Genomic DNA, 111,296 nt, shown 5'->3' on the forward strand with positions numbered 1-111,296 from the left:
GCAACGAAGCGACGGGCAAGATCCTCATTCGATGTCGCCGCCTCGGCTTCCCGAGCGATCCATTCGCGCAAATCCCGTGCGCCCCGCCCCGAAAAGGAGCGATAGCCGTAGATTCGGCGAAGGTCCGCCAGATGCTCGTGCCGGGTCTCCTCGCGCGCGGCATAGAGGAGTAGATCGTCGCTGGTCAGGCCGAGCTGGGCCGCGATGAAATCCGATACCTGCGCCGGGATCAACTCGCCAGGAGCGAGCACCCGGCCCGGGTAGCGCAGGACGCACAGTTGCAGCGCGAAGCCAAAACGATTGTGGGCGCGCCGGCGCTGGCGGATATGCCCGAGATCCTCATCGCTGAGGGTATAGTGCCGCAGCAGCTCACCTTGATCGACCGGCAAGTGAAGCAGCGCCTCGCGCTGTCGATCGGTCAGGGTCACGCGACGCGGCATACATGCTCCTTATTCTTTCCGAGCTACGGTTTGAGATAGCTTGATTGAGATGCTGGTTAAGATACACAATAGCCCAATCTTATGTGCTCATGTTCGTCACCGCCTCAAACCTTCGTTTGTGATCCATGCTGATCGGCTACGCCCGCGTGTCCAAAGCCGACGGCTCGCAGTCGCTCGACCTGCAGCACGATGCCCTTCGCGCTGCCGGTGTCGAGCCAGGCAATATCTATGATGATCGTGCATCCGGTAGCCGTGATGATCGCCCCGGTCTTGCCGCCTGCCTGAAATCGTTGCGCGACGGCGATGTCCTCATCGTTTGGAAGCTCGACCGGCTCGGCCGAACGCTCACCCACCTGGTCAGCACGGTGCAGAATCTGTCGGATCGCGGTATCGGTCTGCGGGTGCTCACCGGCAAGGGCGCGCAGATCGACACCACGACGCCATCGGGCCGGATGGTGTTCGGCATTTTTGCCACACTGGCGGAGTTTGAGCGGGATATGATCCGCGAGCGCACCATGGCTGGCCTGGCCGCTGCCCGCGCGCGGGGACGCAAGGGTGGCCGCAAGTTCGCCCTCTCCAAGGCCCAGGTGCGGCTCGCTCAGGCTGCTATGGCCCAACGCGACACGTCCGTTTCCGACCTCTGCAAGGAACTCGGGATCGAGCGCGTCACTCTCTACCGCTATGTCGGTCCCAACGGGGAACTCCGGGATTACGGTCAGCGCGTGCTTGCTGCCAAAACGCGATGATGATGACGGGAGCCCCGATCAAACTTACCCAAGCGGACGCCGCAGACGTTGCAGACCTGTACAACCGTTGCAGCGACTATTTCCTGTTGCAGGACGGGGCCGCGCCCACGCTGGACGATGCTCGCGAGCTTTTCTCCGATGTGCCGCCCGAAAAGAGCGCCCACAATCAAGCTGTCCTGGGATGGAAGGGGCCTGGCGGCCTATATGCAATCGCGGCCATCCTCCGCGATTATCCGCGTGATGGCACATGGTATCTCGGCTTCATGATCGTAGATGCCGCACAGCGTGGTCGTGGCGTCGGACGCTCAATTTACTCGACGGTCGAAAGCTGGGCCGCTGCGAGAGGTGCCACAGAGATTCGGTTGGCCGTGCTGGAAGCGAATGAAGCGGCAGAGCGATTTTGGCGTTCTCTCGGCTTCATTGAGTATCGGCGCGTTGGGCCAGACACCTTCAAAATGCGTAGCCATCGCCGGATAGAACTGAGCCGTCGCCTTTCTGGCGCGACCGTAGAAGGCAGCAACAAGTAAGATCTCGCGCCGGCTATCTGGGCGAGCTTGGCGTAGGATTCCGCCCCCTCCCGCAAACGCCCCCTTTCAGGGAAGGGGGCTTGAGATCGCCTTGATGGCCTTCAATCCCGTTCCAAAACGAGCGATCGCGTCCCTGTTTCTCTCCAGCTCGCCATAGGGCAGATAGGCGAAGTCGAGATCGGCAATACGGCTGAAAGCCGGGCGACGGAGTTGCGCGCGAACGTCCTGCTCGCGCGCATTCGGTGCGACCAGGAATAGCCCGGCGGCAGCGTGCAGATCGCTCCCCGACAGCGCCAGATCGAGCATGCGCACGATCCCCGAGTAGATCGAGGTCGAATGTTCAACCTCGAACGCGGCGGCGACGCCGTCGCCACCCTTCGCCAGCCACAACACGTCGATGAGGCGGATCGAGTCCGCTCCGGGAGAGGTCGCAATGGCGTCTGGAAGGCGCTCGAGGCATCCCTGTCCAAGCGGGCAGCCAGCGTGAAGTCGACCGCGGTCATTGGCGGCGATCCACACATCGTAACCGAGGGCATGGCCGAGGTCGCGCAGCCAGGCCTGGATTTCGGCGTGCGTGCGATCGGTTTCGCCCTGCGCGGCGGCTGTCTTGTCGAGCCGGCTTGCCTCCGCTCTGGCATGTTCCAATCTGCCGAGCCAGTCGTCGGCCGCCGTTGCGTCATCCTCCAGCGGTGGCGCGGGATAGCGGCCCGAGCCAATGTCGAACAACAGTCCGCCGATCGCGCCGAGATCGTTGGAGAGCAACTCGCGGTAACGGTCGTTGAGGTCGAGGATGCCGGCGCGCATGGCGAGAAAATGATCCCATGACCCGAGCTTCACCTTGGCGCCGGTGACGGCATTGTAGCCCTTGACGATCGCGGTATTGAAGGGCGGCACCAGCGTCGGGTGAAGGAAATAGAGCAGGTTGGCCGCCGCCGGCCCCAGCCCCTTGATCTTGAGCGCGTCTATGCTGCGGATGTGGCTGATGATCTCCTCGGCGGTATCGCAGCACGAGCAATTGTCGAGCAGGCGACCGAACGCCCGCTGGTTGTCCGGGCTTTCGTAGATGTCTGGAATGCGCAGCTTGGGCTTCCACAGCCAGGCATGGTCGGCGCCCTTGAAGATCTGCCGCTGTTCGGCGATCGAGTGGACAACCGTTTCCAGTGACGAGCCGCGATAGGCGACGCCGAACCGCCCACTTTCGATTTCTGCGACCACCTGCTGCAGCCCGCGACGGATGGAGCGGAAGTTTTTCAGCCGTTCGTCCCACAGAAACCAGGAGCGATAGGTGGCGCCGGGATCGTCTCGCCAACGACGGACAAGCTCGCTCACGAGATCATGATGTGTCGCGGGTAACAAGGTCATACTGGCTGGGTCATCTAAACTGGGCTCCTTGCCGTTCAGGCTATCGCGAGCAAGGGCGGCTTGCACGTTCAATGTGCGATCCGCGAAGCGTGCTCAAATTGTCGGTGATCGCGCAGGGAAACGCCGCTGGCATTGGGCGTTGCCGGTCGCAACCGTCGACCGGGCGCACAGCCAGGCAGACGGCCGGCACGGGCGTCGCCGCCCGGGAGCGGCGCCGCAACCAGCTTCTTTTGGTCGAACTTAGCGGATCACTGCTTTGCGATCGCGGTGACCTCGCCATCGCTGCCCTTGAGCGAGAGGTCGAAATCGACCTTGTCGCCGACCTTGACCGCATCGGTGATCGACGGCGCGGCCTTGAACGCCATCGTCATCGCGGGCCACTTGGCCTCCGGGATCGGACCATGATCGAGCGTGATCGTGCCTGCCGCCTTGTCGATCGCGGTGACGGTGCCATGGCCCTTGGCCTTGATCGCGGCGTTCGCGTCAGGCGCCATCGACATGTTGCCCATGTCGCCGCTCATGGTCGCGGCGGGCGCCGCCTCGTTGGTCTCAGTCGCAACGGGGGCCTCCGCCTTCTTGCCGCACGCGGCAGTCAGGGCGGCGAGGCCGAGGGCAATGGTCAGTCGTGCATGGTTCATCGTCTTCTCCTTCATGATGAAACGGGTTGAGGGATGGGATCGGTCTTGGGCCGGCGCAACAGCAGGTAGGCGGCGGGCAGGACGAACATTGAGAGCAAGGGCGCGGTCAGCATGCCGCCGATCATCGGCGCGGCAATCCGGCTCATGACCTCCGAACCCGCGCCTGATCCCAGCAGGATCGGCAGCAGGCCGGCCAGGATCACCGCCACCGTCATCGCCTTGGGACGGACGCGCAGCAGCGCGCCTTCGCGCACGGCGGCCTCGACCTCGGCAGCGTCCGGATGTGCGCCGCGCTCGGCCAGCGCGTTCTTGAGATAGATCAGCATCACCACCCCGAACTCGGCGGAGACGCCGGCGAGCGCGATGAACCCGACCCCGGTGGCGATCGACTGGTTGAACCCCAGCAGATAAAGCGTCCAGATGCCGCCGGTCAGCGCAAACGGCAGCGTCCCCATGATCAGCGCCGCCTCGTCGAAGCGGCCGAAGATGAGGTAGAGCAGCACGAAGATGATCAGCAGCGTCGCGGGCACGACCAGCTTCAAGCGGTCGACCGCGCGCTCGAGATATTCGAACTGGCCAGAGTAAGCGATGCTGACCCCAGGCGAGAGCCTGACCTGTTTCGCCACCGCACGCTGCAGATCGCCGACCACCGAGGCAAGATCGCGCCCGCGCACATCGACGTAGACCCAGGTCGAAGGCCGGGCATTCTCGGTCTTGAGCATCGGCGGTCCCTCGGCGATCGAGACGTTTGCCACGGTGCCCAAGGTGATCTGCTGGCCCGCGGGCGTCAGGATCGGTAGCGCCCGCAGCCTTTCGAGGCTGTCGCGCAATTCGCGCGGATAGCGCACGCTGATCGGATAGCGGGCGAGGCCCTCGACCGTCTCGCCGATCGTCTCGCCGCCGATCGCGCCGGAGACGATGGCCTGGACGTCGGCGATGTTGAGCCCGAACCGCGCGGCGGCGGCGCGGTCTATGTCGACATCGACATAGCGTCCGCCGGTCAGCCGCTCGGCGAGCGCCGAGCTGACGCCGGGCACGCTCCTGGCCACGGTCTCGACATCATGCGCGATGCGGTCGAGCTCGGCGAGGTCACTGCCCGACACCTTGACCCCGATCGGGCTCTTGATGCCCGTCGCGAGCATGTCGATGCGGTTGCGGATCGGCGGCACCCAGATATTGGCGAGACCCGGAAGCTTCACCCGGCGATCGAGCTCGTCGACAAGGCGTTCGGGCGTCATGCCCGACCGCCACTGGTCGCGGGGCTTGAATTGGATCGTCGTCTCGAACATTTCGAGCGGCGCGGGATCGGTCGCGGTCTCGGCGCGGCCGGCCTTGCCGAACACGCTTTCGACTTCGGGCACGGTCTTGATCAGGCGGTCGGTCTGCTGGAGCAGCTCACTCGCCTTGGCGGCCGAGAGGCCCGGCAGCGCCGAGGGCATGTAGAGCAGGTCGCCCTCGTCGAGATTGGGCATGAACTCGCCGCCGAGCCGGCTGAGCGGCCAGGCCGTGGTGGCGAACACCAGAGCCGCGATCAGCAGCACTGCCTTGGGCCGCTTCATCGTCCAGTCGATCGCGGGCCGGTAGATATTGGTGAGCCAGCGATTGACCGGATTGGCCTGCTCGGCCGGAATGCGGCCCCGGATCAGCCAGCCCATCAGGATCGGCACCAGGGTCACCGACAGGATCGCGGCCGCGCCCATCGCATAGGTCTTGGTGAAGGCGAGCGGCGCGAACAGCCGGCCTTCCTGCGCCTCCAGGGTGAAGACCGGAATGAACGACAGCGTGATGATCAGCAGGCTGAAGAACAGCGCCGGCCCGACCTCGGCCGCCGCCTCGGTGACGACGATCCAGCGCATCTCGCCATCGAGATGTCTGTCCGGGTGATCCTGCTCCCAGCGTTCGATCCTCTTGTGGGCGTTCTCGATCATGACGACCGCCGCATCCACCATCGCGCCGATGGCGATGGCGATGCCGCCCAGCGACATGATGTTGGCGTTCACCCCCTGGAACCGCATTACGACGAACGCGGCCAGCACACCGAGCGGCAAGGTCAGGATCGCGACCAGCGCCGAGCGGACGTGCCAGAGGAACAGGGCGCAGACCAATGCGACGACGATGAACTCCTCGACCAGCTTGCGGGTGAGGTTCTCGACCGCGCGATCGATCAGCTGCGAGCGGTCATAGACCGTGACCACCTCGACGCCCGGCGGCAGGCTTTTCCTGAGATCGGCGAGCTTGTCCTTGACCGCCGCGATGGTCTCACGGGCGTTCTTGCCTGACCGAAGAATAACGACGCCGCCGGCGACCTCGCCTTCGCCGTTCAGTTCGGCGATGCCGCGCCGCATCTCGGGGCCGACCTGGATCGTGGCGACATCGCCGAGCCGGACGGGCACGCCGCCCGCCGCAGTCTTGAGCGGGATTGCCCGGAAATCGTCGAGCGTTTTCAGATAGCCCGAGGCGCGGACCATATATTCGGCCTCGGCCATTTCCAGCACCGAGCCGCCGGCTTCCTGATTGGCTTGGCTGATCGCCTGCACTGCCTGGGAGTGGGTTACGCCGTAGGCCGCGAGCTTCACCGGATCGAGCAGCACCTGGTACTGCTTGACCATGCCGCCGATGCTGGCGACTTCGGCCACGCCGGTCACGGTCTTCAGCTCGTAGCGCAGGAACCAGTCCTGCAACCCGCGAAGCTGCGAGAGATCGTGCCGGCCGGTGCGGTCGACCAGCGCATATTCATAGACCCAGCCGACCCCGGTCGCGTCCGGCCCGAGCGCGCTGCGGGCGCTGGCCGGCAACCGACCCTGGACCTGGTTGAGATATTCGAGCACGCGGCTGCGCGCCCAGTAGAGATCGGTGCCGTCCTCGAAGATCACATAGACGAAGCTGTCGCCGAAGAAGCTATAGCCGCGCACCGTCTTGGCGCCGGGCACCGACAGCATGGTGGTGGTGAGCGGATAGGTGATCTGGTTCTCGACGATCTGCGGCGCCTGACCCGGATAGGAAGTGCGGATCACGACCTGCACGTCGGAAAGATCGGGCAGCGCGTCGATCGGGGTCGAGCGCACCGCCCACAGGCCCGCGCCGACCAGCGCGAGCATGCCGAGCACGACGAAGAAGCGGTTCCTCACCGACCAGCGGATGAGATGGGCGATCACTGGCCCGCCACCTTCGCCATATGCCGCAGCGTCGGTCCCGCCGGGGGCCGGTCGAACCCGAACCGGACCCGGTCACCCGCCTTGAAGCCGCGCGCGATGCCCGGATTGGCGAGCGCGAAGGTCATCGTCATCGCCGGCCAGTCGAGCGCGGGAACGGGCTCGTGGCTGAGCGTCACCGAATTGGCCGTGATCCGCTCGATCTTGCCCGTCGTCTCGTACAGCGTGGCTTTCGACGCCGGCGCGGCGATGGTCGCCGATGCCGCACCGCCGCCGATCGGCCGCGCCTCGATTCCCGACAGGCTCGCCTCGGAATCGATCAGGAACTGCCCCGAGACGACGACGTTCTCGCCGGGCGACAGGCCGGCAAGGATCTCGGTCTCGCCGCCTGCCTCGCGGCCGATGCGGACCTCGGCGGGATGATAGCGCCCGTCGCCTGCGGCCAGCATGACGAGCGTGCGCCTGCCCGTGCGGATCACCGCTTCGCTCGGCACCAGCAGCGCCGGCTTGGCATCGCCGCCAAGCGCGACGCTGGCGAACATGCCCGGCCGCAACCGGCCGTCCCGGTTGGGCAGCTCGATCCGCACGGTGAGCGTGCGGCTGTCGGCCTGCGTGGTCGGCAGGATCGCGATCACCCGGCCGGCGAAGCGCTCGCCGGGGAAGCCCGCCAGCGTGGTGCTGGCATTCTGGCCGACCCGGACATCGCCCGCGCGCGCTTCGGGCACCGCGGCATTGAGCCAGACGGTGCCGAGCCCGCTTACCTGGGCGAGCGTCTGGCCCACCGCGAGCGTCACGCCGGCACGGGCGTCGAGCGTCTGGATCGTGCCCGAGATCGGCGTCGTGATCGTCACCACGCCGTTCGGGCGTCCGCTCCGCTCGACGCTGGCGATGAGGCCGTCGGACATGCCCATCAGCCGCAGTCGCTGGCGCGCGGCCGCGGTGAGGTCGGGCTTGCCGAGCCGCCTGACGCTCAGATATTCGGTCTGCGCGCCGCCCCATTCGGGCAGGAGCAGGTCCGCGATCGGCGCGCCGGCGCGGACCACGTCCCCGGGCGCTCGCGCATAGACGCGGCTCACGAACCCGCCCGAACGCGCCTGGATGACGGCGACGTCGCGCTGGTTGAAGTCGATCGTGCCGGTGACCTCGAGGGCCGAGGCAAGGCTGCCCATCTTCGCCGCGACGACCCGCAATCCCAGGCTCTGCCGCGCGGCGGGATCGACGGCGACCGTGGGGGCCGCGCCGGCGCTTCCTCCGTCCGCGTATCGCGGCACGAGCTGCATATCCATGAAGGGCGACTTGCCGGGCTTGTCGAACTTCTGGTTGGGGAACATCGGATCGTACCAGTAAAGGACTTTGCCTGCCCCGGCGGGCGTGGTCGCCTCCGATTGCGGTGCCTGGCGATGGCCAGCCCAATAGCCTGTGCCGCCGGCCAGCAGCGCGACAGCCAGGATCGATGCGCCCCAGCGCAGCGCGGATTTATCGAGCGTCATGGCCGCTCCTCCCCATAGGTGATAGTGATGCGGACCGCGTCGCGCGCGACGTCGGCTTCGCGGTTGAGCGCCTCGACCTCGGCCTCCGCGAGCCCGAGCGTCGTGAGCAGCGCGGCGCCAAGGTCGAGCTTGCCGGCGCCATAGCTGTCGCGGTCGAGCTCGGCGCGGTGCCTGGCGAGTGGCACCAGCGTCTCGCGGGCATTGCGCAACCGGGAGAGATGCATGGCATGGTCTGCGAGATCGGCGTCGAGCTGCGCCACCAGCTCGCGGCGGATCGCCTCGCGGTCGAACCGACCCCCTTGCGCAAGGCTCTCGCTTGCAGCGATCCTGGGGTTCTGGCGCTTGCCGGCGAACAGCGGCAGGTCGATCGACACGCCGACCGAGGCCATGTCGCCGTACATGGGATCGCGCCGGCCATAGGTGACGCCGACCTTCCAGTCGGGGCGCTTGTCGGCGCGCGCGAGACGCACGTCCGCTTCGGCGACTGCGATCCGCGCGTCCTGCGCGCGCAGGGCGGGAAGCGCATCGATCCCGGCCCGCAGCCGGATCGGATCGACATCGAGCATCGGCGGGTCGCCCGTCGCCTGCGGGTCGGGGTCGCCGGTATAGCGCGCGAGCCGGGCCCGCGCCTGCGCCACCACCGCAGCCATCTCGGCGCGGCGATCGGCGATGGCGGCGCGGAGCTGGTCGGGCTCGAGCGCCTGGCTCGGGCGCGCGCTGCCCGACGCCAGGCGTGCGGTCACGGTCTTCTGCAGGTCGTCGAGGCTGGCATCGAGCAGGTCGAGCTGCCGGAGCCGGCGTTCTCCATAATAGAGATCGACCCAGGCGAGGGCGGTCTCGAGCCGCACGTTGCGGCCTTCGACCAGCTCGCCCGCCTCGGCGATACCGATATCGGCCGCGGCGCGCGCGGCGCGTGCATGGCGCTTGGCGAGATTGGGGAAGGTCTGGCTGAACCCGATCGTCGCCATAGTGAAATCGTCGCGCGTGAAGCTGCCGGCATTGGGGCCGCTCACCGGGAAGTTCTGCAGGCCCAGGTCGAGCGTCGGATCGGGCAGGCGATCGGCCGCGACCGCCGAAGAGCGGGCGCCGGCTGTCGCCGCCGCGCGCGCCTTGAGGCTTGGCGCGTTGGCGGCAGCGAGCCTCACTGCCTGCTCGTAGGTGAGCGGGCCGGCCGACACCGGCACGGCCCAGGCGCTCGCAAGCGTCGCACCGATAGAGAGCAACAGGCGTCGCACAGCGCGCCTCGGCATCATGATCATGGATATCATCCCCTCATGACAGAGGCGGCGCGCCAAGATGTGACGCGCCGCTCCGGAGCGGGTTTAGCCCTTGTCCGACCTGACTGCGCCGCGCATGCAGTCGGCGGCGCTTGCCTGCATCATCGCGCAATCGCAGCTGGCCATGTCCCGGCTGTCGGGCACCCATATGCGGACACGCGCAGGGCCAGTCGCCCGCGGACCATATTGCGGCGCCGACCGCCATTCCCAATGGCCTTGCGGCGTGCGGCTCGCGTCGGTTGCAAGCGCAGGCGCGGCGAGACTGAGGGCCGCCACAAGGGCGGCCGGAAGCAGTTTGATCATCACGAAAACCTTTGACTGAAAAGAAGGAAACCGGGCGCGCACGCATCGATCGATGCGCGCAGCCCGTGCTCGTTCAATCAGGCAAGGCTGGTGGGAGGATCCGGCTCGGGCGCAACCGCCTTGCCGGTCAATATCGTGTCGGTCGTCCAGAAGCTGGGCGCGTCGTAGAGACGCGCAGGCGCAACGCCGCCTGCCAGGTCCGCTGCGACCAGCGGGATCACGCACCCCATCGCGGCGATGCAATCGAGCGTCAGGCCCTTGCAGGGCTTTACGCTGGGCGCAGGCTGCTGCTTGGCCATCATCGCCATGCAGTCCGCATCCATGCCCTTGGCCAGCGGCGCGCCTGCCGCCTGCGGCACGCTGTGCGCGGCCGCCATCTGGGCTCCGAAGAGACCGGACAGCGCTCCGATGACGAGCAGGAGGGCGAGCAGGCGTTTCACGGGCCTCGATATCTAGCGGGTTTCGCGGGCGCAGCCAACCAAAGTCTCGCGCCGCGCGGATTTTGAAGTGCTGACGGCTGATTCCGTCAACTCCGCGTCAATAAAGATCCGGCCCGGGGAAGAAGATCGGCTGCGGCCTCTACGTATATCGAGGCTGGACCCGGGACCGTAGTCCCAAGCCTGAAGAGACGCTCTTCCCCTCGGCAAAGTCCGGGCGGTGGCTTACCATCCAAGGAGGTGAATATGGTCAGAAAAACTCTCATGGTCGCGCTTGCCGGCATTTCGATGCTTGCTGCCGTCCCCGCTATGGCCCAGGGCATCGGGCACAGCCTGTTCATGCGCGGCTCGATCGTCGACACGGGCAGCAACGGCACGGTCGTCTGCATCGGCAAGGCCGATGGCGCCGAGGTCGGCCAGAAGCTCGAGGTCTATCGCGTCGTGACCCATCCGGGTCCGTCCAAGGGCGTGGCGCCGACCTATCACCGCCAGCTCGTCGGCCATGTGACGATCGACCATATCTTTGACGATCACTTCGCGCACGTGTCCGTCGCCGACGGCACGCCTGCCAGGCACGACATCGTCGAGCTTCGCAAGAACTGACAAGCCGGTGGCCCGGCGGCACGGGCTGCCCTGCGACGCGTCGGGGCAGCGGGCCGCCGGCGACGAGGAGACCGTTCGGGGTCAAAGCGAAACCGCTTGACCCTGGACCATGGTCCAACCGGCATGATCGAGCGGATGACATGGGCAATTTCAAGATCGGCGAACTGGCCGCGGCCGCAGGCGTGGGGCGGGATACGATCCGCTATTATGAGCGGATGGGCCTGCTGCGCGAGCCCGCGCGCACGGCAGCGGGCTACAGGCTCTACGACGCGACCGACCTCGAGCGCGTCAATTTCATCCGCTCGGCGCAGGAGCTTGGTTTCACACTCGAACAGGCCCGGCAGCTGCTGGCGCTCAGGGCGTCGGACACCGCGCATGCCCAGGCCGTGCTCGATATCACGCTTGCCAAGATCGCGGACGCCGAAGCCCGGCTCGAGCGCCTGTCGGATATCCGCGACATGCTGCGGATGCTCGCCGACGAATGCCCGGGCGAAGTGCCGGTCTCCGATTGCCCGATCCTCGCCTTCCTGACGGCGCGGCGGAAAGACCAGCAGCATAACAAGAAACATCAGGCAGCGCAGGACGAACGATCACCACGAGCGAAAGGGGTTTTGTCATGAAGAAAATGCGTTTGATCGCCGTCCTCACGCCGGCGCTGCTTCTAGGCGCCTGTGTGACCACGCGGCCGACCTCGGCGCAGGTCGAGAGTTGCCGGGCGATGGAGGGCAATATGGGTCTCCAGACGCCGCATGATCATGGCGAGATGAAGGGGCAGGGGCGCAACCCGATGAACCTCTCGCACGACCGGTGTCTCCGGATTCTGCGCAGCGCGCAATGAGCCGGTCCGGACGCCAGGGATGGCGCCCGGACACAGTTTTCAAGCCAAGGAGCAAAGCCATGATCGACCATGCGAAGAAAGCCCTTCCACTTGTCGGCGGAAGCCTGTTGCTGGCGCTCGCGCTTTCGGGCTGCGACCGCCAGGCCGACCAGACGGTGCCGCCCGCGGCGAACAGCGTCGCCGCCACCCCGGTCCTGACCGACAGCGGCAACGCTGCAGACGCGGCGCCGATGGACGCGATGAGCAACCAGGCCGAGATGGAGCGGCATCACCGTCAGGCGATGGACCATGACGCGATGCGCGCCGGGGCCGGCAACCAGACCGCGCCGGCACCCGATCCCGCGCCGGGCAATGCGGCGATGCCGATGAAGGATATGTAGGCTCGCACACTAAGGGGATGAGGATGTCCAGGCGGATCAGCCTTCGACGCTTGAGCCTCGGCTGCGCAATCGCTCTCAGCCTGTCCGCGAGCGCGGGCGCGCAGGAGGGCGAGGATCATGCCGCGCATCATGGCGCAGGCATGCCGGCCGGCGGGGGCATGTCCGCACCGGCAGAGCCGGGGTCGTCGGACATGGCGAAGATGATGAACCCCATGATGGATCGCATGATCAATGGGGAAGGGGAGAATGAGCACGGCCACGAATCGCGCCGGACCGGCTTCATCTCGCAGCTGCTCGCCTTTCCCGCGCTTGACGAAGCGGCAAGGCAGCGGGTCGCTGCGCAGGCCGGCGAACGGGTAAGCACGGGTCTGGCGATGATCAACGCCGCCTCGGCCGACGGCGCGCGTGCGACCACGGTCTCGGCCCGGCTCGATGCGGCGCGCCGGATGCGCGAAGGGACCGACCTGTTCCGCTCCGGTACCGCCGCGCAGGGCGCGATCGGAGGCTTGCAGCCGCCCCGGGAGGTCGGGCTTGCCTGGCTGCGCGATCAGCTCGACATCGACCAGGCCGCGCCCGGCCATGCCGATCACTGGTTCGGCATCTCGCCCTCGCACCTCCTTCTCATGCTGTTCCTGGGGCTGGTGAGCGCCACGCTTATCGCGCTGCAGATCTTCCGCCTGCGGCGGATCGGGGCGATCGCCGGCGGTGTCGCCACCGCCAAGGTTCCAGCAAAGCCGGAGCCGAAGGCTGCCCCTCCCGCTACCAGGGTTGCGCCCGCGCCTGCACCCGTTGCCGACAGCGCCGGGCTCGCGCCGAGCAATGCGGCCGCACCCGCTGGGGCGTCGCTGCGCAAGCCCAAAAGCTGGGCGGGGCAGCTGCGCGTGGTCCAGATCGTGCGAGAGACGCCGAGCGTGCTGACCTTCCGGCTCGCGGACCCGACCGCCGACCGGCTGCCGTTCGACTTCCTGCCGGGCCAGTTCCTGCAGGTCGAGGTAGAGCCCGAAGCGGGCAAGACCGCGCGCCGTTCCTACACGATCGCCTCTTCGCCGACCCAGCGGGCCTATGTCGAACTGACGGTCAAGCGCGAGGAGCAGGGCGTGGTCTCGCGATACCTGCACGACAAGGTCGTCGCCGACGATCTGCTGAAGGTCAGCGGACCGTTCGGCGCCTTCACCTTCACGGGAACGGATGCCCAGAGCATCGTGCTGATCGCGGGCGGGGTCGGCATCACCCCGATGATGTCGGTGCTGCGCTATCTCACCGACACCGCGTGGAAGGGTGATATCTTCTTCTTCTACGGCGCACGGTCGACCGAGGAATTCGTGTTCCGCGACGAGCTCGAGCGGCTCGAACGCCGTTTTCCCAACCTCCATGTCGTCGCCGCGATGCAGCGCGCGCCCGGCACCGTCTGGATGGGCCCCGAAGGGCCGATCACCCGCGAGATGATCCTGGCCGCGGTGCCGGAGATCGCGAGCCGGCGGATCCATATGTGCGGCCCGCCGGCGATGATGGGCGCGATGCGCGGCGTGCTGGCGGAACTTGGCGTCCCCGAAGCGCAGCTGCACACCGAGGCGTTCGGTCCGGCCTCGCTGCCGGCCGACCACGAGGATCTCGAGGTCAAACCCGCGCCCGCGCCAGCGGATAAGCCGGCCCCGAGCGCCGAGGTGGCGCCGAGCACGGTGACCTTCTCCGTGTCGGGGGTGTCGGCGGCCTTGCCCGCGGACGAGACCGTGCTCGAGGCGGCCGAGGGCGCGGGCGTCGAGATCTCCTATGCCTGCCGTGCGGGCACATGCGGCGCCTGCGTGGTCAAGCTGCTGCAGGGCGAGGTAACGATGGAGGTCGAGTCCGGCCTCGCGCCCGCCGACAAGGCGCAGGGCTATGTGCTCGCGTGCCAGGCGAAGGGCACGGGCACGCCGCTCGTGGTCGAAGCCTGATGCGCGAACGCAGCGACATCGCCGTCGGCCTGCTGGTCGCATTCCTGCTGCTGTTCCCGTTCGGCTACCTCGTGCATGTGTCACCGCGCTTTCCGGGCAGCCTCGCTGGCGGGATCATCGGGATCGCAGCGCTCGTGCTGATGCTGCTGACGCTTCCCTATGTCGCGGCCAAGCACATCGCCTGGGTCGACAAAGTGCTCTCCCGGCTCGTCAGCAAGCCTACCCTGCTCGCCATCCACATCTATGCCGGCGTGCTGGCGCCGATCCTGGGTCTGGTCCACGCCGCGCACAAGCTCGAAAGCCCGGTCGGACTGCTTCTGACCGTCCTCCTGCTGATGACGGTCATCACCGGCTTCATCGGCCGCTACCTGCTTGCCCAGCTTGGTCGGGCGCTGCGCGGACGCAGGTCGGAACTGGCCTCGCTTCGCGCCGCCTTCCTTGAGGAGCCGGCGGCGCCGGCGCAGGCCGATACCGCAGCCGCGCCGCTGTCGGGCTGGAGGCGCTATCTGTTCGTCGCCGGGGATGCGCCCGCGGGCCAGCACCCCCAGAACAGGGCGGGGATCGCCGCGGCGCTGGCCGATACCGAATTCGCGATCCGCGCCGAAGAGGCGACCAACACCCTGTTCGCGCGATGGCGGTTCCTGCACATCCTGCTGGGCTGTCTCATCTTCGCGCTGCTCGCGCTCCACGTCGGCGCGGCGATCTATTACGGGCTGCGCTGGCTATGAGCTGGCAGCGTCTTTCCTATGCCGTCTTCATCGCAGCCCTGCTGGTGATGGTCGCCGCGGTCGCGATCCGGATGCGATCGGACGCGCCGAGGGATGCCGGCCTGGTGGCGCAGCTCGTAGCGCCCGGCCCGCTCTCGAGCGCCCACCAGTCCTTCGCCGGCCAATGCACGGCCTGCCACACGCCGGGCAAGGGCGTCGAAACCCGGACCTGTCTCACCTGCCATGCGGGCACGGATTTCGGGACGAAGCAGTCGACGCAGTTCCACGCGAAAGCGACGCAGTGCACCTCCTGCCACGTCGAACATGAGGGAGAGCGCGGCATCATCCGCATGGATCACGCCGCCTTGCTCGACATGGCAAAGTGGCGGCAGCCTTCGGCGGGCATGTCGACAAACACTCGAAGCCTGACCCCCGAGACCGCGCTCAATTGCGCGAGCTGCCATGCGTTCCGCGATCCGCACCAGGGCCTGTTCGGCACCGACTGCGCGAGCTGTCACAAGACCGACAGCTGGAAGATCGCCAATTACCGCCATCCATCGGTCAATTCGACGCAGTGCGCCGAGTGCCACAAGGCGCCGCCCAGTCACTTCATGGAGCATTTCAGCATGGTCTCGCAGCGCGCAGCCGGATCGAAAGCGCGCGTCGACCAATGCTATGCCTGTCACGCCACCGACAGCTTCAACAATATCCGCAAGCGAGGCTGGTATGATCACCATTGAGGCCGACTGGCTGAGCGCCTTCTTCCGGCTTGCGGTGATCGGCCTGGAACTGGCGGGCACGCTGACCATCCTGGTCGGCGCGGGGCTCGCAACCTTTCTGTTTGCGCGGCGGGCGAGGGCGGGCGACCGAACCGAGGCCTATAGCGCGTTCCGATCGGCGCTCGGCCGCAGCATCCTGCTCGGCCTGGAATTTCTGGTCGCCGGCGACATCGTCAAGTCGCTGGTGATCAACCCGACGCTCGACGATCTCATCGTGCTGGCCGGGCTTGTGCTGGTGCGGACCTTCCTGAGCATCTCGCTCGGGGTCGAGATCAACGGCCACTGGCCCTGGGAGGAAACCCGGATGGCGCGGGAGAAGGCGCGTGCGGCGTCGGATGGGTCGCCGGCTACGGCTGAGGCCGCCGGATGCGGCACAGCGCTCAAGCGATAGCAGATGGAAGGCGCATCATGATCGAGAGACGCGAATTGCTGATGGCGGGCGCCGGCCTTGCCGCCGCCGGAACGCTGGCTGCGCCGGCGGCGGCGCAGCAGCATCGAATGGAAGGGATGGCGATGTCGATGACGGACTGCATCGACGATTGCGTGGCTTCGCACCGCATGTGCCTGGAAACCGCCGCTTGGCTGACGAAGCAAGGCGGCGCGTCAGCTACGGCGTCGCTGATCGCCATGCTGAACGACTGTGCGGAACTGTGCCAGGCGACTGCCAACTCGATGCTGCGGGAATCTGCCCTGCACCGCATCGTCTGCCGCGCCTGCGCCGACGCTTGCGAGCGCTGCGCCGAGGAATGCGGACGCCATAGCGCGGACCAGCGGATCGCGCGTTGCTCGGCCACCTGCAAGAAATGCGCGGCGAGCTGCCGAACGATGGCGGACATGTCGAGCTGAGCGGCGCGCTTCGCACGTGCCCCACATAGTCACGTTCAGGCCAGAGCCCCCGGTCACAGCTTGTGTGTCCGACAACTACGCCAGGACAGCGATCATGGCACGTGGCACAAAGTCCGAGTATCCGGCAACGGCGGAAATCATCGCACCCGCCATCGCCGGAGCCTTCCGTGCCGCCACCCGATAGTCGGGTAATGCCGAGCACCATCTTTACGATTGCGTGAACGCTCCACGGTCGATCTGTATTGGAGAAGTCAGTGTCAACCGCCGAATTTGTCAACCGGCTACCCGAATTGCTCCGCCCCAATCCAGCAAGGGTAGTGATCAGACCCTATATGCCGTCGACGGAAACCTATAAATATGCGGTACCGGATCAGCCACGTGCGCAGCGCATCGCCGACCGCGTCCTGGCGCTCGACCCAGCATCGCTCCACGATGAGTTGCAACGCATTCTTGATGATTTCTCGGGAAGGCATCGTGAGGTTCCGTCCCTGTTTTTGCGGCGGTTCCACGAGGTTGATGGCATCATCGTCTGTGATTGCGAGGTCACCCATGAACAGGCGCTCTTGATCGGTGCCCATTTTTGCAACGAATATTCCTATGAGGCAGCAGCGCTTTTCAATCCGAGCATCGTCCTGCATCCTGACCAGTCTGCTGTACCTGAAAACTCTCTCCGATTCATTCTTTCCCTGCGAGGCGTGGGCGAGGGGCATATCTCCTCCGTCACCTTTCGCACCGGGTTTTGCGCCGCGGACGGAACCATAGCAATCAATCCTCCGAGCCCCATGCCGCTCGTGCTGGAGACTGAAAACATCTCCGGCGAGGACGGGCCGGACGCGGGCATTCGGATCAAGTGCGATGGCAGCCACGATCTCTCGGAGATCGTGATCTTTCCGACAACCCCCAGCCAGCGTGGTGGCATCGAAGACCTTCGCTTGGTCCGCTTCCTGGACGACGATGGCCGAGCCACCTATTTCGGTACATATACGGCATTTAGCGGCCAGTCCGTCCGGCAGGAGTTGTTGTCCACGCCGGACTTCCGGACATTCGAACTCAGACCGCTGCGTGGGGATGCCACCGGTAGCAAGGGCATGGCGCTTTTCCCCCGACGCATTGCCGGGCACTTTGCCATGCTTGGGCGCGAGGATAACGAAAATATCTGGTTCCTGACGTCCGCGGACATTCACGACTGGAGTGGCGGAGCGAAAGCCATCGAACCTCGCTGGCCTTGGGAGTTTGTCCAGATCGGTAATTGCGGATCGCCGATCGAGATCGACGAAGGCTGGCTGGTCGTAACTCATGGAGTCGGCGCCGTTCGGAACTATTGCATCGGGGCGTGCCTGCTGGACCGTGACGATCCCTCGAAGCTGCTGGCGCGGACGAAGCTACCGCTTTTGCGGTCGGACATGGATGAGCGCGAAGGTTATGTGCCAAACGTAGCCTACAGCTGCGGCGCGATGGTACATAATCGGGTGCTGGTACTGCCTTATGCCATTGCTGACAGCTTCACCACTTTTGCCACTATTCCTCTCGAGCGTCTGCTGGCCGCCATGGATTAGTCACTGTTGCCGACCTGTCCTGCTCTCGAGTCCGAACCATAGTTACACATCGGCACAACAACGATGCCAGTGCGATAATTTATGGCCATCTCAGAGACGGACTTCGCACATTACGTATACAGCAAGGCGGAAGGTGACACCATTTCACGGGCAAGCTCCGGAAGGGGCGACAATCGACCGGGCATATGCTCGATCGAACGAGAAACCCAGACTTGAAGGAATGGATACTTGCGCAAGAAGACGGCAATGATCGCTTCGCTCGCAGCTCTCGGCTTCCTCGCCGTCAGTGCCGGACCGGTGCTGGCGGACGGGATGCCGCCGGGCATGCCCGATCTTGAGGAGACCCTCAAGGCCAGGCCGGCGCCTGCCCAGCCCGATCCTGCCCACATGCAGGGCATGGCTCACGGTAAGGAGCAGATGCACGGCCAGATGATGCAGGGCCATCGAATGGCGATGCGGGATTCGCAGGACCAGGACGGCGCCTCCGGCATGTCACACAGGTCGGACGGTGGTTGCTGACCCTGCCATCATTCCATCAGACGACAAGGTTGACGGACAAGATCATGGCCGCTTTCAACCGAAGCCTTGGTCCGCCGTTCCCACGGCGGGCCAATCGCTTTTCTGGCCGGTCTCAGGACGAGAAAACCAGGCCGGGTCACATTTTTGATCGATCCCGGATCATCATTTTACGCGCCTGCTCCAGCAGGCACACGGCCGATCGGATTTCGATTCGTAACTTACGTATACAGACAGCGTCTCGCTAGCAGCATTGAAGCTTCGGAATTGCCGGGATCGGAACGTCGATCGGGCAACAGGAAGAACACTCGGAGACCCTCAATGCGACAGACGACATTTCTCGCGGCGCCCGTCAGCCTCTTCGCGACGCTAACCTTCGCCGCCGGCACCGCTCTCGCCCAGTCGACGCCCGCGCCCGCGCAGGCTGCGCCGGCCCATGCCCACCAGCAGGGCATGGATCATGGCGGGCAGCAGATGCACGATCAGATGATGAAGGATCATCAGGCCGGCGCGCAGAAGCAGCAGGGGCAACCGGCCCAGCAGGATCAACAGGGCATGTCGGGGATGGCCGGCATGTCCGGCGGGTCGCCAGCATCGAACGGCTCGGGCATGGCCGGTAAGGCGAAGAGTGGCTGCTGCAAGATGCCGATGAAGAAGGCCAAGCCGGCGGCGAAGAAGAAGACCGCCAAGCCCATGGCCGACAAGCCGATGAGCGACATGTGAAGTTTCCAGCCCCGAGAACAGACCCCAGGGGCTGAGGGCCCGCCGTTCCCCCGCGGCGGGCCAGTTCTTTGACGATGCCCAGCGTCGCCCCGTGCTCCCAGCTTTCAAAACCGGGTCCGAGCGTCTGACTTGACAGAGGAAACAGCGATGCGAAAACATCTTGGCGTCGGTGCTGCTGTTGGCTTTCTGCTCTTTGGCAGCACGCCGCTCCTCGCACAGGGTATCGGCCATAGCTTGTTCATGCGCGGCAAGATCGTCCGTATGGATGCGGGCGGCACAGTGGCCTGCCTGGTTAAGGCCGATGGCGCGCACATCGGGCAGATACTCGAAGTCTATCACGCAACGCCGCGCCACCGCCGTCTTGTCGGTCATGTCGAAGTCGACCAGATTTTCGACGACCATTATGCTCATTTCCGCGTGAGGGACGGGACGCTTCAGAAAGGCGATTGGGTGAGCCTAAAGCGCGTCCGGGCGTAACGCCAGAATTGGAATGCCAAGCGCCGCCCTCGCCAAAAGAAGACTCGGCCGAGTAACGCCTGTCTCGGCATAATTCCGATCAGGCGTGCGCGAATAGGTTCGGGAGTCGATGAATAGTCATCGGCTCTGTTGGCGTGTCTGACCCTCAAGCCCGCGACCCCGATACCAGACTACCTTCTGCGGAACTTACTTATAGGCCACCCGGGCAAAGAGATTACTCCGTCAGGCCATCGATAGAGATGGAGTCAGGTTATGTTCGAGAAGGCGATCGGGACCATTAACGCGGCGGCCTCCTTCCGACACCGCTATGATAATTTCATCGGAGGCCGCTGGAGCGCTCCTGCGGGCGGCGAGTATTTCGCCGACACGAGCCCGATCAATGGCGCCCAGATCGCAGAGTTCGCGCTGTCGACGCCGGAAGATGTCGAGCGCGCGCTCGATGCGGCGCACGCCGCCAAGGATCAATGGGCAAGGATCGCGCCCGCCGAACGCGCCAGGATTCTCAATCGCGTCGCCGACCGGCTCGAAGACAATCTGGAGTTGCTGGCACTTGCCGAGACGATCGACAATGGCAAGCCGATCCGCGAGACGCGCGCTGCCGACGTGCCGCTTGCGATCGACCATTTCCGCTACTTCGCCGGCTGCATCCGGGCGGAGGAAGGCGGCATCTCGACGATCGATGCGGACACCATCGCCTATCATTTCCGCGAGCCGCTCGGCGTCGTCGGCCAGATCATCCCGTGGAACTTCCCGCTGCTGATGGCGGCGTGGAAGATCGCGCCGGCGCTGGCGGCGGGCAACTGCACCGTCATCAAACCCGCATCCCAGACGCCGCTCACCTTGCTGATGTTCGCCGAGCTCACCGCCGACATCCTGCCGCCCGGCGTGCTCAATGTCGTTACCGGCCCGGGACGGACCGTTGGCCAGGCGATCGCCGCCAATCCGCGCATCGCCAAGGTCTCGTTCACCGGCGAGACCGTCACCGGCAAGCAGATCATGCACGCCGCGGCGGACCATCTGATCCCCCAGACGATGGAGCTTGGCGGCAAGTCGCCCAACATCTTCATGGCGGACGTGCTCGACGAGGACGATGCCTTCTTCGACAAGGCGCTCGAAGGCTTTACTTTGTTCGCCTTCAACAAGGGCGAGGTCTGTACCTGCCCGTCGCGCGCCCTGATCCATGAGTCGATCTTCGACCGCTTCATCGAGCGCGCCGTGGCGCGCGTCGCCGCGATCCGCCAGGGCGATCCGCTCGACCCGTCGGTCCAGGTCGGCGCGCAGGCGTCGGAGGACCAGCTCCACAAGATCCTGGGCTATATCGATATCGGCAAGGCCGAGGGCGCGCAGTGTCTGGTCGGTGGCGCCAGGGCGCTGCCGGGCGGTGCGCTCGACCAGGGCTATTTCGTGCAGCCGACCGTGTTCGTGGGTCAGAACCACATGCGCATCTTCCAGGAGGAGATCTTCGGTCCCGTCCTGTCGGTCACCACGTTCAAGACGGTCGAGGAGGCGATCGCACTTGCCAATGACACCGCCTACGGTCTTGGCGCGGGCGTCTGGACCCGGAGCGGCAACACCGCCTACCGGCTCGGCCGCGCGATCGAGGCCGGGCGGGTCTGGACCAACTGCTATCATCAGTACCCCGCCCATGCCGCCTTCGGCGGATACAAGGCATCGGGCTTCGGGCGTGAAAACCACCGGATGATGCTCGATCATTATCAGCAGACCAAGAATCTGCTCGTCTCCTATGACGAGCACGCGCTCGGCCTGTTCTGACCCCTCGCTCAAAGGAGAAACGGACATGGCGAAAACCATGAAGGCGGCGGTCGTCCGCGAATTCGGCAAGCCCCTGGTCATCGAGGAGGCGCCGATCCCGGCGGTCGGCCCCGGGCAGATCCTGGTCAAGATTGCGGCAACCGGCGTGTGCCATACCGACCTGCACGCGGCAGAAGGAGACTGGCCGGTCAAGCCCAACCCGCCCTTCATTCCTGGCCATGAAGGCGTCGGGCATGTCGCCGCCGTCGGTGCAGGCGTCACCCATGTGAAGGAAGGCGACCGGGTCGGTGTGCCCTGGCTCTACACCGCCTGCGGGCATTGCGTGCATTGCCTGGGTGGCTGGGAGACGCTTTGCCACGAACAGCAGAACACCGGCTATTCGGTCAATGGCAGCTTTGCCGAATATGTCCTCGCCGATCCCAACTATGTTGGTCACCTTCCCGACAATGTCGACTTCCTCGACATTGCGCCGATCCTCTGCGCGGGCGTCACCGTCTACAAGGGATTGAAGGCCACCGAGGCCCGACCCGGCGAGTGGGTGGTCGTCTCAGGGATCGGCGGGCTCGGCCACATGGCGGTGCAATATGCCCGTGCCATGGGTCTCAATGTGGCCGCGGTCGACATCGACGATAGCAAGCTCGACCTCGCTACACGCCTTGGCGCCACACTGACGGTCAACGCGCACAGCGAGGACCCTTCGGCAGCGCTCAAGAAGGCGATAGGCGGCGCGCACGGAGCGCTCGTCACCGCCGTTTCGCCCAAGGCGTTCCAGCAGGCGCTCGGCATGGTCCGGCGCGGCGGCACGGTCGCGCTCAATGGTCTGCCGCCGGGCGACTTCCCGCTGTCGATCTTCGACACCGTGCTGAACGGCATTACCGTGCGCGGCTCGATCGTCGGCACGCGGCTCGATCTGCTCGAGGCACTGGCGTTCGCCGGCGACGGCAAGGTCAAGGCCACGGTCCATGCAGACAAGCTGGAGAACATCAACGACGTCTTCTCCCGCATGCACCATGGCGACATCGAGGGCCGGATCGTCCTCGACCTCGCCTGAACCCGACTTCGCGAAAGTACAGTTCATGTCTCCCTTACATATCCGGCCGATCGCACGGCGCCGTTTCGTCCAGGGGCTGGCGATCGGCGGCGCGGTCGCCGGTTTCGCCCCGGCGCTTCTCGCGCGATCCGCACCAACCTTGCCCGCTGAGCTGAGCGGGACCGAGTTCGACCTCGAGATCGCCGAGCTGCCGGTCAACTTCACCGGCAAACGCCGTATCGCGACCGCCGTGAACGGCAGCGTGCCCGCGCCGGTCCTGCGCCTGCGCGAAGGCGACACGGTCACGCTGCGCGTACGCAACGGCCTCAAGGAGATGTCGAGCATCCATTGGCACGGCATCATCGTGCCGGCGGAGATGGACGGCGTGCCCGGCATCAGCTTTGCCGGCATCGCGCCGGGCGAGACCTTCACCTATCGCTTCGAGGTCCGCCAGAGCGGAACCTACTGGTATCACGCTCACACGCTCGCCGAGCAGACGGGACTCTATGGAGCGATCATCGTGGAGCCAAAACAGGTGCCGACGGCGCGGGCGCCCGATCGCGACTATTGCATCGTGCTCAGCGACTGGTCGGACGAGCCGCCGCTGCAGATCTTCCTCAATCTCAAGAAGCAGAGCAGCTACTATAATTTTGCGCAGCCGACCGCCGGCGATTTCCTCAAGGATGTCGGCACCATGGGCTTGGGCAAGGCGCTCGAGCGGCGGCGGATGTGGAACAGCTCGCGGATGAACCCGACCGACTACAGCGATGTCTCTGCCGCGACCTACACCTATCTGATGAACGGCGCGCCGCCCGCCGGCAACTGGACCGGTATCGCCGCGCCCGGCGAGCGCGTGCGCCTGCGCTTCGTCGGCGCGGGGACGGCGACGTTCTTCGACGTGCGGATCCCCGGGGTCGAGCTGACGGTCGTATCGACCGACGGGCAGCCGGTCGAGCCGGTCACGGTCGAGGAATTCCGGATCGGCCCGGGCGAGACCTACGACGTCGAGTTCACCATGCCCGAGGGCGGCGCCCGCACCATCTTCGCGCAGGCGATCGATCGGAGCGGCTATGCGCGTGGCACGATCGCACCGGCCCCGGGCATGGCGGCAGCCGTGCCGCCGCTCGATGCCCGGACCTGGCTCGAGCCGGTCGACATGATGGGCGCGATGGCGACGATGGGCGCAATGGGAGGCGACGCGCATGCCGGGCACGGCATGACCGAGATGCCGGCCAGGGCACGGCACGCCCGCACCGAATATGGCGCCAATACCGACATGCGCGTCGACTATCCGCGCACCAATCTGGACGATCCCGGCGCCGGGCTGCGCGGGCGCGGCTGGCGCGTGCTGACGCTGGCCGATCTGCGCACGCCGGGCGGCGATCCCGACCCGCGCGAGCCCGAGCGCGACATCGAGCTGCATCTGACGGGCAATATGGAACGGTTCATCTGGTCGCTCGACGGCATCAAGCTCAACGATTCCCGGCCGCTGCATTTCAAGCCGAACGAGCGGCTGCGCGTCACCTTCGTCAACGACACGATGATGGCGCATCCGATGCATCTGCACGGCATGTGGAGCGATGTCGAAGGCCCGGACGGCGCCTTCCAGGTCCGCAAGCATACGGTCGTGGTCCAGCCCGCCCAGCGGGTGAGCTTCCGCGTCACCGCCGACGCCATGGGCCGATGGGCCTTCCACTGCCATCTGCTCTATCACATGGCGGCCGGCATGTTCCGGGAGGTGGTGGTCGCATGATCCGGATTATCCCCTCGCGCGGCATTGCTCTTGGCGTTGCCCTCTTCCTGGCGCCGGCGATCACGGCTCCCGCCCTCGCGCAGGATGCCTTGCCCCCGTCGCCCGCCGCCACCCCTGCCCAAACGGCCACTCCCGCTCAGCACACCCCTTCCGCGCAAGGCTCTCAGGAGCATGCGGGCATGGACATGCCGGGCATGGATATGACCGACACGAAGGCGTCCGGTAACGGCGCCACGATGGACATGGGCTCGATGCAGGGTGGCAAGGCCCCGCCGGACGCGCGCAACTCGGACGATTATGCCGACGGCTATCGCAACTCGACGCTGCCGGGCTATGAGATGGCCGACAAGCTCTCGATCCCCAAGATACTTGTCGATGAGCTCGAGTTCACCAGCGGCAACGAGGGTCAGGGCGTGGGCTGGACCGTGCTCGTCACCAAGGGTCAGGACAATGACAAGCTCTGGCTGCGCAGCCAGGGGCTCAAGAACTCCCGCGACCAACGTCTCGATCCGGAGAGCAGCGTCGAGGCGCTGTGGTGGCACAGCAAGAACCCGTTCTGGGGCACGCTGCTCGGGGTCAGGCAGGATCTCGGCAAGGGTGCGACCACCTGGCTCGCCGCCGGCGTCGAGGGACTGGCGCCCTATTGGTTCGACGTCCAGCTCACCGGCTATGTAGGAACCGATGGGCGTCTCGCGGCGCGCGCCAAGGCCTCCTATGAGGTCCTGTTCACCAATCGGTTGATCCTTACGCCGCAGGTGGAAACCAATATCTATTCGAAGCGGTCGAGCGATCGGCAGCTCGGCAGCGGCTTCAGCAATGTCGAGCTGAGCGGACGGTTGCGCTACGAGGTGTCGCGCAAGTTCGCGCCCTATATCGGCTTCGTCTGGGAGCGCGCATTTGACGGCACGGCCGATTTCCGTCGCCTGCGCAGGGAAGGGCCTTCCGAACACAGGCTGGTGATCGGCTTGCGCGCCTGGTGGTGATCCGCGGATGGCCACTCGAGGGATCGACCGCGAACGCGCCGCGTGACAAGGCTGGATCGCAAGCCAACGGTCGCTGGCCGGCCTCCTTTTTCGTCTTGTTGCTCGCGGCGGCTGCGGCGTCGGCGGGACAGACGGCCATTCTCGCCTTCCTTCCGGCACTGGTCGACCCGGCTCGTGGCGCGCTATCGTCAAGCGCTCATGATTTTCACGTCGCGAGCCTGACCGCGGTCCATCCCCTGGCAGCCTTGCTGGCGGCGCCGCTCTGGGGCTGGATCGCGGACCGGGTCGACTATCGGGCGATGTTGCGCGCAGCGCTGGTCATCCTCGCGCTGGTGACCGCGCCGATCGGCCTCGTCGGGTTGCCTGAGCTTTATGCATTGCGTCTGGTGGCGGGGATGGCGTCGGCCGCCATCATACCGTTGGGCTTGCTCTGCGCGAGCTTTGCCGCAAGCGGGCGCGCGGACCAGGCGCGCCGCTTCACCTGGCTGACCGCCTTCGTGTTTCTGGGCGATCTCGCCGGTCCGCTGGTGGCGGAGGTCTCGGCCGCGATCCTGCCCCGCGCTCCCCTCATGATCCTCGCTCTCGGCATCGGTGCCGTCGGGGCGGCGCTTTGCGCCGTGCGTCTGCCGCGCTGGTGTGCACCTTGCATCGATGGCGGAGACCTGCCCGCGCCTACGCTCGGCGCGACGTTGATCCTGCTTTTTATCACGATCGTCGCGGGCGGCGGGCTGGCGGCGATGCATGTCAATCTCCTGGTGACGCGGAGCGCCATTTCGCTGAGCCGCGAAGAGATCGCCTGGATGCTCAGTCTCTGCGGATTGGGCATGCTGGCGGCACAGATCTTCCATGCAAAGCTGGATTGGCTGGTCACTGTGCCGAGGCGGCTTGCCGGATTGACGCTGGGCCTGCTGGCTGTGGCACTTTTCATGTTTCCTGTCGCCGCGAGTATGGCCGAGCTCAGTGGGATCATCGTTGCTGCCGGCTGGAGCTCGGCAACCCTTCGATTGGTCACCAGCTTCTGGATCAGCGGCGGCGGGGCCCCTTCAGGCGTGAAGCTCGGTTTCCAGCATTCCGCCGCCAGCATCGGGCAGGCGCTCGCGCCGCTGGCGATAGCCATCGTCGCTCCCGGGGCGCAGCCGCTCGTTCTGTGGGGGATTGGTGGTCTATCGCTAGCGCTGCTTGTGTCCCTGCCGCTAGCCTGGAGGCCGCCCGCCATCGTAAAATCATCTGCGTGATGAGGGGAGGGGCGCATTGATGCGTATAGAAAAGAAGGGGCCTCTGCCCCATGCTTATCGTTCTTCCGGGAGTCATTTCATGAAGACCCGCCTATTCGTCGCCTTGCTGTTCCTCGCCATGCCCGGCGTAGCGCTTGCGGCCAGTGATATCGTCGTCCACCGGGATCCGGGATGTGGATGTTGCGAGAAGTGGGCGCAGGCCGTGCGCGCGAAGCTGGGACGCAAGGTCGTCATGCGTGACGATGCGTCGCGCAGCGAGCTTCAGCGCAAGGCCGGCATGCCCCGGACGCTGGCATCTTGCCACAGCGCGATCGTCGATGGCTATATGATCGAGGGCCATGTCCCGATATCCGACGTCAAGCGCTTGCTGGCGACCCGTCCTGCGGGCGTCAAAGGCATTGCGGTTGCGGGGATGCCGATCGGTTCGGAGGGCATGGAAGTGGCAGGCGCTGCCCGCCAACCCTATACGGTGGTGGCCTTCGGCAGCGCCGGTCAGCGAATTTTCGCCCGCCATTGATATCGCGCGGTTTGCAGCATCCTGCAGAATTGCCCGGTGGTAGAGGCCCCGCTGTCGAGTGTAGAACCTTGTGTCAAGCGAGCTGATGGCGTCCCTACCCCTACCTACACTGAAAAAGCAACGATTTGTCTTGTAAGTTGTTCGCGGTCGTCTCCCTGATTTGCCTGAATTTGGCCCAAAATGTGGGAACGATTGTGGGACCGTTTGCCCACCGAAAGTGTGAGAACGGCCCCAACATTCCCGATCAGGGCCCCGAACCGATGGCACTCACAGCATTGAAGGTGAAAAACGCGAAGCCCGGTCGCCATGTCGATAGCCGGGGCTTTGCCTGATTGCACTTTGCGTTCGCTTGCATTACATCGTCATGCAGAAAGGAAATCGACATGGCCGCAAACGCTCTTGTGCAGACCCGGATCGACGGAGCGGTGAAGGAGGAAGCCGCGACCGTGCTGGCTGCTATGGGGCTGACCGTCTCCGATGCCGTGCGCCTGATGCTGACCCGCGTTGCCCGCGACAAGGCCTTGCCGTTTGAACCGCTGGTGCCCAATGCCGAGACGATCGAGGCCATGAAGGAAGCGCGCGAGGGAAAGGGCAAGCGGTTCGCCACGGTGGTCGACCTGATGGCCGACCTCAATGCGGACGATTGAACGCTTCGGGCGGTTCAAGCGCGACTACAAGCGGGAGAAGAAGGGGCAGCACGCCAAGACGCTGGACGCTGACCTGATCCCGATCATCGAGGCGCTGGCATCCGACGAGCCGCTTGAACCGCGCCACCGCGACCATGCGCTGACCGGCGACTGGCGCGACCATCGCGATTGCCACATAAAGCCCGACCTCGTGCTGATTTACCGCAAGCCCGATGACGACACCTTGCAGCTTGTGCGCTTGGGATCGCACGCGGAATTGGGTTGGTGACGCCCGCGCATGGCGAGCTTATACGTTTGTCGGGTATGTCAGCCAGAGGCACGATTACGGGTTAGGTGTGATCAGCGAGCATCCGATGCCAACAAGCTTTTGCAGAAGACATCAATCGCAGAGATGCATTCGGCAGGCGCTGCTTGAAACAAAAATGAGGGCCATAAATCACTTTCACCCTCAAATTCTGACAAATTTGCCGTTAGTTCACGACTGGTGAGCGAGAAATGAGCCGATCGCGTTGGGCTTGAAGAGCCGACCGCTCGCTCCACCGTCGTGACCCCTACGTTGATGACCGGCGGATGCTGGCCCGGTAGACGATGCTGCCGAGAGCGACGACGACGCCCATGATCGCAAAAGATTCCATGCTCGAATGGCTCAAAAGCCAGATCGTGAGAAGGAACGTCACGGTCAAGGACGATATTGCTGCGGTCGTGGCCCGGGCGCAGGCGCGTCGACCCGTCGATATTCTGGTCAACAACGCCGGCGGCGGCGTGATCGGCGCCACCGAAGAGATGTCGGACGCCGAGGTCGAAGGCCAGATCGCGCTCAATCTCATGGCGCCCATCCACATCACCCGCGCCTTTGTCCCCGCGATGCGCCTGCGCGGGAGCGGCCGGATCATCCAGATCTCCAGCGCCAGCGGTCAGGGCTCGCTTCCGACGAGCAGTCTCTATCATGCGGCCAAATGGGGCCTGGAGGGCTTCAGCGAATGCCTCCGCCAGGAGCTTGAACCCTTCAACCTGTTCGTGACGCTGATCGAGCCGGGTGGCGCGCGCACCAGCTTCAGCCACAACCTGCAATTCGCCAGCGAGATCGCCGCCTATCGCGATACGCCCGCCGGCGATATCCGCAAGATGTTCGAGACCGCCGGAAACGAGCTCTACACGCTCGACCCGCAAAAGATCGCGCAAGCGATCGTCGATGTCGCAACCAGCGACCATCCGCCGCTGCGCGTGACTCTGGGGGGTGACGCTTTCGGCGTTGTCCAGGCGGCGCTGCAATCGCGGCTCGCCTTTCTGCAGTCCCAGGAAGCGCTCGCGCGCTCGGTCGCTTTCGACAGTTGAGCTTTCCCGTCTTCCAGCTTTCGTCTCCGCGCGGTGCGATGCGCCTCACCGGGGCCCGGCAACCCCTGTCGTCAGCGCCGCTATCCGATACTTAGGTATAGCCATCCGACACGATTGCCGAAGCGCCAAACGGGCAATCGCTTGGTACCATCGCAAGAGAGGACGAAGCCCTCGCGGTCGCCAATCAAGGGTGCGCGGACCTTCGCAGTCTGCGTGCCCTTGATTTGGCAGCGCGCCGCCCAGCCACGCGCGTCATGAACGGGAGCGGCCTTCTGCGAAACCCAACGCTCCGCCGCTTTTTCTACAAGCTCTCGCTCGAATTGCTGCGCGCCGCTTTCTTCTTCCTGCGACTGGGCTTGAAGAATGAGGCGCGTCTGCTCGTGCGCGCGTCTCAATGGGCCAGGCACACGGCTTCCGGTCGCCGCCGCAGTGGCGGCACCGGAAAGTGCCATGAGCGTCGTCGCCGCCTTTCTTTATCACGAGGGCAAACGGCTACGGCCGGTGACCCTGATCGATCCGGCGTGCGAGCATATCGCCAAGGATGACTTTGTGTGGATCGGCCTCTCCCAGCCCACCGAGACAGAACTTGCCGACATCGCCGGAAATTACGGCCTTCACCCGCTTGCCGTGGAAGATGCCGGCAACGGCCACCAGATTTCCAAGCTCGACGTCTACGGTGACCAGTTGTTCATCGTCGCCAGGACGGCACATCTTGAAGGCGATCATATCGCCTACGGCTCCACCGCGATTTTCCTGGGCAAGAGTTTCCTGATCACCGTTCGGCAGGGTTCGGCACGTTCGCACAGCGAGCTTCGCGCGCATCTCGAAATCACGCCCGAGCTGCTGCGCGAGGGCCCGGACTATGTGCTCCATGCCATTCTGGACTTCATCGTCGATGGCTATTTCCCGATCGTCGAGGCGATCGAGGAGGACGTCCTCAAGATGGAGCAGCGCATGCTTGCAGCCTTTCTCACCCGCGAGGAGGTGACCCGGATTTTCACGCTGCGGCGTGAGCTCGTCCGCTTCCAACGCGTGCTCGGACCCATGCTCGAGGTCGGTCGCAAGCTGGTGAACCTGCAGCTTCCGCGGCTTGATGAGGCCTCCAAACCCTATTTCCGTGATTTGCTCGATCACATGCTCAGGGTTGAGAGCGCCATCACCGGCATCCGCGACATCCTGATCTCGGTGTTCGAGGCGAGTCACCTGCTCGAACAGCAGCGCCAGGGTGCGATCACGCGTCAGCTTGCCGCCTGGGCCGCGATCCTCGCGGTGCCTACCGCGATTGCCGGAATCTACGGCATGAATTTCGAGAATATGCCCGAACTGAAGACGCAATGGGGATATTTCGTCATCCTCGGCGTCATCGCTGCGGTCTGCATCGGACCCTACATCCGGTTCAAACGCAGCCACTGGCTTTGACGTCGCTGACCGCTTTCCACATCGCGCGGGCTGAGGCCGCTGGGGCAGGCCGCCATAACTCAATGCTTTCGAAGCGTCTCGGCGCGGTGCCGGTCCAACGCATCGAGCAAAGCCCTGCCGATCAAAGGCTTTGCGAGAACGTGATCGAAGCCCGCCTCGGCGGCCCGCGAGGCCAGCAGCGTGTCGTGAAAGCCTGAGATCATGATGGCGCGTCCCGACCATCCGATCTCGCGAAGGTGACGCAGCATCGCGAATCCGTCGATGTCGGGCATGCGATAGTCGAGGATGACGCAGTCTGCTTCCTTCGCGCGCGGGTCGGCCAACAGCGCGTGGCCGGTGGTATATCCCCACACAGCATAGCCGCGCGATCTCAGCAGCAGCTGGAGGCCACGCCGCACGCCGGGATCGTCGTCGGAAACGAGGATGGTGTATCTGCCATCATGCTGGGTGGAACGGACCGATGGCATTGCGAGAAGCGGACACCCGTGTGACGATTGCACCATCGATCGCATATCGCGCCCCGTCCCGTCGCTACGTAGAGGTCGCAGTCACTTCGGCTTGCGGCCCATGCCCGCGGCAAAGGCGATCCGCAGGGCTTCGGACAAATTGCGGACCTCGAGCTTGGCCATCAGGCTCGCGCGATGGACCTCGACCGTTCGCGATGAACAGCCCAGGTCATAGGCGATCGTCTTGTTGGGCAGGCCGTTCGCCAGCCTTTCGAGCACTTCCCGCTCCCGGGGCGTCAGTGCAGCGACCCGCACCCCTGCTTCGGACGTTTCCAGGGTACGAAGGTCGACATCGTCGAGACGCGCGAACGCGCGGCTGACGGCGCCGAGCAGGGCCGCTTTCTCGAAGGGCTTCTCGAGAAAGTCGACCGCGCCGCCTTTCATGGCCTGCACCGCAACCGACACGTCGCCATGGCCGGTCAGGACGATGACCGGCATGTTGACCCCGCGTGCTGCCATGGCGGCCTGAACCTCGAGACCGTCCATCTCGGGCATGCGCACGTCAAGGATGACGCAGCCGACGGCCGCCGACTTCGCCTCCTTGAGAAACTCCACGCCCGAGGCATAGGTCACGACGTCGTAGCCCGCGGTCTTGAGCGCAAAGCTCGCCGCCTTGCGGATGCTCTCCTCGTCGTCGACCAGATGGATGACGCGTCTATCCCCCATGTTCCTCCTCCGCCCGCGCATGGATCAAGGTAAAATGAAAGCGCGCGCCGCCGCGGTCGGGGCGCTCCATCCAGATACGGCCCCCATGCGCTTCGATGATGGTCCGGCAGATCGAAAGGCCGAGGCCCATGCCGTCGGCCTTTGTCGAGTTGAACGCCGTGAAGAGCTGCTCGCGGACCTCGTCGGCGATGCCGGGGCCGGTATCCTCCACGGTCACCTCGATCAGCCCGTCAGGGCGCAACCTGGTCGCCACCTTGAGGTCGCGAACGGGACATTCCGCCATCGCCTCGATGGCATTGCGCATCAGGTTGACCAGCACCTGCTGGATCTGCACCCTGTCGACGAGGACCGGCGTCGCGGCGGGATCGACCGCAAAGAAGCTGCGGATGCCGCGCTCGCGTGCGCCGACCAGCGCGAGCTGGCTCGCCTCGGCGATGACCTGCGGCAGCTCGTGGAGGCTCTTGTCGACCTCGCCACGGGCGACGAAATCGCGCAGGCGCCGGACGATATGGCCGGCCCGCAGCGTTTCCTGAGCGGCATCATCCATCACCGACCGCAGCGACACGAAGGGTTCGTCGTCCCGCTCGTCGAGCATGTCGCGGATCGTCTCGAGATAGAGCGCGACCGCGGCAAGCGGCTGGTTGAGTTCGTGGGCAAGAGTCGAGGCCATCGTGCCCATCGCGCTCAGCCGGGAGACATGGGCCAGCTCTGCCTGCAGTTCCTTGAGCCTGAGCTCATCCTGCTCCTTGGCGGTGAGATCCCGGATGAAGCCGGTGAACAACCGCTGCCCGTCTTCACCGGCCTCGCCGACCGTCAGCTGCATCGGGAAAGTCGAGCCGTCGCGGCGCTGGCCGACCACGACGCGACCGAGGCCAATGATCCGGCGCTCGCCGGTCTGCAGATAATGCGCGAGATATTCGTCATGCCGGTCGCGATCGGGCTGGGGCATGAGGCAGGAGACGTTGCGGCCGACGAGCTCGGCTTCGCTGTAGCCGAACAGGCGTTGTGCCGCTGCGCTGAACGACGTGATGGCGCCGGTCTCGTCGATGATGATCATCGCATCCGGCACCGTCGCCAGAATCGATTGCAGATGCTGCTCGCGGGTCTCGATCGATGCGCGGACCGCCGCCTCGTCGGTGACATCGCGGCTGATGCAGGCGAAGCCGCGATGTGTGTCGCCTTCGAACAGTGCGGTGATCGTCAGGCGCGCCAGATATTCCGCGCCGTTCTCGCAGACCCGCCACGCTTCGCGCTCCAGCGTGCCCTCGTGAAGGGCGGCCGCCAGGTCTGCGCCTGGACGCCCCGCCGCAATCTCGTCGGGCGGGTAGAACAGGTCGTGGGGCTGTCCCAGAACGCGATCGAGCGGCCAGCATTCGGCACGCTCGCCTTCTTCATTATAGCTCAGCACGATCCCGGAAGGATCGAGCAGCGTCAGGACGTGGCCGCCAGCCTGTCGCAGGAACAGCAGCGCAAGCCGCGCTACGTCGCTTGCAATCTCGTCCGCCCCGCGCCTCGTGTCGACCATCGGCCGGCTCACATGCCTGGCCGGGCGCGCGTATCCGGGCGTAGCCCGACCGAGCCGCTCAGCGCCGCGCGAGAATGGCCTTCATCTCGTCGATTTCCTGCCGCTGCGAGCGCTTGATCGATTCGCAGAGCCGGATGACTTCCGGATCGCTGAGCTTTGCTTCCTGGCACATCAGGATCGCCCCGGAATGGTGCGGGATCATCGAGCGCAGAAAGGCCGTGTCGCCGATCGTGGTCTGGGTGCGGATAAGCGCGAAGCTGCCGAAGAAGGCGACCAGCGAGGCGGCGATCAGCGCGATGTTGGCGGCCTTCGACGCAAACATGTGCCGCATGGCGAGGATCATCAGCACTACCATCGGTGCGACCATCATCAGCGTCATGTAGAGCATGTTGAGGTTGTTGTAGAAGCTGTCGAGCCCGTCGATCATGACGAACATCACCAGATACATGATGACGCCGCTGATGACGGTCTGAACGGCAAGGCTCCAATAGGCGCCCATCTTCCGGGTGTTCATGTGGGACGAATGGTCCATGGCGTATCTCCTTCGCTCGGCGCCGGCCGACCTTGGTATGAGTGTAACGCCCCGCTCTCCTGTTCGCCCCCGCCATCAGCCGTCCTGATGCTAAAACCAGAAGCGAACGCCGGCGACGAAGCTGGTCGCATGGACGTCCTCGCCGGCAAGCCTCGACAGCCGCGCCGTGTCGCCGGCTTTGCGCAGATAGGAGACGCCGATATAGGGTGCGAACTGGCGGCTGAACTCATAGCGCAGGCGCGCGCCGAGCTCTATGTTGACCAGCCCCGAACCGATGTCGTTCTCCGGAATATCCTGCGCGGCGAAATTGACCTCGGCGCGCGGCTGCAAGATCAGGCGCTGGGTGATGCGCTGGTCGTAATAGCCCTCGACCCGGCCCAGAAGGTCGCCCTTGGTCGAGAGGAACAGCGCGCCTTCGACCTCGAACATGCCGGGAGCCAGACCCTCGACGCCAACGGTCGCATAGGTGCGGTTGGGCCCGCGGCCGAAGTCCTGGCGGACGCCGGCCTGAAGGTTGAAATAGGGGTCGATGGCGCGGCTATAGAGGGCCTGGACGTCTGCGCTGTCGATCCCGCGGCCAAACTCGCCTTCCCCCTCGCTCTTGAGCCAGAGGCGGTTGATGTCGCCGCCGTAAAAGCCTTCGCCATCCCAGCGATAGCCATCGCGGCCGCTATGCGCCTGATACTCGAACAGGTTGAGCAGCACCTGCCCGAAATTGTTGCCGCCGCTGTCCTTCATCATGATGTCGCGCGAGCGCGCCATCTCGCCGCCGGGAAAATCCCGATCGGCGAAGTGGTCGCTGGGGGGGGGCGGCGGGGGCGCATTGCCGGCCGGAAGCGCCGTGCCGGTCATTTGCATGCCGGGCATGGCGGAGGTTCCGGGCATGGCGGTCTGGCCATGCTGCGAATGGTCCATCCCGGGCATGTCCGGCATCGCGCCGTCCTGATGCCGGGAGTGGTCCATGCCCGGCATCTCCGCCATCGCGGGAGCAGCGGGTTGCGGTTGACCGGCGGCATCTGCCTGTGGCGCAGGACTGGCCTGGTCCTGCGAATGGTCCATTGCCGGCATGGTGCCCGGCGCTGGTTTCTGAGCGCGCGGCCTGGTAGCGGGCTTGGGGCGCGGCGCGGCGGCCTTGTCCTTCTTTTTCTCCTGCGCCGGCCGCGCCCCGCCCGGCGGCGTCATGCCGGGCATGTCGTGCATCGAATGATCCTGGGCAAAGGCGGGCGCGGCGGAGAGAAGGGCGATCGCGCTCACCAGCGGCGTGAGGATGCGGGTCATTGCGCGTCTCCCTTCGGACGGACGCTCACGACCCGCATCATCCCTGCATGCATGTGGTAGAGGAGATGACAGTGGAAGGCCCAGTCGCCGACCGCGTCGGCGGTGAAGTCCCAGGTCACCTTGCCGCCGGGCTGGACGATCACCGTATGCTTGCGCGGCGCATGATCGCCATGCCCCGTCACCAGCTCGAAAAAATGCCCGTGAATATGGATCGGATGCCCCATCATCGTGTCGTTGATGAGATTGACGCGCACCCGCTCGCCTTCGATGAAGGGGATCGGCTCGTGATGGTCCGACATTTTTTCGCCGTCGAACGACCACATGAACCGCTCCATGTTGCCGGTGAGGTGAATGTCGATGCTGCGGCTCGGCGCGCGCACGTCCGGATTGCGATCGAGCGCCATCAGGTCCCTGTAGACAAGCACCTTGTGGCCGACGTCGGCGAGGCCCTGGCCGGGCTCGCCGGTGCGGTCTACGGGCATCGGCGAGATGGTCTGGACGCTCGGGTCGCGCTTCACCTGCGGCGCGTTCGAGAAGTCGCGCATCTTCATCGAGCCCATCGCGTGCCCGCCATGATCCATGCCCGCCATCTGGCCATCGGCGCCCATCGCGCCGTGGTCCATGCCGGCCATCGATCCATGATCCATCCCCGAATGATCCATGCCTGCCATGGCGCTATTGTCCATGGTCGCCATCGCTGCCGCCGCGCCGGTCGCGAGGCGCGCGGACGCGTTCTTCTCGGCCGTCGGATCGACGCCCCGCATAGCGCCGCCCGACATGTCCATGCCTTCCATGCCCGGCATCGAGGACATGTCCATGCCCATGTCCTTCATGTCGGCGAGCGGCCGTTTGCGTAAGGGGGGAACCTCGCCGGCCATGCCGGCCCTCGGCGCGAGCGTGGCACGCGCCATGCCCGAGCGGTCGATCGCCTCGCCGACAAGGGTGTAGGCCTTGTCATCGCCTGGGCTGACAACGACGTCGTAGGTCTCGGCAACACCAATCTGGAACTCGTCGACGGTGACCGGCACCACATTCTGCCCGTCGGCCTGGACGATGGTCAGCGGCAGGCCGGGGATGCGGACGTTGAAGGTGGTCATCGCCGACGCATTGATGACCCGCAGCCGCACCCGTTCGCCCGGGGTGAAGAGCGCGGTCCAGTTGTCCATCGGACCATGGCCGTTGACGAGATAGGTGTAGGTGGATCCGGTCACATCGGAGATGTCGGCCGGGTCCATCCGCATCTGGCCCCAGTCGAGCCGGTCCTTGAGCGGCTGATCCTTGCCCGACAGGAGCCCGGCCAGGGTCTGGCGCTGGAAATTGAAATGGCCGGGGTTGACCTTGAGGCGCCGGAAGATCGCCTGCGGCGAGAGCGCGCTGTGATCGGCGAGCACGATGACATGCTCGCGGTCATAGGCGACCGGATCGGCACCGGCGGGATCGATGATGATCGGGCCGTAATGGCCTTCCTGTTCCTGCAGGCCTGAATGGCTGTGGTACCAGTAGGTGCCGCTTTGCACGACGGAGAACTGGTAGAGGTAGTTCGAGCCCGGCTTGATGCCCGGAAAAGACACGCCCGGCACACCGTCCATATTGGCCGGCAGGATCAGCCCGTGCCAGTGGATCGAGCTGTCCTCCTCCAGCTGATTGATGACGTTGAGCCGCACGCGCTGGCCTTCGCGCAGCCGGATGAGTGGCGCAGGGACCGTGCCGTTGACGCCGATTGCCCGGAACTGGCGACCATCGATGCTCATCGACTGCCGGGCGATGGTGAGCGTGATGTCTTCGCCCGACACGGTCGGCAGCGTCGGCCGCATCCCCGGCGAGATCGTCTGCGCCCAGGCCGGCAGCCAGGCTGACAAGGCGGCGCCGCCACCGGCGAGGGCCGCGCCGCGAAGGAACTGGCGGCGGTCGAGAGCAGAAATCATTCGGTTTGTCTCAGCTTGCGGAAAGAGGGCGGGCCTACTGGAAATACGCAGCCCGCCCGCGTGCCCCTCAAACTTTCTTCAAAATTTCCGCGAGGCGCGCCCGGGCGCGGTAGAGGCGTGTTTCGACCGCCTTCTGGGAGATGCCGAGAATCTCGGCGGTTTCAGCTTCCGATTTCTCGTCGATCGTACGCAAAATAAGCGTGTCCTTGAGGGAAGACGGCAGGGCAGCAATCGCTTTCATTGCTTGCGCGAGCTGCTGTTCGGCCCCGATCGCCTGATCGGGCAGCGGTGCGTCGTCGGCGACGCCGTCCGCCTCGCCGAGCGGTAGGGCTAGGGCAAAGAAATTTCGAACCGCTCGCCGACGCCGCCAGTCATGGCATTTGTTGATGACAATCCGGGACATCCAGACCTGGAAGGGTCGGGTTACGTCATAGCGGTTGAGTGCGGCAAAGGCCGCGACGAAGCTCGCCTGGGTGACATCCAATGCCTCATCCATAGATCCGACATGGCTGCGCACGAGCCGGTGAACCCAACCTTGATGCCGGCGGACCAGCTCGCCATAGGCCGCTTGCCGGCCTCCAAGCGCCAGAGCCGCGAGCTCCCCGTCCGAGCAGTCGGGGAGGCACGCGGTCATTCGGATTTGGCCGTCAGCGCTTTCACCACGGCGTCGTCGAATTTGTCCGTCTGATCCGGGCGCAGCACGGCCCGCATCGCGAAGATATGCTCAAGTGTTTCTTTCTGCAGCGCGCCCATGGCCTGGTGCGAGCGATCCACCGCAGTTGCGACTTGCGGGCCATAGCCATGCTCCGCTTCGATCGCTTCCGCGAGACGCGCATTGTCGGCGCGCAATTCGGCCTCCAGCGCTTGACGCCGGATCGCGTAGTTCTTCTCGATTGTCTCGAGTCGGCTGTGTTGCGCTGAATTCAGCTTCAGATCGCGATGGAGCAGCTCGTGCAGCTCATTTTCGACCGGGCGCACTGGAACCACATAGACGCGGCCAATGACAACGCCAGCGATCGCCGCGGCGAAGGTCACCAGGACGAGGAGCAGGAGCCGGCGGCGGTCGCGCATCACTGCGAGCTCAGCAGCGTCGAGGGCGCAAGCGCGAGCCGAGCATCGAAGGGCGATAGCGGTTTGGCATCAGCAGACCGTGTCGGAACTGCCGAGCCGGCAATTCCGATGAACAGCGCGGTTGCGGCCGCGATGCCGAACGTCATAGCGCCAAGGCTTGGTATGGCCCGGATGCGCGCTATTTCCGCCATGACCCGGCTTTCCAGGCCGCCGAGCCTGGGATCGAGAGGCGCATCGCGCAACCGCGAGAGCAGGTGGTCAAGTTCATCCATGGTGCTTCTCCGTCTTCATCCTTCAATACGCACGATGGTCCAGGAACCCTTGCTGTAGATTGAAAAGAATAATTGCGAGGGGTGGGGGCTCGGGCTGCGTATTGTCTCATGGGATCTACAGGAGAATGTTCCAATGCGTTTCTTTTCGCCTCTCGCAGTTATCGCCGCCGTCGGCCTGAGTGTTTCTGCTCCGGCCTACGCGCATCCCAAGCTTGTGTCCTCGACGCCCGCCGCGAACGCCAGCGTCTCGGCGCCTTCGCGTATCACGCTCACCTTCAGTGAAGGTCTGATGCCGAAGCTGTCGGGCGCCGAGATCGTGATGACCGGCATGCCCGGCATGCCCAACCACCGCATGGCGGTTACCGGCTTCAAGACGGCCGTCGAAGGCGGCAAGACGCTCGTGCTGGCGCTCGACAAGCCGCTCATGGCAGGCAGCTATCAGGTCGCCTGGCACGTCGTCTCGACCGACACGCACCGCATCCAGGGAAATCTCGCCTTTACCGTCAAGTGAAGCCATGAACGACGTGGCACTCGTCGCCGTCCGCTGGGCACTCTACGTCGATCTCGGCCTGCTGTTCGGCCTGCCGCTGTTCGCGCTCTATGCGCCTGGCGGCGGCCGGATCGTTCAGCGGCATATGCCGATGGCGGCAATGGTGGCCTGTCTCGCCTGTCTCGCCCTCTTGCTGTCGGCGCTGGGGTTCGCGTTGCAGGCTGCGGCCATGACCGGCCTGCCGCTCACCCAGCCTGATCTATCCATGGTCGCAGACCTCATCAACGGCACGTCCATGGGAACGGCGCTGAAGGCGCGTCTTGTCGCGCTTCTTGTTCTTCTGCTCTGCATCCCCTTCTATCGCCGGCAATCCCGTCCTGTCTTTATCGCGTCCACTCTGGCAGGCGCGGTCGCGCTCGCGACCCTCGCCTGGAGCGGGCATGGCGCGGCCGGCGAAGGCGAGGCGGGCTGGCTGCAACTGGGGGCCGATCTCATCCATCTGCTCGCCGCGGGCGCCTGGGTCGGCGCGCTTGCCGCATTCCTTGCGCTGGTTCTTACCAGGCTCGCAACCGATGATCTCGCCACTGAAGACATGGACCGGGTCATGCTCGCCGAGGAAGCGCTGCGGGGCTTCTCCCTCGTCGGCACGATCATCGTCGCCCTGCTGATCCTGACCGGGACGGTGAACGGCTGGTTCCTGGTCGGCCCGGGCAACATCGCGTCTCTCGGGCAGTCGACCTACGGCCTGCTGCTCATCGCCAAGCTGCTGCTCTTCGCCGGCATGCTGGGCCTGGCCGCACTCAACCGTTACCGCCTGACCCCGGCACTGGCGCAGGCGATCGAGGAAGAGGACGCGCCCCGGGCGCAGGCGCTGTTGCGGGCGAGCCTCGTCGTCGAAGGCGGTCTTGCGATCGTCATTCTCGGGCTGGTCGCCTGGCTGGGGACACTGTCGCCACCCATGTCGATGTAGTTTATCGTTTCGAACGCCTCGCGTTGGGAGAAGCCAATGCAATCGTACACCCCGCCGCGCGGGACTGGATCGACGAAAGACTATGATCGCGCGATCCGCCTGTGGGCGCGGGAGAAGCGGTGGCGTGCCGCCATGCTTGCCGCCCTGGCGCCCAAAGCCGGTGAGACGGTCGTCGACGTCGGCTGTGGCACCGGCAGCTTCGCGCTGATGCTCAAGCAAGCCGAGCCCAGGACGCAGGTGATCGGTCTCGATCCCGATGCCGAGGCGCTCGACATCGCGCGGCACAAGGCCGCTGTGCGGCGGGCCGATATCGACTGGCGTCAGGGATTTGCCAGGGACGTGGCGCCGGGTGCCGCCGACGCTGTCGTGTCGAGTCTCGTGCTGCATCAGATGCCGGTCAGGGAGAAGGCGGCAACCCTGCGCGCCATGTTCGCCATGCTGCGCCCGGGTGGGCGCCTGGTGATCGCCGATTATGGCCGCCAGCAGGGTTTCATGCGGCTTGCCTTCCGCCTGACCGTGCAGCGGCTCGATGGCATCGATGATACCCGGCCCAATGCCGACGGCGTGCTCCCCGGCCTGATCGCGGCGGCCGGCTTCAGGCATGTGGCCGAGACGTTTCGGCTTTTGACCATCACCGGCGCGATCGACTTGTTTACGGCGCATCGACCGGCGCAGGACCACGGCCTTACGGTTGCCAATGACCTTGGCTGATGGCGGCCAGGCGAACGGGCCCGCCGATTTGTCCGCTTAGGCGATTACGTATTGACCCTGACACGGTGTCAGACCCTAGATCGTCAGGCGTCGAAAGGAGCAAGGCGATGAACGAGACACATGGAGCGGCGCATGGCGGCGGTTGCTGCGGCGGCCACAGCGCCGCGAAAGCGGCGACCGGCGTCAAGGACCCGGTCTGCGGCATGACCGTCGACCCGGCGACCACGGCGCAGCAAGCCGAGCATGGCGGTGAACGCTATCATTTCTGCAGCGCGGGCTGCCGGGCAAAATTCATCGCCGATCCCGAGCGCTATCTCGGCCCGCCGGCACCGCCGGTCGCGGTGCCAGAAGGCACGATCTGGACCTGCCCTATGCATCCCGAGATCCGGCAGGACCATCCCGGGTCCTGTCCGATCTGCGGCATGGCGCTCGAGCCCGCGACAGTAACCGCCGACAGCGGCCCCAGCCACGAACTGGTCGATTTCACGCGCCGCTTCTGGGTCGGCCTGGTGCTGGCCCTGCCGGTGCTGATCCTCGAGATGGGCGCGCATCTCTTTCCCGTGATCCATCGCCTCGTACCGATGTCGATCTCGGTATGGATCCAGTTCGTGTTGGCGACACCCGTCGTGCTCTGGGCGGGCTGGCCCTTCTTCGAGCGTGGCTGGGCCTCGCTCAAGACCCGCAACCTCAACATGTTCACCCTGATCGCGATGGGCACCGGAGTCGCGTGGATCTACAGCGTCGTCGCGACGCTCGCGCCTCAGGTGTTCCCGCCGGCCTTCCGCGGTGAAGACGGCATGGTCGCGGTCTATTTCGAGGCGGCGGCGGTGATCACTGTCCTCGTGCTGCTCGGCCAGGTGCTCGAACTGCGCGCGCGTGAGCGAACCTCGGGCGCGATCAAGGCGCTGCTCAATCTCGCGCCCAAGACCGCGCGCCGCATCGGTTCCGATGGCAACGAAGAGGAAATCAGCCTCGATCTGGTCGCGGTCGGCGACCGCCTGCGCGTGCGGCCCGGCGAGAAGGTGCCGGTCGACGGCGTGGTCGAGGACGGCCGCTCCTCGCTCGACGAGTCGATGGTCACCGGTGAGTCCATGCCCGTCACCAAGGCCAAGGCCGACACGGTGATCGGCGGCACGCTCAACCAGACCGGAGCGCTGGTGATCGTCGCCGACAAGGTCGGACGCGACACCATGCTCGCGCGGATCGTCCAGATGGTCGCCGAGGCGCAGCGCTCGCGCGCGCCGATCCAGCGCATGGCCGATCAGGTGTCGGGCTGGTTCGTGCCGGTGGTCATCGCGGTCGCGGTGGTCGCGTTCATCGCCTGGGGTATCTGGGGCCCAGAGCCGCGCTTCGCCTACGGGCTGGTGGCGGCGGTCGCCGTGCTGATCATCGCTTGTCCTTGCGCGTTGGGTCTCGCAACGCCGATGTCGATCATGGTCGGCGTCGGCCGCGGCGCCGGGCTCGGCGTCCTTATCAAGAACGCCGAAGCGCTCGAGCATATGGAAAAGGTCGACACGCTCGTCGTCGACAAGACAGGCACGCTCACCGAAGGCCGGCCTGCCGTCACCCAGATCGTGCCGGCGCCCGGCTTCGACGAAGCCGAACTGCTGCGGCTTGCCGCCTCGGTCGAGCGGGCCTCCGAGCATCCGCTCGCGTTGGCAATCGTCGAGGCCGCGAAGGATCGCGGCATCGCCACGAGCGACGTCATCGACTTCGACTCGCCGACTGGGCGCGGCGCGCTCGGCACGGTCGAAGGGCGGCGCATCGTCCTCGGCAATGCGCGGTTCCTTGCCGACGAAGGGGTTGCGACTGAGGCGCTCGCCAGCCAGGCCGACGCACTGCGCCGGGATGGCGCCACCGCGATCTTCATCGGCGTCGACGGCACGGTCGGCGGCGCCTTCGCGATCGCCGATCCGGTGAAGGCCACGACGCCCGAAGCGCTCGCCGCGCTCAAGGCGGAGGGCATTCGCGTGGTCATGCTGACCGGCGACAACCGCACCACGGCGGAAGCGGTCGCCCGGCGCCTGGGCATCGACGAGGTCGAGGCCGAGGTGCTGCCCGATCAGAAGAGCGCCGTGGTCGCGAAGTTCAAGCGCGAGGGACGGGTGGTCGCCATGGCCGGCGATGGTGTCAACGACGCCCCCGCGCTAGCCGCCGCCGATGTCGGCATCGCCATGGGCTCGGGCACCGACGTCGCGATCGAGAGCGCAGGCGTCACCCTGCTCAAGGGCGACCTTACCGGCATCGTCCGGGCGCGACGGCTCAGCCAGGCGACCATGTCGAACATCCGCCAGAACCTCGTCTTCGCTTTCATCTACAATGTCGCGGGCGTGCCGGTCGCGGCGGGCGCACTCTATCCGCTGTTCGGCATCCTCCTCTCGCCGATCATCGCGGCCGCCGCCATGGCGCTCTCCTCGGTCAGCGTGGTCACCAACGCGCTGCGCCTCAACCGGAAAGCGCTGTGAACATCGGGGAGGCGTCGAAGCAAAGCGGGGTCTCGGAGCGGATGATCCGCCATTATGAGAAGATTGGCCTCATCCCGGCGCCGCCGCGCCGGGGTGCAGGCTATCGCGACTATGGCGAGAGTGACCTCCATCGCCTTCGGTTCATCGCCAATGCGCGAGATCTGGGTTTCCCGATCGAGGAGATCCGGACCCTGCTCGGCCTGTGGGCCGACACGGGCCGCAGCAGCGCGGATGTAAAGCGGGTCGCGTTGGCGCGGGCGGAGGAATTGCAGCGCAAGGCGGAGGCCCTGACGACCCTGCGCGAGACCCTGGTCGATCTCGCCGAGCGCTGTCATGGCGACGAACGACCGGATTGTCCCATCATCACTGAGTTGAGTCTCGACAGAAAATGTTAAGGCCGGCCGCCTCTCCGGCCAGACCCGTTCTGGCGGCCGCGGTGTTGGTCGCACTCGGCATTCTCACGATGGGGCTCGCGACATATTTCCTCGCAGTCCGCCCGCCAGGGCGATCGCACTGAGCCTCCTGGTCGTATTTGGCCGCTTTCTATACAGCAATGTCGTGCTGAGTTCCGACTTCTTGTGGGCTGTCGTCGGCTTCTTCGCGCTGGCACTCACTGCCCTCTGCCTTCTTGGGCTGGCATATGGGAGGCAATCCCTCCGTAGGACTACGGAGTGCGCAGAGGCTTCCCGCGCTTCAGGGCTTGTTGCCCCGCAGCAGGAGCGAGAGTGTGCAGAGTCGAAGCAATATCCCTGACCCGTTGGACGGTCTGGCCACGACGCTGGATCGATCGAGCTTCGCCGCCATCGCGCAGCTGACGTCCGGCCAGTCGCCCGCCACGCTGGCACAATCCTATTCCGACTGGTGGGCACATATGCTCTGCTCGCCGGGCAAGCAGCTCCAGCTTGCCGCCAAGAGCGGGCGCAAGCTGATGCGGCTTGCCGACTATGCCATGCGCAGCGCATCCGGGAGCGATCCGGAGCCCGCGATCGATCCGCTGCCCCAGGATCGGCGCTTCGCCGACGCCGCCTGGAAGCGCCACCCGTTCGACCTGATCGAACAAGCCTTCCTGCTCCAGCAGCAATGGTGGCATGCCGCCACCACCGGCGTGAGCGGCGTGACGAGCCACCACGAGGCGATCGTCGAGTTCGCGACCCGCCAGATGCTCGACATGGTCTCACCGACCAATTTCATCCCGACCAACCCCGTGCTCCAGCAGCGCATCCTCGAAACCGGAGGACAATGCCTTGTCGAGGGTGCGCGATTTTTTTGCGACGACCTGGAACGCCTGGTACGCGGGGAGCCCGCAGCGGGCACGGAGGCCTATCGGGTCGGCGAGAAGGTCGCAGCCACGGCTGGCAAGGTCGTGTTTCGCAACAGGGTCATGGAACTGATCCAATATGCGCCCGCAACCGAGACGGTGCGTCCGGAGCCGATACTGATCGTGCCGGCATGGATCATGAAATATTACATCCTCGACCTGTCGCCGGAAAATTCGCTCATCCGCTGGCTGGTCGGGCAGGGCTACACCGTGTTCTGCATCTCCTGGCACAATCCCGACAGCGCCGACCGCGATCTCGACATGGAGGATTATCGCCTGCTTGGGCCGATGGCCGCCGTGGATGTCATCCAGGTGATTACCGGCACCGAGAAGATCCACGCGGCCGGCTATTGTATCGGCGGCACGCTGCTCGCCATCACCGCGGCCGCGATGGCGCGCGATGAAGATGAGCGTCTGGCGAGCGTGACGCTGTTCGCCGCCCAGACCGAGTTCAGCGAGCCGGGCGAACTTGGTCTGTTCATCGACGAGGCGGAGATCAACCTGATCGATGCGATGATGTGGGCGCGCGGCTTTCTCGACAGCAGCCAGATGGGCGGCGCCTTCCAGATGCTGCGGTCCAACGATCTGCTCTGGTCGCGCATCCTCTCGACCTATCTCATGGGCGAGCGCGAGCCGATGACCGACCTCATGGCATGGAACGCCGACGGCACCCGCATGCCCTATGCCATGCACGCGCAATATCTTCGGCGCCTGTTCCTCGACAATGACCTGTCCGAAGGGCGCTACGAGGCCGGCGGCCACCCGGTCTCGCTCTCGGGGCTGCGCATGCCGATCTTCATGGTGGGCACGGAAACCGACCATGTCGCGCCGTGGCGCTCGACCCACAAGCTCCACATGCTGACGGGCGCGGAGATCCGCTTCGTGCTGACGAGCGGTGGCCACAATGCCGGGATCGTCTCCGAGCCCGGGCATCCTCATCGCCATTATCGCATCGCGACACGGATGCAGGATGGCCCGGCGCCAGGTCCCGATGCCTGGCTGGAGCGGGCCGAGCTGCGCGAAGGGTCGTGGTGGCCGGAATGGAGTTCATGGCTTGGATCGCACTCGGGCGAGGCGGCGGCCCCACCGGCGATGGGCGCGCCCGAACGGAACTATCCGCCGCTCGGTGATGCCCCCGGGCGCTACGTGCTGGAGCGCTGAGCCATGGCCGCCGCCAACCTCATCGAGAACCGCACGTTCGACGAGATCGCCGTCGGCGACACGGCCAGCCTCACCCGCACGCTGACCGCCGACGACATCCAGCTCTTCGCGGCGGTGTCAGGCGACGTGAATCCGGCGCATCTCGACCCTGTCTATGCCGAAACGGACATGTTCCACAGGGTCATCGCTCATGGCATGTGGGGCGCGGGGCTCATCTCGGCGATCCTGGGAACCGAGCTGCCAGGGCCCGGTGCGATCTATCTCGGCCAATCGCTTCGCTTCACCCGCCCGGTGGGCGTCGGCGACACCATCACGGCCTGCGTCACCGTCGCGCAGAAGCGCGCCGAGCATCATGTCATCGTTCTCGACTGCACCTGCGTGAACCAGAAGGGCGAGACCGTCATCAGCGGCCAGGCCGAGGTCAAGGCGCCCACCGAGAAAGTCAGCCGGCCCCGCATGCCGCTTCCCGACGTGCGGATCGCCAGCCACGACCGCTTCCGCCAGTTGATGGCGCGCGCCAAGGACGGATCTGCGTGCGTCACGGCCGTGGTCCATCCGTGCAGCGCCGACGCCATGCGCGCAGTGGCTGAGGCCGCCGACGCCGGCATCGTCGTTCCGATTCTCATCGGCCCTGCGGCGCGTATGACGAATGCGGCGAAGGACGCCGGTGTCGATATTGCGGCCTTCCGGGTGATCGACGTCCCGCACAGCCACGCCGCCGCCGCCGAAGCCGTCGCGCGCGTGCGGGCCGGCGAAGCCGCGCTGCTGATGAAGGGCTCGCTTCATACTGACGAGCTCATGGGCGCGGTCGTATCGTCCGACACGGGCCTTCGGACCGAACGCAGGATCAGCCACGCCTATGTGATGGACGTGCCCGGCTATCCGCGCCCGCTCATCATCACCGACGCCGCGATCAACATCGAGCCGACGCTTGAGGATAAGGCCGACATCGCGCGCAACGCGATCGACCTTGCCCATGTGATCAGGATCGAACAGCCCAGGGTCGCGATCCTCGCCGCCGTCGAAACGGTCAATCCGAAAATGCGCACCACATTGGATGCCGCGGCGCTCTGCAAGATGGCGGACCGGGGCCAGATCGAAGGCGCGCTGCTCGATGGCCCGCTCGCCCTCGATAATGCGATCAGCGAGGCGGCCGTGCGCGAGAAAAGTATCGTCTCGCCGGTCGCCGGCCAGGCGGACATCCTGCTGGTGCCCGATCTGGAGGCCGGCAACATGCTCGCAAAGCAGCTGACCTTCCTGGGCGGCGCCGATGCCGCAGGCGTGGTGCTCGGCGCGCGCGTTCCGATCATCCTCACCAGCCGGGCAGACAGCGTGCGCACGCGCCTCGCCTCCTGCGCGCTCGCGGTGCTGCTGGCGCGGGCTGCGACCAAGGCGGCTCCCGGCGTTGCGGGACAGCGCCGCGATGGCTGAAATCCTGTGCCTCAACGCCGGTTCGTCGAGCCTTAAGTTCGCGCTCTACGCCGAGCCGGGCACTGATGAGCCCTCTTTGCTGGCGAGCGGCAAGATCGAGAATATCGGCCTTGAGCCGCACCTGATCGCGCGCGATGCGAAGGGGGATGTCCTTGCCGAGCGGCGCTGGACGAAAGACGGCACGATCACGCACGAGACGCTGCTCGAGGATTTGCTGCGGGAGATCGAAGCCTCGGTCGGCGACGATCTGATCGCGGTCGGCCATCGGATCGTTCATGGCGGCACCGACTATTCAGCGCCGGCGCGGGTCGACGCGCCACTCCTCGCCGCGCTCGAGGCGCTTTGCCCACTGGCGCCATTGCATCAGCCCCATAATCTCGCCGCGGTCCGCGCCGTCTCCAGGCTGCGCCCCGCTGTGCTGCAAGTCGCCTGCTTCGACACCGGCTTCCATCATGGCCAGCCCCCGATCGCGACGCGCCTCGCGCTGCCGCGCGCGCTTGGCGAAGAGGGCATGCGGCGCTACGGTTTTCACGGCATCTCCTACGAATATATCGCGCGGCAGCTGCGTTCGATCGATCCCGATACAGGCGGTGGCCGCACGATCGCCGCGCATCTCGGCAACGGGGCCAGCCTTTGCGCGATGGCCGGGGGGCGCAGCATCGACACGACGATGGGGTTCACCGCGCTCGACGGGCTGGTGATGGGCACGCGCTGCGGCGCGCTCGACCCGGGCGCGGTGCTCTATCTTTTTCAGCAGAAGGGCATGACGGCGCGCGAAGTCGAGCATCTCCTCTACAGCGAGTCCGGCCTTTTGGGCGTGTCCGGCATCTCCAGCGACATGCGCGCGCTTCTCGGCAGCGAAACGCCCGCCGCTGGGGAAGCGATCGAGCTCTTCGTCTGGCAGATCGCGCGCCAGGCCGGCGCTCTCGCGTCCTCGCTCGGGGGTCTCGACACATTCGTGTTCACTGCCGGGATCGGCGAGAATTCGCCTGAAATTCGCGCCCGCGTCGCCGGTCGGCTCGGCTGGCTCGGCGTGGACCTCGACGCGGACGCGAACCTCCGAGGAGATGCAGTCATCAGCGCGCCGTCCAGCCGTGTCGCCGTCCGCGTCATCCCGACCGATGAGGAAAGGATGATCGCTATCCACACCGCCGATCTTCTGCGTGAGGAGCCGAAAGCATGAAACCTCTCGTCGATCTTACTGGCAAGCGCGGCCTGGTGATCGGTATCGCCAACGCGCATAGCATCGCGGCGGGTTGCGCCCAGGCCTTTCACGACTGTGGCGCGAGACTGGCGGCGACCTATCTCAACGGAAAGGCCGAGCCGTTCGTGGCGCCCGTCGCGGAGACCCTGGGAGTCGAATGGCTCGCCGCGTGCGATGTCCGGGTGCCGGGCGAACTGGAGGCCCTGTTCGAGCGGGTGAAGTCCGAATGGGGCGGCCTCGATTTCCTGCTTCACTCGATCGCTTTCGCGCCGAAGGAGGATTTGCACGGCCGCGTCGTCGACAGCTCGGCCGAAGGCTTCGCGCTGGCGATGGACGTCTCGTGCCACAGCTTCCTGCGCATGGCGCGTCTCGCCGAGCCGCTGATGTCGGATGGCGGCTGCCTGCTGTGCGTCACCTTCTACGGGTCGGAGCGGGTGGTCGAGCACTACAACCTGATGGGGCCGGTCAAAGCGGCCCTCGAAAGCGCGACCCGCTATGTCGCGGCTGAGCTTGGCCCCAAGGGCATTCGCGCCCATGCGATCTCGCCAGGCCCGATCGCGACCCGCGCTGCCAGCGGCATCGACCGCTTCGACGAGCTGCTCGAACGGGCCGCGGCGACGGTCCCGCAGCACCAGCTCGTGACCATCGAGGATGTCGGAGGGCTCGCCGCCTTTCTGGTGAGCGATGCCGGCCGCCATATCACCGGCATGATCATTCCGGTCGATGGCGGTCAGCACCTGCTCTGCTAGGGCGGCTCGCCGCGATCGGGGGCTATCCTATTTGTCGCTTGTGGCCTGCTTCTCGCCGTCGCCCGGGCTTTTCTGCCCGAACCATGGTCCGACAATGGCAGCAAAGGCATCCAGCGCCCCGGGAGCCGTCGGAGCGCTCGCGACGGCCTGCCAGGCCTGCTGCCATTCCTCGAACGCCGATCTTGTGCCGGCAATCATATGCTCGCGGACCGTGGCCATGTCCTCGAACAGTGCCCGCGGTCCGGCCGGGCTGACCGCGCCGGCGTCCGACGTCTTGTCCGTCGCGCCCGCAATCGAGGCACGCGCCTCTTCGGCGAAGCGGCCGGCGGCGCGGTTGCCGACCTCGAGCGACTCTTCGCCACCTTTCCGGGCGACTTCGGCGAGCTTCAGCATCAGGCCGACATTCGCTTTGGCGAGCGCGGCGAGTTGATCAACGGGATAGGGCATGAAACGGTGAACCTTTCTCTTCGCGTTTGAGCTCTGGCATATCGGGCATAGCGCCCTGGCCTGAGGCCCATCGCGTCGCGCCGCCGTTATTCGGCGAGGCTGAATCAGAGAGAATCGGTAACTCTACGTATGCCGAATCTGCGGCTTGCCTGCGACGCTCAGCCAATGCACTTTTGGCTTGTCGTCCATGTCGTGCCCGCGGGCAGCGACTTCTACCCGTCCCGTCATGATCGCGGCACGGTCGGGCATGATTATGGTCTGACCCGGCAACCGGCATGGGCGTGATACCGTCCATAGCCAGGCTCGGCCGGATTGCGGCGCTGCGCGGTCCCGTCCTCGACGTCGAGTTCGACGAAGGGCCGCTGCCCGCGGTCAATGAAGCGCTGCGCGTCGATGCGTCGTCAGGCCCGCTGGTCGCGGAAGTGCAGAGCCATATCGATGACCGCACCGTCCGCGCCGTCGCGCTTCAGCCGACCTCCGGTCTCGCTCGGAATGTCGGCGTGATGGCCTTGGGCGCCCCCATCGCGGTCCCGGTCGGAGACAAGGTTCTGGGGCGGCTCCTTACGCCGACCGGGCAGGTGGGTGACGGCGGCGCGCCGCTTGGGCCGGATGTCCCATTGAGGCCCATTCACCGCGCCCCCCCGCCGCTCGAAGACCAGAACGCGGCGACGGCGATGTTCGAGACTGGCATCAAGGTCATCGATCTGCTCGCGCCGCTCGCCCAGGGTGGCAAGGCGGCAATGTTCGGGGGCGCGGGGGTGGGGAAGACCGTGCTGGTGATGGAACTCATCAACGCGATGGTCGCGCGCTATGAAGGTGTTTCCGTCTTTGCCGGCATCGGCGAGCGATCGCGCGAGGGCCATGAGCTGCTCACGGACATGCGCGGCTCGGGCGTGATCGACAAGACCGTGCTCGTTTTCGGGCAGATGAACGAGCCGCCGGGCGCGCGCTGGCGGGTAGGGCTGACCGCGCTCACCATCGCCGAATATTTCCGCGACGAGCAGAAGCGCAATGTCCTGCTGCTCATGGATAATGTGTTCCGCTTCGTCCAGGCCGGCAGCGAAGTCTCCGGCCTGCTCGGACGCATGCCTTCACGCGTCGGCTACCAGCCGACGCTGGCCAGCGAAGTGGCCGCGCTGCAGGAGCGCATCGCCTCGGTGCATGGGGCGGCGGTGACCGCGATCGAGGCGGTCTATGTGCCCGCCGACGATTTCACCGACCCTGCGGTCACCGCCATCTCCGCCCATCTCGACAGTTCCATTCTGCTCTCGCGCGCCATGGCGGCCGAAGGCATCTATCCCGCGGTCGATCCGCTGGGATCGTCGTCGATCCTGCTCGATCCGCAGGTCGTGGGCGATCATCATTACGCGCTCGCCCAGCAGGTCCGGGAGACGATCGCGCATTATCGCGAGCTTCAGGACATCATCTCGCTGCTCGGTATCGAGGAGTTGGGCCGCGAGGATCGGCTGATCGTCGGCAGGGCGCGGCGGCTGCAGCGCTTCCTGACCCAGCCCTTCATGGTGACCCAGGCCTTCACCGGGCAAGCCGGCCGTTCTGTGGCGCTGGCCGATACGCTGCAGGGCGTCGCGGCCATCCTGGCCGGCGAGACCGACGACTGGCCCGAGAGCGCCTTCTACATGGTGGGCGATATTGAAGAGGCACGCTCTCGCGTGGGGGAGGGCGCATGAAGCTGCGGATCACCGATCCGACCGCGATCCTCGTCGACACGGACGTCAGGTCGGTTCGCGCCGAGGATGCCAGCGGCAGTTTCGGCATCCTGTCGGGCCACGCCGATTTCCTGACCGCGCTTGGCGTCTCGATCGTCTCCTGGCGGGGCCTCGATGGCGCTCCCGGCTATTGCGCGGTGCGCAACGGCATTCTGACCGTGAGCCACGGCACGGAGGTCGCGGTCGCGACGCGCGAAGGCCATGTCGGCGATGACCTCGGAACGCTCGAGCATGACGTGCTCGCGCGCTACCGCGAGCGCGACGAGGGCGAACGATCCGAACGGACCGCGTCGGCGAAGCTCAGGATGCAGGCGATCCGCCATATGGTCGAGGCCCTGCAGGGTGGTGGCCGGGAGCTTGGTCTGTGACCGCGGACAAGCCCGAGCAGCCGATCGTCGAAGCCATCCGGACCCGCGCGGAACGGCGGCGGCTTGCGCAGCGGCTTCCTTCCGTCGCCCGCAATCTCGGCCAGATCGGCGTGCTCGGCTGGCAGATCGTCCTGCCCGCGCTGGTCGGTCTCGCGATCGGCCGCTGGCTCGACCACCGGCTGGATAGCGGCATCTTCTGGACCGCGCCGCTCCTGCTCGTCGGGCTCGCCCTCGGCTGCTGGTCGGGCTGGCGCTGGATGCACCGGCAATGAGCCAGCTCTCCCCCATCCTGTTCCTGGCCCTCGGATTTGCGGTCGGCCTCGCCCATTTCGCGGCCATCGCCAGAGAAGCCGACCTCGTCACCCATGGCGGCCCGGCATCGCGCGCGATCCTGCTCAGGCTCGGGCGTCTCGCCGTCACTATTCTGGTTCTCGTCATCGCCAGCCGGCAAGGGTGGCCGGCGCTTCTTGCCGCTACAACCGGCTTCATGGGCGGGCGCCAGATCATGCTCCACCGGCTCGGAGGCGCCCGATGAAATTCGCGTCACCACTTGAAAGCCATGTGCTGTTCGCGATCGGTCCGGTGCCGATCAGCCAGCCGGTCGCCACGACCTGGGGCATCATGGCCTTCCTTACAATCGGAAGCTGGTTGCTGACCCGCCGCCTTGCGTTCCGCCCAACCCGAGCCCAAGCGGCGCTCGAGCTGGTCGTCGAGACCATCGCCGGCCAGATCCGCGAGACGATGGAGGCGGAGCCGCGGCGTTATCTGCCGCTGATCGGCACGCTGTTCCTGTTCCTGCTGGTCGCCAACTGGTCGTCGCTGATCCCCGGCGTCGAGCCGCCGACCGCGACCCTCGAAACCGACGCGGCGCTTGCGCTGATCGTCTTCGGCGCAACGCTCTGGTTCGGCGTCCGCGCGCTCGGGCCCAGGGCCTATCTCGCGACCTTCGCGCGCCCCTCGATCCTGCTCGCCCCGCTCAATATCGTCGAGCTCTTCACCCGCAGCTTCTCGCTGATGGTGCGCCTGTTCGGCAACGTCATGAGCGGCGTCTTCATGATCGGCGTCGTGCTGAGCCTCGCCGGGCTGCTCGTCCCGATCCCGCTCATGGCGCTCGAAATGCTGACCGGCGCGGTCCAGGCCTACATTTTCGGCGCGCTCGCCATGGTCTTTATCGGGAGCGCTATCAGCGAGAACGGCGCCCGCCCGCCATCCAAACAGGAGTCCCCCGCATGAACTGGATCCATCTCGCCAGCATCCTCGGCGCCGCTTTCGCGATCTCGATCGGCGCAATCGCCCCGGCGCTCGGGCAGGGCAGGGCCGTCGCCGCCGCGATGGACGCGATCGCGCGCCAGCCCGAAGCCGCCAACACCGTCTCGCGCACGCTGTTCGTGGGCCTCGCGATGATCGAGACGATGGCGATCTACTGCCTCGTGATCGCGCTGCTGCTGCTCTTCGCCAACCCGTTCGCCTGACATGCGGATCGACTGGTGGACGCTCGCGCTGCAGGCGGTCAATGTCCTCATCCTCGTGTGGCTGCTCGGACGCTTCCTGTTCCGTCCGGTGATGGATGCCATCGCTGCCCGCCAGGCATCGGCCCAGGCGCTGCTCGACGAAGCGCGGGAGGCAAAGGACCGGGCACAGGCCGAAGCGCAGGCGCTCAAGACGCAGAATGACGGCTTCGTCGCGGATGCGGCGGCTCGCCGCGCCGAGATCCGGACCGAGGCCGAAGCGGAGCGCCAGCGCCTCCTCGCGCAGGCCAGGCTCGAGGCGGACGCCGTCGTCGAGCAAGGCCATGCGGCGATCGATGCCGAACGCGGGCGGGTGGCGGCGCAGTGGCGGGAAAAGGCAGCGAACCTCGCCGCCTCGATGGCAGGCACGTTGCTCGCTCGTCTCCCGCCCGAGCAGACGGTGCAGGCCATGGTCGACGCGCTCAAGGCGCGGCTCGGGGACCTTTCCGAGGCGGATCGCCGCAGCCTGGCGGCCGCCGGGCCCGTCACCGTCGCGACGCCCGCGCCGCTGACGGCCGATCTGCAGACGCAGGTAGCGCGCGCGCTTGGCGAAATCCTGCCGGATACCGCGACCCCGATCTTCGCGGTCGATCCAGATCTCATCGCCGGCGCGGAGCTTCGCACGCCGCACGCCGTCGTGCGGAACAGCTGGCGCGCCGATCTCGACGCCATGGTGGAGAGCCTCAAGGAGGACGATCATGCCCGGATCGCCTGAAGACTGGCTGACGCAGGCCCAGAGCTGCATCGCGCGCGCCAATCTCGGGCCGCGTGTCGATGCAATTGGCCGGGTGGAATCGATCGGCGACGGCGTTGCCATGGTCTCGGGCCTTCCGGACGCCCGCCTCGACGAATTGCTGCATTTTGTCCGCGGCCAGACCGGGTTCGTCCACACGCTCGACCGGGACCGGATCGGCTGCGTGCTGCTCGACGATGCCGCCCAGGTGGAGGCCGGAGACACCGTAACCGGCTCGGGCGAGGTGGTGCGCGTGCCGGTTGGCGAGGCATTGCTTGGCCGCGTCGTGGATCCGCTCGGCCGTCCGCTCGATGGGGGCGCGCCGATCCGGGCCAAGCGCTTCGATCCTGTCGAACGGCCGGCGCCGGCGATCATCGAACGCGACCTCGTCGTCCAGCCGGTGCAGACCGGCACGCTCGCAATCGATGCGATGTTCGCCATCGGCCGGGGGCAGCGCGAACTCATTCTCGGCGACCGCGCCACAGGCAAGACGGCGCTCGCGGTCGACACGATCATCAACCAGCGCACCAGCGACATGATCTGCGTCTATGTCGCGATCGGCCAGAAAAGCTCGGCGGTCGCGCGCGTGGTCGACCAGGTGCGGCGGCATGGCGCGCCGGACCGCACCATCTTCGTCGTGGCGAGCCCCGCCGCGGCGCCGGGGCTGCAATGGATCGCGCCGTTCGCGGGCTTCACGATGGCCGAGTATTTTCGGGATGGTGGCGGCCATGCGGTGGTGGTGCTCGACGATCTCACCAAGCATGCCGCGACCCATCGCGAGATCGCCCTGCTGACCGGACAGCCGCCCGGGCGCGAGGCCTATCCCGGCGACGTCTTTTTCCTCCATTCCCGCCTGCTCGAACGTGCGGCGCGTCTCTCGACGGAGAAGGGGGGCGGTTCGCTCACGGCTCTGCCGATCGCGGAGACCGATGCCGGCAACGTCAGCGCCTATATCCCGACCAATCTGATCTCGATCACCGACGGTCAGATTATTCTCGACGCGAAGCTGTTCGCGCAGGGGCACAAGCCCGCCATCGATGTGGGCACGAGCGTGAGCCGGGTCGGCGGCAAGACGCAGCTTCGCGTCCTGCGCGACGCGAGCGGGACCATGCGCCTCGACTATGCGCAGTTCCTCGAGCTCGAGATGTTCACCCGCTTCGGCGAGCAGCCCGAGCCGCGTGTCCGCGCCCAGATCGAACGCGGCAAGCGCTTGCGCGCCTTGCTCGTGCAACCGCTGTCGAGTCCACTACGGGTCGTCGACCAGGTGGCGCTGGTCGTGGCGCTCGGCGAAGGGTTGCTCGATGGCATGGCGGTCTCGGAGATATCGTCGCTCCGCACGCGGCTGCCCGCCTGGATCGACGATCACGTCCCCGATCTATGCGCGCAGATCGAGCGGACTGGACAGATCGACACCGCGCAGCGGTCCGCTCTGATGACGACGGTGAAAGCGCTGATCGAAAGCCAGCCGGCCGGTTCTGCATCATGAGCGATCGCCTCGCCGAGATCGGCCAGCGGATCGAGACCGTCCGCCAGCTCGGTGCGGTGGTCAACGCCATGCAGGGCATCGCCGCGCAGCGGGCGCATCAGGCGCGCGCGCTGCTGCCTGCGGTGCGACGCTATGCGGAGACCGCCCGCACCGCCATTGGCCAGGCGCGCCGCCTTGACGAGCCACTGGCGCGTTTTCCGGCGCGGGCGGTCGGTGGTGCGAGAGGCGGCCTTATCCTGTTCGGTGCGGAGCAAGGCTTTGCCGGGGCCTTTCCGGAGCAGCTGCTCGACGGCGCCGCGGCCGACATGCAGGACAGGCATATTCTTCTGATTGGCGCGCGCACGGCCACGCTTGCGGCCGAGCGCGGTCTGCGCATCGCATGGAGCGCGAGCATGCCGAGCAAGGCCGATGCGCTGCCCGCACTCGCGACAAGCATCATCGACGCGCTGTACGACTATCTGGACGAGGTCGGCGCGGTGCCCATCACCATGGCTTATCCGGTCTGGAGCAGCGGCAAGGGCGTCTCGATCGTGCGCGCGAGCCTCCTGCCGCTCGACCTCGACACTTTCCCCGCGTCCACGGCGGATTTGCCGCCGCTCGTCAATATCAACGCGGCGGACCTTATCGGCGACCTGACCGCGGAATATGTCTTCGCCCACATCTGCGCGGCTGCGGTCGAGACGTTCGTCGCCGAGAATGAGGCACGGCTGCGCACCATGGCGACCGCCCGCAGCCACATCGATCGCAAGGGCGAGGCCCTGCGCCTCGAGGAGCGCCTCACGCGTCAGGATCAGATCACCAGTGAAGTCGTCGAACTGAGCGGCGGGCGACATCGGCGAGAATGAATGCAGGGCAGGCATTTCTGCTGTTCAGCAAGAAACCGCAGAACCGCCATTGTCGTCGGGATCAAGGATGGAGTTGAGCATGCACTATAGTAGCGGGAACTACGAAGCTTTCGTGCGGCCCCGCAAACCTGAGGGCGCTGACAGGAAGACGGCCTGGTTCGTCGGCTCGGGTCTTGCGGGACTGGCAGGCGCGGCGTTCCTGATCCGCGACGGCGGCGTCGCCGGCGAGCATATTACCATCCTTGAGGAGTTGCATATTCCCGGCGGCGCGCTCGACGGCCTCGACGTCCCCGAAAAGGGGTTCGTCATCCGCGGAGGGCGCGAGATGGAGGAGCATTTCGAATGCCTCTGGGATCTCTATCGCTCGATCCCGTCGCTGGAGATCGAGGATGCGAGTGTGCTCGACGAATTCTACCGGCTCAACAAGGACGATCCGAATTTCTCGCTGCAGCGCGTCACGCAGAACCAGGGCCAGGATGTGCCCGACAAGGCTTTGCTGACACTCGGCGATCGCGCGCGAAGAGATCTGATCTCCGTCTTCCTCGCGACGCGGGAGGAGATGGAGAACAAGCGGATCAACGAAGTCTTCGGCGATGATTTCCTCAGGAGCAACTTCTGGCTCTACTGGCGCACCATGTTCGCCTTCGAGGAATGGCATTCCGCGCTCGAGATGAAGCTCTATCTGCATCGCTTCATCCACCATATCGGCAGTCTGGCGGATTTTTCCTCGCTCAAGTTCAACCGCTACAACCAATATGAATCGATGGTCCTGCCGTTGGTCAAATGGTTGCAGGATCGCGGTGTGAGATTTCGCTACGGCGTCGAGGTCACCGACGTCGATTTCGACATCCAGCCCGGCCGCAAGCAGGCGACCCGGATTGCCTGGATCGAAAACGGCGTCGAAGGCGGCGTCGATCTCGGCGCCGATGATCTCGTCTTCATCACTATCGGATCGCTGACCGAAAATTCCGACAATGGCGATCATCATACACCGGCCAGGCTGAATGAGGGGCCGGCGCCGGCCTGGGACCTGTGGCGCCGGATCGCGGCCAAGGACCCGGCCTTTGGTCGTCCCGACGTGTTTGGATCCCATATCCCGGAAACCAAATGGGCGTCGGCGACCATCACCACGCTCGACGCGCGCATTCCGGCGTACATTCGCAAGATTGCCAAGCGCGATCCGTTCAGCGGCACGGTGGTGACCGGCGGCATCATCACGGTCAAGGACTCGAGCTGGCTGCTGAGCTGGACGGTGAGCCGGCAACCCCACTTCAGGAAACAGCCGAAGGACCAGATCGTCGCCTGGTTCTATGCCTTGTTCGTCGACCGACCCGGCGACTATGTGAAGAAGCCGATGCAGGACTGTACGGGCGAGGAGATCACGCAGGAATGGCTTTATCATCTCGGCGTGCCGGTCGAGGACATCCCCGGCCTCGCCGCGACGGGGGCGAAGACCGTGCCGGTGATGATGCCCTACATCACCGCCTTCTTCATGCCGCGCCAGGCCGGCGACCGGCCGGACGTGGTGCCCGAGGGCGCGGTCAACTTCGCCTTTGTCGGCCAGTTTGCCGAGTCGAAGCAGCGTGATTGTATCTTCACGACGGAATATTCGGTGCGCACGCCGATGGAGGCCGTCTACACGCTGATGAAGGTCGAACGCGGCGTGCCCGAAGTGTTCAACTCAACCTATGATATCCGCACGCTTCTGGCCGCAATCGGGCCGCTCAGGGATGGCAAAGGGATCGACATTCCCGGCCCGTCCTTCCTGCGCAAGCTGTTGATGACGAAGCTTGAAGGCACAGAGATCGCCCAGCTGTTGGAAGAGTTTCATCTCCTTTCGCGATAGCAATCAAGCGCGACCCTTCGCCTGGGCTCACGAAAATTCCGCCAAAAGCTGATGAACACCGTCGATGCATCCCAGCAGGCACTATGTCCGCGCCATCAGGTGACACGCAGAGATTCAACCGCAGCAGCCCTGGCCGCCTTTACCTACAGCGGCCTTCCCATTCCAGCCGCAAAGGCGATCCGCAAGGTTTCGGCAAGGGTACGGACTCCAAGCTTGGACATGATGCTCGCGCGATGGACTTCGACCGTCCGTGAAGAAATGCCCAGATCATAGGCGATGGTCTTGTTCGGAAGGCCTTGCGCAAGGCCTTCGAGAACATCCCGTTCGCGCGGTGTCAGTAGATCGACCTGTCGGCATGCCTCGGCTTCTTCGAGAGCGCGCCCCTCGGCCGTGTCGATGCGCGCGAACGCTCGGTCTATCGCATCGAGCAGCAGCGGCCGTTCGATAGGTTTGGCCAGGAAATCGACAGCACCCGCCTTCATCGCTTGGACAGCAAGCGCAATGTCTCCGTTGCCGGTCAGCATCACGACTGGCATGCTTATATCCATCTGCGTCAGCGCTGCCTGAACCTGTAGACCGTTCATGTCCGGCATGTGCATGTCGAGAACGATGCTACCTCTTTCAGCTTCATCTGCAATTTTCAGAAAGTCGACTCCCGAGCCATAGGTCTCGACGGCAAATCCCGCTGTCCTTAATGTGAATCCTACAGCTTTCCTGATTGTTTCTTCGTCATCAATGACATGAACGACGCGCTTGCTCTCCATGGCCCCCCGGACGTGTTGGCATTGCTGCGCACCCCAGCGGGCACAGCTTCAAAGGGGAGACCTTCTACGGGTAGGACCATGGTCCAAGGTCAAGGCCGAAATACCGCCGCATCACAACAGGCAAGGCAGGTGCTCGGCGAGAGGGGGGTAAGCGACCCGGCATCATGTGCCGAACTTTGCGAGATGACCGCTCTTGCGAACGGGGCGGCGCTCCCTCTGGTCTCCCGGCGGCAAGGCGCCGCAAGACGCTGCCGCCGGGAGTGGGCACGCCTCTTGGGGGATGAGCGCGCTGGTTGCTCCTAAGCTCGACGCGTCATGTTGTCATGGCAAGAAGCTGATAATCGCTATTCTGTGTCAGCAGCGCGCCGTAACGCCGATGTCCGGGGCGGATCGCAGCTCCGCTCGCGCGCCGCTACGGCACGGCGAATCCGATTCAGCACGAACCGGTGATCATAGGGTTTTGAGATCGAAGGCTGATCATCGCAGAGATCGCCCGCCTTCCGTGTCGCAGTTTCGATATTCCCGGCGAGGATGGCACCGATACCGGGTTGTTCCTGACGAACCAAGGATGCCAGGCCCGCGCCGCGCTCAGCGCGATCGAGCCAGCGCAGCGCTGCCATCACATCGTCGACCGGCACCGGGATGCTGGCGGGCGACGGAGGGCCGGTTGGCCCTCGACGGCGGAGCGATCGGACGCCCAGGATGCAAGGATGGCGGGCTTCACTTCGGGCTCAAGCTGCGGGTCCGAGCAACGATGAAGGGATCAAGGAAAGAGCGTGTGTGCGACATGACATATCCTCCTTTCCTGCCGCGACTTTCTCCGAAAGCGAAGTTCCCGGAAGATTGGTTCGGGCTCGTGTAGGGTCAATGGATGGGAATGCGCCCGGCGTTTGCCGGGCGTTCGTTTTCATCGTGCATTGAGCATTGAGTACTGAAGAACTGACGCGCAGCGCACCGTTCAAATTCCGTGACGAACGGCCTCCGCAATCGCCGGCATCACGTCGATATCATTAGAGGTATGCGCAACAGCGTTCGTGCTGACGATCCTCTCGACGAGCCCACCCAGGACTTGCGCTGCATCGCCGGCGAAAAGCGGATGCACGACCACGCAATCCGGTCGCGCGAACCCCATGCCGACCAGCTGGCGCGCCGCCTCGGCGAGGGTCCGGCCGGATGAGGCGATATCGTCGACCAGCACCGGCTGGCGATCGAGAAACGCTGGGGCATTCGGAATCGAGATGGTGACGTCACGGTCGCCGGACCGGATTTTCTCGCACACGAGAAACGGAGCATCGGCATCGGCCGCCACCTGCGAGACCCACTGTTCGCTTTCCAGGTCCGGACCGATGATCAGCGGACGAGCGACATTGCGCTTGATCCACGAGGCCAGAAGTGGCGCGGCATGAACAACCTGGGTCGGGATGCGGTAGATTTCCGACAACGCATGATAGCGATGGAGATGCGGATCGACCGTCACCAGCCAGTCGAGATGGCGGGACAGAATCGCGGCAAAGGTTCGCGACGTCACCGCCTCGCCGGCATGGAAGCGTATGTCCTGGCGCATGTAAGCGAGGTAGGGGGCGACGAGCCCGATCCTGCGAGCGCCCAGATCGCGCGCGGTGTCGGCTGCGAACAGCAGCGGCAACAGCTTGGCGTCCGGATGATCGAGACTCGACAGCAGGATGACCTCGCGGTCGCTGACGTCGCTTACGACCCTGAGATAGGTTTCCCCGTCAGGAAACTGACGATGCTCGATCGTGCCGACCTCTGCATCGAGCGCGGCGGATAGCGGCTGTGCCAGGGCCTCGCTGCCAGGCAGCGCGAACAGCACGGGACGGTTCATAGCGCTTCAATCCCGAAGATCGGCCCGTCGCTCACCGCATAGGCCGCCGCATAATCGAGCTCGCCCGGGCTCTCGGCATGAATGGTGCACAAGGGAGCCCCGGCATCCACCATCTGGTTCAGCCGACACTGCAGCGCGACGCCGGCGGCCTTGGCCATCGGCGCGCCGGCAAGCTTCGCGACCGTCGCGAGCTTGCGATTGTCGATACTCACCAGGCGGCCGCTATAGGGAGCGATCATATCCTGTTGGAACCGGGCGACCGGTGGAGCCCGCATGCCGCCCTGCGCTTCGCAGATACGTTGGAACTTGGCCCAGGCCCGGCCGCTTTCGAGGCACGCCCGCGCACGCGCATAGCCTTCGCCGGCCGGGGCTGCGTCCGCGAGCTCAAGCAGTCCTCCCGCCAGCTCGCAGGCCCGGTGGGCGAGATCCTCGGCGCCCGGCTGCCCCTGGAGCACGGCAAGGATATCCTGCGCCTCGAGCGCCGGACCGATGCCCCGTCCGATCGGCTCGGCGCCGGGGCCGCGCATCACGCGCGTGCGAAGCCCGAAGGCTTGGGCGACAGAGCTCAGCGCCCGCTCGAGCGTGTCGGCGGCATCGGCTCCGCGTACCTTGGCGGTCGGCCCGACCGGGATGTCGATGACCAGATGGGTCGCACCGGCCGCGATTTTCTTGGACAGCACCGAGGCGACCATCTGCCCGACGGCATCGATATCGAGCACCCGTTCCACGCCGATGATCACATCGTCGGCAGGGCTGAGGTTGACGGCGCCGCCCCAGGCGATGCAGCCGCCTTCGCGCTCGACCACCTTGCGGATTGCGGAAACGTCGAGGTCGACAGGTGCCAGCACCTCCATCGTGTCCGCCGTGCCGGCCGGCGAGGTGATCGCCCGCGACGATGTCTTGGGCATGATCAGGCCCTCCGCGGCCATGATCGAGACGATGATCGGCGTGGTGCGATTGCCCGGCAATCCACCGACGCTATGCTTGTCGACGATGACCGTTCCGGGCCACTGCAATCGCTCGCCGACATCGACCATCGCCCTGGTCAGGCTGATCGTTTCGTCCGTATCGAGCGGGACCGCTGAGCAGGCCGTGACGAATGCCGAGAGATGGACATCGCTATAGCGTCGCTCGGCGATGTCGGTGATGATCGCTGAAAAAGCCCCGTCACTGAGACGATTGCCATAGATACGCCGACGCACTTCGGCGAGCGAGGCGAGAGGCTGGGCGTGCGCGATCTCGACCGGATCGCCCTCGCTGACGCCGAGCCGCTGCCATGCGGATTCCGAGAGGCCGATCTCGCCGGGCGCTGGAGTCTCCGCGGAACTGTGCAGCAGCGAGACGACGATTTCCCGCCCGCCGGCGCGCAGCGCGACCTGCGCGCGGGACGCAAGACCTTCCGAGCGGCAGACGGGACAGTCGTGGCGCATGACCGCGATCAGATCGCTACCGGCACCCGACAGGCCGATGCGGCGTGCCCGCAGCGTCGTCGCGACAGACTCTGCTTCGGCGTTCTCGATGATCCCGGGCTTCACGCGAGCATGCCCCAGCTACCCAGCGCCGGTACGCTGCATGCCCAGCCCAGTTCCTCCGAGACACGCTTCGCCAGGACGTGGGCGCCGGTCGGCTCGCCATGGGTGACATAGACGTGGCGCGGGGCCTCGTGCAGCGAGCCGAGCCAGCGCATGAGCTCGTCGCTGTCGGCATGCGCCGAGAGCATCGTCAGGTTGGCGACCTCGGCTTCGACCGGGATATACTCGCCGTGGATCTTGATCGTCCGGGCGCCGCCGATCATGGCGGCGCCGCGGGTGCCCGCCGCCTGGAAGCCCGAGAAGAGGATGAGGTTCTTCCCATCCGGCGCGAAGCGCTTGAGATGGTGGAGCACGCGGCCGCCCGTTGCCATTCCGCTGGCCGAGATGATGACCTTTGGGGCGGGGTTGGCGGTGAGTTCCTTGGATTCCTCCACTTCGCGCACATAGTGCGCGACGCTGCACGCCGCTTCGCACTCGGCGCGGGCCAGGCGATGCTCGTCCATGAAATCGCACATCAGCCCGCTCGCGTTGATCGCCATCGGGCTGTCGAGGAAGATCGGGATGTCGCGGAGGCGTCCCTGCGCGCGCAGACGCGAGAAATGATAGAGAAGCGACTGGACCCGTCCCACGGCGAAGGCCGGGATCACCACCGTCCCTCCTCTCTCGACGCATCGTTCGACATGATCTCCAAGCGTCTTTGTCGGATCGACCTGCTCGTGGCGCCGATCGCCATAGGTCGATTCCACCAGGACATAGTCGGCGCGCGCGGGCGGCTCGGGATCTTTCATCACCGAATCGCCGTAACGGCCGATGTCGCCTGAGAAGAGGATTGTCCGCCCCTTCCAGTCGATCTCGATCGACGCCGCGCCGAGGATGTGGCCGGCGCGATGATAGCGCACCCTGATGCCGTCCGTGACTGCATGCCACGCTCCGAACTCGATCGGCCGGAAGAGCTGCAATGCCAGACGCGCGTCAGCCTGGGTGTAGAGCGGCAGCGCCGGCTGGTGCCTGGAGAAGCCGTGCCGGTTGGCGAACTCCGCATCCTTTTCCTGCAGATGACCGCTGTCGGGAAGAAGGAGCTCGCACAGGGCCGCGGTCGCCCGGGTGGCAAGGACGGTACCGTCCCAGCCCAGGCGCGCCATGCGCGGTAGCGCGCCCGAGTGATCGAGATGAGCGTGGGTCAGCAGGACTTGGCCGACATCGGCGACTTCGGGTGGAATTGGCGCCCAATTAAGGCGGCGCAGATCCCTGGGTCCTTGAAACAGGCCGGAATCGACAACGATCTGAGTTTCACCATCGTCCACCAGATAACGCGACCCTGTGACCGTTCCCGATGCGCCGAGAAAGGCGACGCCGAGACCATCGGCCGGGCGCTTGGCCAGATCGATCCTTGCTTCGCGCTCAAGGACGGTCACGCCGGACTGGTTGCGGGAATGGTGCCGTTTCTTTCTCTTGTGCATGGACGCGGGCCTGCCTCTCACGATTATGTTCGTGAGCGCAGCATTGGTTCGCGGACGCCGCACGCCTATACGCAAAAGCCGCAGCACGACTGCTGCTCCCCGGCAGCTGCGTCGCGCGAACGCCGGTGGCCGATCCGATCGATCACCTTACCCATGCTTGCGCGATGTCCGGCGGACTTCGGTCTCTACTTATACCTTGCTCCTTGGACTCGAGCCTATGCAGGCTGGACGTTGACTAGAAGAGAACGGCATATGGGCGAACATGACCATCGCATGCGCAAGCGCGGCAAGATCGTTCTGATCGGCTTCCTGCTCGTCGCCAGCTTCTTCCTCATTACCGAGCATACCGCGCACTTCCTGGGTGTGCTGCCCTATCTCATCCTGCTCGCCTGCCCGCTCATGCACCTGTTCATGCACCACGGCCAAGGTGGGCATCAGCATGGCCATGAGCCCGGCCAGGCACCCGCCGGCTTGCCGGCCAATCCCAACGGCCGCATCGAAGGAGAGTCGCGATGACGCACGCCGACTATGGCTATGGTCTGTGGGGGCTCGCGCTGGTCAATGCCGCCGTTTTCATCCTCTTTGCGTTCAGCTTCTTCAAGCCGGCAACGCGGCGCGACTGGCGCAGCTTCGGCGCGTTCAGTGCGTTCATCGTCGCGCTCTTCGCCGAAATGTATGGCTTCCCGCTCACCATCTTCCTGCTGTCGGGGTGGCTCCAGTCGCATTTCCCCGGCGTCGACTGGTGGAGCCACGATGCCGGCCACCTCCTGGAGATGATGTTCGGCTGGAGGGTCAACCCGCATTTTGGCCCGTTCCATCTTGCCAGCTTCGTGCTGATCGGCACGGGCTTCTGGCTGATCTCGGCCGGATGGGCGCCGCTTCACGCAGCCCAGCGCGTTCACAAGCTCGCGACGACGGGAATCTATGCCAGGGTCCGCCATCCGCAATATATCGGGTTCATCCTCGTGATGCTCGGTTTCCTGGTGCAATGGCCGACGTTACTTACGCTCGCCATGTTCCCCGTGCTGGTCGTGATGTACATCCGGCTAGCCCGGCATGAAGAGAAGGCGGCGCTCGCAGAATTCGGGAATGAGTATCGCGACTATATGGCACGAGTGCCAGCCTTCGTTCCCCGGCTAACGCCTCGGCCCGCGCGTCCTGTCCGTTCATCCACGCCCTTGGAGAGGCAAGGCGCGGCTCGATCGGGGGCGGAACAGGCTTTAGCCAAAAAGCACGATTGGCCGCGCCGAGGCTGAGGGGTTGGGCGTCGGGGTGCGTATTACATTCGAGCGATGGAGCTTACGCCGATCGCCATCGCATCACGGCACGTTGATTTGAGATGCGGCCCACGCTCGTTTCGGCGGATCGCACGGAGGGAAATCTGTTATGCCTTTCGATGCGACGTTGTTCATCAAAACTCGGATTGCGCCGGCCGTCGAAAGGTGCACCCGCGCCCCGAAACAGTCTGCCGTCAGCCGGATGAACACATGCCGAGGCGCCCTTAACCTCCGCTTGGAACTAACGCTCTCGCGGCTCGCACTCTCGTCTCAACACTTTTTCCGTAGCGGATAACCAGCCCCTCTGCCGCACCAGGATCGGGTGCTGCGGAAGATCTGGCGCAGTCCCGCCGCCTCCTTGATGTTAAGAGAGTAATTGGATGGGTATCGAGACACAGAGCCAAGTTCATCGATCAATAGACCCCGCTGCAGCCGACGCGATATTTCAAACCCTGAGCGCACGTTGGGTGTTGCACATCCTGGTAGCGCTGAGCAAAGACGATCTCCGCTTCACGTGCCTTCGCCGAGAGATACCGAGCATCAGCGCCAATGTGCTTACGGTCCGCCTGAGGGAACTGGAAGCGGCATGTCTGGTCTCGAGGACGACTTCGCCGCCACCGGATTCCTATCAACTTTACGGACTGGGGCCGTTGGCACATGGGTTGCGACCGGCGCTGCAACATCTGGAGCAATGGAGGATACAGCTCGGTGTATTCGGCAAGACCTAGAGCTCCGATGATTCCATCGTGGATCGGAGTCGATTGCCGCGCCTGCGGAATGCTCGCCGCCCGTCACTCAATGCTCGGGGAGAAGGACCGCCGCAACCTCGCGATAATCGACAGGGTGGATGCGGTCTTTTGATTGAAAGCGCGCAAGATCCAGGGTTTCATCGCCAAACGTCACCGCGATCGAGTTTATGAGATAGGCGCGCGTCCGTGAATATGGCAGGATCCAGATCGCTCGCTGGGTGGGAATATTTTGGCGAAGTCTGGTAAGTTTGAGTGCCAGCAGCCGGCTCGGCTCATCATTCGACCCGACAGCGAGCAGCGTGGTCCCGTAGAACTTGTTCGGGGTTCGCCAGGACAATATCTGGCTGACCGTCGCCCGCTCCTCGACCAGCTTATCACATTGCCCGGCATATCGGTCACCGATCGCCCGTGACATTCCGACACCGATGCTGTCGCCAATGATAAGGCACGCGAACATCGAACATCCTAATAAAGACAGGTTTCAGGGCCACCCGCCTCGCCCGTCATCGACCGTGCAAGTGAGCCAGCACCTCTTAGTCTTTCATGGGCAGAACGCGCGCTGCAAGCGCTGAAATATCGGCTTCCCCAAGAATGTAGGAGGCGCCCGTTTCGGAAAAGAATAGTTGTACGCGCTCTTCCTCTGCGGTGGGCGGGCAGATTGGCGCCGTAGAATGACTGTCACTCCAGGAAGCGTCGACAAACTGAACAAGCTCAGACCAGGCCTTGATACCGTCGTCGTGAATCGTGATGCGTTCCCGTCCACGAAATAGGATAACAAGCACTGATACCTGCATGATACCTTAACGGTTGATGTGTATGGTCGATGGCTTGGCACGGTCCTCAGGCTCCTGACCGTGGTAGGCCGAGTACAGGCCGAGATCGCCGAAAATCGTCTCCGATTTGGAGCGATGCTGCATTATCGGTCGCTTCCCCTCGTGAAGGGAAGGGTGTTTGTGAGCCATGGAAGATGGCGGGAACGAGACCATTCCGTCGAATGTTACAAGCAAAGCGGATGGAGATTTGTGGATCGTGGCACATCTTTCGGCCGTGGAACTTCACAACTGGATCGCGCTCTATGCGGCGGCAGGGGTCTGCTGCGCGCTCGGGATGATCATGTCCCTGGGGCTCATTCTCGTCCAACTTTACCGCGAGCAGGCGTGGGCAACGCTCACTACAGGGCGCGGCCTTCTCCTTTTCATCCCTAATACCTGGTGGCGATGGCAGAAGCTCTACCTGCTTTCGACCCCGGTAACGCTTGGAATTGTGGGCGCCTTCGCCACGACATTGGCCTGGACTTAGCGCCATGCAGTCTAGTTAAGTCGGTGCAGCGCTTCGGCGATGAGCCGCGCGACCTGATCATCCTCAACATCCCTCGGGGTGATCGGAAGGGCGGGGGCGATCTGCTCGAGTGCCCGCTGCGTAGCCGGCGTCGATCCGATGCCAGCGTTACGAGGCATTGCCTGGATCACAAGCTGTCGGATTTCGCCCGTCGCCTGCGAGCGCGCTTCTACAAGAAAATCCGGCCGACAGGCCCCGAGCGGGGTCAGACGATCAAAGATCGGCTTCTCGAGAGCCAGATCGACGCCTTCGCGTGCGAGAACGCGCCTTGAGCGGAGAAGCGCTTGCAGCACTGCCCGCTCGAAATTGCTCTCGACCGGTATGAACCGCACGCCCGAATAGATTGGTTGGGCATAGGCACGCAGGGGCGCATAGCCGTGAGCTTCTGGATACTGTCCTATTACAACAATGACGAGATACGGCCCCTGGATCGAATTGTCGCGCACCGAGGGCGACTGGACGCGATTCGCGACGTCGATCGGCTCCGAACCGGCCGGGAAGATTGTCGAGCCCTGAAATGCCTTGGCAAAGAGGGCCAGAAACCCTTGCGGAGCGTGTCCGCGTGGCCATCGACGGCCGAGTTCGCGAATGCCGGCAAGGGCCCTTCTGCTGTGCAGGGCGTCCCCATGTGTCCAGAGCACTCGTCCCAGCTCGATGCCTGGCGCCACCTCAATCTTTGCCGCCGCGCGCGTAAGCGCCCTGAATTCCTCGCCGATCGTCCGCTCGGCGGTATCCTCCGAATATGGCGCCACCAAGTGCAGGCTAGCATTGTTCATCAAGCGCCAGAGCAGTCTTGCCAGCCGCGGTATGGACGCGTTGCGCGTGCGATCGTCACTCGCGTCGTTATCGGGGCGCTGTGCCAGCTTCTCCGGCGCAGGGCGGAGCACCTCAAAATAGCCGACCGGGGGATCGGCCGGCGTCAGCGGGTTGCGGGTCTGGGTGATGCGGTTGGTGACTTGGTCGCGGAAGAAGGGGCAAGTGGCGACGTGCTCCGGTCGTTTGGCGCTGGTGAGGCGACGCAGATAATAGGTCTCGGCCTCCGATAGAAATGCCGGCGTAAGAACAGGCGGAGTGCAATCGACACCGAGACAGTCGCAGGCAAGCCATTTGCCGCCGATGCGCGCCTGCTGCACCAAGGTGATTCCAGCATCCTCATCTTGGCGTGAGCCTTCGCCGACATACCAGCGGATCAGCGCGGATTGAAGCGTTGGGGGCAAGGGAATACGGGCGCCACCGAGCCCGCTGCTGTGTCGGTCAATCAACCACATGAGGCTGCCAATCGAAGCATAGTCGATAAATGCTTTCCCAGCTCGGCTCGGTTGACAACAAGAAACGGTTCGATCTCCACTTCGGTGATTGGTCAATCGGAGGTCGTTATGAGAGCGATACTGCTAATAAGCGCTGCCCTGATCAGCGGATCGTGCGCGACGGAAGCGGGTGCGCGTCCAAGCGAAAAATCCTCGAGAACGGCCCAAGTCATCGTGATGTCGACGGCGGCGGCGCCTACCAAGCGCCAAGGCGGGATCCCGCTGACGACCGGGACAGATCCGGATGGCGGCGAGCTCGTCCAGACGCTGGCTTCGGCACCGCTTCCTCCCGCGTTTAAAACGCATGATCTGAGCCGGCGCTGGGTAGCCTTTGAAATGGCCAGCAGCTTTGCTGCATCCGCTTTGCCGGTCGCAACCGAGACAAGGGATTTAGATCCATTCGCGCATGTCGGCGTCGCCACGATCCCAACCGATTCCGGCTTGTCGGCGGCTCCGATTGCCATCCCACAATGGATGAACGGGGGGGCGGCATTTGCGACCGCCCCCCGACGCATTTCGGCTCGCTGTCCCGCGTACGGCTATCAACCTGCCGGGTTTCTCGATGCAGGCACCGAGCTGAGACGGTCCGGCTACTATGGGATGATGAGCAGCATCGCCTGTGAATATGGAATACCGGTCGGCCTGTTCGACGCGATGATCATCAGAGAAAGCCGGTACGACGCGGGCGTCTTTTCCCCAAAAAGGGCATTTGGGCTGACACAGCTCATGCCCGACACTGCGGCGGGGCTTGGCGTGAATCGCTATGATGTCGAGCAAAATCTCCGCGGTGGCGCTCTCTATCTGCGTCAGCAACTCGACAGGTTCGGACAGGTGCATCTGGCGCTGGCGGCCTATAACGCCGGTCCGGGGCGGATCAGGAACGGAGCCTTGCCCAGGATCGCCGAGACACAGGCCTACGTCGAAAACGTCCTGCTTAACTGGCGCCGCTTGCTGGGATTCACGCCACCGAATTTGTCCCAGGACGTGAGGGCTTTGTCGGTCTTGCAAAGGCCGACGATAGCCCGAGCGGCGACGGTCACGTCATATTAGGGAGCAGCGGCTCAAACAAGTCCGTCGCCATTGCCGACATCCAGAGCAGAAGGCTCAGCGTTGATATGTGGGCAAGATGAGCGCGTCTCGCCATGACGGCACCCACCTCTTTGACCAGTTTCTCCACAACGGCCTGCCGCAGCGGGCCAGCCCATTCCTTGCGCACTTCGGTCCCGTCCATGCCCTCTATCTCGTCGAGCGCAGCCACCAGCATCGACGGCAGACCCTCGAAGAGTTCCGCGAGCATCGCGATTGATGTCTGGAAACGCTCGTCAAGGAAGAGCTTTGGATTGCGATAGGTCTCTACGGCGATGATGGCTTGGATGATATTGATGTCCAGCGCGTCGAGGATCTGCTGGAATTCAAATAGATACATGGCTGCCCGTTTGGCGGGATCATGATGAAGCAACAGTCCTAAGCGGGTCTTGCTGATACCTGTCTTGAGCGCCAGCTTACGCTGTCCGATGCCATGCTCCGACATCGCTTCAAGGATCAGCGGGATGAAGTCCCGCTGATCGGCGCCGGCTGAACAACAGCCTTCGTCCGAGGCCTCGATATGGGCAAAGGATGACAAATTACCGTCTCCTGTTGCACGTTCGGTATGAAACGAAACACAGGGGCAGCTACTAATCAACCCTCGGCATGGATGTGCGGTTACGATCAGCGTGGCCGTTAACTATCTGAATGGGACCACGTTATCTGGCGGATCGTCGTCGCCGGCGGGCTGTGAGGAGGAGACGCAAGCGGAACTATCCAGCCCAATTCTCTGAAGTATTTTCGCCGCCTTCTGATCGACAATGTAAAGAAACAGCATGATCGAGAGGGTGTCGCCCAAGCTGATCTCAGAGCCTAAGCCCTCCGAAATAAGACGTTTTGCTGCATCGAGGCTGTCTGCGCTCGACTTCGTGATTGTGAGATCGATGCGGATATCACCGGTAGTGGGTATTGCCGACAGATGATCGCGAATTGTCCTCGGATCGTGGGACTCCAGCGCACAAGGTAAGTGGACACGCGCCGCCAACAGGCTCTCAAGGGTCTGGTAGCATCGGGTCTCGTTCGAGCGGAGGCGCAGGCTCTCCGTCGTCAGATTGAACAGGTGCTCCGAAATGTTGAGCGCGAGCGTGCACTGATCTCCCGTCATCGAACCTGCACCAGGCTGTCCTTCATCAGCATGTCTTGAGTGCTCATATCGTCGACAAGAATTCTGCCCGGCCGACGGGAATTCACCGACTCCGGTTAGCGAATCTAACCTGAGCCATCGATGACGGCAATTATCAGCGCATATGCCGACTCGGGAAGTGGCCTGCCCCGGAAAAGGGGGCGGCTTGCCCCGACGTCTGGGGCATTGTGCCCCGCAGGCAGGGGCATGCCGCCCCGCAAGGCGGGGCGCCTCCTTGAACCGTTCAAGATTCTTTCGCGAGTCGAACATGGTTGGGGGGAAGTTCGTTGCCGCCCGCCGTTTGACCTGACCACCTTTTGATTGGGCGCGGATCAGTCGCGTTCCGTTTGAAGGGAAACTCTCATGCAGACTGTCCTCAAGTACAGCGGTCGTGCGGAGCTGGCGGTTCTCGCCCTCATCGCACTGGTGATCGCGCTGCTTCTTCTTGCCGGACCGGCCTTCGCCGGTGCCGACACCACGTTCGATACCGCCCTGACGAAGTTCACCGACTTCCTCGAAGGGTCGGGCGGCAAGATCATTACCGTCCTGTCGCTCGCCGGCGGCATCGTCGCGCTGGCATCGGGCCGCTTCTCGATGGGCCAGATCGCAATTCCGGTCGGCGTCGGTGTGGGCGCCGGGACCGGCATTCCGATCGTCACTTCCACCGTCACCGCAACGATCTGAACAGTCCAAGGGGCGGCCGGAATAGCAGATTCGGTCGGCCTGCGGGGGAGGGTGGTGTTATGGCCGCGGACAAGTACGTCATTCCGTCTCATCTGGATGATCCTGAGCTAATCGGGCTGTGGACGCTGGATGAGTTCCTGGCGATGGTGATTCCATTCGTCTGGGGTATCCTGTCTCAGCATATCCTTATCGGCATGTTGCTTGCGGGCGCTGGCTGGTGGGGACTGAAGAAGGCTAAGGCAGGGCGGGCGACCTCCTGGCTGCTGCACATGGCCTATTGGCATCTTCCGGCCGGCTTCACCGGCATGAAGGCCACGCCACCCTCCTATCTCCGGTTGATGGCGGGTTGAGATGGAGATTTCCTACACCCACGCCCAAAGCCAGCGAATCCTCAAACAGCGCAATATGCTGGTGGTCATTGCCGGCATCCTGGGTGCCCTTTGCGCGATCTTGGCGCTCATCACAGCTACTCGCGACCGTGAGGTGGTCCTTCAGCCAATTCTTGGATCCCCGCTGGTCGTGAACAGCGCCGGCGTGAGCCGAGAATATCTTGAACTGGTGACGCGCGACACGGCCGTGCTGACGCTCGACCGCAGCCCGGCGAATCTCGAATACTGGATGAAATCGGTCCTCGATATCACCGCGCCTAGCGCGCAGGGGAAGATCCGCGCCGACCTCATGAAGATCGTGAACGAACAGCGCGGATCATCGATCGCGCAGTTCTTCACCATCCAGCAGATGGAAATCGACCCGAAGAACCTGTGGTCGACCGTTACGGGCGATCTCCACACGATCGTCGGCAACAAGGTCGTCGCCAACGAACGTCGAACCTTCCGCTTCGATTGGCAATACTCCGGCCTGTCGCTGAAGCTTGTCGGCTTCGGAATGGTGACGACCGGCAAGGAAAAGGATCAGTGATGTCGGTCTATGCGATCGGCAGCGCCGCAGTCGGCGTTGTCTTCCTCTCCCGCGTCTACTGCGTGTTGAGCCGTTGCTTGGGCGCCGGGCTGGTGGCGTTGAGCTTCGTCCTGCTCGCCTCGCCGGCATGGGCGGATCAGACCGTCATGGCGGCGGATGGCAGCCAGGTGGACTGTGCCGCCTCGGCGAAGGATCTCACCAGGATCAGCCTTGTCGAAGACGAATTCGCATCGGTCTCGAAAATTTCGACAGGCAACCCGCAGGACGACTTCTCGGTCGTGAACGAGCCCGTGCGCGGAGATATCTACCTGTCTGTGCCCGATGGCTTCACCCGTCCGGCGCTCTCCTTCTTCGCCACGAGCAAGCGCGGCTATGTCTACAAGATCGTCTGCCGGATAGCTGGCGATCAGGCGGTGCAGCTGTTCATCTCGAACCCCGCGATCGCCAAAGCGAAGTCCGACGAGAATGGCACGCCAGAGGTGGCGGTCGCCGCCAACCCGCAGGAGGCCGCCGTCGAGCTCGTCCAGGCCATGTATTCGAACAGTGTCGCCGACGGCTACCAAATGCGCCAGCGCACGCTGCGGCCGGTCTACGTTGGCAACCTCAAGGTCCAAATGATCGCTGAATATCGGGGGTCGGCTCTGACCGGGCGGGTGCTGCGCATCGAGAACCGCGGCCCTGAACCCATCACGTTGAGCGAGGCGACGGTCGCGCCGACCAGTGCGCTCGCCGTCTCGATCGCCGAGCCGAAGCTCGATCCTGGGAAGGTCACGACGGCCTATCTCGTCTCACAAACCGGGAGGCAGTGACATGGCCTGGACCGATTTCCTCAAGCGCAAGCGCGAGCCCCTCGATGGTGGTGATGAGAATCCGGAGGGGGTTTCGCCGATCGCGGCCGATCTCTCTGCGAACGAAAGCGTGCGGAAGAAACAGCGGATGCTTCTCGCCGGCGTAGCCGGGGTCGGGCTCGTTGCATCATCCTTCTGGATCTTCGGGGACGACGACAAATCGAACAGCGCCGACAGCGACGAGACGGCCAAGGTCCAGGTGTCAACCAAGGACATGGTCAACAAGAACCTCAACCAGCAGGAGTGGATGGCGCTCTCTGAGAACCAGATGCAATCGGTCGAGAACCAGCTGAAATCAGTCAACGGCCAGCAGCAGCGTATGGATCAGCTCTCGCAGCAGATCGAGCTGTTGAAGGGCGAAAACCAAGCTATGCGCGCGGATGGCTCCCGCGTTCTTTCTGCCTACCAGCAAGAGAATGAAGCGCTGCGTCGGGAAGTTGCCGCCGCTCGCACTGCGCCGCCTCCCGCGCCCGGGCCCAGCGCGATGTACGGACCAGGCGGAACGCAGGCCTATCAACGTCCGGATAGCCCAGGCGCCCCTGGTGCCGGTCGCGCGATGCCGATGGCGGCCAGCGCGGAGGTAAAGTTGGTGAGCTTCCAGACGGCCGACACAGGCAATGCGACCCGTGTGGCAAAGGGAACGACGACGTTCAGCGACAGCATCAACTATTTGCCGCCGAACAGCTTCGCGAGCGCCAAGGTGATCGTTGGGGTCGATGCAAGCGCGGGGGTGAACAGCCAGACCGATCCGCTGCCGGTGGTGCTGCGCGTCACTGGCCCGGCGCGCTCAGTCTATCAGAACGGTCGGCTCCTCACGACGAAGATCGAAGGCTGTCTCGTCAACGGCGCCGCGCGCGGCGAACTTTCGAGCGAGAAGGTCTACGTCAAGCTGCAAAAAATGACCTGCCCCCAGCCTGGTGGGCGCTACGCGGTCTCGGAGGTGAAAGGCTTCATCGCGTTCGGAGGCAAGACCGGCGTGCGCGGCCGGGTAGTGAGCCGCGAAGGATCACTGGCGATGCAAGCCTTCCTGGCCGGTCTGGTCAGTGGCGGCGGCAATGCGCTCAACACTGCCTTCAATCAGCCGCTCGCAAGTATCAGCACCGACGGAGAAGGGGGCCTCAATCGCACGCCGAACTTCGGCAGCGTGGGTTTGCGCGCGCTCGGCGGCGGCGCCGCTGAGTCCGGCAAGGACGTCTCGAAATATCTGATCGAGCGCGCTGAGCAATATCAACCCGTCATCGAGATGCCGACCGGCATCGACGTGGAAATTGTCTTCTTGGAGGGTGTCTATGTCCGCAACTGATCGTTTGCGAAAGCTCCGCGCGCTCGCGCGTCCAGCCCCAGTCGTGGCGGCGATAGGCGCACTCTGCATCGCCGGAATTGCCCTTGCAGCTGACGTGGCCGGCAAGGACGAAGCCAAGGTCAGCCTTCTCCTCAAAACGAGGCTTCCCAAGACCCCGCTTACGAAGGTTGACTGCGAGAAGATCGACGGCCTGTGCGAGGTAACGGCCGGCGCAAATCTCTTCTACGTCAATCATGGTGCGCGATATCTGATCATCGGCCGTGTCTACGATATGGAGACGCGCCAGGACCTGACAGCGGCCCGGCTGCTGGAAATCAACCCGGATATGCTTGTGGGAGGGGCCGCCAAGGCGAACGCCGTGGCCGCCGAAGGGGGAGAAGCCGACGGGGCGACGACGCCTGTCGGTAAACCAGGGAAAGTGACCGCGCCGGTGCGGCCGGTTGTTCTGAACCTGTCGGGTCTTCCGTCTGATGGCGCGATCGTCTGGGGCAATCGCACCGCGAAGCAAAGCGTCACGATCTTCACCGATTTTCGCTGCGGCTATTGCAGGGCGCTGACGAACGTGTTGCGCGGCATGGATGTGAAGGTCGTCGAGCGGCCGATCTCCGTTCTTGGCAGCCGGGATATCGCGGATCGTGTCTATTGCTCGAAGAATCAGGAGCAGGCGCTGCACGCCGCCTATGCCGGTGAGCCGTTCAAGGGGCCGACGGCGTGTGACACCAAGGGACTCGACGCCAATGAACGGTTCGCACGCGAGCATGGACTCAACGCGACGCCGATCATCGTTCGAGGCGATGGTGCCGTGCTTGAGGGGTATCGGCCAAAGGAATTCCTCGAAGCCTGGCTGCGGGGAGGCCAGTCGTGAAGGCGGTGCGGCTCGATCGGGCACCGTTGCTTCGCGGCTCGACAGCACTAGCGGCGCTCAGCCTTCTAGGAGGATGTGCGACCTTCGGCAGCAATGTGAAGGGGAGCTTCTCGTGCGCCGCGCCGGACGGTATCTGCGCACCGTCAGCTTCGATCGACGACCGGGCGCTGGCCATGATCGCGGAGCAGGGTGCAGTTGGCGACCCCTCGCCAGCGAGCGGGCCGCCCCGCCGCCTCTCGTCAAAGCCGTCCCGCACAGCGTCGTCCAGTCACGTAATTCCGGTCTCGCCACTCGATGCTCGCCGCACGCAAGAGCGCGTGCTGCGCATCATTTTCCAACCCTATATCGATGAGCGTGGTCGGCTCCATGAGGCGAGCGCGATCCATGCGGTGGTCCAGAGCGGAGAGTGGCAGCAGCAGGTGCTGGCCGACGCGACATCGATCCCGGATCGCAACGCCATCGCGGCTGGCCCGCAACCGGAATCGCTCGCCGATGCCGTAGATCGCGCAGACCTCGCGACGATCGAGGCCGGGGGCATGGATCCCAATCTTCCCGATCCTGCGGTCGTCGCCGCGGCGCGCGCTCGGCGCATCGACCCGGTCAAAGCGATCCAGAACGACGTTGCGGCCCGCCTAGCCCCCAAGGCGGGCCGCACACCAACGCCCATCCCAAGGGAGATCGGCAAGAGGCAAGCGGAGACCCGAAGTGTCGATGGAGCGGCGCAAGCGATCCCAGCCTCTAAGCTGAAAGTCGACGGTTCGTCGACGCCGCCTGTATCCGACGCCGCCGCCGTACCTGTATCCGCTCCGAAGACGACGGTCGGCGCTGAAGCGCTGTCCCGGATCAAGGCCTCTCCGGCATTCCACGAACGGGCTGCCCAAGCGGAGAGCGACGCGCGAGCTGCCGGTCAAACCGGCGGCGTTCCTGCAACGAACGTCAAGGCGCAGCCGACAATCGGCGCGGCGGGTTTCCCTGCCGTGGTGCCGGAGGATAAATGAAATGGCACGCGGCTTTCTGGATGAGCTGTTGTCGGGCATCTTCGGAGACACCAAGCGGCCCGACGTGCAGCGTCCGGACCTCTCAATCCCGATGCTGGCGCACTGGCTGCCTTATCGCAGCTATGATCCCAAGACGGGAATCTTCTATAACAGCGCGTCACGGGGTTTCGTCATCGAAGCCGCGCCACTCGTGGGAGCCGACGAGCGCACCGGCGAGATCCTGTCGCAATTTATGTCCGAAGGCGTCCCGGCGCCTGGATGTCTTCAAATCCATCAATGGATGTCGCCGCGCATAGGAGAGCGCCTGTCCAAGTGGTATGTCCCGCGCTACTCGGCGCGCGGCGTCTATGAACGGATGGCAAAGCATCGGGTCGATTTTCTCACGGATGGCGTCTGGGAATCGCTCTCGGCCGATGCACCCTTCTGCCTGCGCAATCACCGCGTCGCGATCTCCTATTCAACCCCGGAATCATCCTCCATAACGGTCGAACAGATCGTCTCGCTGATGGACGGGCTGATTTCCGCGCTCCAGTCGGTGAACGTCGCGGCGCGCAGGATGGATCCCGTAGCCCTTATCGGGTGGATCGACGACATTACTTCTCCAACGACAGCGGCCGGCGAGGACGCCGTCAGCTACAACCCCCTCGATCCCATCGCCGATCAGGCAATCCGCCGAGACATCGAACTGCATATCGAGCCGGACCGGATGCTGCTGCGGACCGAGCGCTTTCGGCCGACGGGCAAGACGTTGAAGGGCGCGCCGGAGATCGGTGAGATTTATCCGGACGTGTTCGACGTGCGCTCCTTCTCGGTGCGCAATCTCCCGAGCCGTTGGGCGCCGTGGGATGTGACGCGGCTGATCGGCGACATGTTCACCGACAAGCTGCGCATGCCCTGTCCGGTCGCGACCAATCTTTGCATCGAGTTTCCCGACCAGCAGGCCTCAACCAACAAGGCCAGCTACAAGTTCATGCGCACCACCAGCCTGGCCGATTCCAAGTCGTCGCGATTTCTGCCTCAACTCCGCGAACAGTCGCAGGAATGGCGCTACGTCAACGAGGAAATTCGACAAGGCCGCAAGCTCGTGCGCGTATTCTTCAGCGCCACGTCATTCTCGCCCAAAGGGCAGGGCGACAGCAACGAGCGCGTCCTGAAATCGATCTACCGAGCCGCAGGCTGGGACCTGCTCGATGATCGATATCTCCAAGTCATGGGTCTGCTTTGCGCGATGCCGATGACGATGGCGAATGGTCTGTCGAAAGATCTTGAACGCATGAAGCGGATGCGCACCCTGCTCACGACGACGGCCGCCAATCTTGCGCCGCTGCAGGGCGAGTATCTCGGCGGAACCATACCGCATTTGCTACTCATCGGCCGCCGCGGCCAGCCCTTCTTCTGGAGCCCATTCGAAAACAGCGCGGGCAACCACAACGTCGCGGTGTTCGGCAAGTCGGGATCCGGCAAGTCGGTGGCGTTGCAGGAGCTTTGCGGCTCATTGTGCGGCGCCGGGGCGCGCGTGGTAGTGATCGACGACGGACGGTCGTTCGAGCATTCGGCGAAGTTGCAAGGCGGCGCTTTTGTCGAGTTCACCATGAGCTCGGGCTTCTGCCTGAATCCGTTTTCAATGATCGACGAAACGCAGGCTGTCGAAGACGAGGATTATCTTCTCGACTGCATGGCGATGCTGAAAGCGATCATCAACCAGATGTCGCGGCATATAAATCTACTCGACGATACGGAACGTGGCCTGATCGACGGAGCGGTGAATCAGGTCTGGGAAGCGCACGGAAGCCGTGGCTCGATCGATCTGGTAATCGAGGCGCTCGAGGCGACAGGGAACGGGCTCGCGGTCAATCTCGCGATCGCGATGCGACCCTTCTCATCCGGCGGAACTTATGGCCGCTTTTTCCAGGGAGAGGTTTCGTTCGAGCTTAAATCTCAGCTCACCGTCTTCGAATTATCCGACCTGTCCGCGCGTGAGGAACTGCGCAGCGTTGTCCTCACGGCGATCATGTTCATGTCGCAGCAGATGATGCGCAAGCTCGATCGCTCGATTCCAAAGGCGCTGCTTCTCGATGAAGCGTGGCAAATGCTCCGTGGGGGTGCGATGGCCGATTTCATCGAGACCTATGCGCGCACATGCCGGAAATATGGCGCCTCCCTCGTCACGGCGACGCAGTCGCTGAACGACTACTACAAATCGGCCGGTTCGATAGCCGCGCTCGAAAACTCCGACTGGTTCGTGATCCTTCAGCAGAAACCGGAGACAATCGCGGACTTCAAGAAGCACGATCGTTTCGAAATGGACGATTATACGGACGCCCTGCTTCGTTCACTGAAGCGTAACGGCTTCGAATATTCCGACATCATGATCAAAGGGCCTGATACCTTGGCTGTTGGCCGTCTGGTGCTGGATCCTTATTCGGCGACCCTCTTCTCTTCGAGCCCCAAAACCTTCGCCGCGATCGACGCGCTCATCGCGGAAGGTTTGAGCATCGATGAGGCGATCGAGCGGATCGCCTTCCCCGACAATCCTGAAAAATGGGTGAGCAGCCTCGTCCCGGCGGACGAGGCTGCCATCGCGGCGGAGTAGCGACGATGGCAGCACGCCCGGACAGCGGAACACATCGACGGATCGTTGGCTTCACCCGGCGCGAATGGCAGAGCACGCTCTATTTCCTGCTGCATGGTCTCGGGTTCCTGGCTTCCACGTTGCTGATCACCTGGGGGCTGTTCTGCCTCTTCTTCCTCGCGATCGGCGGCTTCTCGTTCGATGGCTTCGTCCACCAGCTGAACAATTTCACGACGCGCTACGTCGCCGCCGATCCGGCTCGGACCGGCGCTTTCCTTAACATGTTCGCGATTGCGCACATGATCCTGTCCACCGCCGTCATCGCCTTTCGCGCCGATCGCATCCTGCCTCCGCGCGATGAAGAGGGAGCCTCGCGTCATGGCTGAACAACCTCAACTCGACTTTCCCGTTCCACCCTCTGCGCCTGACGTTCGTGAAGCGAAGCGCAAGATCGGGTTCGGCGGGTTCACTCGCGGCCAGATCTTTCTCGGGCTGGTGCTGGTTGCGACCATCGTCTGGGGGATGTGGGTGACCCGCGCACTAACCCAGTCGAAACAGGAACATATCGTCTCAGCGCGACTTTCGTCGCTGGTGGGCGACTATGTCGAAGCCCAGCGCTACTCGGGTTCGCCGCCCGATCGCGTGCGGGCCGAGATGCAGGCGTTCATGTCATCGCTCGACACCGAGCTGCAGCGTCGTAGCCAAAGCGGTCAGATTGTCCTTGTTGGTGAAGCGGTGCTCACCAAGAACGTGCCGGATATCACCGATAGCCTGAAGAAGGCCGTCTTCGCTGCCGGAGTGCCCGAGCCCAAACGCCTTTCGGTCGAAGAGTTGCAGCGGATGCAGGAGCTGGCAGCAGCGCAGTCCGCAGTGGCAGCATCGCGAGCAGCACCACTGGCGACGCCGGGCGCCGCTGTCGATCCCATGGCTGGTGTAGCGGGCATCGGGCCGCTGGCACCGGTGGCGCCCAATGCACCGTCGCAGCGGGTTCCCGCGCAAGTGTCCGGCGCATCGGTCTCGACCTTCGGAGGTCCCGATGGCAACGGCGGCCAATGAAATCGAGCCCCTGCGCTGGCGGCCGCGGAAGCGTTTATGGGGGGCGCTGGCGGCAGCTGTAATCGGCACCGTCGTGTTTGGTGCGATCAGCGGATGGCGCGACGACCACGTCCTTCTCGTAAATGTAACGGACTCGCTGCCGAACTGGGCGTTTCTCATCCACCGCAAGCAGGTCCCGGCGCGGGGACAGTTCGTCTTCTTCGATCCGCCCCACACCAATCTCGTGCGCCGGCATTTCGGTGCCAAGCCGCAGATGTTCGGTAAAATCGTCTATGGCATGCCGGGCGACGTCGTCGCACACAACGGTTCGGTCGTGACGATCAACGGCAAACCCGTCGGTCGCATGAAGCCGCAGACCAGGGATGGCGAGCCGCTCACGGTAGGCGCCGTCGGCGCTATCCCTGCGGGTTGCTATTATGTCGGCTCGCCCCACCCCGATGGCTTCGACAGCCGGTACGCCGACATTGGCTTCGTCTGCGCGCGCCAGATCATTGGCATTGGGAAGGCTATCCTATGAAGCAGATTCTTGCTGGTGTGGCGGCGGCCGCCATCCTTATCACGGGGGTCGCTTTCGGCATTCCGGTCCGCACCGAGGCGCGTGACTATGGCCAGACCGGTCAGGCCTTTCCTGTGATCGAGCCGGACCTGCTGGCGACGATCGAGACCAGGCTGAAGCGCGCGGAAGCGAGCGGCGAGCTCGCGCGAACCAACGAGATGTTCGTCAAGCGTGCCGAAGCCAAGGTGCGGCGGCCGACGCCTGTCGGCGGGATCACACCAGCGCGCGAGGCGCGGGAATGGGATTTCGATCCCACCGTCCAGGTCGAACATGATGTTCGCGACCAGAAGGGCAACCTCATCGCGGCGGCCGGACACCGGATCAATCCACTCGATTTCGTTGCGATCCGACAGGACCTCGTATTCATCGACGGGGATGACGTCGCTCAGATTGCTTGGGCGACGGCCCGGTACACTGACCTCAACGCCAAGATCATTTTCGTGAGCGGATCGCCGATTGCAGCGATGACAAGCCGAAAACGGCGCTTCTACTTCGATCAGGAGGGCAAGCTCAGCGCGCGATTCAAGATCGAGCATACACCCGCCGTCGTTCACCAGACTGGCCGCGTCATGCGCGTTTCTGAGCACGTGTTGCGTAAAGGGAGGCCAGGCTGATGCCCTTATGGCTCGACCTTCTGCGCACACCTATGGCCGCGCCCGAAACCGCAACGCTCAAACGGATGCGCCTCGTCTGGCAGAGCCTCTGTTTCTCGACCGCGGCCGGTGCTGCATTTTTCGGCCCGATTCACCGCGCGGTCGGCCGCGGCGCATCAGGCGGGATGGCGATCCTCCTGTCTGTCTGCGTCCTTTGGACCGCGTTCTACTTCATCAGGAAGCATAGCGCGGACAGCGCCTACCTCGACACCTTGGGGAATAAGGAATGATGCGCTGGCTCCGCTCTATCGTGACCGCACTTGCGCTCGTTTTGGCCATCGGGGCTTTCGCGCCTCGAGCCGAGGCCGCGCCGACCTGCAATGGCAAGTTTGTCAACCCTATCACGGATGTCTGCTGGTCATGCCTTTTCCCGCTTTCCGTCGGCGCACTGAAGATCTGGCCGAGCAGTCGACCAGATCCTGGCAATCCGGCCTCGCCGATTTGCGCCTGCGCTGACCCGCTTCCACGCATCGGCATTTCGGTTGGCTTTTGGGAGCCCGCCCGGCTCGCAGATGTTACGATGAAGCCGTGGTGCTTTCCGAACCTTGGAGGCATCCGAATCGCTCCCGGGTTCGACATCGGCCAGGGATATCTGGCGGGTCCGTCGATGGTAGGCGGCCGATCCCAAAGCACGGCCAAGTGGCATGTCCATTGGTACGTCTATCCGCTGCTTTACTGGATGGAGATCCTGACCGACTTCGTCTGCTTCGAGCAAGCCTCGTTCGACATCGCATACATCACCGAAATCGATCCGCTCTGGCAGGACGACTCGCTTGCCGCGCTGATCAACCCTGAGGCGATCGTTTTCGCCAATCCGATCGCGCAAGCAGCCTGTGCGGGCGACTGCATCGCCGGCACCGTCAACCTTCCTCTCGACCCCCTCTTCTGGTGTGCAGGCTGCCAGGGATCGATGTACCCGCTGAATGGCAATATCCCATCCTCGATCGGGCATGTGCAGTCATCCCGGCTCGCGGTTTCACGGTTTGCCTACAAGATGCACCGCGAAGCGCTGGCCTGGGGCACGATGGGTTCGAAGGGGCTCTGCGGAAAGTACCTCATGCCGATCATGCGGAAGCAACAATATCGCTTCCAGATGGTCAACCCGATCCCCACGGTCAGTGGCCGCTTCGCCTGCTCGGCGATCGGCGCATCCACGATGCCGCCCGACGCTGGCCGCGCCTATCCCGCCGGCGGCGAGGACATGGGCTACCTCGTGTGGCGCAAGCGCAACTGCTGTGTGTTTTAGGAGATCCAAGATGCGCCTTCTTCCCTTGGGTATCTTGGCCCTTCTTGGAATGGCAGCAGTGTCAGCGCTGCTTGCCCAAAACATCGATGGAGTTGATGTCCAAGCGGTAAAGAAACGCTCGGCTGACCTCGCAGCCGAGGCGCAGGCCTTTGTCGATCAGATAAAGGATCGAGGGGATCGGTTCCGGGAAGAGGCCGCGACGACGCGCGACGGGGGAACCGAGAATATGCGCCGCGTCGCCGCACAACGTCTTCCGAAAGGTCCAGCGGGTCCGGTCGATTTTGATGAAATCGTGCAAGGGGCGGCCAGCAATACGCAAACCAATGGTGGGGAGGCACCGCAGTTCATCGCGTTCGCCAGCCTGTCGATGCCAGACGAAGCTTTGAAGCAACTCATCCGCGACACTGCCGCTGCTGGTGGCGTGGTCGTCTTTCGCGGCTTCCCGAACAATTCTGCCAAGGAGTTCGTGGCGCGACTGAGCAGGGTGGTCAATAAAGGGCAGTTCGCAAGCATTGGCGTCGATCCGCGGCTCTTCCGCGCCTTCCAGGTCCAGGCCGTCCCAACCTATGTGAGCGTTTCCTCGGACTTCGATCTCTGTGCGGGCTTTTCCTGCACGACGAAGGTTCCGCCATATGATCGCATGATCGGCAATGTGACGGTCGAATATGCCCTCAGTACCTTCGCCGAGGGCAACGGCCCCGGCGCACGAGTGGCTGCGGTGGCGCTGTCGAACATGAAGCGGACCAACCCGTGATTGCGCGGCGCCTTGTGAGCACGCTTTGCGTACTGCTCCTGGTCGCCGAGCCGGTGAGTGCGCAAACCATGACGGTAGAACAGGCTCGCGAAGAAGGCAAAGCGATGGCTCTGGAGAAGAGGAACGATTCCTCGATCGTGCCGTCGACCGATGCCCAGGCGAAAGCGGTTCCGGGCTATTCGGGAACGGACCAGCCTCAGAGCACCTATTTCGACGATCCCGATCGGCTTGTCTCCGACGCTCAGGCCATGAAATCGGGAAACGAAAGCTATCGCCTTTCGACCGATGCCGATCATATCCGGCCGACCTTCAGCAACGCAGACATTCTGGCGACCACTAATCGTGCGACAACCGTGGAGAATGACCCGACGACCTATCTCGACGACGTGGCGATCTCGAGCGGCTCGGGCGCCTGCACTCCCTTGCCTCCGCCGACAAGCGGCACGGGATATTATGAGGCGACCTGCAACCAGGGCACCAAGATCGAGGATCAGCCGCGATCCTGTGCGATTACCATGGTTCCCGAGACGACCACGACCGACGCTTACAAGTTCTTCGTCGTTCCGAATGGTGCCTATGGCACACCGTTTGCGCGCTACGATGCAATGGCCCCGCATCTCGCCGCGGGCACCTGCAAGCCCACAGGCATAGTAATGCAGGCGTGCGCCGCCCATGTCATCTACGGCGTTTCCACCAACAAGTTCTGCGACGATTATTATGCGACCGAATATGTCTGCTCGGAGAACCTGACAGATCTATCGCTGCTTCCGAGCCCCATCACCGGCCAAGGATGGCATGCCAAGACGACCGAGGCGAAGGTCACCGTCAAGCGCGTTGACGGCTGCACAGGGCTTGCAGGCGACACCATGTGCTCCGCCGATCCGGCTGGCGAGGTTTGCACGGAAGGGTTGGAGACCCGGATCATCGAGGGCGTGCCTGTGACGCAGCCTTGTTGGGCATGGAAGCGGGATTTCTCGTGCAAAGTCATGACGGCAGGAAACGACTGCGGCGATTTGGAGGCGAACTCGGCCTGCACCTATGTCCGGGACGATTGTCTGGACGATCCCCAGGACGGGCCGTGCAAAGTCACGGAGAAGGTCTATCGCTGCCCAACACCGGCAAGCAAAGTGCCGACCGACAAGCAATATATCTGCGGAGACGACGTCTACTGCGTCAATGGCGACTGCGAGCCGATCGTTCGCGAAGCCTCCACCGAATTTCGCGATGCGCTTGTCGGCCTGCATGCGCTTGATCAAGCGGGCAAGGAATTCGACGAGAATAACTTCCGCGTGTTCACGGGTACTCGCGAAACCTGCCACAAGCCGGTTTTCGGCCTGATCAATTGCTGCGCCGGCAAAGTGTCGGGTGCCGTCCCCGTGGCGGCAGGCGCCGCGGCGCTGGCTGGCGGGCCGGCGGCGATCGCCGCGTTCGCCACCCCATTTCTCGTCCTGTTCGCGTGCAGTCAGGACGAGATGAAACTCGACATCAAAGATCGGATGGGGCTTTGCCACAATCTCGGCACGTACTGCTCATCGAGTTTTCTCGGCATCTGCTCGACCAAGCGCACTGCCTATTGCTGTTTCGAAAGCAAGCTCTCGCGCATCCTGCAGGAGCAGGGCCGCCCCCAGCTCGGCAAGCCTTGGGGTAGCGCGAAAAAGGAACAGTGCCAGGGATTCACGGTCGACGAATTCGCCCGGCTCGATCTGTCGGTGATGGATTTCACGGACGTCTATTCGGACTTCATGGATGCCGCGAAGCTGCCCGACGAGGTGCAGACAATGTCGGACATCCAAGCAAAAATTCAGTCCTACTACGATCTCCACGGCAAATGACGTGGTCCCGATGAAGCCCGCGCTGAGAGAGGCCGCCGTGCGGCTCAACATCAGGAGAAAGTTCATGACACTGTCGCTTCTCGAGCTTCCGGTCATCGTGTCAGCGTTCGTCCTACAGCCCTCCAGCAGCACGCCTCCCACGCCGGTGCCGACACCGTGCGCTGGCCAGCACCGCACGACGGTGGCGGACTGCTGCGTCCACGTCTCGGGGTGGGATCGGCCTGCAGACCAGATCCTCCTCACATCCCTCCGCGCCAGCTCCAGCGATGACGAAAGGAAAGCGAGCCATGTTGATCTTCGGTAAGACGTTCATCCTGACCGCCGCGCTGTCAGCCGCGATCTGGGGGCCGCAGGTCCTCGCGCAGGAAGCACCGCCGCCACAGGGCGATACAATTGAACAGGATCGCTCCGACGACTTCTATTGTCGCGAACGGCGGCTCGGCCAATGGTTCTATTGCGCGAAGCCCAAGCCAGCGGAGGAGACCGGGTCGACGGCGCAGGTCCGGGAGGAGAGCGCGGTCGATCGCATCGCGGCCATCGCCAAGCAACTGGATGAGCTGAAGGCGAAAGCGATCCTGGATCCGACCGAAACCAACGTGATCAACTATGTGCGCTTCCAGCGCGAGCAGCTCGATCGCGCGTCGACCTTCTCCGACACCTGGCAGCGCGCGCTCTGGCAGAACCCGGACCTCGACTACACGCTGCAGCGGCCCGTCTCGACCGTGGGCAAACGGCTCTGGCTGGACAACCGCCAGGCGGACCGGGATGCGGTCCTCACGAACCTCGGCCAGCGCTACGGTCTCTTCTATTTCTATGCTCAGAGCTGCGGTGCCTGCGAGGTTTTCGCGCCGATCCTGCGATCGGTCACCGACAGCCACCGCATGACGGTGATGGCCGTCTCGATGGATGGCGGGCCAAACCGCGAGTTCCCGAACTACGTCGTCGATTCCGGCCAGCGCGCACGGATGGGGATTCCAGGCAACGAGACGCCAGCGCTGGTCCTCTTCGACACCCAGACCAAGCGGACGATCCCGGTCGGTTACGGCGTGCTGAGCGCTGATGAGATCATGGATCGCATCTTCATGCTGACCAACACCAAGGTGGGGAGCGATTACTGATGGCGCGCGGGCAAAAGGGCGCGCTGCGCCGTAGGCTGGGCACCGGTCTCGCGCTGGTCGCCGCTTCGCATTTCGCATTGGTCGGCGTCGCGCGCGCCGATGTCGCCTCGCAGATGAACGGCTTTTTCAACGACGCTGGCGGCGCCGCGAATGTCACCGGGCCGACGGCGTTCCAAGGCCAGTCGGCCGGCTATTACTCGCTGGGCAATGTCTGGACGCGCTTTCCACAGAAGAGCGTTTCGCCTTTCAACCTTCAGCTGCCGAGCGCGCGAGCGGGATGCGGCGGCATCGACCTTTTCGCTGGCAGCTTCTCCTTCATCAATGCCTCGGAGATCGTGGCCATGCTGAAGGCGACCGCGAATAACGCTCTGGGTTTCGCGTTCAAGCTCGCGATCGATTCCGTTTCGCCGGAGATCGGCAAGGTGATGGACGAGTTCAGCCAGAAGGCACAGCTTCTCAACCAGATGAATATCTCGAGTTGCGAGACCGCGCAGGCGCTCGTAGGCGGGATCTGGCCACAGATGGAGACCACACGCTCCACGATTTGCGAGGCCGTCGGCAACAGCCAAGGTGTGTTTTCGGACTGGGCTGCGTCCCGGCAAGGTTGCAACAACGGGAACCGGCGCGACAGCACGATCGCGGGCAATACCGACGCCAATATGAAGGACCAGCTCGTCGGGGAGCCGCACAATTACACCTGGGAAGCCCTGAAGAAGTCGGCCAAATTCGGAGCATTCGACCAATCGTTCTCCGAATATATCATGACGCTGGTCGGGACCGTCGTGACGACGCCGTCGACCGATCCGAGCGTGGGCGGGAAAGTCGTCATGTTCGGACCGGCGGAGGAGGCGGTGGTAACGGCCTTGCTTGACGGCACAGCCGATGCGCCGGCCGTGAAGATGCTCAAGTGCAACGACACCGACTGCTACGATGTCGGTGAGCAGACCCTGACGGTGCCGGCATCGTCGGCGTTGCGGCCGCGGATCGCGGGAATGATCCGCTCGATGAGCAGCAAGATTCGCACGGACACCGCCCTCGATGCGTCGGAGAAGCAGCTCCTGAACCTCGCCACGGTTCCGCTCTACAAGATTCTCTCCGTTCAGGCTTATGCGCATTACGCCCTCACCGATGGCGAGATCGAGACCCTGTCCGAAATCGTTGCGGTCGACCTGCTGGCGGCGATGCTCGACAATATGCTCGATCGGGTCGAGCAGGCGCAGACGCATTATCAGACATTCGACCAGGCGACCGCGACTCAGTGGAAGCAGCAGATCGCGGCCACACGGCAGAAATTTGCGCAGCGCGATGTAAAGCTCTCTAACAAGCTGCAGGTGACGATGCAGATCATCGACCGCAGCATCATGCTCGAGTCCACACTTCAAAACTCAATGACGCCGGGCATGTCATCCGCGCTGAACTTCTCACGTGGCCTGAACGCACAGGGCCTGATGTAGGGCGGGGGAGCCGGGACGATGCTCGAAGTCTTCACGGTCGGGGGCGGGGAGTATCTCGTCAACACTTTCAACGCGGTCGCCGCTTGGTCGGGCGGCGGCGGGTACCGATCACTTCTGCGGGTCGTGATGGTGATGGGCCTCATCTACTCGCTGCTCGTGGTCGCCTTCACCATGAACTTTCGCGTGTGGATGAACTGGTTTCTCCAATCAACGGCCATCTACCTCTGCCTCATGGTGCCTACGATCGATGTGAAGGTCACCGATCGGATCAATCCATCGCTCGCGCCGGCTACAGTCGCCAACGTCCCGTTGGGGCTCGGTGTCCTGGCGAGCTTCACGACGCAGATCGGAGACTGGCTGACGCGAACGGCAGAGACTGTCTTCGTAATGCCAAGCGAGCTCAACTACTCGACGAACGGCATGGTCTACGGAGCGCGGCTTTTCGACGCGACCCGCAATTTCATCATTCGCGATGCCGAGTTTTCAACGAACCTTGAGGAGCACTTCAAGAAGTGCCTTTTCGGCGATGTGATGCTCTACCAAAAGTCGCTGACGCTCCTCGCGCAATCGAAAGACCTATGGGCCGACATCGGGCCCGGATCGGAGGCGCGCTCGCAGCAATGGCTGGAGCGTCAGGGGGACGGGACCGTCACCAGCGCGATCGTCACGTGCCGGCAGGCCTATGGGATGCTCGATGCACAGTGGGCACCGATGATCGAGGCGAACACTCCGATCTGGGGGAAACAACTCTATCCGAAGCTGAGCAACTCGCTGGCTGCCGACAAGCTCAAACATGATCTGCCGATCGCGAACGCCGCGTTCACCGGCTCGGGCAGCAGTTATAGCGATTCCATGCGGCAGAACACGGCGATCAATGCGTTCATGCAGGCGCGAAATAGCATGGCGGGAGGAACGGGCGCGGCGACGATCGATACCTTCGCACAGACCCGTGCCGACATCCAAGCCCGCAATACCTACAATTCGATCGCGCAGCAGGCGATGGCGTGGGTGCCGATCCTCAACATCGTGCTGACCGTCGTATTTTTTGCGATGTTCCCGGTGATCTTCCCGCTTTTTCTGATGCCACAAACGGGGCTGGCGTCGCTCAAGGGCTATGCGATGGGGTTCTTCTACCTGGCTGCCTGGGGGCCGCTTTACGTCATCCTCCATATGATCTGCATGACGCGGGCCGAGGCAGCCTCCGCTGGTGTCGCCGCCGGCGGGGTGACGCTCGGCACCTACGCCGGAATTGGCGCGGTGAATGGGGAGACGGCGACGATTGCCGGCTTCATGCTGATGAGCATCCCGTTCCTCGCCGCGGGCCTCGCGCGCGGTGCGATGTCGATCGCCGGCCAGGCGACCTCGATGCTCGCGCCGGCGCAGAATGCGGCCGAAGCCGCAGCCCTCGAGCAGACCACTGGCAACTACTCCTACGGCAATGTGAGCTGGGCGAACGCGACATCGAATATGCGCCAAAGCGACCAGTGGTCGACGGCGCCGAGCTTCATGGGCGGTGCCACCAGCGTCGGGTGGCGACAGGACAACGGCGCGGTCGTGTCGGGTTTCGGCAACGGCCAGGAGGTGTTCGATACGAGCGGCGCGATTTCGCGATTGGGCTTTACACCCACGATGAGCACGGGTTCGGTGGCAGAATGGCGCGAGATGGCGAACGAGGCGCACCGCCAGGCGCAGGCCTATGAGAATGCCGCAGCCGACATCCTGACGGCGACCCACGCGAACCGCAGTGCCTTCGGTACCTCCACCGAACGCTCGTCGGGCTGGGAGTCGAGCAGCGGGCGTCAGGCGAATAGTTCTGTGGAGGCGTTCGACAGGCGGACCGCAAGCAGTTCACAGGGCCTGGAGGAACGCGATACGATCTCTCAGGGCCAGCGCATTACACAAGGGCATGACCGCCAAGCACAGACCAACGACCAGATATCGGGGACTATTTCGGCTGGAACGGGTGGTCGGCAAGCGGGACGTGGGGCTGGTGATCGCGGAGGAGTGCTAGGTCGACTACCCTCCATCGGAGGAAGCGTTTCCAAAACAGGCAGCCAACTCGACGGCTTGCGTTATGGGACGGACGAGACTCGTGGCAGTGACAGCGCCAACACATCGTCGAGTGGGGTGCGGGACGAACATGCCAGCGGCAGCGGCGCGACGATGTCCGATGGGACTTACTCACGCAGCGGCAGCTTCAGCCGGGCTTCTGCGACATCGTCCGCGTCGTCGAGCACGGAGGATTCACTCGCGCGAGCGAAGTCCTATTCGGAAACGGCCCGCCGGCTCGAGGAGCTTTCCCAACAGCTCTCGCGCGATGCAAGCTATGCGGAAACGCATGGCATGCAGCTCAGCGAAAATCTGAGCCAGGATCTTGCGCAATGGTATCGGCACCAGCAGGTCGAGAACCCGGGTCTTGAAGCGCCTGAGCTTTGGGCAACCGATCTGACCGACCAGCAGCGTCTCGTGCGCCAGGAAATGATCACGCGCTGGATGCACGACAAACAGGATGGCATTCGAGCCGAGATTGCGGGCCGCCTGCACGACCCGGACCTCGTTGACGTGAGCCGGCCGAGCGTCTCGAGCGCAGCAGACGTCAAGACATCTTACCGTCCACACGGACCCGGGCGATTGGCCAGCGGCCCTGCCGGTGCTGGCGATGTGGCCGCCGCCGCAATCATCGAGGCCGGCAAGGGCGAGTTGAATAACGATCGAGCAGCGGCTCAGACGATGCGAGGGCAGCGCGTGCTGGGTGCCGTCGATCTGGAGCAGGAAGTGAACCGCGATCATGATCGCGGCTTCTTCCAAGACCCCAAGCTTCGCGAATAGGTCAGATCAGGTAGAAAATAGCTCCGACAAAGCTGACCATCAGAGCATAGGCCAAGGCATAGCCGATCATTCCGCCACGCGTCGGATTGCCCTCCTGGTCGGTGATCATCTCGATTTCCGGGATTTCTTCCTCGACGACAGCAAGTGTCGGACCGCCAGGAAGGTCCTTAGTCAGATTGTAGGTGTTGAGGTCGAATTTGGCGAAACGCATCGGCTTTCTCCGCGCCTCCACCATAGTGCGTTCGAGGTTTGTTCGCAACTGCTTACGTTATACGGCTCAGCTGCGTTAGCGCGCGAAATGCCCACGCTAGAGGAGCGATTTCGCGAACTGGACCAGTCTTGATGAATTAACCTTCAAGGTGTATATCGGGATGGCGATCAAGCGGAAGCCGCATCATAATCTGGCTGCGGTCCAGGCGAAGTTCGCGCAGGTTGGGACCTTGGAGATCACGCGCACCGCCGTCCAGGGCGCCCGCGCTTTGGGCTATTCGCTGGGAGACATCGTTGAGGTGGTGCAAGCACTTGAAGCCGGCGACTTCATTAAGTCGGAGACAGCGCACAATCCGCCCAACTCGAAGGTATGGCACGACACCTACAACATGCCGTGGGACCAGCGGTGGCTGTATCTGAAATTCGCAGGCGAAACGTTGGTCGACGTCGCGCTCACATCGTTCAAAGAGGTCGGCAATGACTGAGACGCGCATCCATCCCGAGACCGGCACGCTCCTGCGACGCAGCGTGCGTCCGCAGACTGTGAAGTTCGGCTCGATGACGCGCACCGTCGAGGTACCCGGTTGGTATCCCGACGATGACGGCGACGCGATTCATTCCGGGGCCGATCTCGCCGAATCCGATCGCGTGTTTCGGGAGCTGAAGAAGGCCTATGCGGCTCATGTCCGCGAAGTCCGCAAGCGCTTGAAGCTGACACAGGAAGAAGCCGGATATCTGATCGGCGGTGGTCGCCGGGCCTTCCAGAAATATGAAAGCGGGGCCATGTCGCCGAGCGATGCGGCTGTGGGCCTGATCGAGCTTCTCCATCGGCATCCCGAGGAGGTCGAGTTTCTGAAGTCCATTCGGTCAGCAGCATAGAGCATGAACCAAAGTATGTATCTTACGGGGTTCGGCCCCGTTCATCGTTCTCGCAAGACGGGATGCGCCGGGCTATGCCGCAGGAATATGTCGGGTCCGCCTTTAACATTGAATTATAGGCGATAGCTATACCGTTGGCATATTAGCATGGAAAATTCCGAGGCATTGATCGACCTTGGAATTTATGCGATAGATATGCCATGAAGGTAGGTCGAACTGATAAATTGAGGTCGTTGCTCGATGCGTGGGAGCCACACACGGTGGCGACCAGCCCGCATCTCAAGGCGCTCGGTCTGACAGCACAGGACCTGCAGAACTATAGATCCTCGCAGTGGCTCGTCTCGTTGGGTCGTGGCGCATTCAAGCGCCCGATGGAAACAGTGACCTGGCAGGGAGCGCTTTACAGCGTTCAGTCCCAGCTGAAGCTGCCGGTCCACGTGGGCGCGCTCACGGCGATCGAGATGACGGGAAATAGCCACTATGTGCGCTTCGGAGAGAGCAGGGCCTACCTCTTCTCGCCGCTGCACGTGGTTCTGCCGGCATGGTTTCAGAAACATTGGGGGGGGGAGGTCCGTCATATGCAAACCAAGCTCCTGCCGAACGATATCGGGCTCACCGAGCACCGAACCCCGGAAGGCTATCCATTGACAGCCGCTACGCCCGAGCGGGCGATACTGGAGCTGCTGCATCTCGCGCCAAAGGAATTCGATCTCGTCGAGGCCTGCCAGATCGTGGAGGGCATGACGTCGCTTCGCCCCAAGCTCATGCAGTCCCTGCTCGAGGCCTGCACATCGGTGAAGGTCCGGCGGCTGTTCCTCTACCTTGCGGAACGGGCGGACCTCCCGGTCATGCGGCACGTGAAGGTGGAGCAGATAGATCTGGGCTCCGGCGATCGCAGCCTTGCGAAAATGGGGCGGTACGTCCCGAAATACAGACTGCTCCTCCCCAGGGAGCTTGTGTCGAGTGGCAACTGACCAATATCGTGACCAGGTTCGCCTGCTGTTGGACGTCCTGCCTTTGGTCATGGCGGAGCCGGCCTTCGCATTGAAAGGCGGCACGGCGATCAACCTGTTCGAGTGGGATCTCCCGCGGCTCTCGGTCGATATCGATCTAACCTACCTTCCCCTCCAAGACCGGGCGGCCTCTCTGCAGGCGATCGGCGAGGCGCTTGCCCGGATCAAGGTAGAAATCGAACGCCGCCTCCCGCCAACCCGCGTGACCCAGACACGCCAGGGCCAGGAAGGTATGGAGGTCAAGCTCAACTGTCAGCGCGGCAAGACCCAGATCAAGGTCGAGGTGAATCCCACCCTGCGCGGCCATCTCCTTCCTCTCCGCGATCTTCCCTGCTCCGACCGTGTGCAGGAGAGATTTGAGGCTTTCGTCGAAGCGCGCTGTCTCTCGCACGGCGAGCTCTTTGGCGGCAAGATTTGTGCCGCGCTGGACCGGCAACATCCGCGCGATCTGTTCGACGTGAAGCGTCTGCTGGACGTAGAGGGCGTCGTCGATGAGGTTCGTCACGGTTTCGTCGCGGCGCTTGTAAGCCACGGGCGCCCGATCGCTGAACTGATCAGCCCGAGCCGAAAGGACCAGAGCGGAACGTTCAAGGCCCAATTCGAAGGCATGCCCTTCGAGCCGTTCACCTATGAGGATCATGTTCATACGTTCGGTCGCCTCGTGGCGGCGATCCATAGGTCCCTCGGCGCTGATGATCGGAGGTTCTTAGAGAGTTTTGAGGCCGGAGACCCGGAGTGGGACGCCTTCCCATTGCCAGCGCTTCGCGAGCTGCCCGCTCCTCAATTCAAGTTGGTAAACATCCGCAAATTTCGAAAGGCACAGCCGGAACGGCACGCAGCGGGTCTCATCGCGCTGGAAGCAGCTTTCGAGAAATAGCACGCGGTAATGCGCATCGCAGGAGAGCGCCCGATTGCTTCGTGGGTCCGGGCTGAGAGATTCGAATTCATCCACGAGTTGAAATCGTGTTGGTTTCGGAGTATATGAAACTGACTCAACAGGAATGATCGAATGGTTCGCCCAGCAAATATCGGTTTCGTTGATGCGGATCGCGTCCTCCACGACCGGATTGTGGCGAGCACCGACCGCATCATCAAGATGATGCCGGCGGCGGCAAAGGCGGCGGCGATAAGCAGCGTCGACGTGCCGAGCCTTGTCTTCCATCTCGCGCTTGGCATCCCGGCGGTCGAAACGGATAATCCGGAAGCCGCGGAAAGAATTACGAACGCCATCGCCTTCAAACGGCGGCTGATCGATGCTGCAGGCGGAGCTCTGACCGCGGAGAAGGTTCGCACGTTGCTTGGGCACAAGACGATCCAGGCCGTCTACAAGGCGGTCAAGGATCGCCGACTGCTGATGGTCGAAGACAACGGGACGAAGCTCTTCCCGGTCTTTCAGTTTGATGGGAATGCAATTCTTCCCGGCGTTGCGAAGGTCCTTAGCGCCGCGCCGGAAACGACGGGCTGGGCCGTCCTGCAGTTCCTCGTCAGCGGCGATGAAGGTCTTGATGGAGTGAGCCCGATCGCGTTGCTGAAGGGCAGCGATGCGGAAGTTGAGCGCCTAGTGCGTTTCGCCCGTACGCTCGAAGATTGACGCAATATGGGAGCGAAAGGCGGGATACCCGTGGCGACGATCGCGACGGGGCGAGTGCTTCATCGCGTGCACGCCGCGACGGTCGCGGCCAAATGGTATGGCCGCAAGGACGCGACCTGGCGTTGGGACGATCCGGACGGCAAATTCGGTGTGCTGTATTTGGGCAAGACGCTCGTCGGCCCCTTTGCCGAGACCTTGCTGAGGAGGCCGACGGACCGGGATGTCCTTTGGGATCAGGTCGCCAGGAGACGCGCTGCAAGATTCTCCGCAACGCGACCGATCCGGCTGGCGAAGGTCCACGGACCGGGTCTCGGCTGGTTCAGAACGACCACCGCCGGAGTCTCGGCCGACTTCGATCCGGTAGACAATCCTGGCGCGTATGCGGTGCCCCAGCGGATCTCAGCGGAAATCTACAGCACCACCAGCCTCGATGGTATCCAGTACCGATCGCGGTTCGACAGCGATGAGCTTTGCATCGCGCTGTTCGATCGGGCTGACGCTGCAATCTCCTTGGACACGGAGGGTGTCGTCATCGCCAAGGACTGGACCCGGACCGTGCTCGGCGATCGCGGCTATACGCTGATCGAACTCTGAATCACTGACCGGCTGACGCCGGTAGGATCAAGCGGTGGGGCTGAAGCCGTCCTTGTGGGTATGTCGGTCGAGGTAACGCATGATGATGTCATCGGTGATGTTGCCGGATGTGGTCGAGAAGTAGCCGCGCTGCCAGAAGCGTTGGCCCCAATATCGTTTGCGGATGTGCTCGAATTTCTGTTGGATCTTGCGGGATGAGCGCCCCTTGGCCCGGCGCACGAAGTCGCTGACCGAGACGTGCGGCGGGATTTCGACGAACATGTGTACGTGGTCCTTCGACAGCGCGCCGTTGATGATCTTCACGCCCATCTCGGCACAGACCTGACGGATGATCTCGCGCACCCGTAGCCGAACATCGCCGATCAGCACCTTGTACCGATACTTCGGCGCCCAAACGAGATGGTAGCGATGATGGAATGTGGTGTGACAACCGGACCGATACGCCATAGCCTGTAACCTCGGGAAAAGCGGAAGCTTCACGCCTTCGGCGGCTTCCGCTTTTCCCGAGGTTACAGGCTAGCACGCGAGTCTGTGGCTGAAGCCAGTATCCGACTGAAGTCGGAGGGGTTCCTCCTTGCTAGAGGACTCTAAAACTTCGAAGCTGCCCGGGCCGCTTACGGCGCGATGCCGCTCGCAGGCCGGTCAAATGGTCCAGCCAACCAGGAGCTCAGATATTCGGCGACCATCGCGAGAAAATGCTCGCGCTGATCAGGCTTGGCGATCGTGAACCTCTCCAGCGGCCAAGCCAGAAGCCGGTCGAATGGGCGCGGATGGATAGCGAATCGCGAGGCGAGCGGAACTTCCAGCTCGGCCGCCGCCGCGGCGAAGAGGGCGCGCTGGATGTGGCCGTTGCCGTCGAGAAAGGGGTGGATCTTCCCAAACCAGCAGAAGAGGTGGGTCAAGGTCAGGAGCTGGACAAAAGGTGTGGCGGACCGAGCCGGGACCAGCTCGCGCCGAACCTCGGAAAGCATGAAATCGAGCGCGGCAGTGACCTTCTGAGGTTCCTCGAATGCGAAGCTCTTCTTGAGATCGAAAATTTGCGGGGCGCCCATGCGCCGTCCCTCGAGCGAGGTGCCGACCGTGCCCCGATAGGTGCCAGCATATTCGGGGTAACCGGACGGCGTGAACTCGGCAAACAAGGCTCGATGCAGGTCACGCGGGTCGGTCAGAATGGACATCCGATAGGTAGGGTCGGCGAGGATACGCTGCTGAAGCTCGGCGCAGGCCCGCGTCATTGCCGCATCATAGTCCGGCATGGCGTAGGCCTGCCATTCTGGCGCCACGCCGCTCGGCGTCATAAGAACTCCTCGCCGGCATGATCGTCGAAGATCGCCGCATCGCGGACATAGCCCGCGACTGTGTCGAGCGACTTGTGCCGCGAATGGTCCTTCATCTTGAACAGGTTCGCACGCTTGGCGGCCGCCTCGGTCAGGAACCCCGCGCGCAGCGAATGTCCGGAAAACAGGCCCGGGTCGAGCCCAGCCGCCGATGCGCAGGCTTTGACCAGCCTGGCCACGGTCTTGTCGGTGATCGGATCGACTGTGAGCGCGTCACCCCGTGTCAGCCGACGGAACACGGGGCCAGTCCGCGGCTTACTGGTCGAGGGATCCAGACCCTGCAGATCGGCAGCCTGAAGCCAGTCGGTGAGAAGTGCCACGGGCCGGATGTGGCGGCCCTCGGGGATCGCAATCTGCTGGCCTTCGGCCACCTGATCGCCTTTCGAACGCGGGATCGTGATCCGCACGCCGGAGGCCTTGAAGGCGAGATCGGGCAGGAGCATCGCGGCGATCTCCGAACGGCGAAACGCGCCCGCCATGCCGATCGCGAGGATCGCGCGGTCGCGCCTCGCGCGCAGGCCGGTGCCGGCGATCGTCGCGAGCATGGCGCTGAGCACGTCGGCGGCCGCCGGCGCCTTCTGGTCCTTCTTGCGCGCATATTTGCGGCGTACGCCCGCCATCATCTGGGCGATGACGCCGGCGGCGTCGCGCGCGCTCGGCGAGGCGAGACCTGCTTCCTTGTGATGGTGATTGATCGCAGCGACGCGGCGGCCGATCGTGACTGGCGCGATGCCGGCTTCGGCCTCGACATGCGCGAACAGCGCGACGATGTCGGGGTGTGCCGGCAGCGCTTCGACGTTGCGCGCGTCACAAAAATCGCAGAACCGCTCCCAGTCCGAGGCATAGGCCCTCTGGGTCGAACCCGCCTTCGAGGCGGCGAGCGTGTCGCGCGCGCCGTCAATCTCGGCGAGCAGGTCGGCGGGCAGGTTGGTCGAGATCGGAAGCAGGTCGCGCGCCATCGGGAGGAGCCTAGCCGAGCCCCCTCCCGATGCCAATTCTTATGTCCGAGAATCGCATTTATCGGACATAAAAGTCCGATGGAGTGTCTCGTGACATAAAGGTGGCATTATGGCATAGAATGGCTTCTGGTATTCAGCTTTTCTAGTGAAGCTCGGATGACGATACAGGTCAATATCACGCCGAATGGTCGGATGAGTCTGCCAGCCGACCTGCGCAAGCGCTTGGGCCTGTCCGAGGGTGGCGCGGTGTTTCTCGAGGAGACCGAGGATGGCATCGTCCTGAGAACCGCAGCGCAGGCGGTCGCGCACGCGCAAGCGATCGCCCGTCGCTTCACTGAAGGAAATGCGGACGCCACGGTTGATGCTTTCCTGGCCAATCGGGTGGCAGAAAGCGGCGAATGAGCGAGGTCATTCTGGATGCCTCCGCGCTCGTTGCGATGCTGAAGGAAGAGCCGGGCGGCACGAAGGTCGCCGGGTCGATCGCATCTGCGCGGATGAGTATGGTCAACTACGCCGAAGTCGTCAGTCATTTCGTCCATCTCGGCATGCCGGAGCGCGATGTGGATGCCATGCTCGACCCGCTGCCGCTCGAACTGGTCAGCCTTGACAAGGGAACCGCCCAGATCGCCGGGCGTCTGCGCGCGATTACAGCCGATGCCGGCCTGTCCCTTGGTGATCGCTGCTGTCTCGCGCTCGCGGTACGCGACGGCCTACCCGCCTGGACCGCCGACAAGGCTTGGCGGACGATCGCCGATCGAGCCAGCGTCAAGGTCGTGGTGATCCGATGACGAGCGGCGTGCGCCCCATCGACATGATCTTGCTCGACGAGCTCTTCGAGATGGGCGGCGGCTATGTCCTGGACTTCTCCGACCGGACGATGCGTGAATTCTTCGCGCAGGAACTGAACGTCGACATCGACGATCCCTGTTATGCGCGCAACGGAACCTCGAAGGCGAAGCGCCTGCGCACTTTCCTCACCATCGTCGATTCCCCAACGGTTGTCCGAACGCTGCGTGCTCTTTGGGATTACCGTCAGGCCATCAATGCCCGCCGGCGCGCGACCGACAGCGTCGCCAATGGCGAAGGCCGGTTGCTCGAGCTGATCGGCCGTCTCGAGGGCAAGCCAGCGGCACCCGAGACCGCCCCGACACCCGCTTTCAAAGGACCACAGATCGCCGAAGCCCGTAAAGCTCTTCTCGCGATTTGGGATCTTGCGCCCCAGCAGCGCGGCTTTGCCTTTGAACGTTTCCTGCGCGATACGTTCCGGCTCTTCGGCCTCAAGCCCCGGGACAGTTTTCGCCTGCGTGGAGAGCAGATCGACGGCAGCTTCGATCTCGCCGGCCACACCTATCTGCTTGAAGCAAAATGGGAGGCCAAGCCGACACCAGCGGCCGATCTCCACGTTTTCGAGGGCAAGCTCGGCGAGAAGGCTGCTTGGTCCCGCGGCCTGTTTGTGAGCTACATTGGCTTCAGCGAAGACGGGCTGCACGCCTTCGGGCGCGGCAAGCGGATCATCTGCATGAGCGGCGAGGATTTCGATGCCATGTTCGAAAAGCTGTTGCCAATTGATGAGGTGCTGAGTCGCAAGGCGCGCCGCTTCGCGGAGACGGGCAATCCTTATGTCCGGGTCCGCGATCTTTTCTAAGGCTGGCAAAAATACGAGCGCGATGGCGCGCGATGAGCGCCGAGGCTATGAAGCTGATCGGTAAACTAGGAAAGGCTCCCCGAGAATAACAGCGATCTTGCCGACTATCTCGCTGAAAAGGCAGGCACCAGCAAAGCAGACGCTCGCAAACTAGTCGATGGCCTGTTCACGGCGATCGCGGACGCCGCCGCCAAGGGCGAGGAAATCGCGCTCAATGGCTTCGGCAAATTCAAGGTGAAGGCCAGTCCGGCGCGCGAGGGCCGTAACCCCGCCACGGGGCAGACCATCACCATCGCCGCGTCGAAGAAACTCACCTTTACGCCGGCGAAAGCGATCAAGGACCGACTCAACGGCTGATCCTTGTGCCGGTCAGCGTCAGGGCCACCCGTTCTGTCGGTAGGAACCGCTGGCCGGCCAGTCCTCATAACCCTATCAAAAAGCTCGACCTAGATTGCGTTGCTTGACGGTGGATCGATGAGGTCGCCTGAGCCAATGCGATCAAGACAGCGACCGGAAAACTATTGCAGATGCCGGATCGAATGGCGCGAGCAACAGCAACCGAACCTGATGGCTCGACGATCGGAGGATCACCGGCGACGTAGCGCCGCCAAGGCATCCGGCATGATCGTATAAACCGCCTCCCGCTGGGCGCCACGGTTCTGATGATTGACTCTATAGCCCTGATAGTGTCGTCGCAGGAGGCCGCCGCGGCATAGATCGGACACCGCACGGCTGACATTGCAACGACCCGACCGGCGAACGCGCTCGCGCACCTTTTCCTCGACCAGACGCTCTGCCTGGGCCGGATCGGTCGGGAGTTCATCAGCCTTTTCGAGTGCAACTCGCACCGTTTCGATCGTAGAACGACGCCATGGTGAGCGCTGCGCGATGGGAACCAGTGCGTCGCATAGCCAGTCACGCACCGGTACGGCGTCACCGTTTACAACAACACTCGGCCCGGCGCTGCCCTTCTCGTCAGCAACCTCCGCGAGAAGCTGGAGGAGCATGTAAGAGAATTTCGGACGCTGTGAGGCGGCAGCGATAGCGGCCATCAGCGATGGCGTGTCCATCGCTCGTGCAGGGTTAGCGGTTGTCTCGAACAGATCGGCCTGATGGAACATAGCATGAATCTACGCTGCCTTTGCACGGATGTGAATCCCACAATGACGACCGACAGCATTTTTCTCACGGAAAGCAGATAGAAGGCCAATCCAACATGCAGCAGACAGCCAAGTAGATGGCCGACAACAAGAATCAGCACTTCGTCCCTCGGATCCATCTTCGACCGTTCACGGTCAACGGCGATGGATTGGCGATCAATCTGTTCAATCTCGACCGCATGAAGGCCATTCCCAACGCGCCCGTCAGGAATCAATGTTCAGGCGACTATTTTTACGGGCAAAATAAGCTTCTCGAAAACGCGATCAATTTCATCGAGGACCCATACGGACCGATCGTCCGCCACCTGTCCGAGGGCGGCACGGTCGGATCCGCGGTCAAGATCGTCATGAAGCGCTTCATCTATCTCCAATATCTGCGGACGGAAGCCGCCTCGCTGAAAGCGAGCGAAATGGCGCTGGCACTGCAAGACGTTCCTGGGTCCGACCTTCCCGTCCCCACGATCAAAGAGGCATCGAAGGAAGCCGTCCAGGCGGCCATGCTGAGCTACAAGGACACGATGCGGATCGTCGACGATCTGACGCTTTGCATCGTGCGGAACCGGACAGGCCTCCCCTTCTTCACCTCCGACGATCCCGCCGTTCTGACCAACCGCCTGCATATCCAGCGGCCGCGCAAGGGCCGACCGAGCTTCGGGGTAAAGACTGCTGGTGCCATCTTTTTCCTGCCGCTCTCACCGTCGCTCTGCGCAATCCTGTACGACGGTGCCGTCTATAGCTCTGGTCATAGCGCGCATTGGATCGAAATCGATCGGCAGGGGGACATTGAGGCGCTCAACGCCCATCAGATTCTTGGCTGCTGTGCCAACGTGTATTTCCGGGAGTGGGATGATCGCGACAAAATCGCGACGCAAGTGGAAGCTGCGAAGACCGGGAGACCTGCCACGCGCCAAACGGTCACCCAAGCCGTCCTCGAAACGACAAGCGATTGGGGCGAATATTACGCCGTCAGGAAGCCTACTGACATCAGGAGCGGCGAGAAGGTGCTCGTCCGTGTCGCGACCAACCACCCGGCCCCTTCGACCTGGCCCGCGTTTCTGCGCTTCCGATCGAACGCGCACGCCTACTCAAATGACACCGGCGCTGGCTTGACCCGACGGTGGTGTCTTGAGCAAGGATTCGTGCAAGGAAGCTGCTATCGAAAGATCTCGGTCTAGCATGACGATGCGCCGATCGATGTGACGAGTGGCATCACCGGCGATCTCACGCGACATCGCCCAGCAGATCGCCCATGACGTTGTTCGCGGCCGGTGTCCAAGTCGTCAGCCGTTCGGCAATCGCACAAAAGCAGCGCGTGAAGGCGACCTGACCGCGATGAATGTCAATCGCGTGGTCAGGTTCGCCAGTATGGACGATGGAACTGCGGGCGTAATAGATGGCTAAGACGCTGGCCTGATAGCTCGCCAGCCCTGGCACACCCTTCATGCAGATCCCGATCCGGCGTCGCAGGCGCTCGGCAATCGCGGGGGCATATTGGTCGGTGAGCAGCGTCTCGAACGCGACCGCTAGCGCGACGATCGCCTCCGCCTCGTTCGCGCGGGCACTAAACGACTGTCGGAACCAGTCCAGGGCGGTGAGCAGGCGGCGATAGAGGCGGTTCTCCGGCTTCGAGTGCGTCGCGAGATTGACGTGGCGGAAGTACCCCCGCTCCACCGTGTTCAACGCCTGAGTCACCTTCGGCGCAAGCCGCCTCATGCGGGACGTCGCCAGTGCACTGGTGGAGAGCGTCGCAGCTACATCCGATAGTTTCGCCAATTCGAGCTGGGAGACATTCATGGGCACACGGCGGGTGGACATCGGGCGGCCGCGGATCGCCTCACCGATCAGATAATGGGCGATGTCGAGCGTCTCGAAATTGTTGACGAAGGACGAGTTGTGGTGCCGATCGAGCGGTCCGACTGCCTCCTGCGACAGGCAATGCAACATCAGCAGGTTTGCCGCCGCCACCCTGATCTTGAGCGAATAGATGAACTGGTTCTCGTACATGTCGCCAGTGAAGGACGTGACGCGGACCAGCATCAGCGGGTTCTTCCCGAACCATTTCGCCGTGTAGGCAAAGTGCCGGAAATCCGATTTGTCGATGCGCTGCTTCACGCCGAGACCCCTTGCCATCCGCTCGATGCTGGCGACCGCCGCATCGAACGAATTGCTCTGGGTGCTGACCGCAAAGCCCGCCTTCTTGAAGACTGCTTCGGAGCGGAGCTTACTGTCTTTCGCGAAAATCCCCGGCATTTCCATGCCGAAGCCGGTCAGGGGATAGAGGACGAAGCCCGGCCTGTCGGCGCCAGCGGCGGCGAGTCCGGCGATGACGCATGCGGGTACATCACCGCTCCCATTCTTGGCGATATGGAGGATATAATCGTCGAGCAGCGAGCGCCCGATGTAGAACTCATTGGACCACAATGTGCGCGCGATCGCCGCGCGGAGCTGCAGGATATGATGCTCGATCGCCTGGCGATCCTTGGCCGACAGCTTCTTCTCGTCCGTGACGAGATCGTCGATGCTGTCGAACTGGCTGAGCAGGTTGTGCTTGGCCTTCAGGAAATCGTCGGACTGTTTGAGCTTCTTGCCGAGCGTGACAGTCAGGCCGCCGAGCGTCGCGGTCATTCGCCGCCCTCGCTCTTGCGGGACGCCTGCCATTGCTGTGCTGCCACCTCGATGTCGAAATTCTCGATCGACAGACCCACGATCGTGTTGATGAAGGTCTTCGCCTCGGCAATCACGGCCTCCGCCTCTTCGGGATTGCTGAAGGCACCTTGATGTACCACCGCATTGCGCACCGCGTTGATCTTCTCGGCCGATGCCTTGAGCACCTTGCCGATCGGGCTCTCGTCCGGGGTCGCGAAATAGACCGGCACGAAGAGCCGGGTTACCTTGAGCGGCAGGCCGTTCGCCCAGCGCAGGAACATGTCGACGATCGTGTCATCAAATTCGGTCTTGCGAGCCCATTCCGTCCGAATGGCGTAGTTGGCCGCGATCTCCGCTGCCGTCGCGCAACGGACAATCGCCGCAGATGGCTCTTCTCGAAGGTGTAGTCCGGATAACTTGGTCCACTGTGACTGCAATTTTTCGAGATCGGTGCGCTCATTGTAGGGCTTCGACGATTTCTTGCGATGCGCGTTACCGTTTGCCTTGGTCATCTGCCCCCCCAATTTTGCCGCACTCTGAACCGGACAATCTCTTCAATATCTTTTCTACAGCGAAGGTATAGCGTGCGATGCTCGGGCAGGTTGATCGGAAAAGCCCGGCGCCAAACAGGGGGATTGAATGACCGCAGTCGCGGCGACGAACGTCTATTACATCAAGCTCGGCCGGGGCGGCGATTGGGAGGCCGAGAGCATCCGCGACGGCGTGCTGCGCTTTGGCTATCGCGAGGCGCCGCACGATCTTTGCGTAGCGGGCGACTGGTCGGGCGTCTGGGAAGCGATGAAGGAGCGCCGGGGGGACGCTGGCGCGGCGACCCGCGATGTGAAGCAGATTCGGGCATTCTACGAGAGCGCCGAGGATACCATCTTCATCACCTTTGTCGGCGGCCTGCTCTACTGGTGCCGGCCGGCTGGCGACATTGAGATCCTGTCGGACAATAGCCACCGCCGCGCGACGCTCGATGGCTGGCACAGCACATCGATCGGCGGGAGCCTGCTGACGACCGATCGGCTCTCCGGGCGATTGCTCAAGGTCCAGATGTTTCGCGGGACGATCTGCGACGTGGGCGCGGCCGACTATCTGCTGCGCCGACTGAGCGATGAATTATCTCCAGAGGTGGCGGCAGCCGAAGAGGCGGAACGCGCCCTCACCGCGGCGATCATTCCCCTGATGCGATTGTTGACCTGGCAGGATTTTGAATTGCTGGTCGATCTCGTCTTTTCGAGCAGCGGGTGGCGCCGGCTCAGCCAGGTTGGCCGAACCCAGAAGACGATCGATCTCGAACTGGTGCTTCCGAGCACCGCCGAACGGGCCTTCGTGCAGGTGAAATCCCAGGCCACGCGGGCGTCGCTCGACGATTATGTCGGTCGGCTCGCCGAAGCTGACGCGTATGACCGGATGTTTTTCGTCTGGCATACCGGCAACATCCCGGAGAACGGGGGGCCGGAAGGCGTGATCCTGCTCGGGCCGCAGCGACTCGCGCGGATGATCCTCGATGCAGGATTGTCGTCGTGGCTCCGGGAGAAGGTCTCGTGAGGCTCCACATATCTGCACTGTCGCTAGCGCGGCCTGCGCGAAAGGACTGAGCGTGGACTACGAACCTTATCCCGATGAGATGGAGGACGAGCCTCGCTATCGTCCAGTAGCGGACATCGGCCACGCCGAGCTCTACGAGGCCCTGATGACACTCGCCGGGTTTGGCGAGAACCCATTTCTGGCCATGCAGGCGAGCCAGCTGTGCCTGGTCGACAACATGCTCAACCGCGTTGAGCAGGAGATTCTGGAACGCCAGCTCGATGATGAACCGCCGCGCGGCCGGATGGCGCAGCTCTCCGCGCTGACGCCAATGTGGATCTATGCCGCCTATGAACTGCTGCGCACATGGCGCCAGCGGTGCGAAGAGGTGATCAAGCTCGCGGAAAATGGAGGGATCAGCCTGAAGGCGACGAACCTCGCACGGGAACTCGGCTACCGGCACTACGACCGGGAACTTCGGGCCCAGCAGCTTCGCGACGCGCAGGAGCGACCAGAGCTCGTCGATCAGATGCGGATCGACCTCCGCCGAACGGAAATGGGCTTCACCAGGCTCGAGTTCCTGCGCGTCGCGCTCGCCAAGCATGAGGTGAGCAAGAAGGGGAACAAGAAGCCCATCGCCTTCGCGCCCGGGCGGGCCACAGTCGACCGCCACTGCGGCGCGATGCAGTATGAGCTGAGCAACGGTGGCGCCATCATCGACTATGTTTCGCGCAGGGAGGTCGCAGAGACCATCCGATATATCCCGGAGTTGGAGAACCCGAGCGACGAGGATCTTGAGGGCTTTAGGGCCTACATGAATCCACCGGATGTCGAACCGCCGACTCTTTAAGATCACGAGTGCGCCTGCGATGTCGATGAGATGAACGGCCCACGGCAGAAGACGCTCGCGAGCTAGTCCGGGACCAGGATTTCCATCGCTGCGAGCTGAGCTACCAGCTCCGCCCTGGTGATTGGTACATTGAACCGCCATTCAAGCAGCCGCACACCGTGACGGGCCAGGAGCCCCCGCTTTTTCTCATCGCGCAATTGGGTGAGCTTGAGCCCTTCCTCGCCGCCAAAGAGCGCCACGGGCGCGTAGTGCTGCTGTCCCTGATACTCGATTGCAAGGCCCAGCTCCGGCACATGGATATCGACGGACTGCATGCCGAGGAAGGCCGGCCGCCATTGGTGAACCGCCGAGGGCCATAGGGTGCGAACGAGGTCCAGGAGGGCGACTTCGGAAACCCAGCCCAGTCCGATCTCAGGAATCGACCGCTCACGGCGGAACGCCTCTTCGGCCGCGACCATAGCGGTCGCAAAAAACGCCGATGCCCCCGTGTCGGCGGCGCCGATGTTGATCGAGAAGATCCGGCCACGCCGGGCACCATGGTTCGTGAACTGCGCCATATGACGCCGATAGGCCGCCCAGTCGGAAGCGGGCGGCATGGGCGGTATCATAGTCGACCCGAAATCCGGTCGAAGCCTGATCATCTCCTCCAGGACTGGCGGCTCCAGCGTGAATTGCGCATCGAGATGAGCGAGGAACGCCTCGAACTCCTCCAGCAGCCGCCCGACGATGAGCGAGGATTCCGCATGTCTGCGCGCCAGTATACGGATGTCCTGCGCGCGCAGGGGCGATCCAGTCAGGAACCTGAGATAGATGACCTCGTCGAAAAGCGGCTCACGATCGCGGCCTGGCACCGCATCGACCAGCGCCAGTGCCTCCTCGAGCCGGTCAGCTTCGGTGAGTTCCAGAACGCGCTGCCAATGCGGATCAGGGTCCCAGGGTCTGCCGTAGAGATCGGGGAGATCGTCCGGGAGACCGGTGCCGTCAGCGCCGCGCCATTTCTCGCCGAGCAGGCGCGCCTGCAAACCGTAGCCCCGGGCGCGCTGGTTATCCTCCCAGACACGAGCAATCGGCAGGGCCGGATCGAGAGGATTGGGCTCCCAGGATTGGCCTTGGGCGATCCCTTCCGGACGCATCACATAGCCGATGTCGAAGCCCGCGGCCGCGTAATCAGCCATGGCAAGATCGCCGATTGCTTCGACGATGCGCTCAAACAGGCAGACCTGATCTTGCCGAACTCCGATCGAAAGCAGGACGCGCCCGCGCGCCGACGTCTGTCGGGACAGGCCCGGAGCGTGGGCCGAAAGCTCGATGGCGCGCTGCCGCCGAATTCCCGGCCCTTCGAGGAAGTGAATCCGGTGGGTGATCTCGTCAGGGAAGTCGGGATAGGTCAGGGGGACCGGCGTCACCGCCTTGGGCACGCGCTTCTTGGGCGGCGCCTCTGGACCATATTCCGTCAGCAGCTCACCGCAGAGCGCCGATAGCCGCGCGAAATGGACGGCCGTCGGCGAGCCTGCGTCGCGTTTGCCAGCGAGCGTCGTGTAGAGCTTCTGCCACTTTGCCAGATCCTTGCGGTAGAATTCGCGGGACATCCGGCTGCGCAACGTGTCCTCGTGGAGCTTCGCCGCCTCACGGAACGCCTGAAGACCGGCATCTCCCTCTTCCGGTGACGGGGGCTTCAGCACCACGCCTCTCGCCTCGTCAGCCGAATGACGGCGAGCCGTCGGCCCAGCCGGACGCCTGCCACAGGATGTTGAACTGCTCCTGCAATTGCGGCTGCATCGGCGCGGCGAGATCGGCGACCTGAAGCTCAGGCAGGAAGAGCTCCGGCTTGCGGATCCTGCGGCCGCCGCCGCGGGCGCGCGTCAACTCGACATCCTCCACCCCGCGGAATGCGATGCCGGCGACGGCCGGACCGGTTAGCCCTACGTCCGCGAGCACGCTGGCAAGCCGCTCGAGATGCATAGCAATCGATGCTTCCAGCTCGCGGCCATCCACGAGGATTTGGGGATCATCATCGATCCGGGCCCCGATCATCGCCTCGAATTCGATCAACCCGGGGCGGACCAGGCGGGTACGCCACCGGGTCTCCGGGTTATTTTCGGTCTGGATGAGCGGCAGCCCATAGCTCCACCACTGACGCTCATCCGAATTCGACTGTACCCGGGCCTGGCTGTCAGGGGGAAAGCGCAGCGCCGCTGCAAGGGCGGTCTTGGGATCGAGGGTCGGCCGGTCCATCGCGGCCAGCGGCACGATGCGCAGCGTCATGCTGGGCATGGCGACGATCTCGGGAAGCCCGCCGCGCATGCGATCCATCTCCAATTCCGAAATCGCGGTACGCGCCGCTTCCCAGCGGTGATCGACCTGCGGCGCCGCAGGGGCCGGCGGCGCCACACGAATCCGGGAGCGCCCCACCTTCTCGAACGCATCGATCGCGCCGATCAGGGTTCCGGCGCGTGTATTGAGTTCCCGGATCGCGTCCAAAGTACTCTGCTGCATGCCGTGCCGCACATCATAGTCGGTCTTCGGCCAGGCCATGTTGGGGTTGCGGCCCATCACATGAATGCGCTCATAGACCAGCTCCATGAGGGACGTGTTCGCCGCGCGCAGCGCCATCGCAGCCTCCTGCAGGGCCGCGTCCTCGAAATCGAAGGCTGCACCAGTCCAGGTGGCTGCCATATCGTCTAGCGGGTCCAGCGCCTTGCGCGGATAGGGCGTTCCGAAATTGTGCTCGCGCAGGAACTGGCGCAGCAGCTCCGGGATCTGCAGGCGGTAACGCTGCAACAGTTCGACGTCGTGGGGATGCGGCTCGGCCGGCGGCGCAGTCGCCCGAAGGACCTCGTCGTCCAGGATCAGGCGAAGGGTGCTTTCCAGATCCTTTTGAAGCCCAGCCCGGGCCGCCTGACGCTCCTCGTCGGTCGCATCGGCCGGGCAGTGAAAGAGGATCGGCCGTTTGAAGTGGGTAAGGTCGAACGGAAGGGGATGCTCGTCAGGATGGCCCATGGCCGTGTTCATGACGCCGATCATCCTGCCCCACCCGCGCGATTTCAGCGCCCAGCCATGTTCGAGCAGGACGTTGGGGTTGGGCGAGAGCTGGCCCTTGGCGCGCGTGGCAACGTGCGTGAGGTCGGACAGGAAGGCGACTGCTCTGTCGATCTTGCCGAAGATGGTGTCCGCGAGCGGTGGCATCCCCGGCACATCCACGGTGTCACGATCGGCGCGAAGCTCACGATCGGCAGGGTCGACGTCCGCGTCTGCATTGACGGCTCGTATGGCGCGGTCGAGCGCCCACTGGATAAATCCGCGACCGACCCGGTTCTCCGTGTCGCTTTGCCAGGAATAGAAGATATGGTGCGGCATTCAGGTGGCGATTCTCGTCGTTATTGCGGACGTCCTCGCTAACATGCCTGCCTGGTCCAGGCATTAGCGACGCACTTCCCTCGTGGAATGATTGTCATCAATGACACTTTACCTGTTAGTGCTTGGTAGAGTGTCATTGGCGACATCTATCGGCAAATCACCGTCCAGTCCCGTTCAGGTCGGCGGCGGCGCCCGAAGACGCTCGATCAATGCATCCACTTCGTCCATTTCCGTCTCGAGACCGACCAGCGCCGCCCGCAATCGCATCAGGACGAAATCGTGCGGCAAGAAATGCCGGGCAAGCCAGCCACGCCGGTCAATATGAGAGATGCGACCGGTCAGCGATTCGATCGCACTGGCGCACCGGTCACGATCGGCGAGGGCAGTATCGATCTTGCGCTGCCACGCCCTCGTCCGCGCCTTGGCACGGCGTATGTCATCGCGCTCAGCCTTCGCGGCAATGCGTTGCGCTCTCGCCGCCGCCGCATTCTCGACCTGCTCGCACCTAGCGCGCTGCGCGGCCGCCCGCTCCTCGCGCTTCTCGAGCGCGTAGCGCCGGACCGCCGGGCTGCCCACCGGCCCGACCATGCGAACGAACCAGCTCAATCTGCGCCGCGCCTTGTGTTCGATCTGCGAAACACGCTGGCCGGAAAGACCCATGACATCGCCGATCTCGCGGAGCGTTCGGAGCCGGCCCCTTCCAAGCCCATGACGATGGCGAATGACGTCTTCCTCCTGCGATGTCAGAAGCGACAGTATCGTGTCGATCGCTGAGCCGTGTCCGGCCCGGTTCGCCGCCTCGAGCGCTTCGATCGCCTGCTGTCCCATTTCGGCGGCGCTCCCGAGAATGTCCATTCGCTGCTCCTCCTTCCGCCAGCAGGCGGCCACCGTCCAGCCGAGCGATCAAAGCGGTGCCAGCCGTGACACCATCGGCTGCGTCTTCAGATTTCCGCCCGGCCGACGGTGCAGATCGATGATACGGCCTGCCGCCGGCGTGAAGTCCATCAACCCGGCCACCGTCTCATAGGATGTGTTTGGCCCGAAATAGCGCTTCGCGCCGTGCCACTTCCGCCCCTCGATCAGGCGGACCCGGTACGTGCCCGCAGGCACCGGCAGGGACACCCGGTCATTGGCGGCAACATAGATCGACAGTGCATGGGTGTTCGTATCCGGGTCCACCAATTGCTCCACAGCGTTGGCATCAGCGGCCGCGATCGTGAGATGGCTTCGCGCGACCAGACCTATCACATTGCCCGCGACCGTTACCGATCCGCTTTCCGGAAACGGCTGCGCCGGCTCAAGATCAGGAATCCAGCCATGACGCTGCGCGTCCCCATAAAATGGGATTAGGATCAGCAGCAGGCTGAGCACCGGCAGGGCGAAACGAACAGCGATCGCCGCCGCCGACGGTTGCCGGCGATATCGCTGGTGGCTCGGATCAAGCCAGGCCGCCTCGATCCGCCCCCTTCCCTCATTCCATCTCGTCCGGTTAGCGCGCTGTCTGTAGCGCTCGCGCATATAGTCGCGATCATCAATGCCCATTGAGCAGTCGCCTCCTGCCGAATGTCCGGGCCGCTGACGTCTCGGTCAAAACCAACCGTCCTTGCGGCCTTCGCCCGTGTCGCGAAGGTTTCGGCCGTCGATGGCGGAGCGGCGGATCTCCAGCTCGACCTCATCACCCTTGCGCCGGGTGCGGAAGTCCGCATTGCTGAGGCCGTTGCGCCGGGCATAGTCCTCGGCGGCCTTCTCGCTGCCGAACTTGCCGCCTTCGTCAAAATCCCATGCCATCGTCACTCTCCTTGCTTTCAGCCGGCACCGCGCCGACCGTTCGTCATCAAAGATCAAGGCCCAGGCTGCGCTCGGGCAGCGGCGGCAGCAGGTCTGCCTTTTCGGGCTTGAGATCCGGGGGCGCCTTGAGGCCGTCGCCCTTGATCGGTGCTGCGGGCTCAAGCGGCCCGTCCGGAATGGGGGGAAGATCGGCGAGGATGTCCGGCTGATCCGCGAGGTTGATCCCGTCGATCGGGCCGGGATCGAACTTCACCGGCTTGGCGCCGCCCTTCTTGCCGTCGATATCGAGGCGGCCGACCGTCTCTAGGGCCGAGGTCTTGTTGCCGGCATTGTGGTCGAGCTGGCGTTCGAGCTTTTCCTTATCGTCCACGATCATGGTGAGTTCGTCGCGCACCCGCGTCACGCCCACATTGAACAGGCGCTGGTTCGACAGGTTGCGCTCATGGCTGTCCATGACCGTGATCGCCTTGTCGGTGGTGATGCCCTGCGCCATGTGCATGTTGAGCGCGTAGGCGAGGTCCAAACGCGAGAGCATCGGATCGCCCGGCGCCAATGTCAGGGTCTGATTGCCCGCCGTCTCGACGGTGATGCCCGAGGCATCGGCCGAGATGATCCGGGCGAGCGCCGCGTTGTGCAGGTCGCGCGGCTTGTCGTTCGCGGTCCAGCGGATGCGATCCCCCTCGCGGACATGCAGATCCTTCTTCTCGGTGAGTTCGAGCCGGTCCCGCTTTTCGGTGGGCGAGAGGCGCTGCGGGTCGAAGCGAATCTTGCGGCGCCCATCGACCAGTTCGACCTTGCCCGAGGGCAGCACCCTGGAGACGTCATAGCGTCCCTGCGCGAGCCCGACGTCCTGCGCGCCGCCGCGGCCGACATCGAGGGTGAGGCCGGGCCGATAGCTGGCGGCGTAGCGAAGCTCCTCGCGGGTCAGGTTCACGCGGTCATAGACGATGAGATGGATGCCCTCGCCCCGCACGGTGCCCTCGGCGGCAAGGCCGTCCTGGATGCGCTGGTTGATGATGGCGCGGGACTCCCGGCCAGACGCAAACACCTGGGTCGCGGCACGGTCGTCCGCCCCCAGCGCGAGCCACCTGTCGGCGGCCTCTTCGGGCGGGTTCGCGCTTTCGTGGACGTTATCGCCCAGCACCTTCATCGCCTCGCCCGCCTTACCGACATTGGCGAGCGCGGCGACGGTGCGCAGCGTGTCGGTCCGCTGACGGATATTCTCGTCCATTCGGGCCATCGTGCCGCCGGCGGCCTGGATCATCGCGAAGGACTTGCCGGCGTCGATCGAGGAGAGCTGCTGGCGATCGCCAACCAGCACGAGCTTGTCGATGCCGAGCGCCTCGACGATGCTGTGAAGCTTCAGCATGTCGGCGCTGGAGACCATCGAGGTCTCGTCCACGACCAGCATCGCGCCGCCGAGCCGCTCGCGCGCCTCCTCGTAGCGCGGCGTATCGCGCTCGGTCAGGTAGCGCTCGTTGGCGAGCACGAACGAGGCGATCGTCTGGCTCTTGATCCCGGCCCCTTCGGCGAGGTCGGCGACCATCTTGTTCTGGAAGGCCAGGCCCAGCACATCCTTGCCTTCGCCTTCCGCGATCCGGGCAACCGCCTGCAGCATGGTCGACTTCCCGGCGCCGGCGACGCCCTGGACAGTCACGGTCCGATCTTCGGAGGAGAGGATCAGGGTCGCGGCTGCGAGCTGCCCCGCATTGAGCGGGCGATCGGCGACCTCCTGCAGGCGGGCGGGCCCATCCTGCGCGGGGAGTATCGGCACCGCCTTGCCCACGCCCGCATCGACCGCCTTGAGAACGGCTTCCTCGGTGCGCAGCGCCTCCTGGGTGGTCACCATCCGGACGCCCTTGTCGCCGGCGCGGGCGACACCGGGGATTAGCTGGCGGTTGTCGTAGAGCTG

118 protein-coding genes and 1 pseudogene (1 of these 119 running past the window's edge) are annotated in these 111,296 nt (G+C 64.0%); 80 read left to right on the forward strand and 39 right to left on the reverse strand.

Going from position 1 to position 111,296, the window contains the following annotated elements:
• On the reverse strand, window positions 1–440 hold a 440-nt coding region (locus tag OMP43_RS12390), incomplete at its 3' end, for a DUF4158 domain-containing protein (protein ID WP_280280029.1).
• A gap of 125 nt (window positions 441–565) precedes the next feature.
• On the opposite strand from OMP43_RS12390, the gene OMP43_RS12395 reads away from it, so the two are divergent.
• Entirely contained in the window at window positions 566–1,186 is a 621-nt protein-coding gene (locus tag OMP43_RS12395) for a recombinase family protein (RefSeq protein WP_008832583.1), read from the forward strand.
• A 2-nt stretch (window positions 1,187–1,188) separates the two neighbouring features.
• Window positions 1,189–1,713, forward strand: a complete 525-nt coding sequence (locus tag OMP43_RS12400) for a GNAT family N-acetyltransferase (RefSeq protein WP_011607966.1) — start codon at window positions 1,189–1,191, stop codon at window positions 1,711–1,713.
• 66 nt (window positions 1,714–1,779) lie between these two features.
• Here the strand turns inward: OMP43_RS12400 and OMP43_RS12405 are convergent, their stop codons facing one another.
• The 6 genes from OMP43_RS12405 to OMP43_RS12430 all read right to left on the reverse strand — a co-directional run bounded on the left by OMP43_RS12405 (window position 1,780) and on the right by OMP43_RS12430 (window position 10,375).
• A complete protein-coding gene (locus tag OMP43_RS12405; protein WP_013039108.1) occupies window positions 1,780–3,075 on the reverse strand; it encodes a hypothetical protein in 1,296 nt (431 codons plus the stop codon).
• Window positions 3,076–3,323: 248 nt separating this feature from the next.
• Complete coding sequence (locus OMP43_RS12410) at window positions 3,324–3,713, reverse strand: copper-binding protein (protein ID WP_007683329.1); 390 nt, start codon at window positions 3,711–3,713, stop codon at window positions 3,324–3,326.
• A gap of 11 nt (window positions 3,714–3,724) precedes the next feature.
• A complete protein-coding gene (locus OMP43_RS12415; protein WP_280280030.1) occupies window positions 3,725–6,868 on the reverse strand; it encodes an efflux RND transporter permease subunit in 3,144 nt (1,047 codons plus the stop codon).
• Window positions 6,865–8,355, reverse strand: a complete 1,491-nt coding sequence (locus OMP43_RS12420; RefSeq protein ID WP_280280031.1) for an efflux RND transporter periplasmic adaptor subunit — start codon at window positions 8,353–8,355, stop codon at window positions 6,865–6,867. The genes OMP43_RS12415 and OMP43_RS12420 overlap by 4 nt, the downstream gene beginning before the upstream one ends.
• The gene (locus tag OMP43_RS12425) at window positions 8,352–9,614 is read right to left on the reverse strand and encodes a TolC family protein (RefSeq protein ID WP_013039107.1); all 1,263 of its coding nucleotides are present in this window, start codon (window positions 9,612–9,614) and stop codon (window positions 8,352–8,354) included. The genes OMP43_RS12420 and OMP43_RS12425 overlap by 4 nt, the downstream gene beginning before the upstream one ends.
• A gap of 398 nt (window positions 9,615–10,012) precedes the next feature.
• Window positions 10,013–10,375 carry a hypothetical protein gene (locus OMP43_RS12430; RefSeq protein ID WP_280280032.1) on the reverse strand — a complete coding sequence of 121 codons (363 nt, stop codon included), beginning with the start codon at window positions 10,373–10,375 and terminating at the stop codon, window positions 10,013–10,015.
• A 243-nt stretch (window positions 10,376–10,618) separates the two neighbouring features.
• Here OMP43_RS12430 and OMP43_RS12435 point away from each other — a divergent pair, with 243 nt between their 5' ends.
• From OMP43_RS12435 to corA, 23 genes are all read left to right on the forward strand, one after another.
• On the forward strand, window positions 10,619–10,975 hold the full coding sequence (locus tag OMP43_RS12435) for a hypothetical protein (protein WP_004212653.1): 357 nt from the start codon (window positions 10,619–10,621) through the stop codon (window positions 10,973–10,975).
• A 140-nt stretch (window positions 10,976–11,115) separates the two neighbouring features.
• Window positions 11,116–11,595, forward strand: a complete 480-nt coding sequence (locus tag OMP43_RS12440) for a heavy metal-responsive transcriptional regulator (protein ID WP_007406417.1) — start codon at window positions 11,116–11,118, stop codon at window positions 11,593–11,595.
• Entirely contained in the window at window positions 11,592–11,813 is a 222-nt protein-coding gene (locus OMP43_RS12445) for a hypothetical protein (protein WP_007406426.1), read from the forward strand. The genes OMP43_RS12440 and OMP43_RS12445 overlap by 4 nt, the downstream gene beginning before the upstream one ends.
• 59 nt (window positions 11,814–11,872) lie before the next feature.
• Window positions 11,873–12,193: a hypothetical protein gene (locus OMP43_RS12450; protein ID WP_007406382.1), complete on the forward strand. Its 321-nt coding sequence runs from the start codon at window positions 11,873–11,875 to the stop codon at window positions 12,191–12,193.
• A 23-nt stretch (window positions 12,194–12,216) separates the two neighbouring features.
• A complete protein-coding gene (locus OMP43_RS12455; protein ID WP_280280033.1) occupies window positions 12,217–14,127 on the forward strand; it encodes a 2Fe-2S iron-sulfur cluster-binding protein in 1,911 nt (636 codons plus the stop codon).
• Complete coding sequence (locus tag OMP43_RS12460) at window positions 14,127–14,855, forward strand: hypothetical protein (protein WP_009824015.1); 729 nt, start codon at window positions 14,127–14,129, stop codon at window positions 14,853–14,855. The genes OMP43_RS12455 and OMP43_RS12460 overlap by 1 nt, the downstream gene beginning before the upstream one ends.
• A complete protein-coding gene (locus OMP43_RS12465; protein WP_025549149.1) occupies window positions 14,852–15,574 on the forward strand; it encodes a hypothetical protein in 723 nt (240 codons plus the stop codon). The genes OMP43_RS12460 and OMP43_RS12465 overlap by 4 nt, the downstream gene beginning before the upstream one ends.
• Window positions 15,561–16,004, forward strand: coding sequence for a DUF1622 domain-containing protein (locus OMP43_RS12470; protein ID WP_004212663.1), 444 nt, complete (start codon window positions 15,561–15,563; stop codon window positions 16,002–16,004). Before OMP43_RS12465 ends, OMP43_RS12470 begins: the two co-directional genes overlap by 14 nt.
• A gap of 14 nt (window positions 16,005–16,018) precedes the next feature.
• Window positions 16,019–16,459 (forward strand): four-helix bundle copper-binding protein, encoded by a 441-nt coding sequence (locus OMP43_RS12475; RefSeq protein ID WP_025549148.1) that lies wholly within the window; start codon window positions 16,019–16,021, stop codon window positions 16,457–16,459.
• Window positions 16,460–16,791: 332 nt separating this feature from the next.
• The gene (locus OMP43_RS12480; RefSeq protein WP_016743863.1) at window positions 16,792–18,015 is read left to right on the forward strand and encodes a glycoside hydrolase family 130 protein; all 1,224 of its coding nucleotides are present in this window, start codon (window positions 16,792–16,794) and stop codon (window positions 18,013–18,015) included.
• Window positions 18,016–18,243: 228 nt separating this feature from the next.
• Window positions 18,244–18,534, forward strand: a complete 291-nt coding sequence (locus OMP43_RS12485) for a hypothetical protein (RefSeq protein ID WP_007406388.1) — start codon at window positions 18,244–18,246, stop codon at window positions 18,532–18,534.
• Between the two features lie 318 nt (window positions 18,535–18,852).
• Window positions 18,853–19,254, forward strand: a complete 402-nt coding sequence (locus OMP43_RS12490) for a hypothetical protein (protein ID WP_015449265.1) — start codon at window positions 18,853–18,855, stop codon at window positions 19,252–19,254.
• 147 nt (window positions 19,255–19,401) lie between these two features.
• On the forward strand, window positions 19,402–19,731 hold the full coding sequence (locus OMP43_RS12495) for a hypothetical protein (RefSeq protein ID WP_280280034.1): 330 nt from the start codon (window positions 19,402–19,404) through the stop codon (window positions 19,729–19,731).
• A 252-nt stretch (window positions 19,732–19,983) separates the two neighbouring features.
• Window positions 19,984–21,504 carry an aldehyde dehydrogenase family protein gene (locus OMP43_RS12500; RefSeq protein WP_015449264.1) on the forward strand — a complete coding sequence of 507 codons (1,521 nt, stop codon included), beginning with the start codon at window positions 19,984–19,986 and terminating at the stop codon, window positions 21,502–21,504.
• Between the two features lie 25 nt (window positions 21,505–21,529).
• Window positions 21,530–22,555, forward strand: coding sequence for an alcohol dehydrogenase AdhP (gene adhP / locus OMP43_RS12505; protein WP_021238858.1), 1,026 nt, complete (start codon window positions 21,530–21,532; stop codon window positions 22,553–22,555).
• A gap of 25 nt (window positions 22,556–22,580) precedes the next feature.
• The gene (locus OMP43_RS12510; RefSeq protein ID WP_015449263.1) at window positions 22,581–24,287 is read left to right on the forward strand and encodes a copper resistance system multicopper oxidase; all 1,707 of its coding nucleotides are present in this window, start codon (window positions 22,581–22,583) and stop codon (window positions 24,285–24,287) included.
• Window positions 24,284–25,270, forward strand: coding sequence for a copper resistance protein B (locus tag OMP43_RS12515; protein ID WP_345846194.1), 987 nt, complete (start codon window positions 24,284–24,286; stop codon window positions 25,268–25,270). The genes OMP43_RS12510 and OMP43_RS12515 overlap by 4 nt, the downstream gene beginning before the upstream one ends.
• The gene (locus tag OMP43_RS12520) at window positions 25,264–26,505 is read left to right on the forward strand and encodes an MFS transporter (protein ID WP_007683345.1); all 1,242 of its coding nucleotides are present in this window, start codon (window positions 25,264–25,266) and stop codon (window positions 26,503–26,505) included. The genes OMP43_RS12515 and OMP43_RS12520 overlap by 7 nt, the downstream gene beginning before the upstream one ends.
• 79 nt (window positions 26,506–26,584) lie before the next feature.
• A complete protein-coding gene (locus tag OMP43_RS12525; RefSeq protein ID WP_007683347.1) occupies window positions 26,585–27,022 on the forward strand; it encodes a DUF411 domain-containing protein in 438 nt (145 codons plus the stop codon).
• Between the two features lie 383 nt (window positions 27,023–27,405).
• The gene (locus tag OMP43_RS12530) at window positions 27,406–27,669 is read left to right on the forward strand and encodes a type II toxin-antitoxin system RelB/DinJ family antitoxin (RefSeq protein ID WP_004212689.1); all 264 of its coding nucleotides are present in this window, start codon (window positions 27,406–27,408) and stop codon (window positions 27,667–27,669) included.
• A complete protein-coding gene (locus OMP43_RS12535) occupies window positions 27,656–27,937 on the forward strand; it encodes a type II toxin-antitoxin system YafQ family toxin (protein ID WP_004212690.1) in 282 nt (93 codons plus the stop codon). The genes OMP43_RS12530 and OMP43_RS12535 overlap by 14 nt, the downstream gene beginning before the upstream one ends.
• Window positions 27,938–28,302: 365 nt before the next feature.
• On the forward strand, window positions 28,303–29,004 hold the full coding sequence (locus tag OMP43_RS12540) for an SDR family NAD(P)-dependent oxidoreductase (protein WP_237751663.1): 702 nt from the start codon (window positions 28,303–28,305) through the stop codon (window positions 29,002–29,004).
• 450 nt (window positions 29,005–29,454) lie between these two features.
• A complete protein-coding gene (gene corA, locus OMP43_RS12545) occupies window positions 29,455–30,423 on the forward strand; it encodes a magnesium/cobalt transporter CorA (protein ID WP_047169236.1) in 969 nt (322 codons plus the stop codon).
• A gap of 59 nt (window positions 30,424–30,482) precedes the next feature.
• On the opposite strand, the gene OMP43_RS12550 is transcribed toward corA, so the two are convergent.
• The 9 genes from OMP43_RS12550 to OMP43_RS12590 all read right to left on the reverse strand — a co-directional run bounded on the left by OMP43_RS12550 (window position 30,483) and on the right by OMP43_RS12590 (window position 38,198).
• Entirely contained in the window at window positions 30,483–30,890 is a 408-nt protein-coding gene (locus tag OMP43_RS12550; protein ID WP_013039094.1) for a response regulator, read from the reverse strand.
• Window positions 30,891–30,971: 81 nt separating this feature from the next.
• Window positions 30,972–31,595, reverse strand: a complete 624-nt coding sequence (locus tag OMP43_RS12555) for a response regulator (protein WP_013039093.1) — start codon at window positions 31,593–31,595, stop codon at window positions 30,972–30,974.
• Entirely contained in the window at window positions 31,585–33,120 is a 1,536-nt protein-coding gene (locus OMP43_RS12560; protein ID WP_280280035.1) for a PAS domain S-box protein, read from the reverse strand. Before OMP43_RS12560 ends, OMP43_RS12555 begins: the two co-directional genes overlap by 11 nt.
• 58 nt (window positions 33,121–33,178) lie before the next feature.
• Entirely contained in the window at window positions 33,179–33,652 is a 474-nt protein-coding gene (locus OMP43_RS12565; RefSeq protein ID WP_013039091.1) for a DUF305 domain-containing protein, read from the reverse strand.
• A 90-nt stretch (window positions 33,653–33,742) separates the two neighbouring features.
• Window positions 33,743–34,930, reverse strand: a complete 1,188-nt coding sequence (locus OMP43_RS12570; RefSeq protein ID WP_021238863.1) for a copper resistance protein B — start codon at window positions 34,928–34,930, stop codon at window positions 33,743–33,745.
• Window positions 34,927–36,855, reverse strand: coding sequence for a copper resistance system multicopper oxidase (locus OMP43_RS12575; RefSeq protein WP_280280036.1), 1,929 nt, complete (start codon window positions 36,853–36,855; stop codon window positions 34,927–34,929). The genes OMP43_RS12570 and OMP43_RS12575 overlap by 4 nt, the downstream gene beginning before the upstream one ends.
• Before the next feature lie 67 nt (window positions 36,856–36,922).
• Window positions 36,923–37,489, reverse strand: a complete 567-nt coding sequence (locus OMP43_RS12580) for an RNA polymerase sigma factor (protein ID WP_280280037.1) — start codon at window positions 37,487–37,489, stop codon at window positions 36,923–36,925.
• Window positions 37,486–37,926: a periplasmic heavy metal sensor gene (locus tag OMP43_RS12585; RefSeq protein ID WP_007683368.1), complete on the reverse strand. Its 441-nt coding sequence runs from the start codon at window positions 37,924–37,926 to the stop codon at window positions 37,486–37,488. The genes OMP43_RS12580 and OMP43_RS12585 overlap by 4 nt, the downstream gene beginning before the upstream one ends.
• On the reverse strand, window positions 37,926–38,198 hold the full coding sequence (locus tag OMP43_RS12590; protein ID WP_004212738.1) for a hypothetical protein: 273 nt from the start codon (window positions 38,196–38,198) through the stop codon (window positions 37,926–37,928). The genes OMP43_RS12585 and OMP43_RS12590 overlap by 1 nt, the downstream gene beginning before the upstream one ends.
• Window positions 38,199–38,331: 133 nt before the next feature.
• On the opposite strand from OMP43_RS12590, the gene copC reads away from it, so the two are divergent.
• The 9 genes from copC (at window position 38,332) to fabI (ending at window position 48,697) form a co-directional block, all read left to right on the forward strand.
• Window positions 38,332–38,709, forward strand: coding sequence for a copper homeostasis periplasmic binding protein CopC (gene copC, locus OMP43_RS12595; RefSeq protein WP_022684260.1), 378 nt, complete (start codon window positions 38,332–38,334; stop codon window positions 38,707–38,709).
• Window positions 38,710–38,713: 4 nt separating this feature from the next.
• Window positions 38,714–39,658 (forward strand): copper homeostasis membrane protein CopD, encoded by a 945-nt coding sequence (copD, locus tag OMP43_RS12600; protein ID WP_022684259.1) that lies wholly within the window; start codon window positions 38,714–38,716, stop codon window positions 39,656–39,658.
• A 36-nt stretch (window positions 39,659–39,694) separates the two neighbouring features.
• The gene (locus OMP43_RS12605) at window positions 39,695–40,369 is read left to right on the forward strand and encodes a class I SAM-dependent methyltransferase (protein WP_280280038.1); all 675 of its coding nucleotides are present in this window, start codon (window positions 39,695–39,697) and stop codon (window positions 40,367–40,369) included.
• Window positions 40,370–40,476: 107 nt separating this feature from the next.
• A complete protein-coding gene (locus OMP43_RS12610; protein ID WP_047169231.1) occupies window positions 40,477–42,834 on the forward strand; it encodes a heavy metal translocating P-type ATPase in 2,358 nt (785 codons plus the stop codon).
• Window positions 42,831–43,229 carry a Cu(I)-responsive transcriptional regulator gene (gene cueR / locus OMP43_RS12615; RefSeq protein ID WP_047169230.1) on the forward strand — a complete coding sequence of 133 codons (399 nt, stop codon included), beginning with the start codon at window positions 42,831–42,833 and terminating at the stop codon, window positions 43,227–43,229. Before OMP43_RS12610 ends, cueR begins: the two co-directional genes overlap by 4 nt.
• 362 nt (window positions 43,230–43,591) lie before the next feature.
• Complete coding sequence (locus OMP43_RS12620) at window positions 43,592–45,313, forward strand: alpha/beta fold hydrolase (protein WP_047169229.1); 1,722 nt, start codon at window positions 43,592–43,594, stop codon at window positions 45,311–45,313.
• Between the two features lie 3 nt (window positions 45,314–45,316).
• On the forward strand, window positions 45,317–46,744 hold the full coding sequence (locus OMP43_RS12625; protein WP_125964306.1) for a bifunctional enoyl-CoA hydratase/phosphate acetyltransferase: 1,428 nt from the start codon (window positions 45,317–45,319) through the stop codon (window positions 46,742–46,744).
• On the forward strand, window positions 46,737–47,927 hold the full coding sequence (locus OMP43_RS12630; RefSeq protein WP_125964307.1) for an acetate/propionate family kinase: 1,191 nt from the start codon (window positions 46,737–46,739) through the stop codon (window positions 47,925–47,927). The genes OMP43_RS12625 and OMP43_RS12630 overlap by 8 nt, the downstream gene beginning before the upstream one ends.
• Entirely contained in the window at window positions 47,924–48,697 is a 774-nt protein-coding gene (gene fabI, locus OMP43_RS12635) for an enoyl-ACP reductase FabI (protein WP_280280039.1), read from the forward strand. Before OMP43_RS12630 ends, fabI begins: the two co-directional genes overlap by 4 nt.
• A 27-nt stretch (window positions 48,698–48,724) precedes the next feature.
• Here fabI and OMP43_RS12640 read toward each other — a convergent pair whose 3' ends face one another.
• Entirely contained in the window at window positions 48,725–49,144 is a 420-nt protein-coding gene (locus OMP43_RS12640) for a hypothetical protein (protein ID WP_017501314.1), read from the reverse strand.
• A 275-nt stretch (window positions 49,145–49,419) separates the two neighbouring features.
• Between OMP43_RS12640 and atpD the strand changes: the two genes are divergently transcribed.
• The 10 genes from atpD (at window position 49,420) to OMP43_RS12690 (ending at window position 57,657) form a co-directional block, all read left to right on the forward strand.
• Entirely contained in the window at window positions 49,420–50,832 is a 1,413-nt protein-coding gene (gene atpD / locus OMP43_RS12645; RefSeq protein ID WP_185706815.1) for a F0F1 ATP synthase subunit beta, read from the forward strand.
• On the forward strand, window positions 50,829–51,239 hold the full coding sequence (locus tag OMP43_RS12650; RefSeq protein ID WP_017501317.1) for a F0F1 ATP synthase subunit epsilon: 411 nt from the start codon (window positions 50,829–50,831) through the stop codon (window positions 51,237–51,239). Before atpD ends, OMP43_RS12650 begins: the two co-directional genes overlap by 4 nt.
• Entirely contained in the window at window positions 51,236–51,511 is a 276-nt protein-coding gene (locus tag OMP43_RS12655) for an AtpZ/AtpI family protein (protein WP_021245229.1), read from the forward strand. The genes OMP43_RS12650 and OMP43_RS12655 overlap by 4 nt, the downstream gene beginning before the upstream one ends.
• Complete coding sequence (locus tag OMP43_RS12660) at window positions 51,508–51,774, forward strand: ATP synthase subunit I (protein ID WP_017501319.1); 267 nt, start codon at window positions 51,508–51,510, stop codon at window positions 51,772–51,774. The genes OMP43_RS12655 and OMP43_RS12660 overlap by 4 nt, the downstream gene beginning before the upstream one ends.
• A complete protein-coding gene (locus OMP43_RS12665; protein WP_047169224.1) occupies window positions 51,771–52,472 on the forward strand; it encodes a F0F1 ATP synthase subunit A in 702 nt (233 codons plus the stop codon). Before OMP43_RS12660 ends, OMP43_RS12665 begins: the two co-directional genes overlap by 4 nt.
• A complete protein-coding gene (locus tag OMP43_RS12670; protein ID WP_017501321.1) occupies window positions 52,469–52,711 on the forward strand; it encodes a F0F1 ATP synthase subunit C in 243 nt (80 codons plus the stop codon). Before OMP43_RS12665 ends, OMP43_RS12670 begins: the two co-directional genes overlap by 4 nt.
• Window position 52,712: 1 nt before the next feature.
• On the forward strand, window positions 52,713–53,462 hold the full coding sequence (locus OMP43_RS12675) for a hypothetical protein (RefSeq protein ID WP_047169223.1): 750 nt from the start codon (window positions 52,713–52,715) through the stop codon (window positions 53,460–53,462).
• Window positions 53,446–54,966 carry a F0F1 ATP synthase subunit alpha gene (locus tag OMP43_RS12680; RefSeq protein ID WP_047169222.1) on the forward strand — a complete coding sequence of 507 codons (1,521 nt, stop codon included), beginning with the start codon at window positions 53,446–53,448 and terminating at the stop codon, window positions 54,964–54,966. Before OMP43_RS12675 ends, OMP43_RS12680 begins: the two co-directional genes overlap by 17 nt.
• Entirely contained in the window at window positions 54,963–55,811 is an 849-nt protein-coding gene (locus OMP43_RS12685) for a F0F1 ATP synthase subunit gamma (protein ID WP_021245233.1), read from the forward strand. The genes OMP43_RS12680 and OMP43_RS12685 overlap by 4 nt, the downstream gene beginning before the upstream one ends.
• A gap of 79 nt (window positions 55,812–55,890) precedes the next feature.
• Window positions 55,891–57,657 (forward strand): oleate hydratase, encoded by a 1,767-nt coding sequence (locus OMP43_RS12690; protein WP_021245234.1) that lies wholly within the window; start codon window positions 55,891–55,893, stop codon window positions 57,655–57,657.
• Window positions 57,658–57,800: 143 nt separating this feature from the next.
• Here OMP43_RS12690 and OMP43_RS12695 read toward each other — a convergent pair whose 3' ends face one another.
• From OMP43_RS12695 to OMP43_RS12715, 5 genes are all read right to left on the reverse strand, one after another.
• Window positions 57,801–58,421, reverse strand: a complete 621-nt coding sequence (locus OMP43_RS12695) for a response regulator (protein ID WP_021245235.1) — start codon at window positions 58,419–58,421, stop codon at window positions 57,801–57,803.
• 344 nt (window positions 58,422–58,765) lie between these two features.
• Window positions 58,766–59,059, reverse strand: coding sequence for a hypothetical protein (locus OMP43_RS22830; protein WP_021245236.1), 294 nt, complete (start codon window positions 59,057–59,059; stop codon window positions 58,766–58,768).
• 320 nt (window positions 59,060–59,379) lie between these two features.
• The gene (locus OMP43_RS12705) at window positions 59,380–60,264 is read right to left on the reverse strand and encodes a ribose-phosphate diphosphokinase (protein WP_021245237.1); all 885 of its coding nucleotides are present in this window, start codon (window positions 60,262–60,264) and stop codon (window positions 59,380–59,382) included.
• Entirely contained in the window at window positions 60,261–61,799 is a 1,539-nt protein-coding gene (locus OMP43_RS12710; protein ID WP_021245238.1) for a thymidine phosphorylase, read from the reverse strand. The genes OMP43_RS12705 and OMP43_RS12710 overlap by 4 nt, the downstream gene beginning before the upstream one ends.
• Complete coding sequence (locus OMP43_RS12715; protein ID WP_021245239.1) at window positions 61,796–63,256, reverse strand: MBL fold metallo-hydrolase RNA specificity domain-containing protein; 1,461 nt, start codon at window positions 63,254–63,256, stop codon at window positions 61,796–61,798. The genes OMP43_RS12710 and OMP43_RS12715 overlap by 4 nt, the downstream gene beginning before the upstream one ends.
• A gap of 252 nt (window positions 63,257–63,508) precedes the next feature.
• Here OMP43_RS12715 and OMP43_RS12720 point away from each other — a divergent pair, with 252 nt between their 5' ends.
• Both OMP43_RS12720 and OMP43_RS12725 read left to right on the forward strand, forming a co-directional pair.
• Entirely contained in the window at window positions 63,509–63,772 is a 264-nt protein-coding gene (locus OMP43_RS12720; protein WP_013039078.1) for a DUF2933 domain-containing protein, read from the forward strand.
• Complete coding sequence (locus OMP43_RS12725) at window positions 63,769–64,512, forward strand: isoprenylcysteine carboxylmethyltransferase family protein (protein WP_084391110.1); 744 nt, start codon at window positions 63,769–63,771, stop codon at window positions 64,510–64,512. The genes OMP43_RS12720 and OMP43_RS12725 overlap by 4 nt, the downstream gene beginning before the upstream one ends.
• Before the next feature lie 816 nt (window positions 64,513–65,328).
• On the opposite strand, the gene OMP43_RS12730 is transcribed toward OMP43_RS12725, so the two are convergent.
• Window positions 65,329–65,739: a hypothetical protein gene (locus OMP43_RS12730; protein ID WP_062787950.1), complete on the reverse strand. Its 411-nt coding sequence runs from the start codon at window positions 65,737–65,739 to the stop codon at window positions 65,329–65,331.
• Window positions 65,740–66,242: 503 nt separating this feature from the next.
• On the opposite strand from OMP43_RS12730, the gene OMP43_RS12735 reads away from it, so the two are divergent.
• Complete coding sequence (locus OMP43_RS12735; RefSeq protein WP_024270007.1) at window positions 66,243–66,581, forward strand: hypothetical protein; 339 nt, start codon at window positions 66,243–66,245, stop codon at window positions 66,579–66,581.
• Window positions 66,582–66,592: 11 nt separating this feature from the next.
• Here the strand turns inward: OMP43_RS12735 and OMP43_RS12740 are convergent, their stop codons facing one another.
• Window positions 66,593–67,888 carry a hypothetical protein gene (locus OMP43_RS12740; protein ID WP_062787946.1) on the reverse strand — a complete coding sequence of 432 codons (1,296 nt, stop codon included), beginning with the start codon at window positions 67,886–67,888 and terminating at the stop codon, window positions 66,593–66,595.
• A 108-nt stretch (window positions 67,889–67,996) separates the two neighbouring features.
• Here OMP43_RS12740 and OMP43_RS12745 point away from each other — a divergent pair, with 108 nt between their 5' ends.
• Window positions 67,997–68,977, forward strand: coding sequence for a lytic transglycosylase domain-containing protein (locus tag OMP43_RS12745; protein ID WP_280280040.1), 981 nt, complete (start codon window positions 67,997–67,999; stop codon window positions 68,975–68,977).
• On the opposite strand, the gene OMP43_RS12750 is transcribed toward OMP43_RS12745, so the two are convergent.
• Both OMP43_RS12750 and OMP43_RS12755 read right to left on the reverse strand, forming a co-directional pair.
• Window positions 68,964–69,551 (reverse strand): XRE family transcriptional regulator, encoded by a 588-nt coding sequence (locus OMP43_RS12750; RefSeq protein WP_174544809.1) that lies wholly within the window; start codon window positions 69,549–69,551, stop codon window positions 68,964–68,966. The genes OMP43_RS12745 and OMP43_RS12750 overlap by 14 nt on opposite strands.
• A 102-nt stretch (window positions 69,552–69,653) precedes the next feature.
• Complete coding sequence (locus OMP43_RS12755) at window positions 69,654–70,118, reverse strand: hypothetical protein (protein WP_174544808.1); 465 nt, start codon at window positions 70,116–70,118, stop codon at window positions 69,654–69,656.
• 381 nt (window positions 70,119–70,499) lie between these two features.
• On the opposite strand from OMP43_RS12755, the gene OMP43_RS12760 reads away from it, so the two are divergent.
• The 19 genes from OMP43_RS12760 to OMP43_RS12850 all read left to right on the forward strand — a co-directional run bounded on the left by OMP43_RS12760 (window position 70,500) and on the right by OMP43_RS12850 (window position 89,822).
• Window positions 70,500–70,820 carry a TrbC/VirB2 family protein gene (locus OMP43_RS12760; RefSeq protein WP_062787943.1) on the forward strand — a complete coding sequence of 107 codons (321 nt, stop codon included), beginning with the start codon at window positions 70,500–70,502 and terminating at the stop codon, window positions 70,818–70,820.
• A 59-nt stretch (window positions 70,821–70,879) separates the two neighbouring features.
• Complete coding sequence (traL, locus tag OMP43_RS12765) at window positions 70,880–71,170, forward strand: type IV conjugative transfer system protein TraL (protein ID WP_062787941.1); 291 nt, start codon at window positions 70,880–70,882, stop codon at window positions 71,168–71,170.
• Window position 71,171: 1 nt separating this feature from the next.
• Window positions 71,172–71,738, forward strand: a complete 567-nt coding sequence (locus OMP43_RS12770; RefSeq protein ID WP_062787940.1) for a type IV conjugative transfer system protein TraE — start codon at window positions 71,172–71,174, stop codon at window positions 71,736–71,738.
• Window positions 71,735–72,547 carry a type-F conjugative transfer system secretin TraK gene (locus OMP43_RS12775; protein WP_305082636.1) on the forward strand — a complete coding sequence of 271 codons (813 nt, stop codon included), beginning with the start codon at window positions 71,735–71,737 and terminating at the stop codon, window positions 72,545–72,547. The genes OMP43_RS12770 and OMP43_RS12775 overlap by 4 nt, the downstream gene beginning before the upstream one ends.
• 1 nt (window position 72,548) lies before the next feature.
• Complete coding sequence (locus OMP43_RS12780) at window positions 72,549–73,889, forward strand: TrbI/VirB10 family protein (protein ID WP_062787937.1); 1,341 nt, start codon at window positions 72,549–72,551, stop codon at window positions 73,887–73,889.
• On the forward strand, window positions 73,876–74,754 hold the full coding sequence (locus OMP43_RS12785; RefSeq protein WP_237364600.1) for a DsbC family protein: 879 nt from the start codon (window positions 73,876–73,878) through the stop codon (window positions 74,752–74,754). Before OMP43_RS12780 ends, OMP43_RS12785 begins: the two co-directional genes overlap by 14 nt.
• Window positions 74,751–75,752 (forward strand): TraV family lipoprotein, encoded by a 1,002-nt coding sequence (locus OMP43_RS12790; RefSeq protein ID WP_245652755.1) that lies wholly within the window; start codon window positions 74,751–74,753, stop codon window positions 75,750–75,752. The genes OMP43_RS12785 and OMP43_RS12790 overlap by 4 nt, the downstream gene beginning before the upstream one ends.
• A 1-nt stretch (window position 75,753) precedes the next feature.
• Entirely contained in the window at window positions 75,754–78,345 is a 2,592-nt protein-coding gene (gene traC / locus OMP43_RS12795) for a type IV secretion system protein TraC (RefSeq protein WP_062787932.1), read from the forward strand.
• A gap of 5 nt (window positions 78,346–78,350) precedes the next feature.
• Complete coding sequence (locus tag OMP43_RS12800; protein ID WP_062787930.1) at window positions 78,351–78,710, forward strand: hypothetical protein; 360 nt, start codon at window positions 78,351–78,353, stop codon at window positions 78,708–78,710.
• The gene (locus OMP43_RS12805; protein WP_280280041.1) at window positions 78,703–79,380 is read left to right on the forward strand and encodes a type-F conjugative transfer system protein TrbI; all 678 of its coding nucleotides are present in this window, start codon (window positions 78,703–78,705) and stop codon (window positions 79,378–79,380) included. Before OMP43_RS12800 ends, OMP43_RS12805 begins: the two co-directional genes overlap by 8 nt.
• Window positions 79,361–79,897 (forward strand): S26 family signal peptidase, encoded by a 537-nt coding sequence (locus OMP43_RS12810; RefSeq protein ID WP_062787926.1) that lies wholly within the window; start codon window positions 79,361–79,363, stop codon window positions 79,895–79,897. The genes OMP43_RS12805 and OMP43_RS12810 overlap by 20 nt, the downstream gene beginning before the upstream one ends.
• Window positions 79,894–80,550, forward strand: coding sequence for a type-F conjugative transfer system protein TraW (gene traW, locus OMP43_RS12815; RefSeq protein ID WP_280280042.1), 657 nt, complete (start codon window positions 79,894–79,896; stop codon window positions 80,548–80,550). Before OMP43_RS12810 ends, traW begins: the two co-directional genes overlap by 4 nt.
• On the forward strand, window positions 80,550–80,819 hold the full coding sequence (locus OMP43_RS12820) for a hypothetical protein (protein ID WP_062787922.1): 270 nt from the start codon (window positions 80,550–80,552) through the stop codon (window positions 80,817–80,819). The genes traW and OMP43_RS12820 overlap by 1 nt, the downstream gene beginning before the upstream one ends.
• Window positions 80,816–81,835 carry a conjugal transfer pilus assembly protein TraU gene (traU, locus tag OMP43_RS12825; protein ID WP_062787920.1) on the forward strand — a complete coding sequence of 340 codons (1,020 nt, stop codon included), beginning with the start codon at window positions 80,816–80,818 and terminating at the stop codon, window positions 81,833–81,835. Before OMP43_RS12820 ends, traU begins: the two co-directional genes overlap by 4 nt.
• Before the next feature lie 10 nt (window positions 81,836–81,845).
• On the forward strand, window positions 81,846–82,589 hold the full coding sequence (trbC, locus tag OMP43_RS12830) for a type-F conjugative transfer system pilin assembly protein TrbC (protein ID WP_280280043.1): 744 nt from the start codon (window positions 81,846–81,848) through the stop codon (window positions 82,587–82,589).
• On the forward strand, window positions 82,586–84,421 hold the full coding sequence (locus OMP43_RS12835; protein WP_062787917.1) for a conjugal transfer protein TraN: 1,836 nt from the start codon (window positions 82,586–82,588) through the stop codon (window positions 84,419–84,421). Before trbC ends, OMP43_RS12835 begins: the two co-directional genes overlap by 4 nt.
• Window positions 84,422–84,708: 287 nt before the next feature.
• Window positions 84,709–85,539 (forward strand): conjugal transfer protein TraF, encoded by an 831-nt coding sequence (locus OMP43_RS12840; RefSeq protein ID WP_280280044.1) that lies wholly within the window; start codon window positions 84,709–84,711, stop codon window positions 85,537–85,539.
• The gene (locus OMP43_RS12845) at window positions 85,539–86,993 is read left to right on the forward strand and encodes a conjugal transfer protein TraH (RefSeq protein WP_280280045.1); all 1,455 of its coding nucleotides are present in this window, start codon (window positions 85,539–85,541) and stop codon (window positions 86,991–86,993) included. The genes OMP43_RS12840 and OMP43_RS12845 overlap by 1 nt, the downstream gene beginning before the upstream one ends.
• A gap of 18 nt (window positions 86,994–87,011) precedes the next feature.
• A complete protein-coding gene (locus tag OMP43_RS12850; protein WP_280280046.1) occupies window positions 87,012–89,822 on the forward strand; it encodes a conjugal transfer protein TraG N-terminal domain-containing protein in 2,811 nt (936 codons plus the stop codon).
• 1 nt (window position 89,823) lies between these two features.
• On the opposite strand, the gene OMP43_RS12855 is transcribed toward OMP43_RS12850, so the two are convergent.
• On the reverse strand, window positions 89,824–90,033 hold the full coding sequence (locus OMP43_RS12855; RefSeq protein WP_062787913.1) for a hypothetical protein: 210 nt from the start codon (window positions 90,031–90,033) through the stop codon (window positions 89,824–89,826).
• 160 nt (window positions 90,034–90,193) lie between these two features.
• Here OMP43_RS12855 and OMP43_RS12860 point away from each other — a divergent pair, with 160 nt between their 5' ends.
• The 6 genes from OMP43_RS12860 to OMP43_RS12885 all read left to right on the forward strand — a co-directional run bounded on the left by OMP43_RS12860 (window position 90,194) and on the right by OMP43_RS12885 (window position 94,109).
• Entirely contained in the window at window positions 90,194–90,517 is a 324-nt protein-coding gene (locus OMP43_RS12860; RefSeq protein ID WP_062787912.1) for a type II toxin-antitoxin system MqsR family toxin, read from the forward strand.
• A complete protein-coding gene (locus tag OMP43_RS12865) occupies window positions 90,510–90,911 on the forward strand; it encodes a type II TA system antitoxin MqsA family protein (protein ID WP_062787910.1) in 402 nt (133 codons plus the stop codon). Before OMP43_RS12860 ends, OMP43_RS12865 begins: the two co-directional genes overlap by 8 nt.
• 200 nt (window positions 90,912–91,111) lie before the next feature.
• A complete protein-coding gene (locus OMP43_RS12870) occupies window positions 91,112–91,885 on the forward strand; it encodes a type IV toxin-antitoxin system AbiEi family antitoxin (protein ID WP_062787909.1) in 774 nt (257 codons plus the stop codon).
• On the forward strand, window positions 91,875–92,801 hold the full coding sequence (locus OMP43_RS12875; protein ID WP_062787908.1) for a nucleotidyl transferase AbiEii/AbiGii toxin family protein: 927 nt from the start codon (window positions 91,875–91,877) through the stop codon (window positions 92,799–92,801). The genes OMP43_RS12870 and OMP43_RS12875 overlap by 11 nt, the downstream gene beginning before the upstream one ends.
• Window positions 92,802–92,933: 132 nt before the next feature.
• A complete protein-coding gene (locus OMP43_RS12880) occupies window positions 92,934–93,515 on the forward strand; it encodes a hypothetical protein (RefSeq protein ID WP_062787906.1) in 582 nt (193 codons plus the stop codon).
• 30 nt (window positions 93,516–93,545) lie between these two features.
• Entirely contained in the window at window positions 93,546–94,109 is a 564-nt protein-coding gene (locus tag OMP43_RS12885; RefSeq protein ID WP_245652749.1) for an RES family NAD+ phosphorylase, read from the forward strand.
• A 27-nt stretch (window positions 94,110–94,136) separates the two neighbouring features.
• On the opposite strand, the gene tnpA is transcribed toward OMP43_RS12885, so the two are convergent.
• The 3 genes from tnpA to OMP43_RS12900 all read right to left on the reverse strand — a co-directional run bounded on the left by tnpA (window position 94,137) and on the right by OMP43_RS12900 (window position 96,405).
• Complete coding sequence (gene tnpA, locus OMP43_RS12890; RefSeq protein ID WP_280280056.1) at window positions 94,137–94,556, reverse strand: IS200/IS605 family transposase; 420 nt, start codon at window positions 94,554–94,556, stop codon at window positions 94,137–94,139.
• Window positions 94,557–94,723: 167 nt separating this feature from the next.
• Entirely contained in the window at window positions 94,724–95,407 is a 684-nt protein-coding gene (locus tag OMP43_RS12895; RefSeq protein WP_245652742.1) for a Fic family protein, read from the reverse strand.
• On the reverse strand, window positions 95,404–96,405 hold the full coding sequence (locus OMP43_RS12900; protein WP_280280047.1) for a site-specific integrase: 1,002 nt from the start codon (window positions 96,403–96,405) through the stop codon (window positions 95,404–95,406). The genes OMP43_RS12895 and OMP43_RS12900 overlap by 4 nt, the downstream gene beginning before the upstream one ends.
• A gap of 156 nt (window positions 96,406–96,561) precedes the next feature.
• Here OMP43_RS12900 and OMP43_RS12905 point away from each other — a divergent pair, with 156 nt between their 5' ends.
• The 4 genes and pseudogenes from OMP43_RS12905 to OMP43_RS12920 form a co-directional block, all read left to right on the forward strand.
• Window positions 96,562–96,807, forward strand: a complete 246-nt coding sequence (locus OMP43_RS12905; protein ID WP_062787835.1) for an AbrB/MazE/SpoVT family DNA-binding domain-containing protein — start codon at window positions 96,562–96,564, stop codon at window positions 96,805–96,807.
• Window positions 96,804–97,193, forward strand: a complete 390-nt coding sequence (locus OMP43_RS12910; RefSeq protein WP_062787837.1) for a type II toxin-antitoxin system VapC family toxin — start codon at window positions 96,804–96,806, stop codon at window positions 97,191–97,193. The genes OMP43_RS12905 and OMP43_RS12910 overlap by 4 nt, the downstream gene beginning before the upstream one ends.
• Entirely contained in the window at window positions 97,190–98,050 is an 861-nt protein-coding gene (locus tag OMP43_RS12915; RefSeq protein ID WP_245652744.1) for a restriction endonuclease, read from the forward strand. Before OMP43_RS12910 ends, OMP43_RS12915 begins: the two co-directional genes overlap by 4 nt.
• Window positions 98,051–98,134: 84 nt before the next feature.
• Window positions 98,135–98,407 (forward strand): annotated as a pseudogene (locus OMP43_RS12920) (HU family DNA-binding protein); the annotation flags it as partial.
• 230 nt (window positions 98,408–98,637) lie between these two features.
• On the opposite strand, the gene OMP43_RS12925 reads toward OMP43_RS12920, so the two are convergent.
• Complete coding sequence (locus OMP43_RS12925; protein ID WP_062787839.1) at window positions 98,638–99,171, reverse strand: hypothetical protein; 534 nt, start codon at window positions 99,169–99,171, stop codon at window positions 98,638–98,640.
• Between the two features lie 116 nt (window positions 99,172–99,287).
• On the opposite strand from OMP43_RS12925, the gene OMP43_RS12930 reads away from it, so the two are divergent.
• The gene (locus OMP43_RS12930; protein ID WP_062787841.1) at window positions 99,288–100,385 is read left to right on the forward strand and encodes a DUF4238 domain-containing protein; all 1,098 of its coding nucleotides are present in this window, start codon (window positions 99,288–99,290) and stop codon (window positions 100,383–100,385) included.
• Between the two features lie 46 nt (window positions 100,386–100,431).
• On the opposite strand, the gene OMP43_RS12935 is transcribed toward OMP43_RS12930, so the two are convergent.
• Together OMP43_RS12935 and OMP43_RS12940 are read right to left on the reverse strand one after the other, a co-directional pair.
• On the reverse strand, window positions 100,432–101,835 hold the full coding sequence (locus tag OMP43_RS12935; RefSeq protein WP_280280048.1) for a HEPN domain-containing protein: 1,404 nt from the start codon (window positions 101,833–101,835) through the stop codon (window positions 100,432–100,434).
• Window positions 101,832–102,368 carry a hypothetical protein gene (locus tag OMP43_RS12940; RefSeq protein WP_062787845.1) on the reverse strand — a complete coding sequence of 179 codons (537 nt, stop codon included), beginning with the start codon at window positions 102,366–102,368 and terminating at the stop codon, window positions 101,832–101,834. The genes OMP43_RS12935 and OMP43_RS12940 overlap by 4 nt, the downstream gene beginning before the upstream one ends.
• 127 nt (window positions 102,369–102,495) lie before the next feature.
• Between OMP43_RS12940 and OMP43_RS12945 the strand changes: the two genes are divergently transcribed.
• Together OMP43_RS12945 and OMP43_RS12950 are read left to right on the forward strand one after the other, a co-directional pair.
• Window positions 102,496–103,410, forward strand: coding sequence for a hypothetical protein (locus OMP43_RS12945; protein ID WP_062787847.1), 915 nt, complete (start codon window positions 102,496–102,498; stop codon window positions 103,408–103,410).
• A gap of 52 nt (window positions 103,411–103,462) precedes the next feature.
• Window positions 103,463–104,239 carry a hypothetical protein gene (locus tag OMP43_RS12950; RefSeq protein ID WP_245652746.1) on the forward strand — a complete coding sequence of 259 codons (777 nt, stop codon included), beginning with the start codon at window positions 103,463–103,465 and terminating at the stop codon, window positions 104,237–104,239.
• Between the two features lie 62 nt (window positions 104,240–104,301).
• Here the strand turns inward: OMP43_RS12950 and OMP43_RS12955 are convergent, their stop codons facing one another.
• From OMP43_RS12955 to mobF, 6 genes are all read right to left on the reverse strand, one after another.
• Window positions 104,302–105,924, reverse strand: coding sequence for a hypothetical protein (locus tag OMP43_RS12955; RefSeq protein WP_280280049.1), 1,623 nt, complete (start codon window positions 105,922–105,924; stop codon window positions 104,302–104,304).
• Window positions 105,925–105,937: 13 nt separating this feature from the next.
• Entirely contained in the window at window positions 105,938–107,596 is a 1,659-nt protein-coding gene (locus tag OMP43_RS12960; protein ID WP_280280050.1) for a hypothetical protein, read from the reverse strand.
• Between the two features lie 174 nt (window positions 107,597–107,770).
• Window positions 107,771–108,451 carry a sigma factor-like helix-turn-helix DNA-binding protein gene (locus OMP43_RS12965; protein WP_280280051.1) on the reverse strand — a complete coding sequence of 227 codons (681 nt, stop codon included), beginning with the start codon at window positions 108,449–108,451 and terminating at the stop codon, window positions 107,771–107,773.
• A 48-nt stretch (window positions 108,452–108,499) separates the two neighbouring features.
• Window positions 108,500–109,138 carry a hypothetical protein gene (locus OMP43_RS12970; protein WP_280280052.1) on the reverse strand — a complete coding sequence of 213 codons (639 nt, stop codon included), beginning with the start codon at window positions 109,136–109,138 and terminating at the stop codon, window positions 108,500–108,502.
• Between the two features lie 45 nt (window positions 109,139–109,183).
• Window positions 109,184–109,384, reverse strand: coding sequence for a hypothetical protein (locus OMP43_RS12975; RefSeq protein WP_030090600.1), 201 nt, complete (start codon window positions 109,382–109,384; stop codon window positions 109,184–109,186).
• 46 nt (window positions 109,385–109,430) lie between these two features.
• Window positions 109,431–111,296, reverse strand: partial view of a MobF family relaxase gene (gene mobF, locus OMP43_RS12980; RefSeq protein ID WP_030090599.1) — the 3' portion only. It continues 1,194 nt past the right edge of the window; only the last 1,866 of its 3,060 coding nucleotides appear in the window; the start codon falls outside the window, past its right edge; its stop codon occupies window positions 109,431–109,433.

Origin of the sequence: Sphingomonas sp. CBMAI 2297 (assembly GCF_029870595.1) — a bacterium.
Lineage (GTDB): Bacteria > Pseudomonadota > Alphaproteobacteria > Sphingomonadales > Sphingomonadaceae > Sphingomonas.

What these genes read in the sequence shown, in the direction of transcription:
- OMP43_RS12395 (WP_008832583.1), top strand. Translation starts at nt 566, where the DNA reads ATGCTGATCGGCTACGCCCGCGTGTCCAAAGCCGACGGCTCGCAGTCG.
- OMP43_RS12400 (WP_011607966.1), top strand. Translation starts at nt 1,189, where the DNA reads ATGACGGGAGCCCCGATCAAACTTACCCAAGCGGACGCCGCAGACGTT.
- OMP43_RS12405 (WP_013039108.1), bottom strand. Translation starts at nt 3,075, where the DNA reads ATGACCTTGTTACCCGCGACACATCATGATCTCGTGAGCGAGCTTGTC.
- OMP43_RS12410 (WP_007683329.1), bottom strand. Translation starts at nt 3,713, where the DNA reads ATGAACCATGCACGACTGACCATTGCCCTCGGCCTCGCCGCCCTGACT.
- OMP43_RS12420 (WP_280280031.1), bottom strand. Translation starts at nt 8,355, where the DNA reads ATGACGCTCGATAAATCCGCGCTGCGCTGGGGCGCATCGATCCTGGCT.
- OMP43_RS12425 (WP_013039107.1), bottom strand. Translation starts at nt 9,614, where the DNA reads ATGATCATGATGCCGAGGCGCGCTGTGCGACGCCTGTTGCTCTCTATC.
- OMP43_RS12435 (WP_004212653.1), top strand. Translation starts at nt 10,619, where the DNA reads ATGGTCAGAAAAACTCTCATGGTCGCGCTTGCCGGCATTTCGATGCTT.
- OMP43_RS12440 (WP_007406417.1), top strand. Translation starts at nt 11,116, where the DNA reads ATGGGCAATTTCAAGATCGGCGAACTGGCCGCGGCCGCAGGCGTGGGG.
- OMP43_RS12445 (WP_007406426.1), top strand. Translation starts at nt 11,592, where the DNA reads ATGAAGAAAATGCGTTTGATCGCCGTCCTCACGCCGGCGCTGCTTCTA.
- OMP43_RS12450 (WP_007406382.1), top strand. Translation starts at nt 11,873, where the DNA reads ATGATCGACCATGCGAAGAAAGCCCTTCCACTTGTCGGCGGAAGCCTG.
- OMP43_RS12455 (WP_280280033.1), top strand. Translation starts at nt 12,217, where the DNA reads ATGTCCAGGCGGATCAGCCTTCGACGCTTGAGCCTCGGCTGCGCAATC.
- OMP43_RS12460 (WP_009824015.1), top strand. Translation starts at nt 14,127, where the DNA reads ATGCGCGAACGCAGCGACATCGCCGTCGGCCTGCTGGTCGCATTCCTG.
- OMP43_RS12465 (WP_025549149.1), top strand. Translation starts at nt 14,852, where the DNA reads ATGAGCTGGCAGCGTCTTTCCTATGCCGTCTTCATCGCAGCCCTGCTG.
- OMP43_RS12470 (WP_004212663.1), top strand. Translation starts at nt 15,561, where the DNA reads ATGATCACCATTGAGGCCGACTGGCTGAGCGCCTTCTTCCGGCTTGCG.
- OMP43_RS12480 (WP_016743863.1), top strand. Translation starts at nt 16,792, where the DNA reads ATGCCGTCGACGGAAACCTATAAATATGCGGTACCGGATCAGCCACGT.
- OMP43_RS12490 (WP_015449265.1), top strand. Translation starts at nt 18,853, where the DNA reads ATGCGACAGACGACATTTCTCGCGGCGCCCGTCAGCCTCTTCGCGACG.
- OMP43_RS12495 (WP_280280034.1), top strand. Translation starts at nt 19,402, where the DNA reads ATGCGAAAACATCTTGGCGTCGGTGCTGCTGTTGGCTTTCTGCTCTTT.
- OMP43_RS12500 (WP_015449264.1), top strand. Translation starts at nt 19,984, where the DNA reads ATGTTCGAGAAGGCGATCGGGACCATTAACGCGGCGGCCTCCTTCCGA.
- adhP (WP_021238858.1), top strand. Translation starts at nt 21,530, where the DNA reads ATGGCGAAAACCATGAAGGCGGCGGTCGTCCGCGAATTCGGCAAGCCC.
- OMP43_RS12510 (WP_015449263.1), top strand. Translation starts at nt 22,581, where the DNA reads ATGTCTCCCTTACATATCCGGCCGATCGCACGGCGCCGTTTCGTCCAG.
- OMP43_RS12515 (WP_345846194.1), top strand. Translation starts at nt 24,284, where the DNA reads ATGATCCGGATTATCCCCTCGCGCGGCATTGCTCTTGGCGTTGCCCTC.
- OMP43_RS12525 (WP_007683347.1), top strand. Translation starts at nt 26,585, where the DNA reads ATGAAGACCCGCCTATTCGTCGCCTTGCTGTTCCTCGCCATGCCCGGC.
- OMP43_RS12530 (WP_004212689.1), top strand. Translation starts at nt 27,406, where the DNA reads ATGGCCGCAAACGCTCTTGTGCAGACCCGGATCGACGGAGCGGTGAAG.
- OMP43_RS12535 (WP_004212690.1), top strand. Translation starts at nt 27,656, where the DNA reads ATGCGGACGATTGAACGCTTCGGGCGGTTCAAGCGCGACTACAAGCGG.
- OMP43_RS12540 (WP_237751663.1), top strand. Translation starts at nt 28,303, where the DNA reads ATGCTCGAATGGCTCAAAAGCCAGATCGTGAGAAGGAACGTCACGGTC.
- corA (WP_047169236.1), top strand. Translation starts at nt 29,455, where the DNA reads ATGAGCGTCGTCGCCGCCTTTCTTTATCACGAGGGCAAACGGCTACGG.
- OMP43_RS12550 (WP_013039094.1), bottom strand. Translation starts at nt 30,890, where the DNA reads ATGCCATCGGTCCGTTCCACCCAGCATGATGGCAGATACACCATCCTC.
- OMP43_RS12555 (WP_013039093.1), bottom strand. Translation starts at nt 31,595, where the DNA reads ATGGGGGATAGACGCGTCATCCATCTGGTCGACGACGAGGAGAGCATC.
- OMP43_RS12560 (WP_280280035.1), bottom strand. Translation starts at nt 33,120, where the DNA reads ATGGTCGACACGAGGCGCGGGGCGGACGAGATTGCAAGCGACGTAGCG.
- OMP43_RS12565 (WP_013039091.1), bottom strand. Translation starts at nt 33,652, where the DNA reads ATGGACCATTCGTCCCACATGAACACCCGGAAGATGGGCGCCTATTGG.
- OMP43_RS12570 (WP_021238863.1), bottom strand. Translation starts at nt 34,930, where the DNA reads ATGACCCGCATCCTCACGCCGCTGGTGAGCGCGATCGCCCTTCTCTCC.
- OMP43_RS12575 (WP_280280036.1), bottom strand. Translation starts at nt 36,855, where the DNA reads ATGATTTCTGCTCTCGACCGCCGCCAGTTCCTTCGCGGCGCGGCCCTC.
- OMP43_RS12580 (WP_280280037.1), bottom strand. Translation starts at nt 37,489, where the DNA reads ATGACCGCGTGCCTCCCCGACTGCTCGGACGGGGAGCTCGCGGCTCTG.
- OMP43_RS12585 (WP_007683368.1), bottom strand. Translation starts at nt 37,926, where the DNA reads ATGCGCGACCGCCGCCGGCTCCTGCTCCTCGTCCTGGTGACCTTCGCC.
- OMP43_RS12590 (WP_004212738.1), bottom strand. Translation starts at nt 38,198, where the DNA reads ATGGATGAACTTGACCACCTGCTCTCGCGGTTGCGCGATGCGCCTCTC.
- copC (WP_022684260.1), top strand. Translation starts at nt 38,332, where the DNA reads ATGCGTTTCTTTTCGCCTCTCGCAGTTATCGCCGCCGTCGGCCTGAGT.
- copD (WP_022684259.1), top strand. Translation starts at nt 38,714, where the DNA reads ATGAACGACGTGGCACTCGTCGCCGTCCGCTGGGCACTCTACGTCGAT.
- OMP43_RS12605 (WP_280280038.1), top strand. Translation starts at nt 39,695, where the DNA reads ATGCAATCGTACACCCCGCCGCGCGGGACTGGATCGACGAAAGACTAT.
- OMP43_RS12610 (WP_047169231.1), top strand. Translation starts at nt 40,477, where the DNA reads ATGAACGAGACACATGGAGCGGCGCATGGCGGCGGTTGCTGCGGCGGC.
- OMP43_RS12625 (WP_125964306.1), top strand. Translation starts at nt 45,317, where the DNA reads ATGGCCGCCGCCAACCTCATCGAGAACCGCACGTTCGACGAGATCGCC.
- OMP43_RS12630 (WP_125964307.1), top strand. Translation starts at nt 46,737, where the DNA reads ATGGCTGAAATCCTGTGCCTCAACGCCGGTTCGTCGAGCCTTAAGTTC.
- fabI (WP_280280039.1), top strand. Translation starts at nt 47,924, where the DNA reads ATGAAACCTCTCGTCGATCTTACTGGCAAGCGCGGCCTGGTGATCGGT.
- OMP43_RS12640 (WP_017501314.1), bottom strand. Translation starts at nt 49,144, where the DNA reads ATGCCCTATCCCGTTGATCAACTCGCCGCGCTCGCCAAAGCGAATGTC.
- atpD (WP_185706815.1), top strand. Translation starts at nt 49,420, where the DNA reads ATGGGCGTGATACCGTCCATAGCCAGGCTCGGCCGGATTGCGGCGCTG.
- OMP43_RS12650 (WP_017501317.1), top strand. Translation starts at nt 50,829, where the DNA reads ATGAAGCTGCGGATCACCGATCCGACCGCGATCCTCGTCGACACGGAC.
- OMP43_RS12660 (WP_017501319.1), top strand. Translation starts at nt 51,508, where the DNA reads ATGAGCCAGCTCTCCCCCATCCTGTTCCTGGCCCTCGGATTTGCGGTC.
- OMP43_RS12665 (WP_047169224.1), top strand. Translation starts at nt 51,771, where the DNA reads ATGAAATTCGCGTCACCACTTGAAAGCCATGTGCTGTTCGCGATCGGT.
- OMP43_RS12670 (WP_017501321.1), top strand. Translation starts at nt 52,469, where the DNA reads ATGAACTGGATCCATCTCGCCAGCATCCTCGGCGCCGCTTTCGCGATC.
- OMP43_RS12675 (WP_047169223.1), top strand. Translation starts at nt 52,713, where the DNA reads ATGCGGATCGACTGGTGGACGCTCGCGCTGCAGGCGGTCAATGTCCTC.
- OMP43_RS12680 (WP_047169222.1), top strand. Translation starts at nt 53,446, where the DNA reads ATGCCCGGATCGCCTGAAGACTGGCTGACGCAGGCCCAGAGCTGCATC.
- OMP43_RS12685 (WP_021245233.1), top strand. Translation starts at nt 54,963, where the DNA reads ATGAGCGATCGCCTCGCCGAGATCGGCCAGCGGATCGAGACCGTCCGC.
- OMP43_RS12690 (WP_021245234.1), top strand. Translation starts at nt 55,891, where the DNA reads ATGCACTATAGTAGCGGGAACTACGAAGCTTTCGTGCGGCCCCGCAAA.
- OMP43_RS12695 (WP_021245235.1), bottom strand. Translation starts at nt 58,421, where the DNA reads ATGGAGAGCAAGCGCGTCGTTCATGTCATTGATGACGAAGAAACAATC.
- OMP43_RS12705 (WP_021245237.1), bottom strand. Translation starts at nt 60,264, where the DNA reads ATGAACCGTCCCGTGCTGTTCGCGCTGCCTGGCAGCGAGGCCCTGGCA.
- OMP43_RS12715 (WP_021245239.1), bottom strand. Translation starts at nt 63,256, where the DNA reads ATGCACAAGAGAAAGAAACGGCACCATTCCCGCAACCAGTCCGGCGTG.
- OMP43_RS12720 (WP_013039078.1), top strand. Translation starts at nt 63,509, where the DNA reads ATGGGCGAACATGACCATCGCATGCGCAAGCGCGGCAAGATCGTTCTG.
- OMP43_RS12725 (WP_084391110.1), top strand. Translation starts at nt 63,769, where the DNA reads ATGACGCACGCCGACTATGGCTATGGTCTGTGGGGGCTCGCGCTGGTC.
- OMP43_RS12730 (WP_062787950.1), bottom strand. Translation starts at nt 65,739, where the DNA reads ATGTTCGCGTGCCTTATCATTGGCGACAGCATCGGTGTCGGAATGTCA.
- OMP43_RS12735 (WP_024270007.1), top strand. Translation starts at nt 66,243, where the DNA reads ATGGAAGATGGCGGGAACGAGACCATTCCGTCGAATGTTACAAGCAAA.
- OMP43_RS12740 (WP_062787946.1), bottom strand. Translation starts at nt 67,888, where the DNA reads ATGTGGTTGATTGACCGACACAGCAGCGGGCTCGGTGGCGCCCGTATT.
- OMP43_RS12745 (WP_280280040.1), top strand. Translation starts at nt 67,997, where the DNA reads ATGAGAGCGATACTGCTAATAAGCGCTGCCCTGATCAGCGGATCGTGC.
- OMP43_RS12755 (WP_174544808.1), bottom strand. Translation starts at nt 70,118, where the DNA reads ATGACGGGAGATCAGTGCACGCTCGCGCTCAACATTTCGGAGCACCTG.
- OMP43_RS12760 (WP_062787943.1), top strand. Translation starts at nt 70,500, where the DNA reads ATGCAGACTGTCCTCAAGTACAGCGGTCGTGCGGAGCTGGCGGTTCTC.
- traL (WP_062787941.1), top strand. Translation starts at nt 70,880, where the DNA reads ATGGCCGCGGACAAGTACGTCATTCCGTCTCATCTGGATGATCCTGAG.
- OMP43_RS12770 (WP_062787940.1), top strand. Translation starts at nt 71,172, where the DNA reads ATGGAGATTTCCTACACCCACGCCCAAAGCCAGCGAATCCTCAAACAG.
- OMP43_RS12780 (WP_062787937.1), top strand. Translation starts at nt 72,549, where the DNA reads ATGGCCTGGACCGATTTCCTCAAGCGCAAGCGCGAGCCCCTCGATGGT.
- OMP43_RS12785 (WP_237364600.1), top strand. Translation starts at nt 73,876, where the DNA reads ATGTCCGCAACTGATCGTTTGCGAAAGCTCCGCGCGCTCGCGCGTCCA.
- traC (WP_062787932.1), top strand. Translation starts at nt 75,754, where the DNA reads ATGGCACGCGGCTTTCTGGATGAGCTGTTGTCGGGCATCTTCGGAGAC.
- OMP43_RS12800 (WP_062787930.1), top strand. Translation starts at nt 78,351, where the DNA reads ATGGCAGCACGCCCGGACAGCGGAACACATCGACGGATCGTTGGCTTC.
- OMP43_RS12805 (WP_280280041.1), top strand. Translation starts at nt 78,703, where the DNA reads ATGGCTGAACAACCTCAACTCGACTTTCCCGTTCCACCCTCTGCGCCT.
- OMP43_RS12810 (WP_062787926.1), top strand. Translation starts at nt 79,361, where the DNA reads ATGGCAACGGCGGCCAATGAAATCGAGCCCCTGCGCTGGCGGCCGCGG.
- traW (WP_280280042.1), top strand. Translation starts at nt 79,894, where the DNA reads ATGAAGCAGATTCTTGCTGGTGTGGCGGCGGCCGCCATCCTTATCACG.
- OMP43_RS12820 (WP_062787922.1), top strand. Translation starts at nt 80,550, where the DNA reads ATGCCCTTATGGCTCGACCTTCTGCGCACACCTATGGCCGCGCCCGAA.
- traU (WP_062787920.1), top strand. Translation starts at nt 80,816, where the DNA reads ATGATGCGCTGGCTCCGCTCTATCGTGACCGCACTTGCGCTCGTTTTG.
- trbC (WP_280280043.1), top strand. Translation starts at nt 81,846, where the DNA reads ATGCGCCTTCTTCCCTTGGGTATCTTGGCCCTTCTTGGAATGGCAGCA.
- OMP43_RS12840 (WP_280280044.1), top strand. Translation starts at nt 84,709, where the DNA reads ATGTTGATCTTCGGTAAGACGTTCATCCTGACCGCCGCGCTGTCAGCC.
- OMP43_RS12845 (WP_280280045.1), top strand. Translation starts at nt 85,539, where the DNA reads ATGGCGCGCGGGCAAAAGGGCGCGCTGCGCCGTAGGCTGGGCACCGGT.
- OMP43_RS12850 (WP_280280046.1), top strand. Translation starts at nt 87,012, where the DNA reads ATGCTCGAAGTCTTCACGGTCGGGGGCGGGGAGTATCTCGTCAACACT.
- OMP43_RS12855 (WP_062787913.1), bottom strand. Translation starts at nt 90,033, where the DNA reads ATGCGTTTCGCCAAATTCGACCTCAACACCTACAATCTGACTAAGGAC.
- OMP43_RS12860 (WP_062787912.1), top strand. Translation starts at nt 90,194, where the DNA reads ATGGCGATCAAGCGGAAGCCGCATCATAATCTGGCTGCGGTCCAGGCG.
- OMP43_RS12865 (WP_062787910.1), top strand. Translation starts at nt 90,510, where the DNA reads ATGACTGAGACGCGCATCCATCCCGAGACCGGCACGCTCCTGCGACGC.
- OMP43_RS12870 (WP_062787909.1), top strand. Translation starts at nt 91,112, where the DNA reads ATGAAGGTAGGTCGAACTGATAAATTGAGGTCGTTGCTCGATGCGTGG.
- OMP43_RS12880 (WP_062787906.1), top strand. Translation starts at nt 92,934, where the DNA reads ATGGTTCGCCCAGCAAATATCGGTTTCGTTGATGCGGATCGCGTCCTC.
- tnpA (WP_280280056.1), bottom strand. Translation starts at nt 94,556, where the DNA reads ATGGCGTATCGGTCCGGTTGTCACACCACATTCCATCATCGCTACCAT.
- OMP43_RS12895 (WP_245652742.1), bottom strand. Translation starts at nt 95,407, where the DNA reads ATGACGCCGAGCGGCGTGGCGCCAGAATGGCAGGCCTACGCCATGCCG.
- OMP43_RS12900 (WP_280280047.1), bottom strand. Translation starts at nt 96,405, where the DNA reads ATGGCGCGCGACCTGCTTCCGATCTCGACCAACCTGCCCGCCGACCTG.
- OMP43_RS12905 (WP_062787835.1), top strand. Translation starts at nt 96,562, where the DNA reads ATGACGATACAGGTCAATATCACGCCGAATGGTCGGATGAGTCTGCCA.
- OMP43_RS12910 (WP_062787837.1), top strand. Translation starts at nt 96,804, where the DNA reads ATGAGCGAGGTCATTCTGGATGCCTCCGCGCTCGTTGCGATGCTGAAG.
- OMP43_RS12915 (WP_245652744.1), top strand. Translation starts at nt 97,190, where the DNA reads ATGACGAGCGGCGTGCGCCCCATCGACATGATCTTGCTCGACGAGCTC.
- OMP43_RS12925 (WP_062787839.1), bottom strand. Translation starts at nt 99,171, where the DNA reads ATGTTCCATCAGGCCGATCTGTTCGAGACAACCGCTAACCCTGCACGA.
- OMP43_RS12930 (WP_062787841.1), top strand. Translation starts at nt 99,288, where the DNA reads ATGGCCGACAACAAGAATCAGCACTTCGTCCCTCGGATCCATCTTCGA.
- OMP43_RS12935 (WP_280280048.1), bottom strand. Translation starts at nt 101,835, where the DNA reads ATGACCGCGACGCTCGGCGGCCTGACTGTCACGCTCGGCAAGAAGCTC.
- OMP43_RS12940 (WP_062787845.1), bottom strand. Translation starts at nt 102,368, where the DNA reads ATGACCAAGGCAAACGGTAACGCGCATCGCAAGAAATCGTCGAAGCCC.
- OMP43_RS12945 (WP_062787847.1), top strand. Translation starts at nt 102,496, where the DNA reads ATGACCGCAGTCGCGGCGACGAACGTCTATTACATCAAGCTCGGCCGG.
- OMP43_RS12960 (WP_280280050.1), bottom strand. Translation starts at nt 107,596, where the DNA reads ATGCCGCACCATATCTTCTATTCCTGGCAAAGCGACACGGAGAACCGG.
- OMP43_RS12965 (WP_280280051.1), bottom strand. Translation starts at nt 108,451, where the DNA reads ATGGACATTCTCGGGAGCGCCGCCGAAATGGGACAGCAGGCGATCGAA.
- OMP43_RS12970 (WP_280280052.1), bottom strand. Translation starts at nt 109,138, where the DNA reads ATGGGCATTGATGATCGCGACTATATGCGCGAGCGCTACAGACAGCGC.
- OMP43_RS12975 (WP_030090600.1), bottom strand. Translation starts at nt 109,384, where the DNA reads ATGGCATGGGATTTTGACGAAGGCGGCAAGTTCGGCAGCGAGAAGGCC.